Annotated in this window: 105 protein-coding genes, 1 tRNA gene, 1 pseudogene, 1 riboswitch and 1 other annotated feature (2 of these 109 only partly in view); of the genes and pseudogenes, 86 read left to right on the top strand and 21 right to left on the bottom strand. The window is 34.6% G+C overall.

Annotation, left to right across the window (positions count from 1 at the left end):
- From NQ499_RS10175 to NQ499_RS10165, 3 genes are all read left to right on the top strand, one after another.
- Nucleotides 1-249, top strand: the 3' portion of a protein-coding gene (locus NQ499_RS10175; protein ID WP_006504970.1) for a type II toxin-antitoxin system RelB/DinJ family antitoxin. The gene continues 57 nt to the left of window position 1, outside the view; the window shows 249 of its 306 coding nt (coding positions 58-306); its start codon lies off the left edge, out of view; its stop codon occupies nucleotides 247-249.
- Entirely contained in the window at nucleotides 246-578 is a 333-nt protein-coding gene (locus tag NQ499_RS10170) for a type II toxin-antitoxin system RelE/ParE family toxin (RefSeq protein WP_006504969.1), read from the top strand. Before NQ499_RS10175 ends, NQ499_RS10170 begins: the two co-directional genes overlap by 4 nt.
- A gap of 335 nt (nucleotides 579-913) precedes the next feature.
- Complete coding sequence (locus tag NQ499_RS10165; protein WP_081455798.1) at nucleotides 914-1489, top strand: aryl-sulfate sulfotransferase; 576 nt, start codon at nucleotides 914-916, stop codon at nucleotides 1487-1489.
- 13 nt (nucleotides 1490-1502) lie between these two features.
- Here NQ499_RS10165 and NQ499_RS10160 read toward each other — a convergent pair whose 3' ends face one another.
- The gene (locus tag NQ499_RS10160) at nucleotides 1503-2309 is read right to left on the bottom strand and encodes a hypothetical protein (protein WP_040389683.1); all 807 of its coding nucleotides are present in this window, start codon (nucleotides 2307-2309) and stop codon (nucleotides 1503-1505) included.
- An 84-nt stretch (nucleotides 2310-2393) separates the two neighbouring features.
- Between NQ499_RS10160 and NQ499_RS10155 the strand changes: the two genes are divergently transcribed.
- A complete protein-coding gene (locus tag NQ499_RS10155; protein ID WP_040389682.1) occupies nucleotides 2394-2915 on the top strand; it encodes a nitroreductase family protein in 522 nt (173 codons plus the stop codon).
- A 22-nt stretch (nucleotides 2916-2937) separates the two neighbouring features.
- On the opposite strand, the gene NQ499_RS10150 is transcribed toward NQ499_RS10155, so the two are convergent.
- Entirely contained in the window at nucleotides 2938-3237 is a 300-nt protein-coding gene (locus NQ499_RS10150; protein ID WP_006504964.1) for a hypothetical protein, read from the bottom strand.
- Complete coding sequence (locus tag NQ499_RS10145; protein WP_006504963.1) at nucleotides 3221-3400, bottom strand: hypothetical protein; 180 nt, start codon at nucleotides 3398-3400, stop codon at nucleotides 3221-3223. Before NQ499_RS10145 ends, NQ499_RS10150 begins: the two co-directional genes overlap by 17 nt.
- Nucleotides 3401-3649: 249 nt before the next feature.
- Here NQ499_RS10145 and NQ499_RS10140 point away from each other — a divergent pair, with 249 nt between their 5' ends.
- Entirely contained in the window at nucleotides 3650-4675 is a 1026-nt protein-coding gene (locus NQ499_RS10140) for a threonine aldolase family protein (RefSeq protein ID WP_006504962.1), read from the top strand.
- Nucleotides 4676-4699: 24 nt separating this feature from the next.
- Here the strand turns inward: NQ499_RS10140 and NQ499_RS10135 are convergent, their stop codons facing one another.
- Together NQ499_RS10135 and NQ499_RS10130 are read right to left on the bottom strand one after the other, a co-directional pair.
- A complete protein-coding gene (locus NQ499_RS10135; protein ID WP_006504961.1) occupies nucleotides 4700-5395 on the bottom strand; it encodes a hypothetical protein in 696 nt (231 codons plus the stop codon).
- A gap of 38 nt (nucleotides 5396-5433) precedes the next feature.
- On the bottom strand, nucleotides 5434-6918 hold the full coding sequence (locus NQ499_RS10130) for a C40 family peptidase (protein ID WP_006504960.1): 1485 nt from the start codon (nucleotides 6916-6918) through the stop codon (nucleotides 5434-5436).
- Nucleotides 6919-7187: 269 nt separating this feature from the next.
- Here NQ499_RS10130 and NQ499_RS10125 point away from each other — a divergent pair, with 269 nt between their 5' ends.
- Together NQ499_RS10125 and NQ499_RS10120 are read left to right on the top strand one after the other, a co-directional pair.
- On the top strand, nucleotides 7188-8780 hold the full coding sequence (locus tag NQ499_RS10125; RefSeq protein WP_006504959.1) for a PTS transporter subunit EIIC: 1593 nt from the start codon (nucleotides 7188-7190) through the stop codon (nucleotides 8778-8780).
- A gap of 1 nt (nucleotide 8781) precedes the next feature.
- Nucleotides 8782-9609, top strand: coding sequence for a PRD domain-containing protein (locus tag NQ499_RS10120; RefSeq protein WP_050772152.1), 828 nt, complete (start codon nucleotides 8782-8784; stop codon nucleotides 9607-9609).
- Between the two features lie 37 nt (nucleotides 9610-9646).
- On the opposite strand, the gene NQ499_RS10115 is transcribed toward NQ499_RS10120, so the two are convergent.
- A tRNA-Arg gene (locus tag NQ499_RS10115) sits at nucleotides 9647-9720 on the bottom strand.
- A gap of 37 nt (nucleotides 9721-9757) precedes the next feature.
- Between NQ499_RS10115 and thpR the strand changes: the two genes are divergently transcribed.
- On the top strand, nucleotides 9758-10798 hold the full coding sequence (gene thpR / locus NQ499_RS10110) for an RNA 2',3'-cyclic phosphodiesterase (protein ID WP_050772151.1): 1041 nt from the start codon (nucleotides 9758-9760) through the stop codon (nucleotides 10796-10798).
- Here thpR and NQ499_RS10105 read toward each other — a convergent pair.
- The gene (locus NQ499_RS10105; RefSeq protein WP_040389681.1) at nucleotides 10782-11600 is read right to left on the bottom strand and encodes a Cof-type HAD-IIB family hydrolase; all 819 of its coding nucleotides are present in this window, start codon (nucleotides 11598-11600) and stop codon (nucleotides 10782-10784) included. The two genes, thpR and NQ499_RS10105, sit on opposite strands and share 17 nt — an antisense overlap.
- Nucleotides 11601-11679: 79 nt before the next feature.
- On the opposite strand from NQ499_RS10105, the gene NQ499_RS10100 reads away from it, so the two are divergent.
- Genes NQ499_RS10100 through NQ499_RS10090 form a run of 3 tightly spaced genes read left to right on the top strand, consistent with a single transcriptional unit; the run spans nucleotide 11680 to nucleotide 13534 of the window.
- Nucleotides 11680-12276, top strand: coding sequence for a lysoplasmalogenase family protein (locus tag NQ499_RS10100; RefSeq protein WP_006504955.1), 597 nt, complete (start codon nucleotides 11680-11682; stop codon nucleotides 12274-12276).
- 33 nt (nucleotides 12277-12309) lie between these two features.
- Entirely contained in the window at nucleotides 12310-12771 is a 462-nt protein-coding gene (locus tag NQ499_RS10095; protein WP_006504954.1) for a pyridoxamine 5'-phosphate oxidase family protein, read from the top strand.
- Nucleotide 12772: 1 nt separating this feature from the next.
- On the top strand, nucleotides 12773-13534 hold the full coding sequence (locus tag NQ499_RS10090) for a DeoR/GlpR family DNA-binding transcription regulator (protein WP_006504953.1): 762 nt from the start codon (nucleotides 12773-12775) through the stop codon (nucleotides 13532-13534).
- A 13-nt stretch (nucleotides 13535-13547) separates the two neighbouring features.
- On the opposite strand, the gene NQ499_RS10085 is transcribed toward NQ499_RS10090, so the two are convergent.
- From NQ499_RS10085 to NQ499_RS10075, 3 genes are all read right to left on the bottom strand, one after another.
- The gene (locus NQ499_RS10085) at nucleotides 13548-14738 is read right to left on the bottom strand and encodes a CpXC domain-containing protein (RefSeq protein WP_006504952.1); all 1191 of its coding nucleotides are present in this window, start codon (nucleotides 14736-14738) and stop codon (nucleotides 13548-13550) included.
- 38 nt (nucleotides 14739-14776) lie between these two features.
- Nucleotides 14777-15250 carry an Ig-like domain-containing protein gene (locus tag NQ499_RS10080; RefSeq protein ID WP_006504951.1) on the bottom strand — a complete coding sequence of 158 codons (474 nt, stop codon included), beginning with the start codon at nucleotides 15248-15250 and terminating at the stop codon, nucleotides 14777-14779.
- 364 nt (nucleotides 15251-15614) lie between these two features.
- A complete protein-coding gene (locus NQ499_RS10075; RefSeq protein ID WP_259848500.1) occupies nucleotides 15615-16889 on the bottom strand; it encodes an IS30 family transposase in 1275 nt (424 codons plus the stop codon).
- A gap of 244 nt (nucleotides 16890-17133) precedes the next feature.
- Nucleotides 17134-17247: riboswitch (FMN riboswitch) on the top strand.
- A 76-nt stretch (nucleotides 17248-17323) separates the two neighbouring features.
- On the opposite strand from NQ499_RS10075, the gene NQ499_RS10070 reads away from it, so the two are divergent.
- Both NQ499_RS10070 and NQ499_RS10065 read left to right on the top strand, forming a co-directional pair.
- Nucleotides 17324-17914 (top strand): ECF transporter S component, encoded by a 591-nt coding sequence (locus NQ499_RS10070; RefSeq protein WP_006506945.1) that lies wholly within the window; start codon nucleotides 17324-17326, stop codon nucleotides 17912-17914.
- A gap of 71 nt (nucleotides 17915-17985) precedes the next feature.
- Nucleotides 17986-19311 (top strand): aspartate kinase, encoded by a 1326-nt coding sequence (locus tag NQ499_RS10065; RefSeq protein ID WP_040390213.1) that lies wholly within the window; start codon nucleotides 17986-17988, stop codon nucleotides 19309-19311.
- A gap of 285 nt (nucleotides 19312-19596) precedes the next feature.
- Here the strand turns inward: NQ499_RS10065 and NQ499_RS10060 are convergent, their stop codons facing one another.
- Complete coding sequence (locus NQ499_RS10060) at nucleotides 19597-20385, bottom strand: hypothetical protein (RefSeq protein WP_006506943.1); 789 nt, start codon at nucleotides 20383-20385, stop codon at nucleotides 19597-19599.
- A gap of 153 nt (nucleotides 20386-20538) precedes the next feature.
- Here NQ499_RS10060 and NQ499_RS10055 point away from each other — a divergent pair, with 153 nt between their 5' ends.
- From NQ499_RS10055 to NQ499_RS09880, 36 genes are all read left to right on the top strand, one after another.
- Complete coding sequence (locus NQ499_RS10055; protein WP_006506942.1) at nucleotides 20539-21936, top strand: alpha-amylase; 1398 nt, start codon at nucleotides 20539-20541, stop codon at nucleotides 21934-21936.
- 167 nt (nucleotides 21937-22103) lie between these two features.
- Nucleotides 22104-22817: a MurR/RpiR family transcriptional regulator gene (locus tag NQ499_RS10050; protein WP_050772211.1), complete on the top strand. Its 714-nt coding sequence runs from the start codon at nucleotides 22104-22106 to the stop codon at nucleotides 22815-22817.
- A 115-nt stretch (nucleotides 22818-22932) separates the two neighbouring features.
- Complete coding sequence (lepB, locus tag NQ499_RS10045) at nucleotides 22933-23427, top strand: signal peptidase I (RefSeq protein ID WP_006506940.1); 495 nt, start codon at nucleotides 22933-22935, stop codon at nucleotides 23425-23427.
- An 18-nt stretch (nucleotides 23428-23445) separates the two neighbouring features.
- Complete coding sequence (locus NQ499_RS10040; RefSeq protein WP_006506939.1) at nucleotides 23446-28128, top strand: SpaA isopeptide-forming pilin-related protein; 4683 nt, start codon at nucleotides 23446-23448, stop codon at nucleotides 28126-28128.
- A gap of 86 nt (nucleotides 28129-28214) precedes the next feature.
- Nucleotides 28215-29684 (top strand): isopeptide-forming domain-containing fimbrial protein, encoded by a 1470-nt coding sequence (locus tag NQ499_RS10035; protein ID WP_040390212.1) that lies wholly within the window; start codon nucleotides 28215-28217, stop codon nucleotides 29682-29684.
- 26 nt (nucleotides 29685-29710) lie between these two features.
- Nucleotides 29711-30520, top strand: coding sequence for a class C sortase (locus NQ499_RS10030; RefSeq protein WP_006506936.1), 810 nt, complete (start codon nucleotides 29711-29713; stop codon nucleotides 30518-30520).
- Nucleotides 30521-30533: 13 nt separating this feature from the next.
- Complete coding sequence (locus NQ499_RS10025; RefSeq protein WP_259848499.1) at nucleotides 30534-31424, top strand: Cna B-type domain-containing protein; 891 nt, start codon at nucleotides 30534-30536, stop codon at nucleotides 31422-31424.
- On the top strand, nucleotides 31411-31890 hold the full coding sequence (locus NQ499_RS10020; protein ID WP_006506934.1) for a hypothetical protein: 480 nt from the start codon (nucleotides 31411-31413) through the stop codon (nucleotides 31888-31890). The genes NQ499_RS10025 and NQ499_RS10020 overlap by 14 nt, the downstream gene beginning before the upstream one ends.
- Before the next feature lie 111 nt (nucleotides 31891-32001).
- Nucleotides 32002-32236: a binding site (T-box leader), on the top strand.
- A gap of 51 nt (nucleotides 32237-32287) precedes the next feature.
- The gene (aroF, locus tag NQ499_RS10015) at nucleotides 32288-33304 is read left to right on the top strand and encodes a 3-deoxy-7-phosphoheptulonate synthase (RefSeq protein WP_259848498.1); all 1017 of its coding nucleotides are present in this window, start codon (nucleotides 32288-32290) and stop codon (nucleotides 33302-33304) included.
- Between the two features lies 1 nt (nucleotide 33305).
- Nucleotides 33306-34364 (top strand): 3-dehydroquinate synthase, encoded by a 1059-nt coding sequence (gene aroB / locus NQ499_RS10010; RefSeq protein ID WP_006504890.1) that lies wholly within the window; start codon nucleotides 33306-33308, stop codon nucleotides 34362-34364.
- Nucleotides 34364-35635 (top strand): 3-phosphoshikimate 1-carboxyvinyltransferase, encoded by a 1272-nt coding sequence (gene aroA / locus NQ499_RS10005; RefSeq protein WP_006504891.1) that lies wholly within the window; start codon nucleotides 34364-34366, stop codon nucleotides 35633-35635. Before aroB ends, aroA begins: the two co-directional genes overlap by 1 nt.
- On the top strand, nucleotides 35625-36701 hold the full coding sequence (aroC, locus tag NQ499_RS10000) for a chorismate synthase (RefSeq protein ID WP_006504892.1): 1077 nt from the start codon (nucleotides 35625-35627) through the stop codon (nucleotides 36699-36701). The genes aroA and aroC overlap by 11 nt, the downstream gene beginning before the upstream one ends.
- Complete coding sequence (locus NQ499_RS09995; protein ID WP_006504893.1) at nucleotides 36698-37813, top strand: bifunctional chorismate mutase/prephenate dehydratase; 1116 nt, start codon at nucleotides 36698-36700, stop codon at nucleotides 37811-37813. The genes aroC and NQ499_RS09995 overlap by 4 nt, the downstream gene beginning before the upstream one ends.
- A complete protein-coding gene (locus NQ499_RS09990) occupies nucleotides 37810-38319 on the top strand; it encodes a shikimate kinase (RefSeq protein ID WP_006504894.1) in 510 nt (169 codons plus the stop codon). Before NQ499_RS09995 ends, NQ499_RS09990 begins: the two co-directional genes overlap by 4 nt.
- 72 nt (nucleotides 38320-38391) lie before the next feature.
- The gene (locus NQ499_RS09985) at nucleotides 38392-39711 is read left to right on the top strand and encodes an NCS2 family permease (RefSeq protein ID WP_006504895.1); all 1320 of its coding nucleotides are present in this window, start codon (nucleotides 38392-38394) and stop codon (nucleotides 39709-39711) included.
- A gap of 84 nt (nucleotides 39712-39795) precedes the next feature.
- Complete coding sequence (locus NQ499_RS09980; RefSeq protein ID WP_006504896.1) at nucleotides 39796-40485, top strand: hypothetical protein; 690 nt, start codon at nucleotides 39796-39798, stop codon at nucleotides 40483-40485.
- Between the two features lie 100 nt (nucleotides 40486-40585).
- Nucleotides 40586-41464: a thymidylate synthase gene (locus tag NQ499_RS09975; protein WP_040389666.1), complete on the top strand. Its 879-nt coding sequence runs from the start codon at nucleotides 40586-40588 to the stop codon at nucleotides 41462-41464.
- Nucleotides 41461-41925 carry a dihydrofolate reductase gene (locus NQ499_RS09970; RefSeq protein ID WP_006504898.1) on the top strand — a complete coding sequence of 155 codons (465 nt, stop codon included), beginning with the start codon at nucleotides 41461-41463 and terminating at the stop codon, nucleotides 41923-41925. Before NQ499_RS09975 ends, NQ499_RS09970 begins: the two co-directional genes overlap by 4 nt.
- Complete coding sequence (locus NQ499_RS09965; RefSeq protein ID WP_006504899.1) at nucleotides 41922-42644, top strand: lysophospholipid acyltransferase family protein; 723 nt, start codon at nucleotides 41922-41924, stop codon at nucleotides 42642-42644. Before NQ499_RS09970 ends, NQ499_RS09965 begins: the two co-directional genes overlap by 4 nt.
- Nucleotides 42645-42720: 76 nt before the next feature.
- The gene (dnaE, locus tag NQ499_RS09960) at nucleotides 42721-45786 is read left to right on the top strand and encodes a DNA polymerase III subunit alpha (protein WP_040389667.1); all 3066 of its coding nucleotides are present in this window, start codon (nucleotides 42721-42723) and stop codon (nucleotides 45784-45786) included.
- Nucleotide 45787: 1 nt separating this feature from the next.
- Entirely contained in the window at nucleotides 45788-48391 is a 2604-nt protein-coding gene (gene polA / locus NQ499_RS09955) for a DNA polymerase I (RefSeq protein ID WP_006504901.1), read from the top strand.
- Entirely contained in the window at nucleotides 48391-49203 is an 813-nt protein-coding gene (gene mutM, locus NQ499_RS09950) for a bifunctional DNA-formamidopyrimidine glycosylase/DNA-(apurinic or apyrimidinic site) lyase (protein ID WP_006504902.1), read from the top strand. The genes polA and mutM overlap by 1 nt, the downstream gene beginning before the upstream one ends.
- Before the next feature lie 2 nt (nucleotides 49204-49205).
- On the top strand, nucleotides 49206-50159 hold the full coding sequence (locus tag NQ499_RS09945) for a Gfo/Idh/MocA family protein (protein ID WP_006504903.1): 954 nt from the start codon (nucleotides 49206-49208) through the stop codon (nucleotides 50157-50159).
- Nucleotides 50147-50719 (top strand): dephospho-CoA kinase, encoded by a 573-nt coding sequence (gene coaE, locus NQ499_RS09940; RefSeq protein WP_006504904.1) that lies wholly within the window; start codon nucleotides 50147-50149, stop codon nucleotides 50717-50719. Before NQ499_RS09945 ends, coaE begins: the two co-directional genes overlap by 13 nt.
- A 1-nt stretch (nucleotide 50720) precedes the next feature.
- Nucleotides 50721-51959, top strand: a complete 1239-nt coding sequence (locus tag NQ499_RS09935) for a DnaD domain protein (protein ID WP_040389668.1) — start codon at nucleotides 50721-50723, stop codon at nucleotides 51957-51959.
- A complete protein-coding gene (locus NQ499_RS09930; RefSeq protein ID WP_006504906.1) occupies nucleotides 51956-52852 on the top strand; it encodes a hypothetical protein in 897 nt (298 codons plus the stop codon). The genes NQ499_RS09935 and NQ499_RS09930 overlap by 4 nt, the downstream gene beginning before the upstream one ends.
- Before the next feature lie 94 nt (nucleotides 52853-52946).
- Nucleotides 52947-53906: a 6-phosphofructokinase gene (gene pfkA / locus NQ499_RS09925; RefSeq protein WP_006504907.1), complete on the top strand. Its 960-nt coding sequence runs from the start codon at nucleotides 52947-52949 to the stop codon at nucleotides 53904-53906.
- A 68-nt stretch (nucleotides 53907-53974) separates the two neighbouring features.
- On the top strand, nucleotides 53975-55405 hold the full coding sequence (gene pyk / locus NQ499_RS09920; protein WP_006504908.1) for a pyruvate kinase: 1431 nt from the start codon (nucleotides 53975-53977) through the stop codon (nucleotides 55403-55405).
- 308 nt (nucleotides 55406-55713) lie between these two features.
- Complete coding sequence (gene thrS, locus NQ499_RS09915) at nucleotides 55714-57471, top strand: threonine--tRNA ligase (RefSeq protein ID WP_006504909.1); 1758 nt, start codon at nucleotides 55714-55716, stop codon at nucleotides 57469-57471.
- Nucleotides 57472-57591: 120 nt separating this feature from the next.
- On the top strand, nucleotides 57592-58716 hold the full coding sequence (gene proB, locus NQ499_RS09910) for a glutamate 5-kinase (RefSeq protein WP_006504910.1): 1125 nt from the start codon (nucleotides 57592-57594) through the stop codon (nucleotides 58714-58716).
- On the top strand, nucleotides 58716-59954 hold the full coding sequence (locus NQ499_RS09905) for a glutamate-5-semialdehyde dehydrogenase (RefSeq protein WP_006504911.1): 1239 nt from the start codon (nucleotides 58716-58718) through the stop codon (nucleotides 59952-59954). The genes proB and NQ499_RS09905 overlap by 1 nt, the downstream gene beginning before the upstream one ends.
- Nucleotides 59955-60068: 114 nt before the next feature.
- On the top strand, nucleotides 60069-60494 hold the full coding sequence (locus NQ499_RS09900) for a MarR family winged helix-turn-helix transcriptional regulator (RefSeq protein WP_238319818.1): 426 nt from the start codon (nucleotides 60069-60071) through the stop codon (nucleotides 60492-60494).
- Nucleotides 60487-63192, top strand: coding sequence for an ATP-binding cassette domain-containing protein (locus NQ499_RS09895; RefSeq protein ID WP_006504913.1), 2706 nt, complete (start codon nucleotides 60487-60489; stop codon nucleotides 63190-63192). Before NQ499_RS09900 ends, NQ499_RS09895 begins: the two co-directional genes overlap by 8 nt.
- Nucleotides 63185-65020 carry an ABC transporter ATP-binding protein gene (locus NQ499_RS09890; RefSeq protein ID WP_006504914.1) on the top strand — a complete coding sequence of 612 codons (1836 nt, stop codon included), beginning with the start codon at nucleotides 63185-63187 and terminating at the stop codon, nucleotides 65018-65020. Before NQ499_RS09895 ends, NQ499_RS09890 begins: the two co-directional genes overlap by 8 nt.
- 78 nt (nucleotides 65021-65098) lie before the next feature.
- Entirely contained in the window at nucleotides 65099-65578 is a 480-nt protein-coding gene (locus tag NQ499_RS09885) for a GNAT family N-acetyltransferase (RefSeq protein ID WP_040389669.1), read from the top strand.
- Nucleotides 65575-66624, top strand: a complete 1050-nt coding sequence (locus NQ499_RS09880; RefSeq protein WP_006504916.1) for a molybdopterin-binding protein — start codon at nucleotides 65575-65577, stop codon at nucleotides 66622-66624. Before NQ499_RS09885 ends, NQ499_RS09880 begins: the two co-directional genes overlap by 4 nt.
- Here NQ499_RS09880 and NQ499_RS09875 read toward each other — a convergent pair.
- A complete protein-coding gene (locus NQ499_RS09875) occupies nucleotides 66619-67176 on the bottom strand; it encodes a hypothetical protein (RefSeq protein ID WP_006504917.1) in 558 nt (185 codons plus the stop codon). The genes NQ499_RS09880 and NQ499_RS09875 overlap by 6 nt on opposite strands.
- Before the next feature lie 136 nt (nucleotides 67177-67312).
- Between NQ499_RS09875 and NQ499_RS09870 the strand changes: the two genes are divergently transcribed.
- The 5 genes from NQ499_RS09870 to NQ499_RS09850 all read left to right on the top strand — a co-directional run bounded on the left by NQ499_RS09870 (nucleotide 67313) and on the right by NQ499_RS09850 (nucleotide 74727).
- A complete protein-coding gene (locus NQ499_RS09870) occupies nucleotides 67313-68581 on the top strand; it encodes an adenylosuccinate synthase (protein ID WP_006504918.1) in 1269 nt (422 codons plus the stop codon).
- Between the two features lie 24 nt (nucleotides 68582-68605).
- A complete protein-coding gene (guaA, locus tag NQ499_RS09865; protein ID WP_006504919.1) occupies nucleotides 68606-70150 on the top strand; it encodes a glutamine-hydrolyzing GMP synthase in 1545 nt (514 codons plus the stop codon).
- Nucleotides 70151-70912: 762 nt separating this feature from the next.
- Complete coding sequence (locus tag NQ499_RS09860) at nucleotides 70913-71446, top strand: GNAT family N-acetyltransferase (RefSeq protein WP_006504920.1); 534 nt, start codon at nucleotides 70913-70915, stop codon at nucleotides 71444-71446.
- A gap of 392 nt (nucleotides 71447-71838) precedes the next feature.
- Nucleotides 71839-73830, top strand: a complete 1992-nt coding sequence (locus tag NQ499_RS09855) for an oxidoreductase (RefSeq protein ID WP_040389671.1) — start codon at nucleotides 71839-71841, stop codon at nucleotides 73828-73830.
- 30 nt (nucleotides 73831-73860) lie between these two features.
- Nucleotides 73861-74727: a LysR family transcriptional regulator gene (locus NQ499_RS09850; RefSeq protein WP_006504922.1), complete on the top strand. Its 867-nt coding sequence runs from the start codon at nucleotides 73861-73863 to the stop codon at nucleotides 74725-74727.
- Between the two features lie 177 nt (nucleotides 74728-74904).
- Here NQ499_RS09850 and NQ499_RS09845 read toward each other — a convergent pair whose 3' ends face one another.
- Nucleotides 74905-75168 (bottom strand): hypothetical protein, encoded by a 264-nt coding sequence (locus tag NQ499_RS09845; RefSeq protein ID WP_006507153.1) that lies wholly within the window; start codon nucleotides 75166-75168, stop codon nucleotides 74905-74907.
- 315 nt (nucleotides 75169-75483) lie between these two features.
- On the opposite strand from NQ499_RS09845, the gene NQ499_RS09840 reads away from it, so the two are divergent.
- The 17 genes from NQ499_RS09840 to NQ499_RS09760 all read left to right on the top strand — a co-directional run bounded on the left by NQ499_RS09840 (nucleotide 75484) and on the right by NQ499_RS09760 (nucleotide 91684).
- Nucleotides 75484-76107 (top strand): SMI1/KNR4 family protein, encoded by a 624-nt coding sequence (locus tag NQ499_RS09840; protein WP_040389519.1) that lies wholly within the window; start codon nucleotides 75484-75486, stop codon nucleotides 76105-76107.
- Nucleotides 76108-76111: 4 nt separating this feature from the next.
- Nucleotides 76112-76522: a hypothetical protein gene (locus NQ499_RS09835; RefSeq protein WP_006504269.1), complete on the top strand. Its 411-nt coding sequence runs from the start codon at nucleotides 76112-76114 to the stop codon at nucleotides 76520-76522.
- A gap of 785 nt (nucleotides 76523-77307) precedes the next feature.
- A complete protein-coding gene (locus NQ499_RS09830; RefSeq protein ID WP_006504271.1) occupies nucleotides 77308-77565 on the top strand; it encodes a hypothetical protein in 258 nt (85 codons plus the stop codon).
- Complete coding sequence (locus NQ499_RS09825; RefSeq protein ID WP_006504272.1) at nucleotides 77549-77911, top strand: type II toxin-antitoxin system HicB family antitoxin; 363 nt, start codon at nucleotides 77549-77551, stop codon at nucleotides 77909-77911. Before NQ499_RS09830 ends, NQ499_RS09825 begins: the two co-directional genes overlap by 17 nt.
- Nucleotides 77912-78603: 692 nt before the next feature.
- The gene (gene ygjK / locus NQ499_RS09820; protein WP_006504273.1) at nucleotides 78604-81444 is read left to right on the top strand and encodes an alpha-glucosidase; all 2841 of its coding nucleotides are present in this window, start codon (nucleotides 78604-78606) and stop codon (nucleotides 81442-81444) included.
- 156 nt (nucleotides 81445-81600) lie between these two features.
- Nucleotides 81601-82044, top strand: coding sequence for a MarR family winged helix-turn-helix transcriptional regulator (locus NQ499_RS09815; protein ID WP_006504274.1), 444 nt, complete (start codon nucleotides 81601-81603; stop codon nucleotides 82042-82044).
- Nucleotides 82045-83370 carry an MATE family efflux transporter gene (locus NQ499_RS09810; RefSeq protein WP_006504275.1) on the top strand — a complete coding sequence of 442 codons (1326 nt, stop codon included), beginning with the start codon at nucleotides 82045-82047 and terminating at the stop codon, nucleotides 83368-83370. It begins immediately after the preceding gene.
- A 56-nt stretch (nucleotides 83371-83426) separates the two neighbouring features.
- Nucleotides 83427-85043: an SWIM zinc finger family protein gene (locus NQ499_RS09805; protein WP_040389520.1), complete on the top strand. Its 1617-nt coding sequence runs from the start codon at nucleotides 83427-83429 to the stop codon at nucleotides 85041-85043.
- An 86-nt stretch (nucleotides 85044-85129) separates the two neighbouring features.
- On the top strand, nucleotides 85130-85444 hold the full coding sequence (locus NQ499_RS09800; protein WP_006504277.1) for an acetate and sugar kinases/Hsc70/actin family protein: 315 nt from the start codon (nucleotides 85130-85132) through the stop codon (nucleotides 85442-85444).
- A gap of 149 nt (nucleotides 85445-85593) precedes the next feature.
- Nucleotides 85594-86544: a calcium/sodium antiporter gene (locus tag NQ499_RS09795; RefSeq protein ID WP_006504278.1), complete on the top strand. Its 951-nt coding sequence runs from the start codon at nucleotides 85594-85596 to the stop codon at nucleotides 86542-86544.
- 129 nt (nucleotides 86545-86673) lie between these two features.
- Entirely contained in the window at nucleotides 86674-86811 is a 138-nt protein-coding gene (locus tag NQ499_RS09790; protein WP_155812542.1) for a hypothetical protein, read from the top strand.
- Between the two features lie 218 nt (nucleotides 86812-87029).
- The gene (locus NQ499_RS09785; protein WP_238319806.1) at nucleotides 87030-87377 is read left to right on the top strand and encodes a helix-turn-helix domain-containing protein; all 348 of its coding nucleotides are present in this window, start codon (nucleotides 87030-87032) and stop codon (nucleotides 87375-87377) included.
- 98 nt (nucleotides 87378-87475) lie between these two features.
- A complete protein-coding gene (gene pnuC, locus NQ499_RS09780; RefSeq protein ID WP_006504281.1) occupies nucleotides 87476-88705 on the top strand; it encodes a nicotinamide riboside transporter PnuC in 1230 nt (409 codons plus the stop codon).
- Between the two features lie 84 nt (nucleotides 88706-88789).
- Entirely contained in the window at nucleotides 88790-89347 is a 558-nt protein-coding gene (gene efp, locus NQ499_RS09775) for an elongation factor P (protein ID WP_006504282.1), read from the top strand.
- A gap of 20 nt (nucleotides 89348-89367) precedes the next feature.
- The gene (locus NQ499_RS09770) at nucleotides 89368-90114 is read left to right on the top strand and encodes an SDR family NAD(P)-dependent oxidoreductase (protein WP_006504283.1); all 747 of its coding nucleotides are present in this window, start codon (nucleotides 89368-89370) and stop codon (nucleotides 90112-90114) included.
- A gap of 86 nt (nucleotides 90115-90200) precedes the next feature.
- A complete protein-coding gene (locus NQ499_RS09765) occupies nucleotides 90201-90953 on the top strand; it encodes a helix-turn-helix domain-containing protein (protein WP_259848497.1) in 753 nt (250 codons plus the stop codon).
- A gap of 11 nt (nucleotides 90954-90964) precedes the next feature.
- Complete coding sequence (locus NQ499_RS09760; protein WP_259848496.1) at nucleotides 90965-91684, top strand: IS3 family transposase; 720 nt, start codon at nucleotides 90965-90967, stop codon at nucleotides 91682-91684.
- Between the two features lie 58 nt (nucleotides 91685-91742).
- Here NQ499_RS09760 and NQ499_RS09755 read toward each other — a convergent pair whose 3' ends face one another.
- Both NQ499_RS09755 and NQ499_RS09750 read right to left on the bottom strand, forming a co-directional pair.
- The gene (locus NQ499_RS09755) at nucleotides 91743-92465 is read right to left on the bottom strand and encodes a transposase (RefSeq protein WP_259848495.1); all 723 of its coding nucleotides are present in this window, start codon (nucleotides 92463-92465) and stop codon (nucleotides 91743-91745) included.
- Nucleotides 92462-92992, bottom strand: coding sequence for an IS110 family transposase (locus tag NQ499_RS09750; RefSeq protein WP_259848494.1), 531 nt, complete (start codon nucleotides 92990-92992; stop codon nucleotides 92462-92464). Before NQ499_RS09750 ends, NQ499_RS09755 begins: the two co-directional genes overlap by 4 nt.
- 296 nt (nucleotides 92993-93288) lie before the next feature.
- Here NQ499_RS09750 and NQ499_RS13615 point away from each other — a divergent pair, with 296 nt between their 5' ends.
- On the top strand, nucleotides 93289-93507 hold the full coding sequence (locus NQ499_RS13615) for an IS3 family transposase (protein ID WP_326924418.1): 219 nt from the start codon (nucleotides 93289-93291) through the stop codon (nucleotides 93505-93507).
- 96 nt (nucleotides 93508-93603) lie between these two features.
- Here NQ499_RS13615 and NQ499_RS09745 read toward each other — a convergent pair whose 3' ends face one another.
- Nucleotides 93604-94857 carry a methionine gamma-lyase family protein gene (locus tag NQ499_RS09745; RefSeq protein ID WP_006504505.1) on the bottom strand — a complete coding sequence of 418 codons (1254 nt, stop codon included), beginning with the start codon at nucleotides 94855-94857 and terminating at the stop codon, nucleotides 93604-93606.
- A gap of 179 nt (nucleotides 94858-95036) precedes the next feature.
- Here NQ499_RS09745 and hypB point away from each other — a divergent pair, with 179 nt between their 5' ends.
- The 7 genes from hypB to NQ499_RS09710 all read left to right on the top strand — a co-directional run bounded on the left by hypB (nucleotide 95037) and on the right by NQ499_RS09710 (nucleotide 102681).
- Nucleotides 95037-95699, top strand: a complete 663-nt coding sequence (hypB, locus tag NQ499_RS09740; protein ID WP_006504506.1) for a hydrogenase nickel incorporation protein HypB — start codon at nucleotides 95037-95039, stop codon at nucleotides 95697-95699.
- A 4-nt stretch (nucleotides 95700-95703) separates the two neighbouring features.
- Complete coding sequence (locus NQ499_RS09735) at nucleotides 95704-96075, top strand: hypothetical protein (RefSeq protein ID WP_006504507.1); 372 nt, start codon at nucleotides 95704-95706, stop codon at nucleotides 96073-96075.
- 89 nt (nucleotides 96076-96164) lie between these two features.
- Nucleotides 96165-98105, top strand: a complete 1941-nt coding sequence (locus NQ499_RS09730; protein WP_006507210.1) for an IS3 family transposase — start codon at nucleotides 96165-96167, stop codon at nucleotides 98103-98105.
- Nucleotides 98044-98520, top strand: a complete 477-nt coding sequence (locus NQ499_RS09725; RefSeq protein ID WP_006507209.1) for a hypothetical protein — start codon at nucleotides 98044-98046, stop codon at nucleotides 98518-98520. The genes NQ499_RS09730 and NQ499_RS09725 overlap by 62 nt, the downstream gene beginning before the upstream one ends.
- Before the next feature lie 17 nt (nucleotides 98521-98537).
- Nucleotides 98538-99851 (top strand): IS3 family transposase, encoded by a 1314-nt coding sequence (locus tag NQ499_RS09720; protein ID WP_006507208.1) that lies wholly within the window; start codon nucleotides 98538-98540, stop codon nucleotides 99849-99851.
- A gap of 170 nt (nucleotides 99852-100021) precedes the next feature.
- Nucleotides 100022-102334 (top strand): FAD-dependent oxidoreductase, encoded by a 2313-nt coding sequence (locus NQ499_RS09715; RefSeq protein ID WP_259848493.1) that lies wholly within the window; start codon nucleotides 100022-100024, stop codon nucleotides 102332-102334.
- Between the two features lie 2 nt (nucleotides 102335-102336).
- A complete protein-coding gene (locus NQ499_RS09710) occupies nucleotides 102337-102681 on the top strand; it encodes a hydrogenase maturation nickel metallochaperone HypA (protein WP_006505078.1) in 345 nt (114 codons plus the stop codon).
- Between the two features lie 36 nt (nucleotides 102682-102717).
- On the opposite strand, the gene NQ499_RS09705 is transcribed toward NQ499_RS09710, so the two are convergent.
- Complete coding sequence (locus NQ499_RS09705; RefSeq protein ID WP_006505079.1) at nucleotides 102718-103104, bottom strand: MerR family transcriptional regulator; 387 nt, start codon at nucleotides 103102-103104, stop codon at nucleotides 102718-102720.
- Nucleotides 103105-103208: 104 nt separating this feature from the next.
- On the opposite strand from NQ499_RS09705, the gene NQ499_RS09700 reads away from it, so the two are divergent.
- The 5 genes from NQ499_RS09700 (at nucleotide 103209) to NQ499_RS09680 (ending at nucleotide 109025) form a co-directional block, all read left to right on the top strand.
- Nucleotides 103209-104078, top strand: coding sequence for a DUF362 domain-containing protein (locus NQ499_RS09700; RefSeq protein ID WP_006505080.1), 870 nt, complete (start codon nucleotides 103209-103211; stop codon nucleotides 104076-104078).
- A 173-nt stretch (nucleotides 104079-104251) separates the two neighbouring features.
- Nucleotides 104252-105592, top strand: a complete 1341-nt coding sequence (locus NQ499_RS09695; RefSeq protein ID WP_006505081.1) for an MATE family efflux transporter — start codon at nucleotides 104252-104254, stop codon at nucleotides 105590-105592.
- Between the two features lie 23 nt (nucleotides 105593-105615).
- Nucleotides 105616-107721: an SWIM zinc finger family protein gene (locus NQ499_RS09690; protein ID WP_006505082.1), complete on the top strand. Its 2106-nt coding sequence runs from the start codon at nucleotides 105616-105618 to the stop codon at nucleotides 107719-107721.
- Between the two features lie 94 nt (nucleotides 107722-107815).
- Complete coding sequence (locus NQ499_RS09685) at nucleotides 107816-108247, top strand: MarR family winged helix-turn-helix transcriptional regulator (protein ID WP_040389713.1); 432 nt, start codon at nucleotides 107816-107818, stop codon at nucleotides 108245-108247.
- 1 nt (nucleotide 108248) lies between these two features.
- A complete protein-coding gene (locus NQ499_RS09680) occupies nucleotides 108249-109025 on the top strand; it encodes a sulfite exporter TauE/SafE family protein (RefSeq protein WP_006505084.1) in 777 nt (258 codons plus the stop codon).
- Between the two features lie 88 nt (nucleotides 109026-109113).
- Here the strand turns inward: NQ499_RS09680 and NQ499_RS09675 are convergent, their stop codons facing one another.
- On the bottom strand, nucleotides 109114-110088 hold the full coding sequence (locus NQ499_RS09675; RefSeq protein WP_259848492.1) for an IS1595 family transposase: 975 nt from the start codon (nucleotides 110086-110088) through the stop codon (nucleotides 109114-109116).
- 104 nt (nucleotides 110089-110192) lie between these two features.
- Nucleotides 110193-111581, bottom strand: coding sequence for an MATE family efflux transporter (locus NQ499_RS09670; protein ID WP_040390287.1), 1389 nt, complete (start codon nucleotides 111579-111581; stop codon nucleotides 110193-110195).
- Between the two features lie 236 nt (nucleotides 111582-111817).
- Between NQ499_RS09670 and NQ499_RS09665 the strand changes: the two genes are divergently transcribed.
- Nucleotides 111818-112642, top strand: coding sequence for a YwqG family protein (locus NQ499_RS09665; protein WP_006507214.1), 825 nt, complete (start codon nucleotides 111818-111820; stop codon nucleotides 112640-112642).
- Here the strand turns inward: NQ499_RS09665 and map are convergent, their stop codons facing one another.
- Nucleotides 112643-113500 carry a type I methionyl aminopeptidase gene (gene map / locus NQ499_RS09660; protein WP_040390289.1) on the bottom strand — a complete coding sequence of 286 codons (858 nt, stop codon included), beginning with the start codon at nucleotides 113498-113500 and terminating at the stop codon, nucleotides 112643-112645. It lies immediately after the preceding gene.
- Between the two features lie 286 nt (nucleotides 113501-113786).
- Nucleotides 113787-114926 carry a transposase gene (locus NQ499_RS09655; RefSeq protein ID WP_259848491.1) on the bottom strand — a complete coding sequence of 380 codons (1140 nt, stop codon included), beginning with the start codon at nucleotides 114924-114926 and terminating at the stop codon, nucleotides 113787-113789.
- A 78-nt stretch (nucleotides 114927-115004) separates the two neighbouring features.
- Here NQ499_RS09655 and tnpA point away from each other — a divergent pair.
- A pseudogene (gene tnpA, locus NQ499_RS13695) lies at nucleotides 115005-115343 on the top strand (IS200/IS605 family transposase) (it continues 64 nt past the right edge of the window).

The raw sequence follows: 115343 nt of genomic DNA, 5'->3' as shown, positions 1-115343 counted from the left end.
GAAGATATTTTACAACAACTTGGTATTCCGATGTCGAATGCAGTAGGAATGTTTTTAAAACAGATTGTATTGCAAAAGGGTATTCCCTTTGAAATGAAATTACCTAGAACTGAGCCTCTACAATACCAGTCTCTTACTAAAGAACAATTTGATGCAGAAATTGAAAAAGGTATCGCTGACATAAAAGCGGGAAGAGTCTATTCAGCTGATGAAGTTGAAGCAGAAATGAAAAGAGACTTTAATCTATGACTTTTCGTATAGATTACTCTATAGTAGCAAGACATGATATAAGAGAGATTTATCAATACATAGCATATCATTTGTGTCAACCGGAAGCTGCAAGTAGACAAATAAATCATAATATGGAAGAGATACGTTCTTTAGAATTTATGCCAATGAGATATAAATTATATGAAGAAGAACCTTGGAACAGTATGGGATTAAGAGTTTTGCCTGTGGATAATTATCTGGTGTTTTACTTGTTGAATGAAGTAAATGGTGTTGTGAATATTGTTCATATTATGTATGGCGGTAGAGATATTTCTAAACAGTTTCATGACATTTGGATTAAACTTTAGGAGGCTGTCTCGAAATAAATGACAGTTTTCTAAAATAGAAAAATGCGACACATCTCAAATAAATGAGAAGTGCCGCATTTTTTGATATAATTAGGTTATGAATGAATGTTTAAATAATGAACCTAACTACATAACATATTATAACTCAATTCAGATGTGTTTGCCACTAGGTCTTGGCTATGAAATTACGCCAACTGATGAACTTCTTTCTTTCCTCGAGGCCATTAAGGGAGTGGATCTAAGCAAGTATATGGTCAGAAAAGAAACCAGAGGAAGAAAAGGTCACAACAGGATAGACCTGCTACTCTTTAGCTTTAGTAGGTAATAACTCTCTTATTATCAGTTCTAGAGAAACATCTACAATCATTAAACTCAATACCATCTATACAAATCCATCTATAGACTATATGATTGGTTCAGAACAATTCTGGGACTCTACAGGTTATGAATCTCAATTACTCACAAAAACAAGTGATTTCTCTATGCAGGCAGGACAACATTATGTCACTTATGAAGAAAACAATTCATTACCTAAAGGGCAATACTACCTATATATGTTCAACAATAATTACTGTTATAGTAGTACTAGAAGTGATTACAAATGGCAGAATGATACAAATTACACCAATGCATTCTTTACTATGAAGAGCGGTACATCTTATTACTATAAATATTTGGTAGATGAAAATGCGCGCACTGTCTCTCTAGTAAGTTCTATACAAGTTGCTTATTCACCTTATGTTTCTAGCTCACAGGAACTTCATGGACAATTAATTGCAGATAGTGGAATACAGATGAGCTGGAGTGTTTATACCCTCGATGGTACACTCTTACGTACATATCAAACAACAGGAGGTAAGTTCCTCTATCGTGTCTTACAATATGATTTAAAGGATTATTTATTCCAATAAAAAAGCAGCTAGATTAATTTCTAGCTGTTTTTCTCATAATTAATTGTGCGATTATTACTACTACAACAGATATACCACATATCATCATTCCTGGTGTTCTTAAGATAGATGGATCAAAGATCACTGTACGATTCAAATAAGAACCAGCGACTTCACTAATTGCGAGTGGCATTATAAAGCTCACACTTAGTCCGGATAATACACCTGTTACACCCAATGCAGTTAATCCATATAGTTTATCTATAATTAACTGAATCAAGCATAATACAACAAGTATACCAGCCATAATCATACGATTAGAATCAAGTGTTAACTGATAGAAGATCTGTATCATCTTTAATCTCTTAGGAGACTGTTTACTAATAAACTCATCTACATATTGATCAATACCCTGAGATACTAAACCAGAAGAAATCAATTGAGTCAGTGATGTCTTTAATATACTAGGTACTGTGATATCTGTATCCTTTTCTACAATCTCAAAACATTCCTGTGCCAGGTTATTGATATAAGGTGTCATATCTTCTTTATTTTCTTCACCTGTTGCCATCTGCTTAATAATAGCCTGACTATATTTAGTTGTTAAAGTGGCCATAGATTCAGATTGACTAATATCAGCCTGTATTTTATTGATTGTAATCTGCGGTAATCGATATGTATATTGATTAATGACAGTCATTACTTTGTTGGTCATTTCCTGGGTAATTTCATCATTCTGTATAGCACTATTAATAATACTTGGACAAAGCATTGAAAAACATAATACATTCACAAGAATGAAAATAAGAATATCTAATACAATTGTACGTAACATACGCATAACTATCACGCTCCTTTACCCTCATTATAAAAAAACCACAACACATGTCAATATGTTATAATGGGAGAAAGAAAGGGTGATTATATGGATTTTTTAGACTTTTTGAAACAAAGAAGAAGCTATAGACAATATACGGGTGAATCATTAGAAAAAGAATTATTGGATCAAATTGTAGAAGCAGGCTTACTCGCACCAAGTGGGCGTAATATTAAACCAGAAGAACTAATTGTAGTCACTGATCCTGAACTATTAACACAATTATCTCAATGTAGAAAAGCAGGCAGTCAGATGTTAGAAGGTGCAGCTGCCTGCATTATTGTATTAGGTGATGAAGATAAAACAGATGTCTGGATAGAAGACTGCAGCAATGTCATCTTGACGATGCATTATATGGCCTCATCACTAGGGTTAGGCAGCTGCTGGATTCAGGGAAGAAATAGAGTATCATCTACAGAAGATTCAACGGAGGACTATATTAGAAATATCTTTCATTTCCCAAAGAATTTGCGTTTAGAAGCACTATTATCTATTGGACATATTGATCAAACATTACCTGCCAAAGATGTAACAGAAGAATTATTAAATAAAGTACATAGACCAGAATAAAAGATACCCACGTGGTATCTTTTTACATGTCTTTATTCTGTTTGAAAGGTTTGTATTCATAGAAAACGATGTCTTCACTATTTTCTATGATTTCATAATATAAGACTGCTTTGGTAGTTGGCATAACATACTTATATTTGTTTGTTTGAACCTTCTTGCCAATATGTGGATTGGCCTCAACTATTCCTTTGACTTTTCGTAATTCTTTGGTTAGAAAGATTCCTATAGAGAAGTTTCTGAATCTAATATAGTTATAATAATCAATGTTGTCTATAATTTCTATAATGTATGGTTCGATTTCAACATCAAAATTTAACTCCATACTTTTCTTCTCTGTCTTTTAAGAATTCATCAAAGCTAATGGTTTTAAAATCTTTACTCTTTTTTCTTTCTTCATAAGCAGCTACTGTCTGCAAATCTTCGTATTCTTCATCAGTTAAACAAGTATAAGATACACCATTAATAATTACTGTTCTGTTTTCCATATCCTATCACTCCTTTTTGATTATTATAGTATAGTTCTGTTCCTATTCCTACAAAATAGTATGAATTGACTATTCGAGGAATGAGTTTCCTTTATCTTTCTATGTAAAAGTATTCTAAACAAGAAATAAGTGGCTTATACATATATATACTCATTCATCAGGGTGAATTACTTCATATTTTTGAATTATTTTCATTATTTGTATTCACCTCTAAAATAGTGTAGAATACATGAAACGGAGGATATAAAGATGTTATCATTTGAAAGTGATTATACAGAAGGGGCACATCCTGCCATTCTAGAAAAATTTATTGAAACAAATATGGATCAGCAGTCAGGATATGGAGTAGATGTATATTCTGAATCTGCAAGAAAAAAGATTGCGAAAGCATGTGGTAAAGAAGAAGCTGATATTTACTTTATTACAGGTGGTACACAGACTAACCAGTTAGTCATTGATACAATGTTGAAGCCTTATGAAGGTGTTGTCGCTGCAGTGACAGGACATGTGGCCGCTCATGAAGCAGGGGCTATTGAATATACAGGACATAAGGTAATGACTGTTCCACAATACTTAGGTAAACTCAAAGCATCAGATGTCAAAGAATTAGTAGATACATTCTATAACGATGCCAATCATGAACATATGGTATTCCCAGGTATGGTTTATATTTCTCATCCTACAGAATATGGCACACTTTATACAAAAGAAGAATTAAAAGAAATCTCAGATGTATGTCATGCTTATAACTTGCCTTTATTCTTAGATGGTGCAAGACTTGGTTATGGCCTCATGTCTTATGATACTGATGTAACACTAGAAGATATTGCAGAACTTACTGATGTATTCTATATCGGTGGTACTAAAGTAGGGGCATTATGTGGTGAGGCAGTTGTTTTTACTAAGAAGAATACACCAGCACACTTTGTGAACCTTATCAAGAAGCATGGTGCACTGCTTGCAAAAGGACGTTTAAATGGTGTTCAATTTGATGTTCTTTTTACAGATGATCTCTATTTCAAGATTTCAAGACATGCGATTGATATGGCTGAAAAGCTTAAAACAATCTTTAAAGAAAAGGGTTATGAATTCTATATTGATTCTCCTACAAACCAGCAGTTCTTTATTGTAGACAATAAGAAACTAGAAGAACTAGAAAAGCATGTACGCTATGGTTTCTGGGAAAAGTATGATGATACACATACAGTAGTACGTTTTGCGACAAGCTGGGCGACTACAGAAGAATCTATTGAAAAACTTAAAGAACTATTATAAAAAGATTCCTTCCGGAATCTTTTTTTAGTGCCATGCTGTAGTATGTTCATCTATGACCTGGCCGTTTTCTATTTTATAGAATCCTAATACTATAGTCGTACCATTCTTTGTTTCCTCATAAGCATATTCATGCTCATGAGTTTCATAATAATTTAAATGTCGTGTGACACCATCTTTGTTATAAACAACTGCATACATCCATCCCTTTGCACTGGTACCATATTTTATATCATCATAATGAAGATAATCAGCCACCATCCTCAATTCTTTTCTGATCTCATCAGCATCCTGACCAGCCATATCATCTTTAGTTGTTATACCATCCTGACTAGGTATAATAGAATTTTTTGTATTTCCGTTATAATAAAGACTGTAAAGCATATCATCCTGTTCAGATCCTCTTATTACAACACTTACATGATCCTTATACCAGCTCACACTCCATACTGCTTTACGAATACTTCCACCATCATCTGATAATACAAAGTCAGTCTTATTGATTGTTTTTCCATTCTTTTTAAGAAGCAAACGTCCATCCGCACTGCTGAAGAAGAGGGGACTTCCTACAGACTGCATAATCACTTCATATCCGTTATAAGACTTCTTATCTACAGTTGCTACATGATACTCAATCATATAGATAAAAGCACCATAGAGTAAACAAATAACTAATACAATACTTAACAAGATTCCTAGAATTACCTTTAATACTTTTTTCATACAGCCTCCTTACAAAAAAAGAAGATCTTTCGATCTTCTTATCTACCAGCACCTGCATAATGAGATGCATAATAACCGCTATTTAATGAAGATACTGTAACACCAGTACTTGAGTTAGCAGCATGAACAAACTGTCCATTACCGATATAGATACCTACATGTGAGATACCTGACTTATAAGTTCCTGCAAAGAATACTAAGTCACCAGCACTTAAGCCATCCTTAGATACTCTTGTAGTTCCACTATACTGAGCAGCAGCAGTTCTTGGTAATGATTTACCATTCTGTCTATATACCCATGAAGTGAATCCAGAACAGTCAAATGCTGTTGGTCCAGAAGCACCAAATACATAAGCAGAACCTACTTTAGATAAACCAGTTCCAACAACACCGCTATGTCCACCCTTAACACTTGTACCACCGGCATTGTATCCACCTCTTGAAGGAGCGGCAGATACATTCACCTTAGCACTTGCATTAGCTGTATTACCAGCGTTATCAGTGACTGTATAGTTAACTGTATAACTTCCAGATTTAGAAGTATTGACAGAACCACTTACATTTACTTTGCTTGTTACATCACCATCAAGATTATCGATGGCAGAAACAAGGTTTGACTTTGCATCAAATGATGAACCATACTTCACATTAATATCATTAGACTTTAATGTAATAGCAGGAGCAGCAATATCAGCTACAGTTACATCATAAGTATTTTCAGTCTTATTACCACTTGCATCAGTTGCAGTTACCTTAAGAGACTGAGTACCATCTAACTTCTTAGTATCTACTTCACCTTCAACAGTTAAAACAGGATTCATATCATAGTTATCCTTTGCTTCAACATAGTTGTTGATATCAAAGTTATCACCGTAGTTTACTACGAAGTTACCATTCTTTAAGTTCATTTCAGGAGCAGATGTATCACCAACATTGAAAGTAAATGTCTTAGTAGCAACATTACCCATGTTATCTTCAACAGAAGCATTGATCACCTGTTCACCTAACTGAGTTGTATCTAAATCCTTATCAAAATTAACGAAGTCTGTTACATCACCATCAACATTATCAGTTGCTTTGATGTACTGTTTTAAATCGTTGCTGCCATTGGCTTCAACGTTGATGACAAATCCATCATCATTTCTAGATTCAAGAACGGGTGCTTCATTATCTACAACCTTAACATTAACAGTCTTAGTTGTTTCGTTATTGAAAGCATCCTTTACTGTCACATTGACAGCATATGTTCCTAACTGGTTCTTTTCATAAGAATCAGCATGAATCTTTGTTTTTAATGTATCAGTATTATCTCTATTATCAGAGATTGCAAAATCACTAGCTTTTAAGACAGTTCCATAAGGAACTTCAATTGTTTTTGAATGTACAACAGGTGCTGTTCTATCAGCAGCTGTATAACCCACGATTGCGAAAGCGGAAATAGCAAACACAGGAATGAACATTGTCTTCTGAGTTCTTATTCTATGAGATACGAAACTCATGATTTCTTTTGTTTTCTTATCCATTTTTCTCTCTCCTTTTGTCTTTCGACAGCATCTATTATAACACCTCATATCAAAAAATAAAGAAAAATCTTAAGAAATTTTTAAGAAGTATCAAAAAGTGTTGTATTTATCATATAAAAATGAATTAAGAAATTTTTAAAAATAACTTAAGAATTATACAAAATGCGTTATTTTGTAAGAAAAACAGAAAGAATCCTATTACAAAAGCATTAGATTTTCATCCTATATAATGATAGAATAGATTAAAAGACGAAGAAGGAGGAAGAATCATGTTTGATAAGCTATTTAGTAAACTGCAACGTGTAGGAAAGAGCTTTATGATTCCTATTGCTGTTTTACCTATTGCTGGTCTATTGATGGGTATAGGGCGTTCATTTACAAATGAAACAATGATTCAGGCCTACCATCTTCAATTCATGCTTGGAAAAGGAACACCACTCAATGCACTGTTTACTATTATGTGCAATGCTGGAAATATTGTCTTTGATAATCTTCCTGTTCTATTTGCAGTGGGCATAGCTATGGGCATGGCTAAACATGAAAAAGCCACTGCGGCTTTCTCTGCATTGGTTAGCTTTTTAATTATGCATGCTTCTATTAATGCCTTACTTACTATCAATGGTTTTATAGTAGATGGAAAGGTGGCTGATTTTGTCAGATTAGGTACAATCAATACGATTTGTGGTATTCAATCTTTAGATGTAGGTGTCTTTGGTGGTATAGTAGTAGGACTTGGTGTTGCTTATCTTCATAATAGGTTCTATATGACGCGACTTCCCGATTACTTATCATTCTTTGCAGGCACACGTTTTGTCCCAGTTATCTGTTCTATTGTTTCTGTATTTGTAGGAATTATATTCTATAATATATGGCCTCCCGTTCAGGAAGCCATTTATCACTTAGGTGTTTTTGTAAGAGACAGCAGTTATGCAGGTACATTCGTATTTGGCTTTGTCAAGCGTATGTTGATTCCTTTTGGATTACATCATGTGTTCTATCTTCCATTCTGGCAGACAGGACTTGGTGGCAGTATGGTAGTGGATGGACAAGTGATCCAGGGGGCTCAGAATATCTTCTTTGCGCAGCTTGCTTCACCTCATGTGACTCATTTCAATGTAGAAGCCACTCGTTTCTTTACTGGTGAATATATCTTTATGATGTTTGGTTTACCAGGTGCAGCCCTTGCAATGTATCATTGTGCAAGACCAAGTCAGCGTAAAAAAACAGGAGGTTTATTACTTTCTGCCTCATTGACTTCTATATTAACAGGTATTACTGAACCAATTGAATTCACATTCTTATTTCAAGCACCGCCACTCTTTTTGATTCATGCGCTTCTAGCAGGAAGTGCATATGCAGTGGCACAGGCTTTAAATATTTCGATTGGACTCACTTTTAGTGCAGGAGCGATTGATTTTTTCTTGTTTGGTATATTACAGGGAAATAGTAAAACAAACTGGGTCTTTGTCCCAATAATAGGTTTTATTTATTTCTTGCTTTATTATTCAATCTTTAAGTTTATGATTAAACGTTATGATTTTAAAACAGTAGGTAGAGGAGAAGATACACAGCTGCATACAAAAAAAGACTATTCTAGAAAGAAAAGTCTTGACGTAGACAGTTCTGTGTCTCATTCTATTGTAGAAGCATTAGGTGGTATTCCTAATATATTAGATGTTGATACATGTACAACACGTCTGCGTGCGACTTTAAAGAATCCAACATTAGTTGATGAGGAAGCCTTAAAGGCAACAGGTGCTGCAGGTATATATATGCGTGGAGAAGGTATACAAATTACTTATGGACCACATGTTGTCATTATCGTATCAGAAATAAAACAGATATTACATGAAGGAGAATAAAGTGAAAAAACAGCGTTATGAAGTCATTGGAACGCTAAACAATAACGGAGTTGTCGCAAAAGATGAACTCAATAAAGAAGTTATATTACTAGGGAAAGGAATAGGCTTCAAAAGAAAAGCAGGAGATGTAATTGAGAATCCTGGAAAGAATATTAAATGCTATAGTTTGGAAAAGAATACAGGGAAGAATGTATTGCAGGGGGTTGATCCTATCTTTTTAGAAATAGCCAATGAAATTATTCGTTATGCAGAAAAGGAATTTGGTGATATTGACACCAAGATTCTTTTACCTCTTGCAGACCATATCGCATTCTCTATTGATCGTATTAAGAATGATATGGTGATTTCAAACCCTCTTACAAGTGATATTCGATTATTGTTTGCAGATGAATATGAAGTTGCTACAAAAGCAAGAAAGATCATTAAAAGAAGATTAGGGTATGAAATCACTGATGATGAAATTGGTTATATTTCTCTTCATATTCATGCAGCTTTGAGTTCTCAGCCACCTGCACGTTCATTACAGGTTGCCAGCATTATTCATCAGACAGTCACTTATGTAGAAGAAACCTTCAATATAGTGATTGATGAAGACTCAATTGCATATATTCGTTTAGTAAATCACATCAAGTTCTTAATGGTACGAATAGATCGTAAAGAAGATGTGCAGGTTTCTATGACTGACTATACAAAAGAAAAGTTTCCAGAAAGCTATGCAGTGGCATGTCGTGTAGCGGATTATATAGAAAAGCTGATTCTAGAAAAGATATCCGATGAAGAAATAGGCTATCTTGCGATACATATAGAAAGAATTAGACAAAGTGTATAATAAAAGGCAGCTTGTGCTGCCTTTTTTTCCTTGTTGACGTGCATGACAGGATTTGAACCTGCAGTCTTCAGAGCCGGAGTCTGATGCTCTATCCCGTTGAGCTACATGCACATAGCTTGTTCATTATATCATGGAAAGGATGAATTTTATGAGACAATTTATCGCACTTACATTTAATTCTTCTTTTAAAGAAGAACTGGTTCATATTATAGATTCTTTAAAGGAAGAAGGTATTAAAGGCAAGTATTATGATCCAGATAATCTTCATATGACTTTAGCTTTCTTTGGTGAAACAAATAGACAGGATGAAATCATGGAGATTATACAATCTATTCCTTTTCCTGAAATCACCATCACTACTAACCGTATTGGCCATTTCAAGAAGATATACTGGGTAGGAGTCAAAGAAAATCCTGAATTAGATGCTTATGTGAATACACTAAGAAATACATTGAAGCAGCATGATATTCCTTTTGATGATAAACCCTTTTATCCTCATATAACCATTTTAAGAAAAGCAGAAGAAGGGGACAGAACACTTCAAGAAGTCTCTACAAAAGATATCAAAGTAGAACTCTTACAGGCCCATTACTTAGAAGAAGGTTTAAAATATCTTCCTTATAAGGAACAGGATGTATTAGAAGCAATTAATAAAATATATCAACAAAAGGGACATGTCACTATCGCAATAGATGGAAGATGTGGAAGTGGGAAAACAACTCTTGCGAATAAATTAAAAGCGTATTTTGATTGTCATATATTTCATATGGATGATTTCTATCTTCAGGAATATCAGCGTACGCAGGAGCGCTATAATGAACCAGGTGGTAATGTAGATAGAGAAAGATTTAAAAAAGAAGTATTAGAACCTCTAAAAGAACATCAAGATGTTCTTTATCGCCCTTTTGATTGTTCCACAATGTCTATAAGTGAAGGAGCCTTATACTCTTATAAACCTATTAATATCATAGAAGGGTCTTATTCATGTCATCCTGAGCTTATTGATGATTATGATATGACTATATTCTTAGATATAGATGAATCATTACGATATAAACGTATAGAAGAAAGAAATGGAAAAGAAGCCCTTAACATGTTCATAAAAAAATGGATACCATTAGAAGAAAAATACTTTTCTTCCTTTGATATCCAAAATCATTGTGATTTTTATTTTAAAGCAGGTCGTTAGCGGCCTGTTCTTTATTTTTTCTAAGCGCTTTTTTAATAATTTTTAAGCATCCCTGATCTTCATTAGAATCAGTAATACCATATGCCAGCTTCTTGATTTCATCTACTGCATTCTCCATCGCAAAACCATACTTCACAGACTTTAATAAAGCATAATCATTCATCTGGTCACCAAAAGCAAGACATTCATCTCTAGAAATATGTTCATGTTCCTGAATATAACGCATACCAAGACCCTTATTTACACCATCTCTTTGAATATCCATCCATTCATTACCCGATGTAATAATCTGTAACCCACTAGGTAAGATAGAAGTAATATCTCCTGCATTATTCTTAATATCTCCACTAGGATCAAGTATCGCAATCTTAGTAATAGGTTCATCAATTTCATCAAAATCATCAATCAACTTATTTGAACAATAATAAGTAGTCAGTTCTTTAGTCAGATGATCCTTCTTTCTTGCGTAAGCATACTTTTCTCCTGCTACTACAATCTTAAAATCAGGATAATGTTCCTTTACTCTCTCTATTGCAAGAAATGCTTTCTTACGGTTCATATCAAATACTTCTAATGTATTTGGACCCTTCGCAATATAACTGCCTCCATCCGCAATAAAATACATATCCTCACTCATAGGTAAGAACTTCTGATAAAGTCTGGCATACTGGTTACCGCTTGCAGCCACAAACAGTACACCCTGTTCCTTCATTTCAAAAAATAAATCAATAAAAGACTTATCAAACTGCTTCTTATTATCTAGGAATGTTCCATCCATATCTGTCGCAATTAATTTGATCATTTGTCTTATCCCCCCTTTGAGCACCACTATAGCACACATCTTTGATTTATGGTAGACTATTTCAGAAAGGAAGTTATATATGATATTACTATATATTTTATTATTTCTTATTATGGCTTGTACATGGCGTACACGTTATCATATCTATACAAAAGGACTCTGTTCATTTGGCTTTATTCTCACTGCCTACTTATCCCATCAGACAAAACTATTTCTTCTTATCTTGCCAGGATTACTCGCATTCATGATAGGAGATCTACTCCTATGTAAGAAAAATCTATTTAAGTATGGACTTAATGCATTTCTTATAGGTGATATTGCTTGTCTATTCTTTTATTATCATTATCAGCCATTCACCTATATAGAACTTATTGTGCCAGTAGTATCTATGATCTTATTGGAAATAGTGACTTATTCTAAAGATATAGAATATAAAACAGAAATCACCAGCTATATATTTGCGCTCGTCTGGCTGACAGCTAAAAGTATTCTTACAGCCATAACTATGAATATACTTAACTTCAAGATGATGGCATTAGGCTTTATTCTCTATCTCTTATCAGATGTACTTCTTGTCTTCTATAAGAGAAATAAGTACCAGATATTAGGAATTTTGAATATTTTCTTCTATTATTTTGGGATTTTTTTAACCGCTTACAGTTTTTCTTTCATCTAATGTGTTAAAATAGATACAAAAGGGGAGAGAGAAATGGCAGAAACAGTAGAAGATTTAAATCAGTTAAGGGAGATGCTTCATCATTTTGATACATTGCATATCGCATTTCAAGATGATGACTGTCCTTATATTGTTCCAATGAACTTTGGAATAGGAGAGGATCAAGACAAAATAGTACTTTATATCTATACACCAAGAGAAGGAAAGATGACTCATCTTATTAAAGAAAATCATCATGTTGGTGTGCAGGCAGAAACATTATATGAATATTTTTATAAACCAGATAAGACAGTCTCTAATTCTTATTCATCTATTATTGGAAAAGGAATTGTCGAACCAGTTCCTCATGACTTATATGATGAAGCGATGGAATCTATTCTAACGCATTGTGGTTATGAAACATATCCTTATAATAAGGATTATATAGACACATGCCATGTTTATAAGATTACTTTGAGTCAGGTGACTGGAAAAAATCATTTTAAGGGAGTATAAGATGTCACAGAAAAAACGTCATCAACAAATCATTACAAAACTGAATATTAATGGACAGGTCTTTGTGAAAGAACTGGCTTCATCTTTTGGCGTGACAGAAGATTGTATCCGTAAAGATCTCACACTCTTAGAAAAGGCAGGGAAACTTAAAAGAGTACATGGCGGTGCAGTCAATGTACGTGTTAATTTACATCATACCAATGTATCAGAACGTGTCGAACTTTATAGTGAAGAAAAGAAAATCATTGCCTCTAAAGCTGTTAATGAACTAGAAAAGGGCTATGTGATCTTCCTGGATATATCTACAATCAATTTAGAAATCGCAAAACTCATATTTGAAAAGAATATCGCACTCACTATTGTGACAAATATGATTGATATTATGCAGCTCTATAGACAAAACAGTGCAGTGAGACTCATCTTTTTAGGAGGAGACTTCAATCAGGTAAAAGATGGATTTGTAGGTGCACTTACAGATCACTTGATTAGAAAATATCGTTTTGATATTTCATTTATTGGTGTTGTTGGTATTGATTTAGAACATAATGTCATTACAACCTATGAAACAAACGATGGTATCACTAAAAAGACAGCCATCAATGCAAGTAAGAAAGCCTATATGGTAGGAGAAAGTGCTAAACTCAATCAAGATGGAAACTATGCCTATGCCTCACTTGATGACTTCACAGGCTATATATGTGAAAAAGAATTAGACCACTCTCTTGTAAAAGTATTTAAAGACCATCAGGTAGAACTCATTTAAAAAAATCCCAGACTTAATTGATCTGGGTCTTTTTATGTGCTGTATAGGATAAGAATAGATCAATAAGATGAGAATCTAATATATAAGGTTCTTTCTCATCATAAATCATATAACCATCAATCTTTTCAAATGTCATCTTTAATACATCTGTTAATAGATCACTTAATATATAAGTATTCATAGGTTTCTTATTGATGGCTTCTTCTCTATCTATATAAAGAGGAATCAAACGGAACCCATCAATATCTATGACATAATTAGAAGCATTCCTATCTTTTTCTTCTAAATAATAATAGAAACGTATATTATCTAGAAGTTCTAAGAAAGCTTCTTTTCTTTCATTCTTAACAGGAAATAATTCTTTATATTCTTTTTTTAAAGATTGATCATACTCTGTTTCTAAAGGTAATGTCTTTTCAATAAAATGAAGATGATCAGGTATATCAAAGATGGACTTATAATTCTTAGTCATGACCTGTCCTAACACTCTTTCTCCATTTTCTTCTACATAAACATAATCACCAACATCTATATGATCATAAGAAGGAATTAAATATGTCCTTACTTGTATTTTTGTCTGTACCTCACATAAAGATACCTTTAAACGATAATCATAAAGACGCTCTGCCCACTCTTTATCTACTATTAGACTTGTATCATACTTCAATATCTTATTCATTACAGGATCCTGTTCCTTTAAATCATACCAGTTCCTATTAAAGATATAAGCACGTGTCCCATTGGGATTTAACGCAATCATGAGTTCTTTTTCTTCTTCCTTATTAAATAAGAAAAAAGAAGGAATATCTTCATTTAACTCTTTCTTTAAAGCCATCTTATACAACTCTATTAAACGATCATCTCTATTCTCTAGAATCATGATCTTCTCTTTGAAATTCAGCCAGGAATCTGTATAACGGAATATATAATCTTTATAAAGAGGAGTCATCCGTAACTGTTCCACACCATGAATAAACTGATCCTTATCCTGTCCATACTGTACAATAAAGTGATGTACAGGATCTATATAAGTCAAGGGATGCTTTAAAAAAGTTGTCTCTCCACAATGTGGACATGTATAAGACATAATAGAATCATCAATAATACGTTCTCTTTGATCTCGTCCGACACAGCTATAATCCTCATATCTATTCTCTTTACCGCATTTGGAACATGTAATAATATAAATATCTTTATTTCTCATAATCCTTCCTCCTAACAAAAAAAGAGCGTAAACACGCTCTATTCAATCACATGGATTGTAAGATATTTCTTTTTATAAGTATGATGATTATCCCCTGCAGTCAAAGTAATACGTGTTGTACCAGGAGTAATAGTAGTCACTAAACCTTTCTGATCAACACTAGCCACATTTGCATATTGAGATGAATAATGTGTATATTCTACTTTTACTTTCTGAGGATCAGTCTTGTAATGAATCTGGTATGTTTCTCCCTGTTTCACAGTTACATACTGATCAGGAATAACCACACTACTTAATACTGGTCCTTGTGCTACACATGCATATTGATAAACACCAAACAAGAAAACAAAATAAACAATACCTAAAAATATCTTCATTTTCTTCTTTATATGTTTATTAAAATATATCAGCACAAAAGGAATCAGTGGAAAAAGAACAATACCTGCAAAAATCCAACTCTTAGAAAGAGGTTCTCTTTCTTCTTCAAGCGTGCTATTTTGTTTATCTGACATATTGTACCCACCTTTTTTAATTCTTCTTCATTATATCGAATATGTTATCGTTTTTAAAGAGCTAAAGTGAAAAGTTAAATTCCACTTTAAAACGGAACAAAAAAATTGTGGAATTTACTCGTTCAGGATAATGTTTTCATAAGAATATCGGATATTAAGTCTGATATTCTTTTTGTTTTAGAAATGGAAATTAGTCATACGTATATAAGAAGTGTGACTTTAATCACAGAAATCATTGTATTTTAAGGTGCAGTAAAGCTATGGAATTTCGTTCATTTTTTTCGGGTGTAAGACTAAATTCCACTTTAACTGCATGTGCTATTGTCAGTCTGCATCTCATGTTTCATACATTCTCCGAATGATTTTAGTTATCTTCTTTTAATAAATATGGTTTTAAAATTATTTCATCATTTTCTATTTTCTTGATTCCAAATTTTATGAATTTCTTATATAAATCTGGACTTAGGAACTCCATCATCTCCAGCGGTGACTTTCCTTTTAGGTTCTCCTTTGGCTGGGAATTGATGTGGGATGCCATGAGGTTAGCCTTCTCCTGTGAATCAAAACCGAGATCCTTGAGATCTGCTTCTTTAGGGCATATGTAACGTATCTCTTTGTGGTTGTTCTCAAGACTTCCTTTCTGGCATGATTGCATAGGATCACAGTAAAAGACATGAGTCCTCATGCTGCCATCATTGTCCTTTTCTAGTCCATCTGCATCTGAGAATTCAGTACCTCTATCTGTCTTGATGACCTCCACTTCCTTTACAAAAAGGTTTTTTCCTAATATTGATTCAAGAAGGGCTACGCCTTCAACCATAGCCTTTGCAGTCTTCTCTTCATGGTATATAATGAACATGAAAGAGTAAGACAGGAACTTAAAAGTCTGCATGAAGGGACCGCTTTGCCCATTGTAGACGGTATCCATCTCGACAATACTAACGTTGTCATGATCGTCAGTATATGAGATGAAATCCTTATAGGTGCGGCCTATCAGGAACTTTCTGTCTTCTCTTTTTTTATATTTGACAGAATCCTTCTTTGATATTCTTCTTGTCTTGACTCTTAAGTCAATATCAAGCAGGCCGAACTGTCTAAATACGCCAGATTCTATGTAATTGTATAATGTCTTTTCAGAAATATTCAGTTCAGGATGAGAAGTGATGATCTGATATGGTGAATGACCCTTCTTAACAAGAGGGACAATGACATCAGCTAAAGCCTTAAGTTCGCTGTATGTCATGTTTATTCCTTCTCTTGATTCAATGAGATCAGCCATATATTCCTTATTGGCGAGATCTGCAGAATATGTGAACTTGTCAAATCTACAGTGCTGGAATTTAGGACACCCGTTGCAGGCACCAGGAGATCTGTCTCTTCGCTTGCATTTAAAAACTACCAAATCAGCACAATCCTTACATACATGATGATGCTTGCATCTGTCCTTGTTGGCACATGCAGGATCAAAACTGCAGTAATGTGAATGTTTTCTATGTGCCTTTATTTCTTTGCCTATAGTTGATTTATCCTTCCCAAGAGTTGCAGCGATAGAAGCCTTGGTAGCACCATTTTCTATCCCTCTCTCAATGATTTGTCTTTCTGAAAGAGTAAGATGTAAATTCTTATTTGATTTAGCCATGATAATCAGCCTTTCATGAAATAGAGAAACAGACATCACGGTAATTATATACCTGTAAGAGTAAATTCAACTTTTGAAGGTGTAAAAGTAAATTCAACTGTAAGAGTAAAATCAACTGGAAAGATGTGAAAGACTAAACGCAACTTTGACCCGCCTAAAGTGGAATTTAACTTTTCACTTTAGATCGTTTTTAAAGACCTTTTGTATATGTTGACAACCTCATATAACACTTCTATAATAGTTATTGTATCTTTGGGGCAGGTGAAATTCCTGATCGGCGGTGATAGTCCGCGAGCGTAAAGCATGAACTGGTGTAATTCCAGTACCGACGGTATAGTCCGGATGGAAAAAGATGGCGTTTTTATGAAATGACTTTTTCAATCTCCTATAAGATATATATAGGAGATTTTTTTTCGCCATAGAAAGAGGCAAAAATGAAAACTAAAAAACTAGTAATGGCAGCTCTACTTGGTGCATTAGCTGCAATTCTTATGGTACTAGACTTCAATGTACCTTTGGTACCAATGTTTATTAAATTTGATTTCTCAGATTTTCCAGTATTAATTGGTGGATTTGTATTCGGCCCACTTACTGGTGTATTAATCGCATTCTTAAAGATTGTCTTAAACCTTCTCTTTAAACCAACTACTACTATGTTTGTAGGAGAAGCATCTAACTTCTTACTAAGCGTATGTTATATGGGAGTAGCCTGCTTATATTATAGAAAGCATCGTACTAAGAAGGGCGCTGTAATAGGTATGGCACTTGCAACTGTTGCAACAAGCTTATTTGCGATTGCATCAAACCTATTAGTGATGTTCCCAATGTATGCAAAACTATTTGGTATGTCTACAGAAGCCATCATCGGTATGTTCTCTAAGATCAATCCATTAGTAAAAGATATGACAACTATGGTTATTGCATCACTTGTTCCATTCAATCTCTTTAAATATGGTGTTATTTCAATTATAACATTTATTTCTTATAAGAAAATTGAAGTTATTTTGAAAAAATATTCGAATTAAGCAAAAAATATATTGATTAGTTTAGCCAAATCATGTAATCTTTATACAAAAGTGTGAGGTGGAATAAAGATATGAAAGTGGTTAAATTTGGTGGCTCATCGTTAGCCAGCGCAACTCAGTTTAAAAAAGTACATGACATCGTTCTAGAAGATACTGATCGTCATTATGTAGTTCCCAGTGCCCCTGGGAAAAGAAATAAAGAAGATACAAAAGTAACAGATTTATTGATTCTTGCCTATTCACATCACAACAAAGATGATTTTGAAGAAATCTATGACAGAATCAAAGCACGTTACAATGGAATCATTACTGAACTAGGTCTTGATATTTCTTTAGAAGAAGACTTTAAAGAAATTAAAGAAGAAATTAAGAAACAGAACAGTTTTGATTATACAATTTCACGTGGTGAATATTTAAATGGTAAAGTGTTAGCTAATTATTTAGGCTTTGACTTTATTGATGCGGCAGATGTTATTTATATCGATAAGCATGGTAGATATGATGAAAAGAAAACAGATGCAGCTCTCACAAAAGCTTTATCTGAACATGACTATGCAGTCGTTCCAGGATTCTATGGTCAATTAAATGATGAATCAGGGCGCATTAAAGCCTTCTCTAGAGGTGGTAGTGATGTTACTGGTAGTATCGTTGCGAAATGTGCCTGTGCAGATCTTTATGAGAACTGGACAGATGTATCAGGATTCCTTATTGCGGATCCACGTATTGTCAAGGATCCTAAACCAATTGCGACAATCACTTACAAAGAATTAAGAGAATTATCTTATATGGGTGCAAGTGTTCTACATCAAAATTCCATCTTCCCAGTAAGAAATGAAGGTATTCCTATCTTAATCAAGAATACCAACAGTCCAGAAGATGCGGGTACTCTCATTGTAGAAAGTACTTGTCATAAACCAGACCACGTTATTACAGGTATTGCAGGTAAAACAGGTTTTGCGACTGTCATGATTGAAAAAGACATGATGAACAGTGAAATCGGTTTTGGTCGTAAAGTACTACAGGTATTTGAAGAGCATGGTCTTTCATTTGAACATATGCCTTCAGGTATCGATACAATGACTATCATTGTGAACAGCGATGACTTCATTGAAAAAGAACAGGCCATCCTTGCAGGATTACATCGTGCTGTACAGCCTGACTATATTGTCTTAGAATCTGATTTAGCCTTAATTGCGGTCGTAGGTCGTGGTATGAAGGACAGCCGTGGTACTTCAGCAAGAGTATTTAAAGCACTTGCGAAAGAAAACATCAACGTTAAGATGATTGACCAGGGTTCATCAGAATTGAATATCATCGTAGGGGTAAGAAACTGTTATTTCAAACCAGCTATCAAAGCCATCTATGATGAATTCATTACAAGTGAAGACGACGAATAGAGAAGCAAATCGCTTCTCTATTTTTTTTATAACATTGAGTGACACACTCATAAAAGCGTGTTAATATATAGGCAATTCATAAACAAAGGAGGATATATTTATATGAAATACAAAATTGCTGCATTATTAATCGAAGTTATACAACCATTACTTACGGTATCCTATCCCTGTTTATGTATTGCTGGATGAAATTTCATATCGCTTAGCGTTAAAATCTTAAAGATGACTTCAAGGCATGATTGTCTTGAAGTTTTTTTGTGAAAATAAAAGAGGAGATCAACTCCTCTATACCTTCACAGGTTTATTCCTTATACATATTATTAAACTGATAACAGTTAATAAGCAGGCAATTATATGAAATCTCATAAAACTAAATAAACATACAAGAACCATAAGACTACCACAAATCATATAAGTCGTATTAACCTTTCTGAGTAATGCACTCATACCTATAGAAAAACATCCTAATACTCCTGTTAATAGTACTAAATTCAATCCAAACAGCTGACAGATACTTCTCACTGGCAGTAAATACATTGTCGCATAGGCAACAAGTGTCATTGAAAGAAATAATATAGAAAGCGACAAATTACTCATTAAAGGTTTCAATAAAGCACGATCAAAGATCTGTATATGATTTCTTACATCCATCTCTACAAGAACACTTAATATCGCATTACATAATACAACAAGTATTGTGATTGTAGTGAGTGTTCCTAAAGTTCCAACTAACTCTTTATCTATCAAATGACGATCATGAAGAAAAACAATCATGACAATCGTGCCAAGTAAGCCCTGTATTAAACTTAATATTCCTTGTAGTATAGAAATAGAATTATGTGAATGCACACCACATATTGCCATTACAAAAGAACCAGCCATTCCAATAAGAAAACAAAAAGCACTTAGCCCAAAAGGTGCATTAATCGTATTATATTCAAATAAATGAAACAAATTATACAGCATTCCGACTATCTCATCCCCAATAGAAGGCTGTAAATGCACAACACCATGACTATATATCATATTCACTACTAAGAAGCTTATAGCCAATGCTTCATACTTCTTCTTCATAAGACTCACTCCCTTCCTATTATTATAGTTCTTTTATATTTTTATACAACGTTATCATAAATGTAAGCGGTTCTTATTGTCCATACATTTGTGATACATTCTCTAAATATCCTTTGTGCACAAACATGCTATAATACTGGAAGAGGTGATGATATGAAGAAAGGTGTTATGATGCAGGGCTTTGAGTGGTATCTCCCCTCAAGTCCGCATTTGTGGAAAATACTCAGAGTCAATGCGTATAAACTTAAAAAAGCAGGTATTACCGCTATATGGCTTCCTCCTGCTTATAAAGGAGCAAATGGTGTCAATGATACAGGCTATGGTGTCTATGACCATTATGACTTAGGAGAATTCAATAGTAAAAACACAATCCGTACCAAATATGGCACGAAGAAAGAATACCTCTGGTGTATAAAGATGTTTCATCTATTCGGTATAGATGTCTATGCAGATATCGTACTTAATCATTTAATTGGTGCAGATGGGATGGAACAGGTCATTGCATATAAAGTAGATGCCTATCATAGACATAAAGTTTCTAAAAGAAAAAGAGTTATTCGTGCTTCCACCTATTTCTCATTTCCATCAAGACATAAATATTCAGACTTTACCTATAATGCCTCACACTTCACAAGTGTGGACTACGATGCCTCTAAACATCAAAAAGGTCTTTATTTATTCAAAGGGAAACATTTCAGTGAGAATGTAGATGATGAATATGATAACTATGATTACTTGATGGGAGCAGACTTAGACTACAACAATCCTGAAGTAGTCAAAGAAGCAATTAACTGGGGGCTATGGTATAAAGATATAACACATCTAGATGGCTTTCGATGTGATGCAATTAAACATATAGACTCTTCTTTTTATGAACATTGGATCACTACAATGCGCCAGCATTCAAAAAAAGAACTCTTTTCTGTAGGGGAATACTGGGGAGACATAGACCATATATGTCACTATCTCGAATCTACACACTTCTGTATGAGTCTATTTGATGTTCCTTTACATTATCATTTCTATGATGCGAGTCATTCTAATGGCTATTATGATATGCGAGAAATCTTCAATAATACGTTAGTACAAAGATATGACAAGTATGCTGTCACATTTGTGGATAACCATGATACACAGCCAGGACAGTCTTTAACTTCTTTTATTGAGGATTGGTTTAAACCACAAGCATATGCCTGTATATTACTTAGACAAGAAGGTTATCCATGTATCTTCTATGGAGATTATTATGGTATACCTCACGATCATATTTCATCAAAGAAAGAATTGTTAGATAAGATGATGAAACTAAGAAAACAATATGTAGAAGGAATCAGACATGATTATATAGATGATCCTGATGTTATTGGATGGACTTATGAAACAGGACTTGCAGTGATATTAACCAATAGTAAAGGGGGTACAAAACGTATGTTTGTAGGTAAACAATATAAATGCATGACAGATGGTAAACACATAATCGATATTATAGATGGCTATGGAGAATTCATCTGTGATGCAGCATCATTAAATCTTTATATTGTCTGTAAGTAGTTTCATGTGTCGAATTGCGACTTATATATATATATATATAACTATGAATAAAATATTTTTGCAAATTTTGAAAATACCTAAATTCTAAATGTGAACTGTAGTAAAGTAATATATTAATAACTATTAGTTGAGAATATTCTAGATAAGAAAAGAAAGGGAGAAGTCTATTGGAATTTACTTACAGTCAGGTGGAAAGTCTTAATGAGACTGAAGCTTATGTTTACAATTATGTTGTGAAAAACACAAAGAAGGTATTAAATGCAAGTATTCGTGAATTAGCTAATTATACACATGTATCTACAGCAACAATCATGCGTTTTTGTAAGAAGATGGGGTGTGAAGGTTTTACAGAATTAAAGTATAGATTGAAAGAGCATGTTGAGGCACAGGAGACTAAAGAAGATGATGTGAGTGATCAATTTGCTAGCTTTATAGAAAGAGTGAAATCATCTGATTATTTGGAAAGCATTCACAGATCAGCTGCGATTATTAAGCAGTCTGATTCAATTCTTACTCTTGGTATAGGGATTAATAGTGATTTTGCAAAGTATACATCACGTTTATTAAGTCATGTAGGATATTATTGTTACGGGGTGGATGGAGCTGCTTATCCTGTGCAGAGAGTTGCTGAAGGACATCAGGGAGTCATCATTGCATTTTATGAACAGCGACAAAAAAAGCTTCTTTTTGAAGAAATCTATCGTTATAAGAATAAGAACTATATTATTATTATGCTTTCAAACAATAACATGGGAAGTATGGAACATTTATGTGATGAAGTGATTCATATTTCTGATGGTAACGTTATGCTAGGAAAAATATATTCTGGAGTTCCTATGCTTTATGCGATAGAAAAATTAGCTTACGAATTAACAAAGTAATATTGTTACAAAAAATGTAACATGTAACCATTTCCTTGAAAACGGTTATTTTTTTTATTCTGTTGTGATATCGTATGTACATAGTATATTAATTTACAAGTTAAAAGGTACTGTTATGAAAAAGCATTGCGTTTTTATTAGTCTAATAGTTGTTTGTATTGTGATGTTCATCATTACGACTTGGTGTCCAATCTACATAGTAGAGGGTGAATCTATGGATCCGACATTAGTAAATAATGATGTTGTATGTATTAAGAAAACAAAGTCTATCAAGCAGGGAGACTTAATTGCGTTTCAGTATAATAATAAGCTGCTGGTTAGAAGAGTGATTGGTTTGAGTGGGGATAAAATCAACATTGATTCAAGTGGCTATGTATTTGTGAATGAGAAAAGGTTAGATGAAAACTATATACAAAACAGAAAAGACAATCCTCTACGTGACGAAGTATTTCCTTATACAGTTCCAGAAGGACAGATATTTGTATTAGGGGATAATAGACATCATGCAATAGATTCAAGAATGCGTGATTTAGGTTGTATTGATAATGACAAGATTATTGGTCGAGTCGTTATGAAGATTTATCCTATCACCCGCTTTTCTGTTTATTAAGGGAAAGGGGACATTTAGATGACAGAATATAATATTTTAAATAAACCAGGCAGAAAGAAAATAATGTTATTTTTTGGCTTGGTTTTTTTAACAGCCATTGCATTTTTCTATATTAATAGTGCAAGAATGGATGATTTTACATCATTGATTACTGATGCAACTGTACAGTATCAAAATAATGGTGTAATGAAGGATTATACAGCTGATGTCCATCTTGAAGACAATACGTCTCTTTCTTTCTTTATTAAGGCAACTGTTCCTCAAGGAACACTTGCTTCAATAGAAAATGTAGAAAGTGAAGAAGAAACAACTCAGGAAACAGTTGTAAAGAATCAAACACTAACTTATAACCTACCAGAACAATTAAAGGTAGAAGATACACAAACAAATAAGTTATATCTAGAAAATGATTTAGTACATTCTATTGGTACTTATGAGATTAGAAATAATTTATTGACTCTATATTTTGATGAAGATCATGTGAACATGAATGCAGAAAGTGAATTAAAACTGACATTGGTATTAGAAACAGATTCTTCTCATGTACTATATGATGTCAATGGTTCTTCTCTTGTTTCATTTAATACTAAGAATATTGAATTAAATAAGTATGTAGAGCAACCTGTTGAAACAACAGTCACTAATCAGATGGATGAACAGGTAGTGGAAGAGGTTAAGAATAATGCTCCTGCCACTGCAGCAGTTAATTCTGCTGCAGCAGCACCTGAAACACCTGTGACAGTATCAGATAATGGTACAGCGAGTCAGCCAAAAGCTGAAGAAAGTACTGATTTTGGTCAATATATTACATCAGCAGATGTCAGCAAGATTCAAAATGGCAACTGGGTTCCATCTAAAACATTTGAAGATGGTGATCAGGTTAAAGTACATATTAACTATAAATTACCTGCAGGTATTGTCACAAACAGCAAAGATAAAATTTCTTATCAGCTTCCTAATGGCGTAAAACCATTAAAAGAAGAAACTGGTTTAGTATATGCATCTAATGGTAAAGCAGTTGGTACATATCGAATTACTACTGATGGAAAAATCACTATTGATTTTAATGAGGATTTTGCGAATGGGGAACCATTCTCAGGATATATTGAATTCCAAGGAACTGTTTCTGCAGATGGTGCTAATGATGATGGTTCAATCAAATTTGGTGGTGATGGTGGAGAAATCACAGTTAAACCAAGTAAAGAACAATATGATTTGAATATGTCTAAGCAAGCTTCATTAAATGAAGATGGAACAGTCAGCTATACAGTAAAAGCAAGTACTAAAAATGGTACTGAAGGTCCTGTAAAGATTGAAGATAAGTTTGTAAGTTGGGATTCTGCAAAGGCAGAATATGATAAAAACAGCTTTACAGTAATAAAGAAAGATAAATATGGAAATAGCACACCAATTGAAGTTAATCCTTCAATCAATGGCGAATCTTTTACAATGAATGATCTTCCAAAACTTGAAGCAGGAGAAAGCTATGAAATTAGTTATAAAGTAAAAGCAGAACCTGGTAATAAAGATGGTTCAGGATCACTTACAAATAGTGTAAAAGGAACAAGTGGTAACTCATCAAGAGAAGCCTCAACAACAATTGCTGTATCTAATTCAATGATTTCTAAATATGGTGGATATGACCAGGATACAGGAAAGATGAACTGGCGTATTACAATTAATCCAGATAAGAAAGATATTGGTGGTTATGTATTCAATGATACGATTGATAAAAACTTAAATATTCCTACTCCTATTACCGTAAAGAGAAGTGATGGCACTACATTTACAATTGAAGAGTTACCTTATACATTCCCAGAGGGTTCTAATGATACCTATACAATTGAATATCAGACAGATGCACCTAAAGAAAATACCACTGTTACAAACAAAGGTACTATTGGTAAAGATGGGAAAAATTATGAAAGTAGTTATGGTGTTGGTGTACAGCATAGAGACTGGGACCTTACAAAATCTTTAACAGGTAATACTGTTTCAGAAGATGGTCAAACTATAACTAATACATGGCAGGCTTATATGAAGCTTCCTGATAAAGAAATTACTTCTATCACTTATTCAGATGTGATTAAGAATGGTACATCTACTGGAGATAAAGAATTTAATGGTGAACACTATGCAGTCTTATCTCAGTTAAGAGATGAAATTAATAAAAATATTGAACTTAAAGATGCGAATGGAACCCCTATTTCTAAAGATGAATTAGACATTAGTGTTAAGTTCTATTCAGATGAAGATAAAAAGAACGAAGTTACTGCTGATGATGCCCATGTTAAAGCATTTGAAGTGACTGTAAAGAAGAAAGATGGTAGTAAATTTATAGGGCAGTCTTTAAATATTTCTTCTTATCATACAACTGCAGAATTAAAGGATATTAAAGAAGGTATTGATTATTATTTTGCGAATAAAGGTACTGTTCAAAATAAAGAATCTGAAAGCAAAGTCACTTATAACAAGCCTAAGAAGTTTGTGAAACAGGCATATGGTAAAATAGATGGTGGTACAACTGATAAATACTCTTCTAGTAAAGTAAGTACAGATTATATAAGTCGTAATGGAAAATTATATTACAGAATTATATTTACTCCAAATTCGAATGAAGAAATCAGTTTTACTGATATATTACCTAAAGGTACAAAATTAGTTAAAAAAGGAGAACGTGCAGATTATAAAACTGCGGGATTTAAAGACAATCCAGAGGACCGTGGATCACCAGAAGTAGTTTATCACATTAACGATAATTTTGAATATTATTGTGATGGCAATTCTGAATTTACAACGCTTAGTAAGCATTTCGAGTATTCATATGATGAAAGTGCTAATAAGGTAACATTCACATTTAAACCAGGCTATAACCAAACAGATGGTGATTGGGGTTCGGGGAAGAGAGATCATCCTAATAGTCCAATTGCAATATATTATGCTGTAGATATCACTTCTGATGAATTCTGGAAAGATTTAAAAAATGAGAATAAAGAATATACAAATACATTAGAATATGAAGGAAATAAACAGGAACAGCATACTGAAGTAGAACGTGAAACTAAGAATGTAACAAAAACAGCAAAACAGATTGAGAACTCTACAAAAGTAGAATACTCAGTATGTATTAATCCTGCTGGTAAAGATTTAAATCCTAAGTCAGATAAACTAGTTTTAGTTGATAAACTAGAAAATTTAGAATGGACTTCTTATACTTCATATCTAGATTTGTCTAGTTTGAAAATTTATGAGTATGATGGAACAAAAGAAGATCATAGAGGCAATGTAATAGATAGTAGCAGATATAAAGTCCAGTATGATGAAGCAAATCATAAATTGACAATCACTTTGCCAGATGAATTGGCATGTGTTCTTGTTTATGCATATGATTTTGATGTGGGTACTGCGGCTAATCCAACTATTAGAAATAGTGTTTCATTATTAGAAGGAGAGAATGCTTCTTCAGTAGATACAACAATTGATACTACTCACTCTTCAGCAGGGGTTGTTAAAGGTAAAATGACTATTTATAAAGTAGATAGTAAAGATTATTCTAAGTTGCTTCCAAATGCTAAATTTAAATTATCTAAATATGATCCAACTACAAAAGAATGGAAAGGAATACAGAAAGAAAATTCTGATGAGTATGTCACAAATGATCAAGGAGAAATTGTTTTCTCTGGTTCAAGCGAGGATAAGTTCTTAGTAGCAAATACATTATATAAACTAGAAGAAATAGAAGCACCAACTGGATATGACAAGGATAATAATCCACATTATTTTGTACTTTATCAAGCAGATCAAAATAAGACAAAGCAGGATGCGAAAGATGCTTTAAGTCAACAGGGTATACCTGGTGTGAATCTTGATAATGATGTATTATACATTCCTAACAATAAAGAGGTTTCTTTATATGTTCCAAATAACTCTAACAGCATTTCTGTAAAAAAGGTCTGGGTTGATCAAGAGAATAAGGGAACTCAGCCAGGTGCAGCAAATGTAAAACTTCAGTTATATAAAGTAACAAAGAAGAAGAAAACATGTAATGTCACACTTCATTTTAGCGGCAATGAGGGGGGCAATGTCACAAAGACAGTGCAAGCTGCTCAGAATAAACCGTTATATATCGAGGATTTTAATTGGGGTACTAATGAAAATTTTGTAGAAAGTAATTTTGAAGTTACAAAAGACAAAAATAATTTTGGAACAGTAAATTGTAAGAATGAGAATGGTAAATTGATTCTAGGAATTCAGACAAATTCAATTACTGGGGACTGTGATATTTATATTACAGCTAAGAATAATGCATTTTACTTTAGTGTGAATGATATTACTATTACTTCTGATGAACCTGAAGTAGAAACAACAGAAAAGCCTGAAGGTAGTCCAGTGATATTAGATGTTTCCAATGGCTGGTCTTATACTTGGAAGAATCTACTTTATAAATCAGACAATGGGGAAGATTATTACTACATTGTAGAAGAAGTCAATGCACCTTCAGGATATCAGGTATCTTATACAAACAATGATGGTATTCAAGAAGGAGATATTACAGTTACTAACAAGAAGTTAGATAACTATGATCTTCCAGATACTGGAGGATTCGGTACTTTTGGTTATTACGCAATTGGGGCCCTATTTATTACAGCGACTCTATTTGCTTATATAGCAAATATAAAAAAGAAGGGGGCTTATAACTAGTAATAACAAACATTAATATGTGTATTTCAACGAGGGAAGAGTTTTATTAAAAAATGGATATCATATGGACAAGGAGGAAAAACGATATGAAACTATTTAAAAAACTCGCAAGTTTCATACTTGCATTCGCAATGGTTATGGCAATTGCTATGCCATCAGTAGTAATAGCGGCTGATGATAATGGTTCTATTACTATTACAGGTGCTAAAGCTAAACATACTTTTGAAGCTTATCAGATTTTTGCTGGTAAAGTATCAGGCAATACACTTTCAGATATTAAATGGGGTAGTGGTGTTAGCGATGAAGGTAAAACAAAATTTGGAGATGCAAAGGAAAAAGCAAAAACATTAAATAATGACAATTCTAAAGTCTTCGCTTATGAAGTATCTGGATATTTAACAACTCCAGCAGCTAGTGCAAATACTCAAGATGCTTCTGGAAATTATGTAATTTCCGGACTAGAACCTGGCTATTATTTAGTAAAAGATAAAGGTCCAATTACAGGACAGGATTCTTATACTAAGTTTATTCTACAAGTTGTAGGTGATAAAACTGTAGCAGTGAAAAATAACGTTCCTGAATCTTACAAAAAGGTAAAGGATACAAATGATACTACAGGTGAAACAACAAACTGGCAGGATTCTGCTGACTGGGATATTGGTGACAAAGTTCCATTCCAGTTAACAGGTACTGTTGCAAGTGATTATAAAGAATATAAAGCTGCTTATCAGTTAGTATTCCATGATACTTTATCACAAGGTTTAACATTTGATAAAAATTCAGTTAAAGTATATACAAATGATAGTACTGATCCTATTTCTGCAGATCAGTATACGGTAACTTATCCTGCAACTGATGGACATACATTTGATGTAACTATTAAAAATGTTAAGGCTTTAGATGGTACAGTTACAAAGATTAGAGTTGAATATGAAGCAACTTTAAATGAACATGCTGTTATTGGCTCAAAAGGTAATCCAAATATAATGCATATGGAATTCTCTAATAACCCAAATAGTTCTCAGGGTGGAGAAAAAGGTGAAACACCTGAAGACAAAGTAATTGTATTCACTTATAAGGCAATTGTTAATAAAAAAGATTCTGCTAAAAATCCATTAACTGGTGCTGAATTCACTTTATATAAGAAAGTTAATGGAAAATATGAAAAAGTCACAAAAGTTTTAGGAACAGAAAATGATGGAACAATTTTCACATTTACTGGTTTAGATGATGGTGAGTATAAATTAGTAGAAACAAAAACTCCAGAAAACTATAACACTATGGATCCAATTGAATTCAAGATTGAAGCATCTCATGATGAAACAAGTGATAATCCACAATTAAAAACTTTAACTGGAAACAAACCAAATGGTGAAGTGTTATTTACACCTAGCACTGCTGAAGGAACATTAGAAACTGACGTAATCAACTACAAAGGTTCTGAACTTCCTGATACAGGTGGTATGGGTACTACAGTATTATATGCTGCAGGTACACTTATGATTCTTGCAGCTGCTGCATTCTTAGTAATGAAGAAAAAAGCAGAAAGTAAGTAATATAAAACAATAAGGAGTGTCCTATAATGACAAAGAAGATAACCAATGCATTTATAGCTTTAGTATTCATTATGGGGCTTTCCTTACTTATTTATCCTAGTTTCAGTAACTATTGGAATCAAAGACATCAAACAAGAGCTATTGCTGGATACGAAGAAAAGGTAGAAAACCTGACTGACAAACAATATCAAAAGCTCTGGAATGATGCCACTCTATACAATACAAACCTGAAACAAACACTCTCTACTTTGAACAATCAAGAGAAGAAAATATATGAGTCTACTCTTGATGTCACTGGTACAGGTATGATGGGTTATGTAGAAATCCCTAAGATTAATGTCTCTCTTCCTATATATCATGGAACAGATGCTGAAATCTTACAGATTGCGATAGGACATATCCCAGGTACTTCATTACCAGTAGGTGGAGAGAGTACACATTGTGTTATATCTGGACATAGAGGATTACCAAGTGCTCAGCTATTTACTGATATTGATCAGTTAAAAAAGGGTGATACCTTCATGCTTCAGGTATTAGATCAAACTCTTTATTATGAAGTTGATCAAATTAAAACAGTCCTTCCTACAGAAACAGATGACTTAAAGATAGTAGAAGGACAGGACTATTGTACTCTTATGACTTGCACGCCCTATGGTGTGAATACCCATAGATTGCTTGTAAGAGGACATCGTATCAATAAGACAAATCTAAGAGTAAGAAGAGATTTAGTCAAAGCAGATCCAGTACTCATTGATGTGTTCTGGGTAGTACTTGCAATTATTATTGCGTTTATCTGGTATTTAACATCAATCAAGAAAAAATATAAAGAAAGGTGATGACAGCAATTATATGGGGAAAAGATTAAAAAAATACATATTATGTTTTACAGTTCTACTGTCAGTCGCTGTGTTTAATTCATTCCAGGTAGCTGCTGTCAATGTTAATAAGAAATGCTCTTTGACACTCAATGAATGTATTTCAGGGTTAAATGTTCATTTGTATCGTGTCGCAAGTGTTTCGGATGATGGTAGTTATCATTACACCGATGCTTTCAAGGAAGCAGAAACAAATACAAATATTCAATTGGATCAGCTAAAAACAAGTGAAGACCTTAAAAATGCGGCTATCACATTAAAGGGATATGCGGCAAGTCAAAAAGCTCTCACTAAACAGGCAACTTCTTCTAAAGTTGCATATACAGGTCTTAAAACAGGACTCTATCTTATTATGACAGATAACTTAGAATTAAATGGAACAACTTATACCTATTTACCTTACTTGATTTCTTTACCACAGGGGACAAGTTATGATGTATCCATTGACTTTACAAAATATTCAAAGAATCCCTCTCATGAATATAAGATAGTGAAGCATTGGATTGATAATGGATCTAAACATCCAGACAAAATCTATGTAGAACTCTATAACGGTTCTACTTATATCAAGACAATCGTACTAGATGCTGCACATAATTATGCTTATTCATGGAAAAGTGAACAAGCTATGAATTACAGCATTAAAGAAAAGAGTGTCAAAGGTTATAAAGGTATTGTTTCTTCAGTATGTAATGATTCTAAGACTGAATATATTATCACTAATACAAGTACAGATACACCTAAGAAAAATTCTCATGTTAAAACCGGGGATACAACAAGAATCAATCATTGGGTGACATTATTAACTGTATCAGGATTATTCCTGATTGTATTAGGTAGACTATTTAGACATGAAAAAGATTAGTCATTTATTCATGACACTAGGGTGCTTATGTATCCTAGTGTCTTGTTGCTTGTTTGGTTATGAGAAGTATCATCAAAATAAAGAAATAAAGGAATTACAGAAACTTTATAACCAGACTATACAACTGATCCCCGATACCTATATTCCTTCTGATAGTGGCTATTTAGATGTACAAGGACATGATATACAGGCAGTCCTCCAAGCTGGTGACATCAAGTGGGTCATAGGTAAAGAAGATAATCTACCACACTATAAAAATAAGAATATAGTCATACCAGACTTGTATTTAAAACAAATGCAGTCTCTCAAGAATAAAGATATACTTACAATTCAATCTATTTCAGGCTATAAGATTCAATATGAATTAGAAGTCATTGGTGAAGTCGATACACTTTCAAGTGATACGCTGTATATGTATTGTAAGAGTGAATCACAATATTACTGCATTAACTTAATTGTGGCGTAAATTTTAGATAAAATAGAAAATATTAATAAATGTATAAGAAAAATAGAAAAAGTAGTTGACAATGTATTGATTATTCAGTATGATGAGTTCACAAATTAAGAATTACTAAGTATAAATACAGTGAAAAGAAATAGTAGATATCCAAAAGAAGCATAGAGAGTCCTTGGGTGGTGTAAAAGGATGTTTGGAGGATATTGAATTCGTCTTGGAGTAGAGCGTTGAATGAAGTAGGCGTTTCCGGTCACAACCGTTATATTGTCAGAGTATGATAGTACTCGTTGAGATATATCTAGTGATAGATATATAAAATAAGGTGGTAACACGAAGATACACTCTCGTCCTTATGGGATGAGGGTCTTTTATTTATACAGGTAGATGATCAAAGGAGAAAAAGATTATGATTATTGTATTCAAACCAAAAACAAGTGAAGAAGATGTAAAGAAGATTCAGGAAAAGGTAGAAGCGAAGGGATTAGAAACACATTTAGTAGTCGGTCATGATGTCACTATCTGTGGTGTAATCGGTGATACGACTAAAGTAGATCCTAGAGATATTGAAGTTTCACCTTCTGTAGAAAAAGTAATGAGAGTTGAACAGCCTTATAAATTAGCTAATCGTGCATTCCATCCAGAAGATACTATTGTGGATGTAGATGGTGTAAAAGTAGGTGGAGGCCATATGGCTCTTATTGCTGGTCCTTGTTCTGTAGAATCAGAAGAACAGGTTATTGCGATTGCGAAGGAAGTAAAAGCAGCTGGTGCTAATATGCTTAGAGGGGGTGCATTCAAGCCTAGAACATCTCCATATGCATTCCAGGGATTAGGTTCTACTGGTTTAGATTACTTAGTGGCTGCTAAGAAGGAAACAGGTTTACCAATCGTATCAGAACTTATGAGTGCTGATGATATTGATGAATTCAATGAAAAGGTAGACCTCGTTCAGATTGGTGCAAGAAACATGCAGAACTTCACTTTACTTAAGGAAGTAGGTGCAAGAGTCAAGAAGCCTATCCTATTAAAGAGAGGATTAAGTGCAACATATCAGGAATGGATCATGAGTGCAGAATATATCATGGCAAGTGGTAATGAGAATGTCATCCTATGTGAAAGAGGTGTAAGAACATTCGAAACATATACAAGAAACACTCTAGACTTACAGGCTATTCCAGTACTTAGAAAAATGACTCATCTTCCTGTAATCATTGACCCATCACATGCTGGTGGTAAATGGTGGTTAGTAGAACCAATGGCTAAGGCAAGTGTTGCAGCAGGATGTGATGGATTACTTATTGAAGTACATAATGATCCTGAACATGCATTATGTGATGGGGCTCAGTCATTAAAGCCTGAAAAATATACTAAACTTATTAGTGAACTAAGAGAAATCGGTAAAGTTGTTGGAAAGGAAATCTAATATGAAACTAAATGTGAACTTAGGAAAAGATAGTTACCCTATATATATTGAACAAGGTATTTTAAATAAAGCCAAAGAACTTATTTCTCAAGTCTTCACAGGTGCGAAAATCGTTATTGTCTCTGACGATAACGTTTTTCCACTTTATGGAGAACAGTTGGTCAATCAGTTAAAAGACTCTTACGAAGTCTCTACAGTCGTTATTCCTCATGGAGAAACATCTAAGAGATTTGATATTTTACCTTCTATCTATTCACAGTTATTAGAAGCTAAGATTACAAGAACTGATTTATTGATTGCGTTAGGTGGAGGTGTTATTGGTGATCTAGCAGGATTTGTGGCTAGTACTTATATGCGTGGTATTAAGTTTGTACAGATTCCTACTTCATTACTATCACAGGTAGACTCTTCAGTAGGGGGCAAGGTTGCCGTAGATTTACCAGAAGGAAAGAATTTAGTCGGTGCTTTTAAACATCCATTACTTGTTTTAATTGATCCATTAACACTTAAAACATTGGACCCTCATTTCATTACTGATGGTATGGGAGAAGTCATTAAGTATGGTTGTATAAAAGATAAAGCTTTATTTGATCAATTAGCACATTATAAGGATTTTGATGATCTTTACAAAGATATTGATGAAATTATTTATAAATGTGTAGATATCAAGAGAGATGTTGTAGAAAAGGATCTTTATGACTTTGGTGATCGTTTATGCTTGAACTTTGGTCATACAATTGGACACTCAATCGAGCAGCATTTCCATTACGAAAAGTATTCTCATGGTGAAGCAGTAGGTATTGGTATGGTGGCTATTACTCGTATCGCAGAACTTAAAGGATTATGTGAAAAAGGGACTACAAAACGTATAGAAGACGCATTAGGACATTATAACCTGCCTACTCAGGCTAATGTCCCTACAAAAGAACTACTTAAAGCTATTGATCTTGATAAGAAAAACATTAATTCAACACTATCTTTTGTTTTACTTAAAACAATAGGAGAGTATTATGTACATAAGGATCAGAAAGAGATGATTCTGGAAGTAGAGGACATATAATGACAAAAATCACTATTACACCAAAAACACTTCAAGGAACAATTGCGGTTCCACCTTCTAAATCATTAGCCCATCGTGCTATTATCTGTGCAGCACTCGCACCAGGTATGAGCCGTATTAGTGGTATTGATTATTCAGAAGATATTGAAGCCACAATAGAAGGCATGAAAGCCTTAGGTGCGATTATTAAGCAGGAAGGCGATACTTTAATTATTGATGGTTCTATTACATTAGGACTTGGAAGAGTAGAAATAGATGCTCATGAATCAGGCTCTACATTACGTTTCCTTATGCCTTTATCACTCGTTAACTTTTCTCGTGTACACTTTGTCGGCAAAGGAAAACTCGGACAAAGACCACTTGATGTATACTATGATATCTTTGATAAACAAAAGATTGCCTATCTTAGAAAAGACTCAGAACGTTTAGATGTTATTCTAGATGGTCAGCTTCATTCAGATATATTTGAAGTACCAGGTAATGTTTCTTCACAATTTATCAGTGGATTGTTATTTACTTTACCTTTATTACAGGGTGATTCTTTAATTAAAATCACAACACCTTTAGAATCTAAAGGCTATATTGATTTAACACTTGATATGTTAGAAAAGTTTGGTATTGAAATCATTAATCATGATTATCAGGCATTCCAGATTCGTGGTAATCAGAACTATAAACCATGTGATTACAATGTAGAAGCAGACTTCTCACAAGCCGCTTTCTATCTAGTGGCTGATTTACTTGGCAGTGATATTACACTTACTAATCTTAATATGCACTCATCACAAGGTGATAGAGCTATTTTAGATATTATGGAACAGATGGGTGGAGAAATTGTAGAAACAAGTGCGGGTATTAAAGTGGTCTGCGATAAAATCAAACCAGCCACTATCGATGCTTCACAATGTCCAGACCTTATGCCTGTTGTATCAGTGGCTTGTGGTCTAGCAGAAGGGACATCACACATCATCAATGCAGGACGTTTACGTATTAAAGAATGTGACCGTTTAACTGCTTCTGTAGAACTATTAAAAGCGACTGGTATAGATGCAGTTGAAGAAGAAGACAGTATGACTATTACTGGATCAACTTCTTACAACAAAGCAGAAGTGACAAGTTCTAATGATCATCGTATGTGTATGGCTGAAGCTATTTTATCTACACGTGCCAATGGTCCAATTACTATTGATGATAAGGATTGTGTAAAGAAGAGTTATCCAGGCTTCTTTGAAGACTTCAAGTCACTAGGTGGTGAGTACCATGAGTGCTAATTGGGGACATCATATCGAATTATCTTTATTTGGTGAAAGCCATGGGAAGGCTATTGGAATCACAATAGGTAATCTTCCTGCTGGTATTAAGCTAGACATGGATGCTGTTAATAAGGATATGCAAAGACGTGCTCCAGGTAAGAACAAAATGAGTACGCAAAGAAAAGAAGCAGACGAAGTAGAAATACTCAGTGGTGTTTTAGATGGCTATACAACAGGTGCACCACTTTGTGGCATCATTAAGAATACATCCCAGCATTCTAAGGATTATTCTTATTTGAAGGATAATATGCGTCCAGGACATTCAGATTATCCTGCTTATATTAAATACAAAGGATTTAATGATGTCAGAGGCGGAGGACACTTCTCTGGACGTCTCACAGCCCCTATTGTATTTGCAGGTGCTATCGCAAAACAGATTTTAAAAGAAAAAGGCATTTATGTCGGTGCACATATTCTATCTATTAAAGATGTGAAAGATACGCATTATCCACTAAATATTACTCCGGCTTACTTAGAAGAACTCAATCAGAAAGACTATCCTGTTATTCATGATGATATTTATGCACAGATGCAGGAAACAATTGAAGAAGCAAGAAAAGAAGGTAACAGTGTAGGTGGAAAGATTGAATGTGCTGTAACAGGACTACCAGCAGGAGTTGGAAATCCTTTCTTTGATAGTATTGAAGCCCATTTATCACCATTACTTTTCAGTATTCCTGCTGTAAAGTCAGTCTCATTTGGTGATCTAGATGATATTACTTTACTCAAAGGAACAGAGGCGAATGATGCTTACTATTATGAAGGAGAAGAAGTCAAGACTTCTACAAACCATAATGGTGGTATTACTGGTGGTATTTCTAATGGTATGCCATTATTATTTACAGTAGGCATTAAACCAACACCATCTATCTCTTTAAAACAGAATACAATCAATGTGAAAACACATGAAAATACAGAATTAGAAATTGTTGGAAGACATGATCCATGTATCATTCCTCGTGCAATTGTTGTTGTGGAAGCTATGGCAGCACTAGGTGTATTAGATATGCTGGAGGCGCTATGAAAGATTTAAAAACTTGTCGCGAAGAAATAGATGCAATTGATAAGGAAATCATCGCTTTATTTGAAAAACGCATGCATGTTGCGAAAGATGTTATTACATATAAATTAGCTCATGATATGCAGATTTTTCAGAAAGATAGAGAAAAAGAAGTTATCCAGAAGAATGTAGATCGTCTAGAAGATAAGTCTCTTGAAGCCTATGCGAAAACGTTTGTTCAGGATACAATGAACGTATCTAAAAGTTATCAGTCTACTTTTATTCCTTTAAAGAAATATGAAGCAACAGAACTTAAAGAACACTTTAAAGTAGGGTATCAGGGTGTTCCTGGTTCTTTCTCTAATCAGGCTATGAAAAGTTGGTTTGGAGACATTGAAGGCATCAACTATCCTCACTTTGAAGATGTCTATAAGGCGTTAGAAGAAGGAGATATAGACTATGGTGTACTTCCTCTAGAAAACTCCTCTACAGGCGCTATTAATGATAACTATGACTTACTCACTAAGTATGGCTTTTATATTGTAGGTGAGCAGTCTATCACAATAGACCAGAATCTACTTGGTATCAAAGGAGCTACTTTAGACGATATCAAAGATGTCTATAGTCATGTACAGGGCTTAAAACAGACTTCTGAATTCTTAACTTCACATCATATTGAAGGTCATGAGTATTTGAACACTGCTGCAGCTGCTAAGTATATCAGTGAAGCACAGGATAATACAATAGGGGCGATTGCCTCTAGTGAAGCAGCTAAGCTCTATAATCTTGATATTATTGCCAAGACAATACAAAATGATCAAAGCAATCATACACGCTTTATCATTATCGCAAGACAATATGAAATAAGACCATCTGCCAATCGTATCAGTATGGTTTTCACAGTCAATCATGAAGTCGGTGCTCTTTATGAAGTCATGAGAGTCGTTAAGGAACACAACATCAACATGGCCCGCATTGAATCAAGACCACTTCCATTATCTCCATGGGAATACTATTTCTATTTAGATATAGATGGTAACTTGAATCAAGATCATGTCCAGCGTGCCTTACAGGAAATCAAAACATATACCAATACATTTAGAATGATTGGTAACTATGAAAGGAAGGAATCATGAAAAATATCGTTTTAATTGGAATTATGGGAAGTGGTAAAACAACATTCGGACATATGCTTTCACAAAAAACAGGTCATGAAATGATTGACTTAGATGATTATCTTGTGAATCGCTTTAATATGTCCATTCCAGATATGTTCGCAATTTCTGAAGACTATTTTAGAAATAATGAAACAACATGCTGTAAAGAAGTATCTGAGTTAGAAGGAAAGATCATCTCTACGGGTGGTGGGGTGATTAAAAGACCTGAAAATATTGCATATCTAAAGAAGAATGGTGTTGTTTTCTATATTGACCGTCCAATTGAAGATATTGTGAAGGATGTCGATCCAAGTGGCAGACCTCTATTAAAGGATGGTCCAGACAAGCTTTATGCTTTAGATAAAGAACGTAGAGATAAATATATGTCATCATGCGACTATCATATTATAAATGATGGTTCCCTTGAAAAAGTTATCAATCCTATTCTAGATATCATGAAGAAATACGATAAATCCCCATTATAAGGGGATTTTTTTGTGTTTGCATAAAGTGTAATTATGTACTATAATAGGTCTTTGTTTTGAGAGGAGAAAAGAATGGAAAAATTATTTCATCTAAAAGAACATGGGACAAATGTTAAGACTGAAATACTCGCTGGTATTACTACTTTCTTAGCAATGGCCTATATTCTTGCAGTTAACCCTGCCATCTTAGGACAGGCACACATGAGTCATCAGGGTGTCTTTTTAGCGACTGCAATCTCTGCAGGTGCCGCAAGCATCTTTATGGGATTAATGGCAAACTACCCTGTATCTCTTGCACCAGGTATGGGTGTTAACGCATTATTCACTTATACAATTGTAGGACAGATGGGATTATCACCTGAAGGGGCATTAGCCTGTGTATTCGTGTCAGGTATCATCTTTGTCATCATTACAGTGACAAACATCCGTCGTATGATTATTAATGCGATTCCTGCACAGTTAAAGCTTGCGATTGGTGCAGGTATTGGTTTCTTTGTTGCCTTTGTAGGTTTAAAGAATGCAGGTATCGTAGTAGCAAGTGAATCGACATTTGTAGCACTAGGAAACTTAAAGGATCCAACAGTATTACTTGCTTTATTTGGAATCATCATCACATTAGTATTATTAGTAAAGAATAAGCCAGCAGCCGTATTCTATGGCTTAATCATTACTGCGGTAGTTGGTGTTGTATTTGGTTCGATTTTTGGATTAAAGGGAATGCCACAGTTACCAACTAAAGTTGTATCAGTCAACTTTGATTTCAGTTTAGTAGGTGCTTTTGTAAGAGGCTTCAACGAAATACTCACTCATCCACAGTGTATCGTTGCAATTTTCTCATTATTATTCGTAGACTTCTTTGATACAGCCGGTACATTAGTCGCTGTTGCATCAAAGGCTGATCTTATTGATGAAAATGGTGAATTAGTGAATGTTGAACGTGCATTACTTGCAGATGCAGTAGGTACTGTATTTGGTTCAATGATTGGTACTTCTACAGTGACATCTTTCGTAGAATCTACTTCAGGTGTTGGTGTAGGTGGACGTACAGGCTTGACTTCATGTACAACAGGAATCTGTTTCTTATTAACAGTATTCTTCTATCCTGTATTATCTATGATTACTGATGCAGTCACTGCTCCAGCTTTAGTTATCGTTGGTATCTTAATGGCTTCACAGTTAAAGGATATCAAGTGGGATAACTTGATTTTTGCGGCAAGTGGTTTCGTTACTATCATTTTCATGATTCTTGGATATTCAATTAGTAATGGTATCGCATTAGGATTCATCGTGTATGTCATCAGCATGATTGCGACAGGTCAGGCTAAAGACATCAACAAGATGGTCTGGGTATTATTCTTACTATTTATCGCATATTTCGCATTCTTAATCTAAAACCAGCATTGCTGGTTTTTTTCTTTTGTTCATATACTGTTTTTAAAACTTGGGTATAATAATACTCAAAGGAGTGAGAAAAATATGAATGATTTAATGAAAACCCCTAAAATGACACCAAGAATACAGTCCACATTAAAACATACTGTAGAAGTACCAGAAGTGATGTACAAAGCCAGTGGTATTAATGTGAATGGAAGACGTATAAAAAGCTTATTGTTTAGTACAGATGTCGCACTTATTGCGAATAATAACGCAGATGCGATTCTTTCTGTTTATCCTTTTACACCTACAATCCAGATCACCAATGCGATTATTGGTGTCGCCAGACAACCGGTTTTTGTAGGAGTAGGAGGAGGCACTACCAATGGTGCAAGAGTATTCAAGATTGCCTTAGATGCAGAATTACATGGTGCAGCTGCTGTTGTACTCAATGCCCCTGTACATACAGAAATGATCAGAGAATTATCACGTCTAGTAGATATTCCTATTGTCCTCACTGTAGTATCACTAGATGAAGACTTAGAAGAACGTATGTTACATAGTGGTGCTAAAATCATCAACGTATCTGGTGGAAAACAAACAGTAGAAATCGTCAAGGCACTACGCGCTATTGATAAGGATTTTCCAATTATTGCGACTGGTGGACCAACAGAAGACACAATTAAAGAAGTCATTGAAGCAGGTGCGAACGCAGTAACATTTACCCCTCCTACAAGTGCTGAAATATTCAAAGGCATGATGGAAAACTACCGTGAACAGATGAAGAAGTAGAAATACTTCTTCTTTTTTATACAAAGAAGAAGTATTTGTATATCCCATTTATGATTATTTGTGTTATCATGTGGTCAAATGCATAAAGGAGGAATAAAATTTGAAACAATATCTAGATATGTGTCGATATATCCTAGAACATGGTGAAGACCGTCCTGATCGCACAGGGACTGGTACACGTTCTGTATTTGGATATCAGACACGCTATGATTTACGTGAAGGATTTCCTCTTCTTACTACTAAGAAGATGTATTTACGTCCTATTGCGGAAGAACTATTATGGTTTATCAAGGGTGATACAAATATTAAATATCTTGTAGACCGTAATGTGAAAATATGGAATGAATGGCCTTATGAAGACTTTAAGAAGAGTGAAGACTTTAACGGTGAAACATTAGAAGAATTTGTAGAAAAGATTAAGAATGATGATGACTTTGCGAAGAAACATGGTAACTTAGGTCCTGTTTATGGTGCACAGTGGCGTAACTTCAATAATGAAGGCACTGACCAGCTAATGAAACTCATCGATTCTTTAAAGAATAATCCATTCTCTCGAAGACATATTATTTCTGCATGGAACCCTAGTCAGGTAGATGAGATGGCTCTACCACCATGTCATACACTTATGCAGTTCTATGTATCAAGTGATAAGAAATATTTAAGCTGTCAGTTATATCAGAGAAGTGCTGATACATTCTTAGGCGTTCCGTTTAATATTGCATCTTATGCTTTACTTACATGTATGCTTGCACAGGTATGTGGCTATGAACCAAAAGAATTTATTCATACAATTGGTGATGCTCATATTTATAAGAATCACTTTGATGTAGTCAAGACGCAGATTGAAAGAGAACCACTTCCTCTTCCTCGTCTTGTATTAAATAAAGACATTGATAATCTATTTGATTTCAAGATTGAAGATATCAAGCTAGAAGGTTATCAATCTCATGGTCCATTGAAAGGTAAGGTCAGTGTATGATCACTATCATTGTTGCAGCTGATAAGAATAATCTCATTGGTAAGAAGGGAACAGACAATGGGATGCCATGGCATAACAGCGAAGACTTTAAACACTTTAGAAGTACAACACTCAATCATACATTATTAATGGGGAAAACAACTTACCAGGCCATTGGTAAACCTTTGCCTAAACGTCATACAATCGTTCTCTCTCATAACTTTGAAGATGATAGAGTAGAAGTCGTGGATGATTTAGTAGGAACGATTCAATCTTTTAAAGAACGTGGTGAAGACCTCTTTATTTCCGGTGGTGCTTCTGTATATCAACAAGCACTTCCATATTGTGATCAGATTCTTTTATCACGTATTCCTGGAGACTATACAGGAGAAACATATTTCCCTGACTTTTCTGAATATAACTATCGTCTCGTAGAAGAAAAGCCATTTGAGACATTTACACTAGAAATCTATCAAAAATGAAAAGACTTATATTAATTGTGCTTCGTTTCTTCTTTGAATTACCAGTACTGATTTTCCAGTTAAAACATATCAAGAAGCATAAGGATACGATTCCTTTTGAGGATCGTATTGACTGGACAAGAAGACTTCTAAAGAAAGCAACTAAAAGAGCACGTGTTAATCTAACTATTACAGGTACAGAATATCTTCCTGAAACAGGTGGTTTCTTTGTAGCTCCAAACCATCAGGGATTATTTGATATCCTTGCATTATTTGACAGTATTGAACGTCCTTTCAAGATTGTCTTTAAAAAAGAACTATTAGATGTTATCTTCTTAAGAGATGTGGCTGAATTTATGGAATATCCAGCTATTGACCGTACAAACTTAAGAGCCTCTATGAAGCTTATGAGACAGGTTAAAAAGGAAATGTCTGAAGGTATTCCTTATGTCATCTTCCCAGAAGGAACACGTTCTAAAAAGGGAAATGAATTATTAGAATTCAAGGGTGGTTCATTTAAACCGGCTATGGATGCACAGGTGCCAATTATTCCATGTGTTATGCATAACTGTTTTAAAGTGTTAGATAGTAACTCTATTAAGAGAGTTGATTGTGGAATCCACTATTTACCTCCAATCCCTTATGAAGAATATAAGGATATGAGCAGTGTAGAAGTGGCTAATCTTGTAAAATCTAGAATACAGACTAAAATGGATGAACTCATTAAGGAACATGCTTAGGCATGTTCTTTTTTCATCTAACTATAAATAAAAGGGATAATTTGGTATAATGAGGAACAAGGAAGGAGAGGATACCATGTTTGGACACTTACAAATTAAAAGTGCTTATAGCTTTCAAGAGAGTACTCTATTAATTAATGCGCTTATAGACAATGCAAAATCAAAACATATCCAGGCTCTTGCCTTAACAGATGATAACAACATGTATGGGGCCTATGAATTTTATGAAGCCTGCAAGAAGGCTTCTATTAAGCCGATACTAGGTGTCAATGCCTCTATTATGTTTAATGATGACCTGATTCATCTTGCACTTTATGCACGTGATGATGTAGGTTATAAGGATTTAGTACGTATTGTGAGTGATATTAATCTCAATGAGAATAAAGCTATCACATTGAAAGCTTTATCCAACTATCGTGATCATCTTTATGTTGTATCTCATGAATATGAAGATCGACTCATTGAAAAAGAAGCTACAAGTAAAGAAGACTTACTCACTCATGCTCAAATAGAGAGTCCAGTACTAAGCTTTATGAAAACTATGAAGAAGCTCTTTGGCGCCTCTTATCGTATCATGATTGTGGAAGATGGCCTCAAGGGACATACACTTCGTAATCAGACATTGATTAAATATGCTCAATTCTTAGATATTCCCTGTATCTGGGGTAATGATGTGCGTTATTTACATCCACATGATGCCTTTACACTGGATCTCTTACAAGCTTCTAAAAAGGGAGAAGTGCTTTCTAAGGATTATGAACCACTTACAAGTGAGCGTTATCTAAAAACAGAAAAAGAAATCAGAGAATTATTTAGTCGTTATCCAGATATTATTAAGAATACAGAAGAAATGATTGATAACTGTTATGGTTCTATTCAAAAAACAAAGAACGGTCTTCCTCGCTATCAGACACCTCATGGTGATAGCGGGGCATATCTCAGACATCTTTGTATTAAAGGATTGAAACAACGCTTTAAAAATCAGACTATCACAGATGATTATAAAGACCGTTTACTTTATGAATTAAAAACTATTCATACTATGGGGTATGATGATTACTTCTTAATTGTATTTGATTATGTACAATATGCGAAAAAACATGGTATACTCGTAGGCCCAGGAAGAGGATCTGCGGCAGGCTCACTGGTTGCCTATTGCTTAGGAATTACAAATATTGATCCTTTAAAATATGATCTTCTTTTTGAACGTTTCTTGAATCCAGAAAGAGTATCCATGCCAGATATTGACGTAGACTTCCAGGATGATCGTCGTGATGAAGTCATTCAATATGTATGCAACAAATATGGTCATGATCATGTGGCTCAGATTGTCGCTTTTTCTACATATGGTCCACGTGTCGCAATAAAGGATTTAGGAAAAGTGATGGGTATCCCTTTACCAAGACTCGAAATGATTGCGAAGATGGTACCTACTGCACCTAAACATCGTAAAAGTATTACTGAAGTTTATTCTACAAGTGCCTCATTCCAGGATATGATTCAAAAAGATCCAGTGCTTTCACGCCTTATTGCGCCTATGAGCTTAGTAGAATATCTTCCACGTAATATCACAATGCATGCAGCAGGGGTTGTCTTATCCTATGAACCATTAAGAGATGTTGTGCCTTTGGTCATCGGTCCAAGTGATATGATCATGAGCCAGTATTCAAAGGACTATATTGAAAAAACAGGTTTACTCAAGATGGACTTTTTAGGACTTAAGAATCTGACTATGATTGATTATATTATGAAGGATATAGAAAGAAGACTTGGTCAGACCTTTTCTATCAATAGTATCCCTCTTAATGATGCACGTACCTACCACCTTATCGCTCGTGGTGATACAACAGGGGTCTTCCAGTTAGAATCAAATGGTATGCGTTCATTACTTATGAAGATGAAACCGGATCATTTTGATGATATCGTCGCTGCAGTGGCCTTATATCGACCAGGTCCAATGGAAAATATTCCTCTCTATCTAGAAGGTAGAAAGAATAAAAATAATATTACTTATTTAGTCAAAGAACTTGAACCTATTCTAAAGTCTACATATGGCATTATGATTTATCAGGAACAGATCATGCAGATTGCTCAGGTCATCGCAGGATTCTCTTTAGGACGTGCAGATATATTAAGAAAAGCTGTTTCTAAAAAAGATGAAAGCATGATGGCTAGTATGAAGGAAGAATTCCTTCAGGGAGCTATTAAGAAAGGATTTGATGAAAAGATTGCCTTGAAACTTTATCAGATGATAGAGAAATTTGCGAATTATGGCTTTAATAAGAGTCACTCTGTTGCCTATGGTTATATGGCTTATCAATTGGCTTATTTAAAAGCCAATTATCCACTCTATTTCTTTGCAGCCATTCTTTCCAATGAATCAGGTTCTGCTTCTAGTAAGATGCGTATTATAGAAGAATCTAAACGCTATGGAGTCAAGATTCTTCCACCTTCTATTAACTATTCTTATTCACGCTTTGTAGTAGAAGAAGGAGGAATACGTTATTCTTTAGTCTCTATTAAAAATGTAGGGGCTGCAGGCTATAAGATGATTCTTAAGGAAAGAGAAAAAGGTCTCTTTAAGGATATGTATGATTTCTTAGCCCGTATCCCTTCTCTTTCATCTAAGATGTTAGAAAGTTTAATTGATGCAGGGGCTTTTGATGAATTTAATAAAAATCGTGCTTATTTACGTAAGAATATTTCACTGATGTTAGAGTATATTCAATTAGGGGTGGATGAAAAGCCAATCTTTGAAGAAGTCAGAGAAAACAAATATGAACGTTTAGAAAGAGAAAGAGAAGTACTTGGTCTCTATGTATCTACACATCCTATTGTTTATGTAAAACAGAAGATCAAGCATCCTTTAGTTAATTTTGTAGATGTAGAAAACTATATGGATCGTAATATATTAGTTGTATGTTCTATTAGTTCAGTACGTGCCATTGTAGATAAGAAAGGTCGAGAAATGGCATTTATTGAAGGACAGGATGAAACAGGACAGGTAGAATTTGTCTGCTTCTCTAACCAATATGAACGTTTTAAGAATATATTAGAAAGAGGAAAGATTGTGGAAATGAATGTACGTGTTCAATACCGTGATCGTTTATCTCTTATTATCAATCAAGTAAAGGAGTTATAAAATGGAAGAATTGATTTTAATAGATGGGAACTCATTACTATTTAAGGCATTCTATGCCACTAGCTATACAGGAAACTATATGGTGAATCGTAATGGTATTCCTACTAATGGTGTCTATGGATTTGCCCGTATGGTGGATAAGATCCTCGATAATAATCCTAAGTATGTGATTGTCGCATTTGATTATGGAAAGAAAACATTCCGTAATGAATTGTTGGATACCTATAAAGCCCAAAGAAAAGAAACACCAGAAGAACTGATTCCTCAGTTCTCTCTCGCAAGAGAATACTTAACAGCTCATAATATCACATGGTATGAAGTAGAAGGCTTTGAAGGTGATGATATTATTGGTACACTTGTTGATTTTGGTGAAAAGAATAATCTGAAAGTATCGGTCTATACAGGAGATAAAGATGCATTCCAGCTTATTTCGCCTCAAACGACAATTTATCGTACAATCAAAGGTGTGACTGAACTTGATATTTATAACGAACAGACTTTACTTGATAAATATGGCTTAAAGCCAGATCAGATCAGAGATTTCTTAGGACTAATGGGTGATACTGCCGATAATATCCCAGGTATTAAAGGTGTAGGTGAAAAGACTGCCTTAAAACTATTACACCAGTATGAAACCATTGAAGGATTAGAAGAACACCAGAATGAACTCAAGGGTAAAATGGGTGAAAAGATCAGAGCAGGTATGGAAGATGCCTTAATGAGTAAGAAGGTGGCTACAATACTTAGAGATGTTCCTTTAGATGTTGATTTGAAGAAAGCAGAGTATGAAGGCTATGACTATGACACATTAAAGTCATTCTATGAAACATATGATATGAACTCTTTGATTAAATCTATGACAATTGAAGCCGCACCTAAAAAGGAACTGAAGCTAGAAATAGTGGACCATATGCCTGGAATCACAAAAGACAGTGCTGTCTATGCTTCTATTTATGATACAAATTACCATCGTTCTATTATTCTAGGTTATGGTATCTATAATGATGAACAGGCTTATTTTATTTCTTATGAGAATGCCCTTAAGGATGAATCATTCCTTGCTTATCTAAAGGATGAAACTAAGAAGAAGTATGGTTATGATATCAAGAGTGCAGTCATAGGTTCTAGATGGAATGGTGTAGAAATCAATGGTTATACATTTGATTTGTCTCTTGCATCTTATGTATTAGAACCAGCTATTAAAGAAGAACTCAAATATGTATGTACACACTTTGACTATGATGGTGTTCAGTATGATGAAGAAGTATTTGGAAAGGGTGCTAAAAAGCATATTCCAGATGATGCATTACTGGCTCAGCATACTGTTTCTAAAGCCAAGGCTATTTATGAATTAAAAGATGTTGTCACAAAAGAATTAAAAGATAAAAAGCAGTATGAACTATATGAAGACATTGAGCTTCCTGTGACACGTATTCTAGGAGAAATGGAATTTGCCGGCACTGAAATAGACTTAGATGTATTAAAGGAAATGGATGAAGCCTTTGATGAAACAATAGAAAAGTTGTCTAATGATATCTACCGTATCTCAGGTACAACCTTCAACATCTCTTCACCTAAACAGTTAGGTCAGGTCTTATTTGAAGATCTAGGTTTAAAGGGCGGCAAGAAGACAAAGACAGGTTATTCGACAAGCCAGGATGTCTTAGAAAAAATCATTGATGCCCATCCTGTTGTCCCACTTGTTCTTGAATATAGAATGTTGACTAAACTCTCTTCTACATACTTAAAAGGACTGCAGGAACAGGTCTTCCCAGACAATAAGATTCATACAATCTACAAACAGACACTTACTCATACAGGACGTTTGTCTTCTGTTGATCCAAATCTTCAGAATATTCCTGTAAGAAGTGAAGAAGGAAAACTCATTAGAAAAGCCTTTGTATCACATAATGGCTATCTTGTATCTTTTGACTATTCACAGATTGAATTAAGAATACTTGCGCATATGGCTCATGTGACTAACCTTATTGATGCCTTTAATCAAGGTAAGGATATCCATAGACATACAGCTGCTTTAGTATTTGGTGTGAAAGATGAAGAAGTTACTCCACAGATGCGTTCACAGGCGAAAGCCGTTAACTTTGGAATCATCTATGGTATGAGTGAATTCAGACTCTCTAAGGACATTGGGATGTCCATTGCCGAAGCAAGAAACTTCATTAATAAATATTTTGAAACCTATCCAGAAGTAAAAACATATATGGATGAAGTCGTAGAAGTATGTAAAAAACAGGGTTATGTCTCTACACTATTGAATAGAAAAAGATATATTCCTACAATCAATGATAAGAACTTCATGGTACGTCAGCAGGCACAGAGATATGCAATGAATACACCAATCCAGGGAACGGGTGCAGATATTCTAAAACTCGCGATGATTGAAGTAGATAAAGCACTAAAAGTTCATCACTTAAAATCTCAGATGATTCTTCAGGTACATGACGAACTGATCTTTGATGTCTTTGAAGATGAACTAGAAGAAGTCATGTCTCTTGTGAAAGAAAAGATGGAAAACTGCATTAAGATGGATGTACCTCTTATTGTGGAAGGCAACTATGCCAAGAACTGGTGTGAATTAAAGTAATGCCTGAATTACCAGAAGTAGAAACAGTACGAAGAACCCTTAAGAACTTCGTACTTCATAAAACAATTGACTCTATAGAAGTACGTTATACACGTATTATTGATGGAGATGTAGAAGCATTTGTCTCTACACTTATTCATCAATCCATATGCGATATAGATCGATATGGTAAATATTTGATCTTTATTTTAGATCATGATGCATTTATTTCTCATCTAAGAATGGAAGGGAAATACAATATAAAACAGAAAGATGAACCCTATGATAAACATGATCATATTATCTTTCATATGACAGATGGCACAGATCTTCGTTATAACGATACAAGAAAGTTTGGTCGTATGCAGTTAGTAGACAAAGAACACTATCGTGAATATCCACCACTTAATCGCTTGGGTCAGGAACCAATGGATGCTTCTTTTGATTACATCTATCCTCGTATTCATCAAAGTCATCTGCCTATCAAACAATTATTATTAGACCAGTCTATTTTTACTGGAATTGGAAATATCTATGCGAATGAAATATGTTTTAGAATGGGGATGGATCCTCGTACAAGAGGTGACAGACTTTCAAAGAAACGTATTTTAGAATTAATAGAAGTATCCAGTACTATTTTGAAGGAAGCCATTGCCCAGGGTGGTACAACCATCCATTCATTTGATGCCAATGGGATCCATGGATTATTCCAGGTTACTTTGTCTGTCCATGCACAGAAAACATGTTCAAAGTGCAAGGGACCTATAAAGAAAATCACGATTGCAGGAAGAGGCACATACTATTGCCCAAACTGCCAGAAAAGGAGATATTAAATATGTTGAATTGGGGTGTAATAGGATTAGGAAGAATTGCCCAGAGATTCTGTGACAGCTTGTCTCACTTTGATGAAGCATGCTTTTATGCAGGGGCATCTCGTAATCCAGAAAAAAGACAACAATTTAAAGAAATCTATCATCCAGAAAAACTCTATGATGATTATATCAAATTACTTGAAGATGAGAATGTAGATATTGTCTATATCGCATTACCACATGCCTCTCACTATCATTATGCATTAGAAGCAATGAAGCATCATAAAGCTGTTCTTGTAGAAAAGCCAGCCACTCTAACAAGCAAAGAAATAAGAACACTCTGTGAATATTCAGAAAAAAATCATGTTTTCTTTATGGAAGCCATGAAATCCAGATTTATTCCAATGATCAATCAAGTTCATAAAGAAATAGATAAAGGTATTATTGGAGATATTGTCTCTATAGAAAACCATTTCCAGTCCATTGTACCTTATAATGAACAATCATATATTTATGACCCGGAACAGGGTGGTGCTTTATATGATACAGGTATTTATAATATTGCGGCTGTTCTAGATTTTGTGAAGAGTCCTGTTGTCTCTATTTCTAATGATGTGAAAGTAGAACATGGTGTAGATGTACATGATGCAATTACTCTTACATTTGAAAATGGTGTTAAAGCCTTCATGGAAGCTTCACTTGATGGACCAGTAAGAAAAGATATGATTATTACAGGTACTAAAGGGACTATCATACTAGATCCATTCTACCGTCCTACAAAAGCTGTTATTTCATTCAATGGTGAATCCTTCACGGGAGAAATACCTTATGATATTGATGATTTCCATACTGAAATAGAAGCCTGTCATGAAGCTATTGCGTATATTAAGGTGGAAAGTGATCGTATGAGTCATCAGGATAGTATTGACTGTATAGAACTTATGGAACGTATTGGAGAAACAATATGCAGGTCATAGGACTCACTGGTGGTATTGCGAGTGGTAAGAGTACTGTCAGTTATTATTTAATGACTCATGGCTATGAAGTGATTGATGCGGATGAAATCTCACGTCATGCCTTAGAACCAGGTACAAAAGCTTTTAAACAGGTTATAGAACACTTTCCTGTACTTGAAAACGAAAAAATTAACAGACAGAAGCTGGCAGATATTATCTTTAATGATCCGAATGAAAAGAACTATTTAGAAGGAATACTACATCCCTATATTAGAAGTGTTATTGTACAAAAAATCAAACAATCTAAAAATAACCTTGTCTTTATTGATGTCCCATTGTTATTTGAAGCAGGGTGGGATGATCTATGTGATCATACAGTAGTCGTCAGCTGTGACAAAGAAACACAAATTCAAAGAGTCTTATCACGTGACCATTGTACACGTGCACAGGCGCTTGACCGTATTAGAAATCAGATGTCTTTAGAAGATAAAGAAAAACGTGCGGATTATATCATTAGAAACAATACAAACTATTATGATTTAGAAAAAGAAATATTACGTGTCTTAAAGGAGGTGGAATAAGATGCTCTATGCAACAGATGTCTATTTAAGTGAACGTTCATTACCACTTAGTAGTAATGACTGTGATATTCTCACTTATTTATATGCACCATTACTCAAGACACAGGCTTATAGTCTTTATATGTATTTGAATGTTGAATCTATGCGTATGCGTCATTTCCACCAGCCATGCGCCATCAGTCGCTTGACAATGGCATTAAATCTAGACTTGGAAGAACTTGAGCAGGCAAGAAAGACATTAGAAGGTTTAAGCCTGCTTAAATCCTACTATAAAGAATCAGAAGGACAGGGTGTCTATGTCTTTCACTTAATGACACCACTTTCTGTCAATGCTTTCTTTAGGAATCAGATTCTTGCCGGATTATTACAGAAAACGATAGGAATAGAAGAATATACCAAAACAAAGAATTACTTCCGTTCAGGACTAGAAAAGCTCACTGAATATGAAGAAGTCACATCTCGCTTTGAAGATGTCTTTACAATTGATTTATCACAAAACAAACCATTGAAACATGAATCAGGATATCAAGAAGAAGAAAGTGAACGTCCAATTATTCACTATGATCTCACTCTCTTCTATGAAACATTAAAGGACTATCAGGTTCCTATGAAAATAGTGAATCGTAATGAAGATACAATTAAGCAGATTGCGACTCTTTATGCGATTGATCAGCTATCTCTCGCATTAATGGTCAAGGATGCGATTGTGGAAGGTAAATTTAATCGTAAAACATTAGTAGAACAGGCAAAGCGTTATTATAGTGCTGATTCAGTGAGCTCACTTAAAGAGGTCTATCATACTCAGCCTATCCAGCACGCTTCACCACAGACAAATAACGATTCTCTCAACAAGCATTTTAGATATCTTGAGACAATCTCTCCCTATCAGTTATTGAAGAATAAACAGGGAGGAAAAGAACCAGCTCTTCATGATCTTAATATTGCGGAATCATTGATGGCTATGGGACTTACTCCTGCAGTCACTAATATGTTGATAGAATATGTTTTAGGTAGAAGTAATGGACGACTAGACAAGAACTATTGTGAAACAATTGGTGCTTCATGGGTAAGAAAAGGGTTGAAGACAGCTCGTGATGCGTATCAGGAAGTTCATAATACGAAACCTCAAAAAACAATCAAGAAGACTACAAAGAAAAAAGAAAATAAACCTGTAGAAGTCAGTGCGCAGGATCAAGAAGAATTAAGACGATTAATGGAAGGTCTAGGAGGTGATCTATGATGATAAAAGCAGGACAGATTCTTTCTTTTGATAAAGAATTAGAAAATACAAGAAACCAAAGTCTACAAGAGTTAGTTAAAAGACAAGATATTAGAGAATTTATAGAAAAGAATCATTTAACTAAAAAGGCTCTGGAAGATGCCTGGGTGGACTTACTTGCCTACGTGGATGATCATGAACCTTGTGTGCATTGTCATGGTATCAATGAATGTCCTAAGATGAATAAAGGTCAGCAGATCACTTTGAGCTATGATTCCTATGTTCATCGTGATGTGTGCAGCTGTATTTATGGTCTGGAAAAGCATGAAAATGATCAGCTTCTTTCCCGTTTCCATTACAACAATATGTCTACAAGACTTGCGCTTATTAGCTTGAAAGATATGGCAGCTGAAGCAATGAATAAAAATGATGCAGGTACGATGCTTTTGACGAAACAGCTGATTGAATATGTCAATAAACCACAGATCAAAGGCTTTTTAGTATGTGGTGGACCCAATCGTACAAGAATCATGGCAGGTATGATGAACGCACTTGCGAGACGTGGCTATGAAGTAGGCTTATGTCATGTACCTACACTTATGGCAGATGTCAAAGCAAGCTTTAATTCAAATGAAGATACATCTTTAGTAGAACTTGTAAAAAACATTCCTTATTTACTCTTGGATAGTGTTGGTGAAGAAAATGTCACGAATTGGTCTAGAGACGAAGTATTGGCGATGATTTTAGACTATCGTATTTTAAATGAATTGCCTACTTTCATGACTTCTGCATACAGTTTTGAAGACCTGGAAACGATTTACATGAGTAAATATAATGATAAACGTGAACAGTTAAGAGCAAAAAATATTGTTTCTAAAATGAAAGCGCTATGTTGTGAAATAATTATTGACTAAAAAAATTGATTGGAATAGAATTGTTGATGGTAAGGAACGAACAATTATGCTAGAATGATTTTGAATATAATTGATAAGTTGAGAGGAGAAAAAAATGGTTAAGTGTATTGGTGTTTTAACTTCTGGGGGAGATGCTCCTGGAATGAACGCTGCAATTCGTGCAGTAGCTAGAACTTGTCTTAACAAGGGTATTGAAGTATATGGCGTTAGACTTGGCTATAAAGGTCTTCATGAAGGTAAGTTCATGAAATTCGATCGTCATAGTACTCGTAATATCATCAACAATGGTGGTACTATTTTAAAATCTGCTCGTTTCCCTGAATTCAAAGATCCTGAAATCAGAAAAGAAGCAATCGAACAGATGAAAAAAGTAGGTATGGAAGCATTAGTAGTCATCGGTGGTGACGGTTCATACAATGGTGCTTTAAAGCTTACAGAAATGGGAGTAAATTGTATTGGTCTTCCAGGAACAATTGACAATGATATTCCTGATACTGATTTCACAATTGGATTTGATACTGCATTAAATACAATTGTTGAAGCATTAGATAGATTAAGAGATACTTCTTCTTCACATCAGAGATGTACTATCCTTGAAGTAATGGGTAGAAGATGTGGTGACCTTGCAATTAATGCAGGTATCGCAGCTGGTGCTGAACTAGTAATCACTTCTGATACTGGTTATGATGAAGATAAGATCATCGAAAGATTAAAACAGTCAAAGGCATCTGATAAGGACCATGCAATCGTGGTTATTACTGAACATATCACTGATGTCAATGAACTTGCAAAGAAAGTCGAAGCTGCAACAGGTTTCGAAACTCGTGCAAATGTCTTAGGTCATTTACAGCGTGGTGGTAGACCAACTGCAAGAGACCGTGTCTTAGCTAGCCGTATGGGTGTTAAGGCTGTAGAACTTCTTGAAGAAGGTAAAGGTGGACTTTGCGTAGGTGAAGTACATGGCCAGATTACTGCTTTCCCTATCACAGAAGTATTAAGTCATAAGCATGTAGCTGATGCTGGTATTTACGAAGACGCTAAGAAGTTACGTTAATTTCTCAGTGTGTTTGTTAAATATATATAACGGAGTGTAAATTTATTTGGTTGATTAAGGAGTCTAAAATGGTTAAAGAAAAAATGAAAAAAACAAAAATTGTTTGTACTATTGGTCCTGCTTCACAGGATAAAGAAATGTTAAAGAAGCTTATTAAAGCTGGTATGAACGTAATGCGTTGTAACTTCTCTCATGGTGACTATGAAGAACATGCTATGAAGATGGATACTTTAAGAGAAGTAAACAAGGAATTAGGTACTGATGTAGCTATCATGCTTGATACTAAAGGTCCTGAAATCCGTACTGGTGCTTTCGAAGGTGGATTCACTGAATTCAAGAAAGGTCAGGTTTCAGTAATCACTCCAGAAGAAATTGTTGGTTCTGCAGATCGTTTCACAATTTCTTATAAGGAATTATACAAAGATGTTAAGCCTGGTGCTTATATCTTAGTTAACGATGGTCAGGTTGCATTAGTAGTTGACCACGTTGAAGGACAGGATATCTATTGTGTAGCTGCTAACGATGGTAGAGTTAAGAACACTCGTGGTATCAACGTTCCTGGTACTAAGTTACAGTTCGAATTCTTATCAGAAAAAGATAAGAACGACTTAATCTTCGGTTGCAAACAGGATGTAAACTTCATCGCTGCTTCATTCGTAAGAAGAAAACAGGATGTATTAGATATTAAGAAATTAATTGCTGAAAACGGTAAGCCAGATATCAAAGTATTACCAAAGATTGAATGTGTTGAAGGTGTTGAAAACATCGATGAAATCATCGAAGTAGCTGATGGTATCATGGTTGCTCGTGGTGACTTAGGTGTAGAAGTACCTGCTGAAGATGTACCTCTAATCCAGAAGTCAATCATCAGAAAGTGTAATGCTGCTGGTAAGGTTGTTATTACTGCAACACAGATGCTTGAATCTATGCAGGAAAACCCAAGACCAACAAGAGCTGAAGTATCTGACGTAGCTAACGCTATCTATGATGGTACTGATGCTATCATGTTATCTGGTGAATCTGCTCAGGGTAAATATCCTGAAGAAGCAGTATTAACTATGAACAAGATTGCTCATAAGATCGAAGGAAACTTAGACTATGCTTCAATCTTAAGAAGAGCTATCAGAACTGCTGATAACTCTAACTCTTCAGAAGCTATCTGTATGTCAGTTGCTGAAATTGCTGCAAACTTCAACGTTTCAGCTATCATCGCATTCACTGAAACAGGTGCTACTGCAAAACGTATGTCACGTTATAGACCACATTGCCCAATCATCGCTCCAACTCCATCTGATGATACAGTTAAGAAATTAGCTCTTAACTGGGGTGTTAAGCCTGTACTTTGCAAATCTATGAAATCAAGAGAAGGTTTAATGGATCTTGCAATGGTTATCGCTAAGGAAAACGGAATTTCAGCTGGTGAACAGGTAATCGTAACTGGTGGTACTCCAGGTGTTTCTGGTTTAACAAGTTACTTAGAAATCGTTACAATCAAATAATTTTTGATAATTAGGAATAGGGTGACCTATTCCTTTTTTTCTTTATTGACAATTAACTGAAGTGGTGTACAATAAAGGCACAAGCTACGAAACAGGATATGTCTTTAAGATAAAAGCTTACTAGAGAGGAAGAAATGGTGGAAACTTCCAAGATATTTACTTAAAGGTACTCCCTGTGATGCCGAACTCGAAAGAGATTCCGTGACTCGCGTTAAGAGATGAGAGGTTATGCATTGCATAACGAATAAAGGTGGTAACACGAGACTTCGTCCTTTGATGAGGTCTCTTTTTATTTATAGGAGGAGAATATGAGCGATTTTTTAAATGACAAAGATTTAAATACTTTAAATCATTCATGTGCACACGTATTAGCACAGGCAGTTAAACATCTTTACCCACAGGCTAAATTCTGGGTTGGTCCAGTTGTCGAAGAAGGATTCTATTATGATATCGATTTAGGTGATCAGACTATTTCTGATGATGACTTACCTAAGATTGAAAAAGAAATGAAGAAAATCTGTAAAGATGGTAAGAGAATCGTGAGACATGAAGTCTCTAAAGAAGAAGCTTTAGAAGAATTCAAGGATGATGAATATAAGCTAGACTTAATCAATGGTTTAGAAGATGGTACAATCACTACTTACTCACAGGGTGATTTCACTGACTTATGTCGTGGTCCACATGTAGAAACAGTTAAATTATGTAAGAACTTCAAGTTAATCAAACATTCAGGTGCTTATTGGAAAGGTGATAAGAACAACAAGGTTCTTCAGAGAATCTATGGTGTATGTTTCCCAACTAAAGAAGAATTAGAAGCACATCTTCAGTTATTAGAAGAAGCAAAGGAAAGAGATCACAGAAAACTCGGTAAAGAATTAGGTATCTTCATGTTTGCGGATATCGTAGGTAAAGGTTTACCAATGTGGTTACCAAATGGTTTCACTGTCAGACGTTTATTATCTGATTACATCATGAACAAAGAATTAGAATTAGGTTATGAACATGTTATGACACCTTCTCTTGGTAACGTTAAGTTATACAAGAAATCTGGACATTGGGCTCATTATAAAGATGATATGTTCCCAGCTATGGAATTAGATGATGAAGCATATGTATTAAGACCTATGAACTGTCCACACCATATGGTTATGTATAAATCTACATTACATTCATATCGTGATCTTCCAGTTAGAATTGCGGAAATTGCGAACGATTTCCGTTTTGAAGCAAGTGGTGCTTTAACTGGTATTGAACGTGCAAGAGCTTTCACACAGAATGATTCACATATCTTCTGTCGTCCAGACCAGATTGCTCAGGAATTCAAGAATGTAGCACACTTGATTCTTGATGTATATAAAGACTTTGGTTTTAAAGATTACTCATTCCGTTTATCATTAAGAGATAAGAACAACAAAGAAAAGTATTTCGGTAATGATGAATTATGGGAAAAGAGTGAAAATGAATTACGTGAAGTATTAAAAGAAATGGATGTAGAATTCTATGAAGCAGAAGGCGAAGCAGCATTCTATGGTCCTAAACTTGACGTACAGGTAAAGAGTGCATTAGGACATGATGTTACTTTATCTACTATCCAGTTAGACTACCAGTTACCAGAAAGATTCGAATTAACTTATGTTGATGAAAATGGTGATAAGGTAAGACCAGTTGTTATTCATAGAGCAATCTTAGGTTCATTAGACCGTTTCATTGCCTTCTTATTAGAAGAAACAAAAGGCAACCTTCCTCTATGGTTAGCACCTACTCAGGTTCAGGTTATTCCAGTTAAACTTGAATACCATGATGAATACGCAAAAGAAGTTGTGGCTAAGTTAAGAAAGGCACACTTCAGAGTAAATAACGATAATAGAGATGAAAAGCTTGGTTATCGTATCAGAGAAGCACAGTTAAAGAAGATTCCTTATCAGTTAGTACTTGGTGATAATGAAAGAGATAATGGTACTGTGACTTATCGTAAACATGGTGAAAAGAAACAGACTACAGTAACTTTTGATGAATTCGTAGAATTATTAAATACAGAAGTAGAAAACAAAACTTTAAGCCACTAATATATTTGACTCCCTTTACTGGGAGTCTTTTTTTGTGAAAAGACAAAAATCAGTATGTTTTGTTTGCTTTTAAAGTGTTTTACCCCCTATAATAGACTATACAATAAAGGAGTGTTTTCGATGAAACGTAGAATAGAAGAAGTAAAGAAAATTGTTATTAAGGTAGGCTCAAGCTCACTTTGTGACAAAGATGGAAAAATTAATAAAGAAAAAATATTGATGCTAACATGGCAGATTGCCAAACTTAAAAGAGAAGGCTATATCGTTGTTCTAGTCTCTTCAGGAGCCATTGCAGCAGGTATGGGCGCATTAGGACTAGACAGTAAACCGAAAACACTACCGGAAAAACAGGCTTTAGCTGCAATTGGGCAGGCAAGACTAATGGAAATCTATGAAGAAATATTCCAGGTCTTTAATATGAAATGTTCTCAGATCTTATTAAACCATGATGACTTTGATGATCGTCATCGTTTAATGAACTTAAACCATACAATCAATGCACTACTCAATTATGGTGTGGTTCCTATTATTAATGAAAATGATGCTTTGGCAGTAGATGAAATCAAGGTAGGAGACAATGATACATTGGCTTCACTTATTGTTCCTTTAGTAGAAGCCCAACTATTAATTCTCGTGAGTGATATTGATGGTCTTTATACAGGCAATCCTCATACTGATCCTGATGCTGTGCTTATCCACTATGTAGATAAGATTGATGATACAATTTTGAGCTATGCAGGAGATGCAGTCAGTGGTCTAGGTACAGGTGGTATGGCGACTAAACTAAAAGCGGCTCAAATGGTCAATGCATTAGGTAGTCATATGTGTATTGTGAATGGACAGAAAGAAAACAGTATATTAAATGCTTTAGATAATGAAGGGACTTGGTTCAATGGTGCTTCTGGCACAAATATGAATGCTAGAAGACATTGGATTGCCTATCGTACTAAACCAAGAGGAACAATTATAGTTGATGCAGGATGTAGAAAAGCGATTGTTGACAAGCATGTCAGCCTTTTACCTACAGGTATTAAAGATGTGGAAGGAAGATTCTTAGAGGGACAGGTTGTTGATATCAAGGATGAAGCGTTAAATACAATTGCGAAGGGTGTTGTCAATTATGCCAGTGATGAAATCAGACTGATTAAAGGACACCAGTCTTCTGAAATAGATGACATATTACATCGTCATGACTATGATGAAGTAGTACATGCGAATAACATGGTTGTATTGGAGGAAAGATAATGAATACATTATTAGAAACACAATTAAAGCGTGCAAAAGCAGCTGCACGTCTTTTAAAGAATATGCCTACTTGCACAAAGAATCAGGCACTAGAGAAAATTGCCGATGCATTAATTGCACGTAGTGATGAAATATTAGAAGCCAATAAAAAAGATATGGCACATGCCAAGGAAGTCAATATGACTAAGGCTATGCAGGATAGACTCTTATTTACTCATGAACGTATTATAGGAGTGAGTGATGGAGTCAAGAAAGTGGCCGCATTACCTGATCCTATTGGTGAAGTGATGGAATCCTGGACAAGACCAAATGGTCTAGAAATTTCTAAAGTGAGAGTGCCTATTGGCGTCTTTGGAATTATCTATGAAGCCCGTCCTAATGTCACTGTAGATATTGCCTCTCTTTGCTTAAAATCAGGCAATGCCTGTGTTTTAAGAGGGGGTAAAGAAGCCATTCATACAAATAAGAAATTAGTAGAAATCATGAAGGATGCTACAAAGGATATCTTACCAGAAGGGGCGATTGAATTGATTACAGAACTAGATCACGCCATCGTAGGAGAACTGATCCATGCCAATGAATATGTGGATGTTATTGTACCTAGAGGTGGTGCTGGACTCATTCAGTTTGTTGTTAAGAATGCAACAGTACCTGTTATTGAAACAGGCGCTGGTATCTGCCATCTTTATGTTGATAAGGATGCGGACCTTAATAAAGCATTAACTATTGCAGTCAATGCAAAGATTCAAAGACCTTCAGTATGTAATGCGATAGAAACAATACTTGTACATAAGGATGTGGCAGACACGTTCTTACCTGAACTTAAAAAAGCCTTTGAAAAAGTAGAAATCAAAGGGGATGATGCAACATGTCAGATCATTCACTGTGAACATGTTACAGATGACAGTTATGCAACAGAATATGATGACTATATTGTGAATATTAGAGTTGTTAACTCAGTCGAAGAAGCAATTAATCATATTTATACATATTCTACAAAGCATTCAGAATCCATTATTACTGAAAACGATGAAACAGCTGCATTATTTATGAACAGCTTAGATAGTGCCTGTGTGTATCATAATGCTTCTACAAGATTCTCAGACGGTGGAGAATTTGGCTTTGGAGCAGAACTGGGTATCAGCACACAGAAACTTCATGCCAGAGGCCCACTTGGTTTAAAAGAAATGTGTTCTTATCAATACAAAATTGAAGGAAATGGCCAGATTAGAGAGTAGTAAAAAATACTACTCTTTTTTTATTGACAATAGTTAGCACCCTAACTATAATATTTAGCATGCTAACTAATAGTAAGGAGGTGCACAACGGACATGCAGGAGAATGTCAAAGTGATGATAGATAAGGTCGCAGTACTTAAAAAAGTCGTAGGAAAGTATATGATGCGCAACTTTAAGGATATGCCTTTAACAGGCGATCAATCACGCTTGTTATTTGTGATTAAAGAACATGGTCATTCTCAAAAAGAAGTGGCACAATGTCTTCATATTTCTGATGCAACACTTTCAGTAAGAATCAAGCGTCTAGAAGAAGCAGGCTATATTATTCGTGAACAGAATCCTCAAGATAAACGTCATTCTACAGTGCGTTTAAGTAAATTGGGTGAAGAGTATTTAGAAAACTGTAAGGATAAGATGAGGCATATGGAAGAAGTATGCAGCAGAGGACTCACAAAAGAAGATCATGATGCCGTATTACATATGATTGATATGATTATTAAGAATATGGAAGAAGAATTAAAGGAGGAAGACGATGCTTAAGCTGAAGAAATATTTTAAGAAATATTGGTTATTATTTGTATTAGCCATCGTTTGTATATTTGGACAGGCCTATACTGAATTAACACTTCCTGATTATATGTCTGATATCGTATCGAGCGGTATTCAGGCAGGAGGCTTCGATTCAGCTATATCTCCTGTATTAAGTGAAAAGACTTATAATCATTTATTATTATTTGTCTCTTCAAAAGATCAAAAAGTATTAGAAAATTATTATAAGAAGACTCCTGTAAAGGATGTGGACAAATCTTATTATAAGACATTCAAGAAAGCAAAAAATCAGACTTTATATATCTTAAAGAAAGATGTAGATGAAGAAAAACTCAATAAAGTATTAACTAAGCCAATGTTGATTGTTTATTCTATGAATAAAATGAAACCTGGTACAAAGCAGTATAAATCATTTGAAACAAAGATTGATTCAGCTATTAATTCTGCTAAGGAAGGTTATCAAAAAGGCTTAGATGGCTATAATAAAGGTTTAGAACAGTATAATGCTGGCATGGCTAAATACAATCAGGGTGTGAAGCAGTATGAACAGATGCAGACTGCTATTAAACAGTATGATAGTGCATTAAACGCACTAAACACTCAGTTTGGTTCATATGAAAAAGCCAAAGAAATGCAGAACACTTTAACTGCACAATACAATGCATTACCTGAGGGGGACACAAAAACAAAGCTTCAGGCTCAATTAGCTGGTATTTCTCAGGCAGTCGCTGGTTATGAAAAACTCAATGCCTCAGAAGCTCAGATGGCGCAAATGAAGAGTCAGTCTTCAACAATCAAGAAACAGCTTGATCAGGCTAAAGAAAAAGTCGCTTCTGCAAAACCTCAATTAGATGAATCTAAGAAGAAACTAGATGATGCAAAAGCACAGATTGATGCCATGGAAACACATTTAAACAATGGAGATATTTATTATTTCATTGGTTCAATGAGTGAAGAAGAACGTAATAAGATGTTTGAAAGCGTCGATAAGCAGATGAAGACTATGGGTGAATCTACAATGAAGATTGCAGCTGGTGAAGGTGTTAAAGCGGAATATAAGAAGCTTGGCGCGGATGTCAATAAAGTGCAGAACCAGTATATTGCCCATAAAGGTATGCAGATGTTAGCTATTGCCTTACTTGGTGCTGTGGCTTCTATCTGTGTTGCATTCTTAGCATCTAGACTTGGTGCAGCAGTTGCAAGAGATTTACGTTTAGCTGTATTTAAGAAGGTTGAAAGCTTCTCTAATACTGAATTCAATAAGTTCTCTACAGCCTCTTTAATTACTCGTAGTACAAATGATATTGTTCAGATCCAGATGGTTCTTGTGATAATCGTAAGAATGTGTATGCTTGCTCCAATCAATGGTATTGGTGGTATTATGAAAGCTGTCAAGAACTCACCATCCATGACATGGATGATCTTCCTAGTTGTCATTATCATCTTTGGAGTACTTGGTGTCACTTTCTCTATTGCTATGCCTAAATTCAAGATTATCCAGCAATTAATTGATAAGTTAAACTTAGCTATGAGAGAAAACCTTTCAGGTGTTCTTGTCATTCGTGCATTTGGAAATGAAGAAGAATCTGAAAAACGTTTTGATCAGGCAAACAAGGATTTAACACATACAAACTTATTTGTTAATAGGGTGATGGTCTCATTAATGCCTATCATGATGTTTATCATGCAGGGTATGACATTACTTATTATCTACTTTGGGGCGAAGCAGGTTGATTTAGGTAATATTGCGATTGGTGAAATGATGGCCTTCTTACAGTATGCCATGATTATCGTTATGAGTTTCTTAATGGTCGCAATGATTGCGGTTATGTTACCTCGTGCAAGTGTAGCGGCAAACCGTGTGGCTGAAGTATTAAATACTGAACCTACAATTGAAAATCCAAAACAGATCACACCATTTGAAGAAGACAAGAAAGGTTTAATAGAATTCAAACATGTATCATTTAAGTATCCTGGTGCTGATGAACCAGTCTTGACTGATATTGACTTTACAGCCCGTCCTGGTCAAACAACAGCTTTTATTGGTTCAACAGGTTCAGGTAAATCAACGCTTATTAACCTTATTCCTCGTTTCTATGATGTCACTGAAGGTGAAGTGATGGTAGATGGTGTGGATGTAAGACATGTTTCTATGCATGATTTAAGAGACCGTATTGGTGTTGTACCTCAGAAGGGATTATTATTCTCAGGTACAATTGAATCAAATATTAAATATGGTGCTCCTGATTTATCTGATGAAGAATTGGCTGAAGTGATTGATGTTGCGCAGGCAAAAGAATTCATTGAAACAAAACCATTGGGCGTTGAAGAACCTATTGCACAAGGTGGTACAAACGTATCAGGTGGACAAAAACAGCGTCTCGCAATTGCAAGAGCACTTGCGAAAAATGCTGAAATTCTTATCTTTGATGATAGCTTCTCAGCACTTGACTTCAAGACTGATGCCACACTTAGAAAACGTCTAGGAGAAATGACTGCAAAGACACATAACACTGTCTTAATCGTTGGACAGCGTATTGCATCTATTATGCATGCTGATCAGATCATCGTACTTGATGAAGGTAAGATTGTAGGAAAAGGCACACATGAAGAATTAATGAAAACATGTTCTGTCTATCAGGAAATTGCCTTATCTCAGTTATCAAAGGAGGAATTGGACAATGAATAAAAATCGTCGCGCTCCAATGGGTATGGGCAGAGGCCGTGGTAATAATGAAAAAGCTAAGGATTTAGGTGGTACATTAAAGAAGTTACTCGCCTACTTAAAACCATATCATTTAAAGATTTGTTTTGTTATGGTATTTGCGATATGTTCTACTATCTTTAATATTCTAGGTCCTAAAATTCTTGCGAAAGCAACAGATAAATTATCAGAAGGTATCATGGCGAAGGTAGCCAATACTGGTGGTATTGATTTTAATTATATCGTCAAGATTTTATTGATTCTTGTCGTGTTATATGCAGCAAGTTCACTCTTCAGCTATATTATGGGTTGGATCATCTCTGGTGTTTCACAGGATGCAGCCTTCTCACTTAGAAAAGATATTTCTAAAAAGATGAACCGTTTACCACTTTCTTATTTTGATAAGCATACAAGTGGTGATATTCTTTCTCGTGTCACTAACGATATTGATACAATCGCTCAGTCACTTAACCAGTCTTTATCTACACTTATTTCTAACGTAGTCACTCTTGTTGGTATCTTTATAATGATGCTTACAATCAGCTGGCAGATGACTTTAATTGCAGTTGTAGTATTACCTGTTTCAATGATCTTGATGCGTTTAGTCATGAAGCATTCACAGAAATACTTCACTCAGCAGCAGAACTCACTTGGGGATGTCAATGGTCATATTGAAGAAATGTATGGTGGACATCAGGTAGTCAAAGCGTTCAATGGTGAAGAAAAATCTGTAGAGCAGTTTGAGCAATACAATGAATCACTTTATACATCTGCATGGAAATCACAATTCTTTGGATCACTCATGATGCCTATTAGTAACTTTATTGGTAATATCGGTTATGTAGGTGTTTGTATTATCGGTGGTATTCTAGCAGGTTCTAAAACAATCACTATTGGTGATATCCAGGCATTTATCCAGTATGTTAGACAGTTCAACCAGCCAATTTCACAGATTGCTCAGGCGGCTAACTTATTACAAAGTACAGGTGCAGCGGCAGAACGTGTCTTTGAATTCTTGGAGGAAGAAGAACTTACAGAAGACTCAGCCACTCTTACAACTGATGAAGTACAGAATATGAAGGGTGCTGTCACTTTTGCAGATGTACATTTTGGATATAATCCAGATAAGATCATCATCAATGACTTCTCACTCCATGTTCATGCTGGTCAGAAGGTGGCCATTGTTGGTCCGACTGGTGCAGGTAAAACAACTATTATTAAATTGTTGATGCGTTTCTATGAACTCAATGGTGGTTCTATCATGATTGATGGTGAAGATATCACTCAAATGAAACGTAGTGATCTTCGTTCATTATTTGGCATGGTATTACAGGATACATGGTTATTTAATGGTACTATCATGGATAACTTGAAATATGGTCGATTAGATGCCACTGATGAAGAAGTGAAAAAAGCGTGCGTGAGTGCGCATGTAGATCACTTTATTCATACACTATCTGATGGCTATAACACTATGATCAATGAAGAATCTTCTAATATCAGTGCAGGTCAGAAGCAGTTATTGACTATTGCTCGTGCCTTTTTAAAGGATCCTAAGATTTTGATTCTTGATGAAGCAACATCTTCAGTTGATACAAGAACAGAAGTATTAATTCAGCAGGGGATGGATGAATTAATGAAGAATAGAACATCATTTGTTATTGCGCATCGTCTTTCTACTATTAGAGATGCTGATACAATCATCGTTATGCGTGATGGTGATATTGTAGAAATCGGTAATCATGAAGGATTACTTAAAGAAAATGGTTTCTATGCTACACTTTATCGTTCACAATTTGAAAATGGACAGTAAAAAGCTTGATAGTCTCTTGACTATCAAGTCTTTTTTGTATAAGATACAAAAAATATTTTGAAAGGAGGAGAACATGTCATGATATTAAGACAAGCAGTTATAGGTGATATAGAAGCTATCTCTCATATAGAGTCTCTTTGTTTTCCTAAAGCTGAAGCAGCGACTTATGAGCAGTTTAAAGAACGCTTTAATGCCTTTTCAGAGAACTTTCTTGTATTAGAAGATAAAGATGTTATTGGCTTTATTAATGGGAATACATCGAATATTAAAGGTTTACCAGATGCATTCTATGAAGATGCCTCATTACATGATCCTATGGGTGATTATATGACGGTCTTTGGCCTAGATGTACATCCAAATTATCAGCATCAAGGCTTAGCACATACGCTTATGAATGGCTATATCACTCTTGCAAAGGAGCGAAATAAAAAAGGAATCTTCCTTACTTGTAAAGATCACTTGATAGGCTTTTATGAAAGTTTTGGCTATAAGCATCTTGGTGTCTCTTCTTCTACTCATGGAGAAGCAAAATGGAATGATATGTATCTGGAGGTATGAATGTAGAAGTGATTAATGTAGGGACTGAACTTCTTCTTGGTGAAATCATCAACACAGAAGCTCCGGTACTCTTTAAGATGTGTAAGGAATTGGGATTTGATATTTATCACCAGACGACTGTAGGTGATAATCCACAACGTTTATTAGAATGTCTCGATATTGCGTTTAAAAGAGGGGCAGATTGTGTCATCACTACTGCAGGACTTGGTCCAACGCAGGATGATTTAACTAAGGAACTCTCAGCAGAATATCTGAGACTAGAACTTGTCTATAACGAAGAAGAAGCCCGTAAGGTGGATGAAAAATGTCGCTTTGTGACAGGGCTCGATGTTGTTTCTGACAACAACTTCAAACAGGCTTATTTCCCAGAAAATGCTTATATATTAGAGAATGATGTAGGAACAGCCAATGGCTGTGTGATGAGCAAAGACGAGAAAATGATCATTAACCTTCCTGGTCCACCTAAGGAATTCAATTATGTTGTAGAACATTCCTTAAAGCCCTATCTCGAACAATATCGCCAGGAACAGATCTTTACATTAGATTATCTTGTAATGGGTATTGGGGAAAGTATGATTGATGAAAAACTGACAGAAACCCAATATAAACAGACAGATGTCACTCTTGCGATGTATGCAGGAGAAGGCTATGTGAGAGTACGCATAGCGACTAAAGCCAAAACAAAAGAAGAAGCTTATCAACATATGACCCCAATGAGGAATGAGATAGAAACACTATTAAAAGGTTATCTGATTCCAGGAGGTTCTATAGAAAAAGCCCTCAAAGACATCATGGTCCCTATTCAATTCATAGGGGATATAGATGTCCCCACATGGTTTAAGCCTTATGTAAAAGAGGATGCTGACTTTGTTATTTATTCTAAGGTGGAGCATGTCTCTTTAGGTGATCAGGTCACTATCCATGTGAATAACGATAAAGGATTTACAGATGGGATGTTGAAGGATTATCATCTCTCAATGAATCGTTTGACAAGCAAACTACAGCTTTATCTTTATCGTTATTTAAAAAACAGTTTACCCCTATAGTGGATAAACTGTTTGAATCGCTTCTATGACATGAAGAAAGATGTCATGAAGATTAGAAATATCAACAAGCACATCTCCACACTCTAATGAGTGATTTGCATCACGATAGAGAATAAGTGGAATATGTGCTTCATCACATGCACATTGAATGAGATTCGTCTTGGCCCATGGGTCATTTGTACCATGGAAGGCAATACCATTTAAGCTATACTTGAAAGTTGCAACAAGTGGTGTAAAATAAATAGAATACGCATTCACATGATGTTCTTCATTGAAACGTGCACTAATGGCAGTACCAATACTTTTTGATACAAATAGGATTTCATCATAAGTAGAAAATGGAATATCTTTAAGAATTTCTTCGGCTTGCTTATAACCAATATCTTCAGCCTGCTTAATTAATTCATCTTTATCTTTCATATGAGGAAAGTGTTTATAGTTCACTTCGATGATCTCATAGCCATAGGCTGATAAACATTTTTTAGAGTAGTAGAGGAGTGGTTTATCACAATGATAACCAATTCCAGGAAATAGAACTGCTAGTTTTTTCATCAAATCACCTCGTGTGATTTGATTATAGCACTTATTCACATAATTTCATTGATTTAACGAGAGTTTTATGTTTTACATAATGTTCTTTATCCTCTATAATATAGTTGTATTTTAACGAAAGAAAGGATGAACATAAATGGCAGGAGTCGTTGTTGTTGGAAGCCAGTGGGGCGACGAAGGAAAAGGAAAGGTTACAGATTATCTTGCACAGCAGGCAGATCTAGTAGTGAGATATTCTGGAGGTAATAATGCAGGTCATACTATTAAATTTAATGGCCAGAAATTTGCCTTAAGACTTATTCCTAGCGGAATCTTTACAACGGGTGAAGTTGTATTAGGTAACGGAATGGTTATCAATCCTAAAGCTTTACTTGAAGAAATGAAGTATTTAAATGATGCAGGTATCAAGACTGATAAGATGCACATCTCAGATCGTGCACATGTCACTTTACCTTATCATATTGAAATTGACGAATTAGAAGAAGAAATGCGTGGTGCTGCAAGTATCGGTACAACTAAGAAAGGTATTGGACCTACTTATGTAGATAAATATGACCGTATCGGTATTCGTATTGGTGAATTCATTAATGAACCATTATTTAAGAAGAGACTTGAAGAAACATTAGCATTCAAGAAGAAACAGTATCCTGGATTACAGTGTACTGCAGAAGAAATTTTTGAAGAATATAAGGAATATGCTAAAGTAATCAAACCTATGGTTTGTGATACTGGTATCTTTTTAGATGAAGCATTTCAGGCAAAGAAGAAGATCTTATTTGAAGGTGCTCAGGGTACTATGCTTGATATTGATTATGGTACTTATCCATATGTAACAAGTTCTCACCCAGGTGCTAATGGTGTACCATCTGGTGCAAGCATTGGTCCTCTTTATTTAACTGATGTAGTAGGTGTTATTAAGGCTTATACTACTCGTGTTGGTTCTGGTGCTTTCCCTACTGAAATTGAAGGTGAATTAGGTGATTATATCAGAAATGCAGGTCATGAATTTGGTACAGTAACTAAGAGACCAAGAAGAATTGGATGGTTCGATGCAGTTGTTGTTAACCAGTCAAGAAGAATGGCTTCATTAACTGGATGTTCATTAATGTTGTTAGATGTATTAAGTGGTTTAGATACTATTAAGATTTGTACTGCTTACATGTTAGATGGTAAAGAAATTCATGGTTTACCTTCTACAATTGAAGAATTAGCAAGAGTAGAACCAGTTTATGTAGAATTACCAGGCTGGAAGGAAGATATCACAAATGTCACTTCATTTGAAGAACTTCCTGTCAATGCTCAGAACTATATCAAGAAGATTGAAGAACTTATTCACTGCCCAGTGATAATGTTCTCAGTTGGACCTGATCGTACTCAGACAATTGTGCTTAAGGAAGTATTTTAATAAATAATTAGTAAAGGAGAACTTATGAAGAGAGAATTAGTACTGGTTATTGATTTTGGTGGCCAATACAATCAGCTCGTAGCGCGTAGAGTTCGTGAAAGCAACGTATATTGTGAAATCTATTCATATAGGGTTGCTATGCAGAAAATTAAAGAACTCAACCCTAAGGGAATCATCTTAACAGGTGGTCCTAATAGCTGCTATGAAGAAGGAGCTGCAACATGCGAAAAAGAACTTTTCGAATGTGGTGTTCCGGTACTTGGCTTATGTTATGGTGCTCAGCTAATGCAGTATGTATTAGGTGGTAATGTAGAAGCTGCACCTACTAGAGAATATGGAAAGACTGAAATCGTTGTTGATACAACTTCACCATTATTCTCAAATGTATCTGAAAAGACAGTATGCTGGATGAGTCATAATGACTATATTTCAGCTCTAGCTCCTGGTTTCAAATCTGTAGCACATTCTGATGAATGCCCAGTTGCAGCATGTGAAAACAGAGAAAAGAACCTTTATGGTATTCAGTTCCATCCAGAAGTATTACATACAGCAGAAGGTAAGAAGATGTTAAGAAACTTCGTAATCGATGTGTGTGGATGTTCTGGTGATTGGAAGATGGATTCTTTCGTAGAAGAATCTATTAAAGCAATCAGAGAAAAAGTTGGCGATGGTAAAGTGTTATGTGCTTTATCAGGAGGTGTTGACTCTTCTGTTGCAGCAGTCTTATTATCTAAGGCTATCGGAAATCAGTTAACTTGTGTATTTGTAGATCATGGTCTACTTCGTAAAAACGAAGGTGATGAAGTTGAAGCTGTATTTGGTAAAGATGGCAGCTATGACTTAAACTTCATCAGAGTCAATGCACAGGAAAGATATTATTCTAAGCTTAAGGGTGTGACTGAACCTGAAAGCAAGAGAAAAATCATCGGTGAAGAATTCATCAGAGTCTTTGAAGAAGAAGCAAAGAAGATTGGTGCCGTTGATTTCTTAGTACAGGGTACTATTTATCCAGACGTTGTAGAAAGCGGTCTTGGAGGGGAATCTGCAGTGATCAAGTCTCACCATAATGTTGGTGGATTACCTGATTGTGTAGATTTCAAAGAAATCATTGAACCATTAAGAGACTTATTCAAGGATGAAGTAAGAAAAGTTGGTCTTGAACTTGGTATTCCAGAATATTTAGTATTCAGACAGCCATTCCCAGGACCAGGTCTTGGTATTAGAATCATTGGTGAAGTCACTGCAGAAAAGGTACGTATGGTACAGGATGCAGATGCGATTTATAGAGAAGAAATTGCGAATGCTGGATTAGATCGTTCTATCGGTCAGTATTTTGCAGCATTAACTAATATGCAGTCAGTAGGTGTTATGGGTGATGAAAGAACTTATGACTATGCTGTTGCATTAAGAGCTGTTAATACTGTTGATTTCATGACTGCAGAAGCAGCTGAAATCCCTTATGAAGTCTTAAATAAGACTATGAATAGAATCATCAATGAAGTACGTGGTGTGAATAGAGTAATGTATGATATTACATCTAAGCCACCTGGGACTATTGAGTTCGAGTAAGTTGTAGTGATGATTCACAAGCCTCTTTTCCACGAGATTAGCAACTATCGCCCCGTGGGGAAAGGAAACTTAATCAAGATATAAAATAGAATAAAAAAAGAAATGAGACCTTGCGTTGAAAAATGCAGGGTCTTTTTGTTTGGTAAAAAACATGACTTCACATAACAAAAACCTTGTATTTAAGCCACTTTTAGTGAATAAAAGCATATTATTTTCTAGCTATTTTTCTTGTTTTAAAAATGAAAAAGAGAGAGTTTTTTATAGGAGAAAAACTTGGAGTTGCGGGGAGATAATTACGAAAAACGAAGGGAATTGGCTACGAATGATCATGTAGTATCGTAAAAACCAGTGTTTATGCGGGTTTGCGGCACTTTCAAAAGTCTTTTGATAACAAATTGATAACAGTTGCATAAGAGCCATTATTCTTGTAATCCAGTGGTTTTATGGTTAGAGAATGATTGACAGGCGGTTGTGTAACAAAGCGTTCAGAGCCATACTCGGAAATATTGAATATTTCTTCGTTGTGGCGTATCCACCAAATGAATATATGCAAATATATGTTTATGAGTGCAAGCACTCAACGCATGTATTCGCAACATTCGCTTGGCTCTGAACGAATCCATATTATAAACTAAGCCCTTAGCTGTGGGTATGAAACTCATGGCTAAGAGCTTTTTGCTTTACAATGATGTTGGTTTGTGTATAATTATGGATAAAATGAAATAACATAATTTTCCTATTGAGTAAATGTAAATTGGAGGGGTGATTCTGTTGAAAATTAAACTGATAAAAGGAAGTTATGAATATAAGGAGCAAATCATTGAGATGCTCAAAGAATGGAAAGAATATAACGATACTCATGAAGTGAATTGTTCACCAGGGGCTATTTTCAAAAACAACTATGATGATTTTGATTATTATTTGAGTAATTTGGAAACCAGCGAGCCTAAAAGTGGATTGGTTCCTGACTCGACATTTTTCTGTTTAGATGAGGAGCGAAACATAATTGTTGGTGCGGTAAATATTAGGCATTACTTAAATGAATATCTTTTGGCACACGGAGGTCATATTGGCGATGGAATCAGACCATCTGAACGAAGAAAAGGATATGCTACTCAAATGGTTGGGCTTGCCTTAGAAGAATGCAAAAGGCTTGGAATCAAGAAAGTTTTGATGGTGTGTGATAAAGATAATATTGGTTCTGCAAAATCTATTATAAAAAACGGTGGAATATTGGAAAATGAACAAAAAGAGGACGGCAAAGTAGAACAAAGATATTGGATTAATTTAGAGTAAGATGATAAATACTGGGAGATAGAAAAATAAGTATCCTTAAAAATGAAATCCGATATTGGAGTTTGATGCGTAATAAAATGCGGTTATCGACTCCACACATGAAAATTTAGATATTGAACTTCCGCCAAAATGTGTTTTTGCCTTTCTATGTTTAACACAATCTATGTGCTTCAGATACAAAACATATAAAAATATCATGAAAAGTTTGTTCATTAAATATGTGGCTTATGCCACACCTTATAAAGGTATCAACTTTTTTACAGGTTGATACCTTTAGTAGTATGTAGAAAATATTTGTTTATAACTGTAAACGTTTCATTGATATTAAGTCCTAAAGACATATGTTATCATGTAGTCATGAGAATAAAATAACAAGGAAGGATGCAAATTTTATGAAATATTCAAAATTATTTAGTCCAATAAAAATTGGAAGTATAACTATTAAAAATCGATTTGCGATGGCTCCAATGGGACCTTTAGGTCTTGCAGATGCCAATGGCGGATGGAACCAGCGTGGCATTGATTATTATGTAGAAAGAGCAAAGGGTGGAACTGGACTTATTATTACAGGTGTCACATTTTTTGATCAAGTTGTGGAAAAACAGGACCCTTCAACTGTTCCTAATCCACTTTACAAGCCTGTTAACTTTGTGAAAACAAGTAGAGAAATGACAGAGCGAATTCATGCATATGGAAGTAAAATCTTTTTACAGTTATCAGGAGGATTTGGTCGTGTGACTATTCCTACAAATGTAGGTGATATTCCACCCATTGCACCATCTGCAATCCCACATCGCTGGTTAGATAAGACTTGTCGTGCCATTACTGTAGATGAAATTCATGCTATTGTAAAACAGTTTGGTGAAGCTGCTTTCCATGCAAAAAGAGCAGGTTTTGATGGTGTGCAGATTCATGCTGTACATGAAGGTTATTTAATTGACCAATTTGCGATTTCAATGTTTAACCAAAGAACTGATGAATATGGAGGTTCTCTTGAAAACAGACTTCGTTTTGCAAAGGAAATAGTAGAAGAAATTAAAAAAACATGTGGTGATGATTTCCCTGTTACACTTCGTTTTAGTGTAAAAAGTATGATAAAAGATTGGCGTGTTGGGGCATTACCAGGAGAAGATTTTGAAGAAAAGGGCAGAGACACAGAAGAAGGCTTAAAAGCTGCTAAATTACTTGAAAGCTATGGCTATGATGCGTTGGATACTGATGTTGGAACATATGATGCCTGGTGGTGGAATCATCCTCCTATGTATCAAAAGAAAGGACTTTACAGAGAATACTGCAAAATGGTAAAAGAAGTAGTAGATATCCCAGTATTCTGTGCAGGCCGTATGGATAATCCAGACATGGCATTAGAAGCTATTGAAAATGGTGAATGTGATGTTATTGATCTAGGTAGACCACTACTAGCAGATCCAGATTATTGTAATAAATTAAGATGTGGTAAGATCACACAGATACGTCCATGTATTTCTTGCCATGAAGGATGTATGGGAAGAGTTGCTTCATATTCTCTTCTTAATTGTGCTGTAAATCCACAGGCAGCTAGAGAGCGTGTTAATGCATATGAGCCTATTTTAAAGAAAAAGAAAGTGTTGATTGTAGGTGGTGGTGTAGCAGGCTGTGAAGCTGCACGTGTATTAGCTATCCGAGGACATCAACCAGTAGTTTATGAAAAAGGAAGCAGACTTGGCGGTAATTTAATTCCAGGTGGAGCTCCTGATTTTAAAGAAGATGATATTGCATTAGCAGATTGGTATACAAATGAATTAAATCGTTTAGGTGTACATGTTCATTTGAATACGGAACTTAATGAAGAAGAAATTAAAGCTATGGATTATGATACTGTGATTCTTGCGACAGGATCTAAACCAAAAGTATTCTCTTTGGGTGATGATTCACATACTTATACAGCAGAACAAGTTTTATTGAAACAGAAGGATGCTGGAAAGAAAACTGTTGTTGTAGGTGGTGGACTTGTAGGTTGTGAAACTGCTTTGTGGTTGGCGCAGAATGGAATTCATGTTACAATTGTTGAAGCATTAGATAAGGTAATGGCTGTAAATGGTCCACTTTGTGCTGCGAATAAAGAAATGTTGGAAGCATTGCTACCATTTAATGGAGTAGAAATTATCACAGGTGCAAAGGTTACAGAATTTGCGAATGGAGAAGTAAAAGTAGATACTAAAGAAGGTAGCAAGACTATTATGAGTGATAGTGTTATCCTTTCAGTTGGATATAAAGAAGAGAATACACTTTATAATAATCTTCAATTTGATATTCCTGATCTTTATTTGCTTGGAGATGCAAAAAAGGTATCCAACATCATGTATGCAATCTGGGATGCATTCGAAGTAGCTAACCATATTTAATAATGATATGAAGGTGACTGGTGATTTGAATTGGGTGATATAAAGAATTTTATATATTTTCAGAAAGTATATGAAATGCATAGTATGCATAGAGCAGCTGAACATTTATTTATTTCTGCACAAGGTCTTGGTAAAATCATCAAGAATCTTGAACACGAGTATAACACCACTTTTTTCGTTCGCTCTCAAAATGGTGTTATTCCTACAGATAGTGCAAAATTATTTTATGACTGGAGCAAAGAATTAGTTTTGCAGGATGCTCATATTAAAACTGAAATAAATAATCTTAATAACGGAATAAATCGCTTACGAATTGGTTGTGCAAGTGGTATCTTAAAGGCTATTCAACTTAAGACAATATTAGATTTTGCAAACTCAAATAAAACTCTTCATGTAGAATGGAGTGAGTACAGTAATGAAGAAGTCATAAATAAGCTTCTTAATTATGATATTGAGTATGGTATTGTTGTTGGACTACATGATTATCCTAATTTAGAACAAGTAAAATTATGTCAATGTAATCTTGTTTTATATGTATATGAAGGACATCCTTATTATGAGAAGGAAAAAATCCCTCTAGATATGTTGAGGGATGAAAACATTATAATAATGAATGAGAGTTTTCATATATATAATGATTTCATTAAAGCCTGTAAAATAAAGGGGTTTACTCCAAACATAAAAGCAAAAACCATGGATGGCGGAACCTTGATGCATTTATGTAGACAAAAAATAGGAATTGCGATTTCACCAAAATTTGAAGACGAAGCACCAGCAGGATTAAAGGCTATTGCATTTGAAGAGCCCTATCATTGGGATATTTATGGTACTTTTAGAAAAAATTCTAAAGATGATTCAATAAAAAAACTTCAAGTCGCATTATTGCCGCAAATCTAATTAAAGGTTTGTTTGAAACTATATAAAAAATCGTGTGAACAAAATTGATTTACACGATTTTTTTAGAACCTTTAATTTTTAAGGGGGGTCAATAGAAAACTCGCTTTAAATTATTGGGGGTTTCCACTTGTAAAGGGCAGTCAGAAATGACTGCCCTTTAGTGCGCTCATATTACTCCTATTTAAATGTTTTATTTATTCTTTTTCTTATAAGATTCTCTCTTTTTGGTATTAGAGAAGTGTTCTTGCCTCTTATCATGTTATGTATGACTTTACATTTTCTATAGTCCTTAATGTTCATTCTACTGCCGCATTCTGGACAGGAGATAATGGTTCTCTTAAGTGTGATACAATAAATCACTTCTTTTTCATTGATTTCAGTCGTATGAGACTGTACAAAGGATTCATAATCCCCTAAAATAATCCTTAGATCATTATCCAATTTGTGATCTCCTTTTGCTTTGATTTAATATGAGCAAATTAATGATACAGCGAAAGGTTTTTAATTACACAAAAATACCTAAAAAAGTGGGAGCCTTAGGTGACCCCCACAGATTTAAAGGTGCTGTTTCCAAGACCCCCAAATATTTAGAGCGAAGGTCTGACCCCCACAAAAATTAAAGACCCTTTTTTTATATCATGACGAATGCTGTATTAATGGGGATATGACTCTATTCTTGGAATAATTTCTTAATATGGGAAATACATTGGAAGAATGAGTAGAATATGCAATAATAACTATCAGGAAGGTAAAATTATGAACTACAATAATATTGATTATATTCAGAAAAATGATCCAGCCACAAAAGAAGATATAGAATCTGTAGAAAAACATATTAATGAAACAATTCCTAAAGTGTATAAAGAATTTCTAAGATATGCGAATGGGATAGTTATGAATTTGTGTGTACTTTATGATACTTCTACTATTATTGAAAGTTATGAATGTAATGAGTTTTCTATTAATATGCCTGGATATATCAGCATTGGAAATGATAATGGCGATAGAGAACTTATTATGAAGGCAGAAAAAGGAGCAATATTATGTGGCTTTTTAGATGCAGCAGAGATAGGGAATTTTGATGTAGAGGAATGGTTTGATTTTAAATCATGGATAGAAAATGGTTGTGAAATGGAAGATGATGAGGAGGATTCAGAATATGGGAAAGTCTATATTGTGAAAGTTCCAGATGATAAATTAAAGTTTCTATCCGAAACAAAGAAACTTTTTGCATTACCTATTTCAACAGGTGTCCTCTATAAGAAAATCAATAATTTGCCATGTGCAATAATGGATAATATAACAGAAGCATTGGCTGATACTATTATCAAAAAGATATCATATTCTGAATGTTATGAGTATAGAAAGGTGAGGAAATGACTCTATGACAAAAGAAGAAATAATCACTAGATTACAGAATGCAACTAAAGAAGATGAAGAATATTATATGGATGATGATTTGATTGATGCAATCAACCAATATCCAGATCATTTTGAACTTGTGGAACCTATTCTAGAAATTATAGGAACTCATCCTAGGGTTGATTTTGGTATGCCCGGGGATCTAGTTCATTTTCTAGAACAATTCTATAAGCACGGATATGAGGAGTTATTAGTTTTTTCAGTAAGAAAGAATCCTACAGCACATAATATATGGATGGTACATCGCTGTTTCAATGATGTGAATAATCCGAAGAGAGAAATGTTTGCAAAACTTATGAAGGAACTCAAAGATGATTCATCAATCTCAATGGATATTAAGAAAGAAATAGATGAATTTGATTGGGAAATTTAGAGAGTAAAAGAAATGAACCCCTGTATTAGAAGGCTGGTCTACTTTTGTAGACTATTATCATTTCAACCTGTATGTAAATACAAATTCAAAGAATTATTTGCACCTTATGAACAATATAGTAAGAAAGATTGTACTGAAGTTGTAGGGACGTATTATGGGTGGGACTACTGTCTGTCTCGATGTGATAAAGAAGATTGCACAGTTCCTATTATTGAAGCAAAAAATCGTGCATATAATTACGCAGTTAATTCTTTATGGATTTGGAAAGAAAGAAATATATTGTTGCAAAAGCTCCTGACTTAATAGTCAGGAGTTTTTGCCTCTGTATTCTGGATAATATATTGTACAGCCTTTTGTATACGTGTATCTGAAATGACAGGACCTATGACTCTGCCACCTTTTGGGCAAACGTATAACTTCTTTATGTGATTTTCAGGCGAATGATTTCTTTGCTCAGACAGAAATTGATAAATGTCCTTAGATATGCTGTATTTTCATCAATAATTGATTGAAGTCATCTTCAGATAAGTAGTAATGACTTAATTACGATTCATTTCACTTGATGTGTTCTGAGAGTAAGGTGCATCAGAAATAGGTCCTATTATGATATAGATAACTCTATGTGATATTTCTTTGTGATAGACTTAACCATGAGAAATACTTTCTTTAGTTGAGAAGTAAGATATTGTCTCTTTTTTGTAGTATAAGTGTATATAGAGTGGATTTATTATATGATTGACACCATATACGACACCATATTATAATAAGAACAGGAGAAATGAAACATGTCAAAATGGGATAAACTGATTTTGAAGATTAGTACTTTATCAAAAGAGTTACGTTTTTCTGAATTAAAAAAAGTATTGGAGAGTTATGGATATGTAATGAATAATCCTAAAGGAGGAAGCAGTCATTATACTTTCAGGAAGAAAGGATGTATGCCTATCACAATACCTAAACATGAACCAATAAAAAGAGTATATGTTGAAATGGTAAGATTAATTGTAGAAAAAGAGGAGAAGAATAATGAAAACACTCAATGATTATATGGCCTTACCTTATCGTTTAGAAATAGTAGAAGATCAAGAAGAAGGTGGATATGTAGTTTCTTATCCTGATCTTCCAGGTTGTATCACTTGTGGAGATACAATAGAAGATGCTATGAATAATGCAAAGGATGCAAAGAAAGCATGGATTGAAGCAGCATTAGAAGAAGGTATTGAGATTAATGAACCAGATAGCATAGAAGATTATTCTGGACAATTCAAATTGAGAATTCCTAAGACTTTACATAGAACACTTGCTTTGCATGCTAGAAAAGAAGGCATCAGCATGAACCAATATTGCGTCTATCTCCTATCTAGAAATGATACTTTACTTTCAAAATAGAACATAATCACTTGAACACATACACTTGTATGTGTTTTTATGTATAGAAATGAAATTTCAATATTCAAGGTATTGGTTGAATACATATTTCAATCAATAATTTTTGTTGTTTTCATTTGTCTTTAATGCAAAATTAATGATTTTATTTGCGATTTTCGCATATTGTATTATAATAGAAACAATCATGATGTTTGAATATCAAAATAACTCTTGTAAAAATATCACAAACATCATCATAAATATTACCGATGTTCTATTAATAACAAATATAATCAATTAAATTTAGATAAATACTTAATATATATTTAAAAATATCTGATAATACATACGGTATAAAGGATTCCAAATATACCGTACTTTTAATCATCGACAGTCACAACAATTTTATAAAGAGCAAAATAATACTGATAAAAACAAATTCTGCATGCGAATAAGATAAAAAGCAGATGATTTATACCAATGTATACAATCTATTTCGAAGTTTGTTTGAAATATAAAACGATTTATTGACGGTAATCGTTTTCAATTTTATACTAGACTTGTAAAAGACGGACGTAGTCAACAAGGGACATAATGAATTCAAATAACGCACCTTATTTGTATATGTTATATCCTTTTTTTCTGAAAAGCGCGCGTCATAAAAATAGACTGACCTCTTTACAAAAAATAATAATAGAAGGGAATACACATATATGAAGGCAAAAAAAGTCTTGAAGAACATTGTAGCATTAAGTGTTGCAACAGTGATTGTTGGCGGAACATTGTCACCTATCTCCGCTGTAGGAAGCTCTAAAGATTTAACTGAATTTGGCAATGTATTAAATGTAAAAGCTGTCCCAACTGAAAAGATTTATGGAACTTATGATACAAACGACTATAACAACTTCTCAGATCAGGGTGCTTGGCATGGTTACTATTTACCTGAAACAACAGAAGCAGCTCACAAGATGTATGGAGGGTTCGCTGGTCCTGTTTGTATCGCAGAAGAATACCCATTCAACTTATCTGACTCAATTAATAAGATCAACTTAGAAAGAGTAAATGGTGAGACAAAAGAAAAGGTTGATCTAACTAAAGCAAAAACAGATTTCGTTTATTATCCAGGAAGACTTGAACAGACTTACAAGATGGATGATTTAACATTAAAGCTAAAATTGATCTTTGCCACTAATAGAACAGCTTTAATCGAAACAGAAATCGAAAATAACACTAATAGTAAATTGACTCTTGATTTATCTTGGGATGGTCACTTATTTACTTGGTATACATATAGTCCAGAAGAAACAAGAGCAGACTATAAGACAGGTACTACTTTCGCAAAAGACGAAAATGGCGTGAAAGTGAATTTTGAAACTAAACGTTATACATATCGTTATATGACAACGGATCAGAACTCATTTGACGTGACATTAGGCGAAAATGACCTAGAAACCAATGTTGCAGAAGATAAGCATTCTTATACTATTAATAAGAAGAATTCTGTAGAAATTGATGCAAATGAAAGCTATAAGACTTATCAGACACAGAGTTATACTTTCACTGATAAAGAAAGAACTGCAGAAAGAGAAAAAGTAAAAGATATCTTAAATAAACCTGGTCACTACTTAACTGATAACAACACTCGTTGGCAGGGTTATGTTAATACTATTTTCAAAAATAAGAACGCTGTAGGCACTGCTTATCAAAGAGCTGCAGTTAAATCTATGGAAACATTAACTACTAACTGGTTCTCACCAGCCGGTGCAATTAAGCATGATGGAGTCGTACCATCTATGTCTTATAAGTGGTTCGTTGGTATGTGGGCTTGGGACTCTTGGAAACAGGTGGTTGCAACTACACAGTTTAATCCAGAATTAGCTAAGAATAACATTAGAGCATTATTCGACTATCAGATCACTAAAGAAGATGCTGTTCGTCCACAGGATGAAGGTGCTATCATTGACTGTATTTTCTATAACCAGAATGAAGACCGCGGTGGTGATGGAGGAAACTGGAACGAACGTAACTCTAAACCAGCACTTGCTGCATGGGCAGTTCAGAGTGTTTATGAAGCAACTGGTGATAAAGAATTCTTAAAAGAAATGTATCCTAAGTTAGTTGCATATCATAACTGGTGGTATAAAAACCGTGATATCGATAAGAATGGTATTGCTGAATACGGAGGAATGGTTCATGAAACATGCTACGATTGGCAGAACTATACTAACCCTCTTACTGGTAAAAGCTATTATATCGGTGAAGAAGTAGAAGGATTTGGTAAGATCGTTGGTGTACCATCTAGCGATGGAAGCTATGAATATGGTTATATCTATGATGAAAACAATGAACGTGTTGTATGTCCAGAAGCTGGTATCGAAGCAGCTGCTTGGGAAAGTGGTATGGATAACGCAACTCGTTTTGACAGAGAAGGTTTAAGCACTGAAACATTTAAGGATCCTGGAGTTCTTATCTATACTGTAAGAGATGATAACAAGAAACCTGTTGGTTATGTTATCAACCAGGAATCTGTAGATTTAAACTCTTACTTATATGCTGAAAAAGGTTTCTTAAAATCTATGGCAGATGTTTTAGGTAAGAAAGATGATGCTAAGAAGTATTCTAAAGAAGCTAAGAAAGTAGCAGACTATATCAATACAAAGATGTATGATGAAAAGACTGGTTACTACTATGACTTACAGACTAATGAAGATGGTTCTACAAAGACTCTTCTAACTAACCGTGGTAAAGGTACTGAAGGATGGTTACCACTTTGGGCTAAAGCGGCTACTAAAGAACAGGCAAAAGCAGTCGCAGCAAATATGACATCTCCAGATAAGTTTGATACATTAGTACCATTCCCAACTGCATCAAAGGACAACCAGAAATATGCTCCAACTAGATATTGGAGAGGACCTGTATGGTTAGACCAGGCATTATATGGCGTTGAAGCATTACAGAACTATGGTTATAATGAAGATGCTAAGAGAATGGCATACAAGTTATTTGATAACGCTAAGGGATTATTAGGTGATGGACCAATTCATGAAAACTATAACCCTGAAACTGGTGATGGTTTACATACTAAGAACTTCAGCTGGTCAGCATCTGCGTTCTACTTATTATATCAGAACACATTAACATCAACTAAGACAACTTCACAGACAGGACTTGCTATTCCTGGTGAAGTCACTGTAAATAAAGATGAATTAGCAGCAGTTATTAAGGAAGCAGAAGCATTAGATAAGAAATTATATACAACTGATTCATTCAAGGCTGTAGAAACAGCATTAACATCAGCAAAAGCAGTATATGCAGATGAAGATGCAACTCAGGAAGAAGTCAATCAGGCTGTAGCTGACTTAAGAGATGCAATGGTTAAACTTGTTAAAGTTGAAGGCGTTGTGATCGATAAAGATAACAAGGACAACAAAGATAACAAAGACAACAACAATAAGAATCCAAAGACTGGTGATCATACATTCGTATTTGGTAGTGTATGTGCTATGTTAGTATCAGGTTTCTTATTCATCTTCTTAAAGAAGAAAAGAGCTTAGTAATTAAAAAAATCCTCAAAATGAGGATTCTGGAGGCAGCCTAGCTGCCTCTTTTCTTATATATAAGTAAAACTTTATTTCTTATGCTTGACATTCATTTTATTATTTATATAATTACCATAGGTAATTACCTATGGTAATTAAAAGGAGAGGCGTATGAATAGTCAAAAAACTAAGGAAATGCTGGACAGCTGTTATATTGCAAAAAGAATATTGGACTTATTACCAGAACTTCCTGAAGGTGTTCTTCCTTCATATATTCGTTATTTAGAAACAGTTCTTAATTTGAAAGAAACACATGAAAAGGTTAAAGTATCAGATTTAAGTTCTGCACTCAATTTACCTAGACCAGGAGTCACACGTACTGTAAGTTCTATGGTAGAAAAAGGTTATTTAAATAAGACATCTTCTAAAGAAGATGGACGTGTCACTTATGTTGAAGTAAGTGAAAAAGGACAGGCTTTATTTGAAAAGTTCAATAAGGATTATTTTGAAGACTTATCTCAAAGGTTAAGTGATATTTCTATAGAAGAAGCAGATTGTATGATTGAAACAATAGAAAAGTTCTATCAAGTGATGTGTGAAAGGAGAAAAGCATAAATGAATTCAGATTTTACTCAGGGAAGTATTTTTAAGAAATTAGTCGCATTTATGATTCCTGTACTAGGCGCATTAGTATTACAGGCAGCTTATGGTGCGGTTGACTTACTTGTGGTAGGACGTTTTGGAACAACAGCAGGCTTATCCGCTGTTTCTACAGGAAGTCAGGTATTAAACCTTGTCACATTTGTGATCACTCAGTTTGCAATGGGGATTACAGTACTTATCGCAAGATATATAGGTGAAAAGAAACAGAAGAACATTGGGGCTTTAATTGGTGGTGCTACAGTTCTATTTGGAATAGTTTCAGTATTCTTATTCATCATCATGATATTATGTGCATTGCCCATTTCAACGCTCATGCAGGCACCTGATCAAGCACTCAATCTTACATCTATGTATGTAAGAATATGTGGTGGTGGTATTTTCTTTATTGTGGCTTATAATGTATTATCGGCTATTTTTAGAGGATTAGGAGATAGTAAGTCTCCATTACTTTTTGTAGCAGTAGCATGTCTTATTAATGTGGTAGGAGATTTGGTTTTAGTAGCAGGTTTCCATCTAGATGCAGCAGGTGCGGCAATGGCTACAGTACTTGCACAGGCATGTAGTGTATTATTCGCTTTAGGATTATTAAAGAAAAGAAAACTCCCATTTGAAATACATAAACATGATTTTAAAATCAACCATCACTGCATTCGTGCAATGAAAATCGGTGTACCTCTCGCATTGCAGGAATGCTTGACTCAGATTTCCTTCCTTGCATTATGTGCCTTTATTAATCGTTTAGGATTAGAGGCATCATCAGGATATGGTGTAGCATGTAAAATTGTAAACTTTGCGATGCTTGTACCAAGTGCTTTAATGCAGTCCATGGCTTCATTTGTGGCTCAGAATGTAGGCGCAAATAACGAAAAAAGAGCTAAACAATCTATGTTTACAGGTATGGGTATAGGATTATTTATTGGTGTCATTGTATTTTGTTTAGTTATGTTTAAAGGAGATATGTTAACAGGAATCTTTACGACAGAACAAGGTGTTATTCATCAGGGCTATGCTTACTTAAAAGGCTTTGCATTGGAAACATTAGTCACTGCAGTACTCTTTAGTATGATCGGTTACTTTAATGGTCATGATCAGACACTCTGGGTTATGATACAGGGATTGATTCAAACACTTCTTGTTCGCTTACCATTGGCGTATTATATGTCTATTCAGCCTAATGCAAGTCTTACTTATATTGGTCTTGCAGCACCAATTGCGACTATTACTGGTATTATCCTTAATGTATGTTTCTATTTTTATATGAATAAGAAAATGAATTAGATAGCAGAAATGCTGTCTTTTTTAGTATAATAGAACTATAAATGGGAGGCGCTTATATGGAATGGGAAACTTATTTTCAAAAACGAATATTGGATAGGGGGTATGACTATTATTTTGATGATCGCGTAGAAGATTTACGTATTAATTCTAATAGGATTAAAGCAGTTGTTAATGGGACAGATTTTTATCATGTAGAAATCAAATTAAATGGAAATAAAATAATAGGCATGTCCTGTGATTGTCCTTATGCAGAAGATGGACACAATTGTAAGCATATGGCAGCTGTTTTATATGAGTGGCAACTAAGTGCAACTCATCCAGTCATAGATAATTCAAAACTTGTGAAAGAGGCCTCAGAAGAAGATGTACGATCATTTCTTATTCAAGTACTTAATGATCAGCCTAGTTTAGTAGAAACCTTTAAACAATATACACAAAATGAATTTTCTTTGACTACAATGATTGATGATTTGGAGGGAGTTGTTGATTCTTATAGTGATGGTTATCATTATATCGATTATGAATTTAGCTGTGATTTTTGTGATAACTATGAAGATGCTATTTTTAAGTGGCTTGATCTTTTGAAAGAAAAGAAACAATATTCTCTCGCATTTAAATTCTTATTAAAAGCTTATGATATATTTGATAAGTTAGATATTGAGGATAATGAAGGTGAAACGTATGATGTTTCTTTTTCTATTATAAATGCATGTTCAAACATTATTATGTGTATGGAAAAGTCAGAAAGAATAGATGCATTTAATTTACTTAAACAATTTCTCAACAATATAAGATATTCTTATGATAGAATAGATATTCTGCAAGTGTTTTTTAATTATTTAAAAGGTGAAGATTTATTGAAGCTTCAAATTGATTTTGTGAAAGAACAGTTAGACTATATAGAGAGTCATAATGATATTTTAGATAGAGAGTATGTACTTGATGGTTTTGCAAAAATGTATCTTGACCTCTTAAGGAAAAACAATGTATCAAATCAAGAGATAAATGTTATTTATAAAAAGTATTGGAAATGCGATTCTATTAGAATGGACTGTGTCTTTACTTGTATTAATAATAAAGAGTACGATAAAGCTTTGGATTATATTGATAAATGTATTGATCTTGATTATGAGAACCAAGCTCTTATGAAACGTGATATAGAATTGAAGAAAGATATTTATAAAAAACAGGGAAACACTAAAGCTTATAGGGAAGAATTAAAGAATTTGATTCTCTTTTTCAATGATACTAATATAGACGATTATATTGAACTTAGAAGTCACTACAATGATAAAGAATGGATTACAGAAAGAGATTCTCTTATTGAACAGCTTGCTCCTGGATGTTTTTTGTGTGAAATTTTAGAAACAGAGCAATTATATGGACAGCTATTTGATGTTATTTTAAGAAGTAATAATAGAGATTTATTGCATCAATATACTCACGTGCTTAATGATGAATATCCTGAAAAACTGATTCAGTTATATCGAGAATTTGTTGAAAAACAGGCTGAATCTACTGGAAGCAGAAAGCATTATTATCAAATTGTAGAAGAGTTAAGAATCATGAAGTCTATTACTGGTGGTGATAAAGTAGTTGATGAAATCATTAAGAAATGGAAGATTCAATATAAAAACAGAAGCGCAATGCTGGATGAATTAAATAGAGTATAGTCCACTCCGGTGGACTTTTTTACATCCTTATTTTACATCAAATGAGTCATCAATGGAAAATATAAACAAAAGGGGGCAAATGGAAAATGAGCCAGTATTATCTTGCAGTAGATATTGGAACTTCTAGTGGACGTCATATGTTAGCCTGTATACAAGATGGAAAAATCAAACTAGAAGAAATCTATCATTTCGAAAATGAAATGAAAAATTGTAAGGAATTAGACAAGATTTCTGTCAGTATGTCTATTGATACTTGGACAGTAGATTATGTCTTATTAGATGAAAATGATCTTGTTGTAGGTGATTCTTATGGTTATCGTGATCATTGTACTGATGGTATGGATGAAGTAGTTAATAAGGTTATTGATGAAAAAGAAGCATATGCTAAAACAGATTTTTAATAAACAAGTAATCAGTCATTATCGTCACCTCACATGTGAAATTATGATGAAATAATAGATATACTTCAATCGTCGGATACTATTGACTAACACTATAATAAAATGATAGATTATTAATCAGTTTATATATAAAGGAAGAGAATAAAAAAATGTTAAATACTTTCATGGAAATTGGTATATTAATTGTTGGTTTTATATTATTGATTAAAGGCGCAGATTTCTTTGTAGATGGAAGTTCTTCTGTCGCAAAAAGATTAAAAGTTCCTTCAATGATCATTGGACTTACAATTGTCGCCATGGGTACAAGCTTACCTGAATGTGCAGTCAGTGTCACTGCTTCAATGAGCAACAACAACGCTCTTGCAGTCAGTAATGTAGTAGGATCTAACTTATTTAATTTAATGGTTGTATGTGGTGTATGTACACTATTTGTACCTCTTGCAGTTTCTACAGATACATTAAAGAAAGAATTCCCATTCTCTATTATTTGTGCGGCTTTATTACTTGTATTTGGTTTAGATAGTATGCTAGGTAGAGTAGATAGTGCAGTTTTTATTGTATTATTTGCCGCATATTTAGGATGGATGATCTACTCAGCATTACAGGCAAGAAATAAAGCATTAAGCGAAGACAATGATGAAGAAATCAAGCTATTACCAGTATGGCAGTGTATTGTATATATTGTCGGTGGTGCAGCTGCTATTAAATTTGGTGGTGACTTTGTTGTAGAAGGTGCAACAGCAGTTGCGACTATGCTAGGACTCAGTCAGAACCTTATTGGTTTGACTATTGTTGCTTTAGGAACAAGTCTTCCAGAACTAGTAACTTCTATTGTCGCTGCAAGAAAGAATGAAATCGATATGGCTTTAGGTAACGTTATTGGATCTAATATCTTTAATATCTTGCTTGTATTAGGTATTGCTGGGGTCATTAGTCCTGTTGCCATTATTACAGAAAACTTGATTGATACATTTATTTTAATTGCAGTAAGTACTCTAGTATGGATATTTGCATGGAAGAAGAAAGAACTTGTTAAGTGGCAGGGCATTGTGATGCTTACTATTTATACAGCATATCTTGTTTATATTTGTATGCGTTAAGAAGGTGATGCCTTCTTTTTTTATTAGATATCTAATATAGATGACAAATATGGTTTAACATAATATAATTTAAGAAGAGGAAAGATTGCACAAAGTCATTAAATGAATTTGAAAGGAGTATGGAATAACATGAGAAGAAATAAAGTAAGATATTATCTGGATGTTGTAATCCATCATCCTGATTGGACTATAGAAGATTTTGAAGAAGAAGAAAAAAAGCTTAAAGAAGAGAGCGATAAATTAACAGAGTGGCCTCCTATATATTGAGGCTGATTTGAAACCAACTTTATATAGTCGGTTTTTATTTTGCCCTGAAAGGAGATTGATTTATTAGAAGGATTATACAGGCAATGTTATTTTGAAGTAGAATCAAGAAGATACTTTGATAAGAACATAGGCCGACGTAAAATTATTAGTAGTTGCTTGATAGTTGATAGCGCAACTAGCTATATTAAGCTATATTTGAAGTAAGGAGGGAAATGAAAATGACAAATTCATTCATGTTATTAATAGCGCTTATACCTGCACTTATTGTCTGGGGTGTAATCATCTATGTCGTTTATTTGCTCATTGTTGCATTAAGAAAATATATTAAGTCAGAGCCAGTACGTAAAGAAAAGGAAGAGTATGCAAAAACACTAGGAGGTGTGATTAAAAAGCACCGCATGGAATGTCAGATGACTCAGGAATTTGTGGCAGAAACACTTGGTGTATCTAGACAGGCAGTCTCTAAATGGGAAAATGGTTCTTCTGATCCAAGTACAACTAATCTTATAGCGCTTGCAAGCTTGTTTGATATTACACCTGAAGAAATGTTGAAAGAAATACGATAAACTTTACAAAAAGACCTACCATTTTAAGTGATTATTTATTATAATTGTGAAGTATTTTTTTTAAATACTGATTTTAAAATTTAAGGGGAGTTTGTAGTATGATTCAATTTTTTAAAAACAACATCGAACCTAGAAAGAAATTAAGAACAGCAGAAATTATTGTTCTCATTGCCTTAGTATTAGGTTCAATTATTTCTCTTTGTGTAGGTCTTAAAGAAGTGCATTCTAATCCTGGTAAAGTGGATTATGTACAAAGCATTGTAATGAAAAGAAATACACAGGATGAAGACTATAGTTCAGACAACACAGTATGTGATGTTACATATAGTAAAGGTGACAAACAGCTTGTTGTTTCTTATTCTTATGAAGAATATACACAGTTAAAGAATAAGACTATTACTGCTTATGAATTCAAGACAAGTAATGGAACTGACTTATACTTTGATCACAAAGATGTGAGTCAGAAAGAAGTTAAACATTCTTATAAGCAGGTCATGGCAAATAAGACTATGTACATCTTTAACCTTGCATCTTCTTTATTTATCTTAAGCTTATCATTGGCTTTAATGATGTTATTCTCTAAGCAGTTTACAACATATGAAAAGAGCTGGTTCTTGAGCATCATGTTACTTGCTACTATTTTCGCTGTTGCTTTCCCAGAAGAAAGTGCAAATGGTGTGAATGGTATTATTATCATGTTATTGTATCTTTTAGATACATTCTTAAATATCTTATGTGAATTACTCATTTCTAAACAGTCTCGTTACAACTTCTTAGTATCTGTTGCTGTAGAAATTGCGGAAATCGCAATGTGTGTTGTATTAATGTATCGTTTTGCAACAATGGTGACTACATTATTCTTCTGGCTTCCAATTGATATCATCAGTTATATCAACTGGTCTAAGCATAAAGATGAAGAAGAAGATGAATTAACAATGGTAAGAAAACTAAAAGGATATCAGGAAGTACTTGTTATTGTAGGTATCTTTGTATGGACTGTCGTTGTTGGTTATTTCATCAGTGGTTTAGATATTGCAACTGATTTCTATACAAATAAGACTTTAGAAACATGGATCATTTATATTGATGCCTGTGCCTCTGCAGTAGGTATTGCGAATGGTTTATTTATCTTCTTCAGATTAAGAGAACAGTGGATTGCATGGTATATCTGTGCTGCTTTAGAAGCTATTATTAACATCTTATCTGGACAGTATGTATTACTCATTCTTAAGCTTGGTTACTTCACTAATACAACTTATGGTTATATTAAATGGAGTAAATATATTAGAGAACACCAGAAAACAAACGAAAAACTATCTTTATTCTAATTAAATTTCTCTATAACTTGAGAGTAGGCTATAAAACTGCTACAATAGGAACGTAAAAAACATATAGAAACAGGAGTGATTATTATGGCAATTGCTGCAGGAGATTTTAGAACTGGACTTACATTAATCGTTGATGGAGATCCTTGGGTTGTTTTAGACTTCCAACATGTAAAACCTGGTAAAGGTGCTGCTATCTTAAAGACTAAGATGAAGAACTTAAAGACTGGTTCTACACAGGACAGAAACTTCAACGCTTCAACAAAATTCGAAGCTGCTAACATTGAAAAGAAAACAGCACAGTACTCATATGAAGCTGATTCTACTTACTATTTCATGGATATGGAAACATATGATACTTATGAATTATCAGAAGAACAGATCGGATTCAATAAATATTTCATCGTAGAAGGAAGAGAAGCATCTCTTATGTTCTTTGAAGGTGATTTATTATCAGTATCTATCCCAGAAAAAGTTGAATTAACTGTTGCTAAGACAGACCCAGCTATTAAAGGTGCACCATCTAACCAGACTAAGGATGCTGTTACTAATACTGGTCTAACATTAAGAGTACCTCAGTTTATTGAAGAAGGCGAAGAAATCGTTGTCTTCTCATCTGATGGAAAATACGCAGGAAGAGCTTAATATAAGCTCTTTTTTCACATATGAATAAAGTTGTACTTGTAACTGGTGGCGCTCAGGGGATAGGAAAAGCCATCGTATTAGAACTTGCGAAAAATCATTATGATGTAGTGATCAACTACCTTACTTCTAATAAAGCAGCGGCTTTATTAGAAGAAGAGATTAAAAAGAATTATGATGTACGTGTGATGACTATTCAAGCGGATGTATCAAAGGAAGAAGAAGTGGATGCCATGATTTCTTTAATAGAGAAAAAATGGGGTGGTGTTGATATTCTTGTTAATAATGCGGCTGTTGATTTATCCAATCTCTTTCATCTTAAGACAGCAGATGAGTTTAGAAAGACATTGGATGTCAATGTCGTAGGGGCATTTAATTGCAGTAAGCGTGTTTATAGACATATGCTTGATCAGGAATATGGACGTATTATTAATATTTCTTCTACCAATGGTATAAATACCTATTATCCAATGTGTATTGATTATGATGCCTCTAAAGCGGCATTGATCTCATTAACACATAATCTTGCCTTTGAATATGGGCCATATATTAATGTGAATGCAATCGCACCAGGATTCATTGGAACAGACAATGAACTAGATGGATATGACGAAGAATTCTTAAAAGAGGAACAGGAAAAGATCATGGTGAACCGTTATGGTAAACCAGAAGAAGTGGCTTATCTTGTGAAGTTTCTTATTAGTGATGAAGCGAATTTCATCAACAATACAATTATAAGAATAGATGGCGGCCAGAAAGGCAGCTGTTAAAAAGGTCCTGAAATCAATTGATATGATGACCTCCCAGTAGACAGTGTAAATAATTAAAAGCACTGTTTGCTGAGGAGGTTTTTCTTATGGGAAGAAAAAGCAAGTTTTCTAAACAACAAAAAATTGAAATATGTAGAAGGTACTTAGATGGCAGTGAATCAGTTATTAGTCTAGCAAAAGAAATAAATGCTGGTAAAAACACAGTGAAAAAGTGGATTAGAATCTTTAAAGCGTATGGTGATTCTGCATTTGATGAAAAACCTGCAAATGAATCATATACAAAAGAGTTTAAAAGGAAGGTTGTAGAAGAATATCTTGCTGGTGAAAGCTCACTAATAGATATTGCGCTAAAATATAATATTCCTTCAGATAGTACAGTACTTGCATGGGTAAAGTTATATAATGATCATATAGAATTAAAGGATTATATTCCTGGAGGTAAGGAAATCTATATGGCAAAGTGCAGAAAAGTCACAAAAGAAGAAAGAATAGAGATAGTAAAGTACTGCATGGAACACAATCTTGATTATTCGGGAACGTGCAAAGTGTTTGATGTGACATATTCAAATGTATTTAACTGGGTAAGAAAGTACAGAGAAAAAGGTGAAGAAGGCTTATCAGATAGACGTGGACGCCGTAAAAAGGATGAGGAGCTAGATGAACTTGGCCTTCTAAAGAAACAGTTGAGAGAAAAGGAACGTGAGCTTGAGAGAGCTCATCTGGAGATAAGACTGTTAAAAAAAGTGGAGGAGATAGAAAGGAGAGGATATGCAGAACAAGCAGATTCGAGAATGAATATCAGTCAATCAAGGAAATCAAGGAAGAAGACAAAGAGGTAAGCCTATCAGCTATGCTTGAGATATTAGGTGTAAAGAGGGCGAATTATTATAAATGGCTTAGACGCAATAAGAGCGAAAGAGATCTTGAAAATGAGGAACTGGCAGACCTTATAAGAAAGTATGATGTGAAATTCAATCATACGCTTGGCTACAGAATGATGGCAGATAGAATAAACAGAGATGAAAACAAGAACTATAATGACAAGCAGGTCTACAAGGTGATGAAAATACTTGGCATCAAGTCAATCATAAGACCAAAAAGAAGAAGCTGTACAGTCAGAAAAAGCAATAATACAGCCAAGAATAATCTCAAAAGAGACTTCAATGCATCAAGACCTAACGAAAAATGGGTAACAGATGTCACTGAGTTCAAATATGGAAAGAATAATGAAAATAAGCTATATCTAAGCCTGATACTAGATCTTTATGACAGATATCCAGTAGGATATGAAATTAGTGACCATAATGATAATAACCTTGTCTTCAATACATTCAGATCAGCTGTAGAAGCTAATCCAGGAGCACATCCGTTATTTCATAGTGATGGTGGCTACCAGTATACGAGTCCATTCTTTGTACGTATGCTTAAGGATAATGGCATGGAACAGAGCATGTCCAGAGTTCACTGCTGCATTGATAATGGACCAATGGAAGGATTCTGGGGAATACTTAAATGTGAGATATATCATTATGGGAAGAAGTGTGAAACAAAAATCAATCTAAACGTATAAAAAAAGACAAACTTAAAAACAAGTTTGAATAATTTAGAAAAAATAGAATAATTGAATATTATGGTTTAGTTAATTTAGAAACGTCAAAACCTGATTTCTTAAGAAACTCAATTGCTGATTCTTCTGTTAAATCTTGTTGCTTTATAGGTGGATTAGGATTTCTAAATGATTCATAATCTGAAGGATTAAATGTCTCTCCAGTAAGAATCATATGGTATATACTGACAAGCATCATTCTTGCAATTGCGATAATGGCTTTCTTGTGACCTCGTCTCTTTTTGATACGAGAATACTTAATTCCAAAATAGCCCTCCTTATCTTTGATTGCTCCAAGAGCACACTGAACTAATAAAGGTTTTAAATATTGACCTGCTTTAGAAATACGAACTGATTTTTTCTTATTAGCACTTTCGTTATTTGCAGGTGCTAATCCAGCCCAACAGGTTAGTTGTTTATCTGATTCGAATTGTTTCATATCTACTCCGATTTCTGAAATAATAAGGATTGCAGATAAAGTGCTGATGCCTGGTAGTTGGGTGATGTGCATGAATTGATCGAACATTGGTGCTGCACGTTTCATCATTTCGATTTCACAGTTATCAATATGGACTTGTAATTCTTCCATATGAGTCATTGACTCATTCATTTTAAACCTTTGATCAGTTTCAATATTGCAGTGTTTAATGGAATCTAGAATCTTATCTTTATTTTTACACGATCTATGGATACATTTCAAAATTTTCTCATCTTCAATGATATCTGACTCAAGTACTTCTTTCATGATTGCTTGTGCAGACTTTCCAAACGGATCGAAAATACAGAACCAATACCGATATTGGAAACTGTCATACAGTTCTGATATCGATTACGTTCAGAGGAACGCATCCCAACCAATTTATAGCGATAGCGAGATATTTCTCGTAAAGCTCTTATTTCTTTGGGTGGTATAAAAGAAAATTTGATTAGATCATGTTTAAATAAATCACAGATCCATTTTGAATCTTTCTTGTCAGTTTTCTTTCCTTTAATTGCTTTGACATATTTTGGATGAGTTAAGTAAATATTGATTTCATCTTCTAAGATGTTGAAAATTGGAATCCAATATTTACCAGTAGATTCCATGCATGCATCAAAGCATTTGTGATTAATGAGCCACTGTTTAAGATTCAGTAAATCATGGTTTAAAGTTGAAAACGTTTCTTGGATGTATTCAGTAATACGAGTTTTCTTATTAGTAATACCGATTGTAGCCACAATGATATTCTTGTGAACATCCATGCCACAGCAGATTGGTCTAACAATCTTCATAAAAAAATCTCTCCTTTCATTGAAAGAAGAGAAGTGGCATTGACTGCTATCTAAGCTAATCACTCAGTTGATTGTACAATCATAAGTGTCCTGGCTCTAAGTCCAACTTATTTGTGCTTGAAAAGATAGCGGCGACTTATAAATATTCAGGATATTCTATTTAAGTAGAATTGCCTACTCACCCCTACGTGCTCTGTAGTATACCACCTCTCTTTGATTATACTATTATATCGAGAGGCACACTAGAGTTTTGGTGGATTTGAGTTTGGTTATATATTTGTGTCCGCGCAACGAAGGTGCGGGGAAATGGAGGAAAATATGAAACAAGAGAGGAATTAGAAGAGGCAATAAGAGAATGGATAAGATATTACAGTCATGAAAGATATCAAAGAAGATTTGGTGTGAGAACACCTTATGAAGTAAGAAGTGAAGCATTGTGCAATGAGAATCCAGTTCAGTATCCAATACCTGAGAACAAGGCGATACAGAAATATAAGGCGGCACATTATGCATAAAAATATGCCTGCCACGTAGTGGCAGGCATAGGTACATGTTTTTAATTATTTCACCTGTCTACTTGACAGGGGCGGATCAAATCAGGACCTTTCGTGTTATTTCTTTAAAACATTTGTAAGGGCGAATAGAATAGAAAGTTTACTATATTCTAGTGTCAAACCACCCTGAATATAAAGTGTATAAGGTGCAACAACAGGTGCATCGGCACTTAATTCAATTGTACTTCCAGAAGTAAATGTACCAGCAGCCATTACTTCATCATGAGGATAACCAGGCATTGGTGCAGGCATAGTCGCAACAAATGAATCAATTGGAGAACTATTCTGAATAGCCTGTGTAAACTTCACTAGGTTTTCTTCTGTACCAAGTTCTAGTGTCTGAATAATGTCAGTTCTTTCTTCATTATATCTTGGAGATACATTATCGAAGCCTAACTTTTCTAACATATAAGCACTAAATACAGCACTCTTTAAAGCGTTCTTTACTGCATTAGGAGCCATAAATACACCCTTGAAGAATGTATTATTCATATTGAAGTTAGCTCCTAGATCTTTACCAATACCAGGTGCAGTTAATCTTTCAGCACACATAAAGATTAAATCTTTTCTACCTGCAATATAACCACCAGTAGGAGCAATACCTCCACCTAGGTTCTTCATTAAAGACCCTACAACGATATCAGCACCGATGTGTCCTGGTTCTTTCTTTTCTACAAGTTCACCATAGCAGTTATCTACCATGATAATAACATCCTTATTGACTTCTCTGATCTTAGTAATAATACGTTCAAGTTTAGAAAGTGTTAAAGATAAACGTGAAGAATAACCCTTAGATCTCTGGATTTCTACAAGTTTAACATCATTCTTTTTTAAACGTTCTACGATTTTATCATCATCGAAATCATTATCAACTAGATCAATCTGTTCATAAGATACACCATGAGCCTTTAATGACTGACTAGATTCTCCTGAAATACCAATCATTTCCTGTAAAGAATCATAAGGTGCTCCAGATAATGAAATCATTGTATCACCATGCTTAAGTAAAGCAGATAAAGTTAAATAAAGCGCATTTGTACCACTCATGATCTGTGGTCTAACTAATGCATCTTCGCATCCAAGAATAGTTGCGAAAATAGCTTCTAGCTTATCTCTTCCTGAATCATAGCTGCCATATCCATTCATGTCCGCAAAATCAGAATAGCTGACATTATTCTCAATAAATGCAGAAAGAACTCTGTTTGAGTTATAGAAACAAACATCATCAATCTTTTCATAAATGTCTTTTAATACAACATCAGATTCATTCGCAATTTTTAATAAGTTTTCATCTATTTGTTCTAATATCATAATTCTTCTCCTTTGAATACCTGTGCTATTATACACCAAATACACCACTATTTTAAAGAAAATCACAAACTCTTAGAATTTTAAATCTTTACAAATAAGATGATTTGTTAAAGGATTGTTTTGTTCTGTTTACTCAGTTCAAGAAATCTATTAGAATATCTAATGAAAGGGGTTTACATATGTATAAGGTTATAGAAGTAAAACAGAGTATATTTGAAGATAATAATAAGGATGCAAATTTGTTAAGACAAGAATGCAAAGAGAAGGGTGTTTTCTTACTTAATATCATGTCTAGCCCAGGTTCAGGAAAGACAACCACATTATCACGTACTATTGAAACAATCAAAGATGAAGTGAATATTGGTGTTATGGAAGCAGATATTGATAGTGATGTAGATGCGCACACTATTAGTCAGTATGGTGTACGTACAATACAATTACACACAGGAGGCATGTGTCATTTAGATGCGGATATGACAAGACAGGGATTACATGAATTAGGAATGGAAAATCTAGATCTTGCAGTATTAGAGAATGTAGGAAATCTGGTATGTCCTGCGGAATTTGATACAGGTTCCTCTTTAAATATTGCGATATTGAGTGTGCCAGAAGGGGATGATAAGCCTTTAAAATATCCGCTTATGTTTGAAGTATGTGATGTAGTACTTATTAATAAGGTGGATGTTCTTCCTTACTTTGATTTCGATATAGAAAAGTGTAAAGAGAATATTCATTATCGTAATAAGAATGCAAAGGTATTTGAAATATGTGCAAAAAGTGGAGAAGGAATCAAGTCTTGGTGTGATTACCTTTTAACACGTATAAGAGAATGGAAGGAATAAAACAATGGCCTATAGAGATAATATTGATAGACTTGCAAGACGTATTACAGATCGAATACCAGTGAAGTTCAAGAAACTCAAGGAAGATGATCCTGAATACAAATGTTTAAGTGAAATCTTGAATGATGAACAATGTAATTTATGTTTATTTTTTGAAGTACGCAAACCTATGTCTTTTGAAGAAATTCTTAAAAGAACAGGCTGGGAAGAAGAGCGTGTTGAACGTGTATTAAAAGAAGTATGTGATATAGGGATGATTGAATATAACTGGGAAAATGAAGATCATCATAAACAATATGTGATGCCTCAGTTTGTCCCTGGTTCTGCAGAATTCATGGTTATGAATAATGATTTAGTCAAAGAGCATCCAGTTTAAAATGGTACCCATAAGGAGGACAACAACCTGACAGTTGTGATACCCACCTTGTGGGTATCTTTTTTTCGTTTCGTTGTTGAAATTATGCTATGCCAAAAAAGTTCACTAATGAAGAAATTGAGTTATTATCTAAATCACCCTATGTCAAAGCCATAAGACAAGACAGACTTGTATTAACACATGAATTCAGATGCATCTTATATGATGAATGGATTAAGCAGCCATCTACCTTACAGATAAGAGAAACACTTAAATCATACGGCTTTGATTGTTCGATGTTAGGGAAAATTATAATAAATAACATCAACATTAACTTTAAGCGCTATGGTCGTCCTACTAACGGAAAAAATAAGGTATTTGGACAGAGTATATATTCAGTTGAATTATATGATAATTCATTTCTAGTTGACTCCGGGGTATTCGTCAAAGGACGTAGAGGAATTACATTTAGTTCTGAGTTCATTAATAAAGCCTATAAAGAATATCCTTCTGTGTCCATTGAAAATCAGCTTGAATCCTGTGGTCTTGATCCCGAAAAAGTCGGATATCATAGAATATATGAATTAAAAAGAAAACTTGAAGATGGAGAAAAAACTAAAGAAAAGATAAGTGCTGATGCAGCAGAGAAATACTTTGGTCATCCATATGTAAAGAGATGCAATACAGATCATTTTACACTTAATAAACAGTTCTATGATGAAGCTTCAATATTCTATAGTTATCCCGTTGATGAGATCCTTGGAATATTTGAGATTGATGGTTCTGATTTTCCTATCAGAGTGCGAAATAAAATAAAGAAACAGCTCATATCCTGGAATGGTGATTCTGATGATATGGTGGTGGAATGTGACCAGGAGTTCAGATGCCGCATCCAGCACAACAGGATGAGAGCACTAGAAAAACTGTCAATGATGCATTTTGATACTATCAGGAAAATTCTTCCTTCCCTTACCCCCGAGCAGAAGAAGGCATTATGCATATGGATAAGAGACCTCCCACACGACAGATATGATTATTCTATCCGTTCCATACTAAAGAGAATCGGCATATCCAAGTCATCCTATTATTCAATACTCTCAGATGATAATTACGGTATGAAAGAAAGGCAGGATGAGATTGATTTTGAATACATAAGGAAGGTCATGGATTATAAGGGATTCAGAAAAGGAACGCGCACCATCTATATGATGCTTCCCGATATATGTGGTGTTCATTTTGGGAGAAACAAGATTCTCAGGCTGATGAGAAAATACAACTGCATATGCGCCATCCGCAGGGAGCGTACTGAATTGAAAACGTACAGAGAAAACTTAAAAAGCAACAGGAAGCCAAACCTTCTTAAGAGAATGTTCCGTCTGGCAAGGCCGGGTGACATACTGCTCACAGATGTGAGCTATCTAAAATACGGGCTGAACAGAACTGAATACCTGTCTTGCATAAAGGATGCAGTAAGCGGACGTGTTGTAAGTCATATCACTTCTTCAGGTAACGATCTTAATTTAGTTATGGATACAATAGATACTCTTGATCCTTCTGAGGATGCCATCTTCCATTCTGACCAGGGCTCCCTCTATTTTAATGATTTATTCCAGGGCAGGCTTAAGGAACTAGGATACAGACAGTCCATGTCACGCAGGGGAAACTGCTGGGATAATGCAAGCCAGGAATCCTTCTTTGGACATATGAAGGATGAGTGCGACCTGTCTGGCTGTTCCACTCCGGAAGAAGTGAAGGAAATGATAGATAATTATGTATACTACTATAATAATGAGCGTCCTCAGTGGACACGTAATAAGATGACACCAACTGAATATGAAGACTATCTTAATTCATTATCTGATAATGAATATTCAGATTATCTTCAAAACGAACAGGAAAAGTATGATAAAATGATGAAAAAAGCGAGAGAAAAGGCGCTCAAGCGTGCAGTTGAGCTTGGCGCTCTGACAGAGGAGGATATGGAATTATATGGCTCAGGAAAGAAAGAAGAACAGGCAACAGCAGACAGAGGCGCAGAGACTTGCACATAGAGATGCAGTTATTGAACATTCAGATAATAAGTTCGTTGCAGAACTTACAAAGAATATGGATGCATTCATCTATACAAAGGACTTCTATGTTGCACTGTATAAGCAGCTTGAAAGTGGAATGACATCAATCGAGGCTTATGAATCATTAGGGTTCGATACTAAGAAACTAGGAAAGAACTGCGCTCAGGCAGCAGCCAAGCGTGCAAGACAGAAAGCGAAGAACGGGGAGTTTGAACCAAAGGCTGAGAACTATGATGGAAGCATCCCTATTGAGGAAATGCCTGAAATGACTCTCGAAGAGAAGGTTGCATACCAGGAGGCACGTATCAGATATCTTGAGGATTACGTAGAATTTCAAAAAAAAATGCCTTCCATACTGGAGGAGATATACTCATCCTACAGCGACAAGAAGTAAAGGAGGACAAGCTCTTCATGGCTTATGACTACATAAGCAGGGGAAAGGCAAAAGAGAATGGTTATACTAACACCAAAGTGTTCAAATTATTTGGTGTAAGCAGCACCGGCTATTATAATTATGTGGCACGCAGGGAGGATAGAGACGGGAAGCAGGCAGCTAGAAAACAGGATGAAAGCCATGTGATGCAGTGCTTCAAGAAGATCATTAAAACACTAGGATTCGTTCCCGGAAAGCGAACTTTCCGCCGACATATGTTCAGAAGGTTCAATTACAATATCAGCGTATCAAGAGCTTCAGCCATCATGAAAAAGATGCAGATTACTGCACAGCTTCCCAAGAAGGATGCATACAAGGGACAGGCAACCCACCATCATGAGTGCATGGCAAAGCCTAATCTCGTTAACCGTAACTTCAAGTTAGGTGTAAGACAGGTCATCCTTACTGATATCACTTATATTCATTACGGCTATAGCCGTACTCCAGCCTATATGTGTGCGTTCAAGGATGCCTATACAACTGAAATACTAGGTCATTATGTATCAGGCAGAATGGATGTGTCTCTTGTTCAGAAGGCATTCAATAATATGATGGAGAATCATAAGGACGAGTTCCCCAAGAATCTGGAGGTATACTGCCACAGTGACCAGGGCTCACAGTATCTGTCAACATCTTTCAAACAGCTTCTTAATGAGAATGATTTCATCCAGTCAATGTCCAGAAGAGGAAACAGTCAGGACAACGCTCCTATGGAATCATTCTTTGGGCGTATGAAGACTGAGGTCATTGACATCATCGCAAGATGTGGGGATATAGCTACTGTAAGAAGGCTCATTAATGGATATATCAATATGCATAATAATGAAAGATATCAGGATACCCTTGCAGCACTGTCTCCAAGTGAATTCTATACATATAAGGTGACAGGTCAGTATCCACTGGACAGCTATTATGGGGTGAAGGCATCAGAGCTTATGCCTCTTGAAAAGATCATTGAGGCTAAGCTTGAAATGCAGGAAAAAAAGAAGGAGCTCCGTAAGGAACGTCAGAAGATCAATGAGCAGCAGTCCAGATTATTAAGGAATGCGGGCGAAATCATCATGCGTGATATGAAGAAGATGGAGGATGAAAACAGGAAATGGGTAAAACAGCAGGAACTAGTAGAGAATCAGCTGAAGAAGATTTCGGAAATCATTGAGAAGATTAGTAAGGCTTTAAAATTCTATTATCATGAAGCAACAGCTGAAATCAAGAAACTGCTTAAGGATCCATTGAACTGGAAGAACTATACAGAACTGGACTATTATAAGGATCTTGATGCATTATACTAATTAGACAAATCATAAATAATATATCGGGAAAAGTCCATAAAATCAGGACTTCTTTTCGTCGTGGAAAAAGGCTGGGGAACAGGCGCAAAAAAATGAGCATCACCTTACGGTGATGCTCATTTAGCAGGGACTGTCAACTTTCTGTCCTTGACTTTTGAACCAGTTTAGTTGTGACTGATTTTTTTGAACAGATGACAAGATTACCACTAGAAAAGGTCACTCCAATGGTGCCTCCAGGAGGGGCTGGTATTGGAATGCATGTTATTCCAGTAGAAAAATCGATTGAAGCCAATCAGAAAGCGGTGTCTGTAGAAAAGATTTCTCATTGGTTGAATAAGTATGATAAGTATGCTTTATCTCCATGTTCATGTCGTAGGCAACAAAGAGTTCGAGGAGAAGGTACAGGTGATATTGAAGCCGATGTATGTATTGCGGTGGGTGATATGGCTGATTATGTTGTAGAGACAAATAAAGGTGGTCATTACTGTACTTATGAAGAGGTTATTGAAACATTAGAAAGATGTGAAAGAAAAGGTTATGTGCATCAGATTACAAATATTGATGGTGAAGATAAGATCTTTGCGATTTGTAACTGTGCAGCAGGTGTATGTAATGCCTTAAGAACAAGTCAGCTCTTTAATACACCAAATATGTCTGCAAGTGCTTATCGTGCACATGTGGATGTCAGCAAGTGTGTTGCCTGTGGTAAGTGTGTAGAAGTATGTCCAGTAGGAGCTGCAAAGCTTGGACAGAAGCTTTGTACAAAGAAGGGGCCTATTGAATATCCACAAGTGGAATTACCAGATATGATTAAATGGGGACCAGATCATTGGAATCCTGATTTTAGAGATACTGCCAAAGTCAATTGTCATGAAACAGGAACTGCGCCTTGTAAAACAGCCTGTCCTGCTCATCTTCCTGTACAGGGTTATATCAAGATGGCCAGTGTTGGACGTTACATGGATGCTTTAAAGCTTATTAAAGACTTTAATCCATTCCCTGCCGTATGCGGTTCTATATGTAACAGAAGATGTGAACAGGAATGTACACGTGGATTATTGGATGCCCCTCTCGCAATTGATGAAATCAAGAAGTTCATTGCGGAAAGAGAACTTAACGAGGAAGAACGCTATATCCCATTATGTGAAAATGAAGAGGGCGGATTCTATTCTAATAAGATGGCTATTATTGGTGCAGGTCCTGCTGGTATGAGCGCTGCTTATTATTTAAGAATCAAGGGTTATCCTGTCACTGTCTTTGAAAAAGAAGAAAAACCAGGTGGTATGCTTCGTTATGGTATTCCATCATTTAGATTAGAAAAAGATGTCATTGATGCAGAAATAGAAGTACTTAAGGCAATGGGCATTGAATTTAGATGTGGTGTAGAAATCGGTAAAGATATCACTATTGATGGATTACGTGAAGAAGGTTATGAAGCCATCTATCTTGCGATTGGTGCACAAGGTGGTAAGAAATTAAATATTCCTGGAATGAATGAAGAGTATGTTATGACAGGTGTTGATTTCTTAAGAGAAGTTAATAAAGAAGAGAGTAAAGATATGCTTAGTGGTCATGTGGTTGTCATTGGTGGTGGTAACGTGGCTATGGATGTGGCAAGAAGTGCTTTAAGAAGTGGTGCAGTGTCTGTTGACTTATTCTGTGTAGAATCAGAAAAAGACATGCCTGCAAGCCCTGATGAAGTAGAAGAAGCCATTCACGAAGGTATTACAATGCATTGTGGATGGGGTCCTCAGGAAATCAAGGATCACACAATCACATTAAAGAAATGTATATCTTTAAGAGATGAAACAGGTGCCTTTAATCCATCTTATGATGAAACACAAACAGAAAGTTATCCATGTGATTATGTCTTATTATCTGTAGGACAGGATATTATTCCTGTAGAAGGATTAGATATCAATACAAATCCAAATGGTACAATTCAAGCGGATGCCATTACTTTACAGACTTCTGTACAAGATATCTTTACAGGAGGAGATGTCTATACAGGTCCTCGCTTTGCGATTGATGCGATTGCACAGGGTAAAGAAGCTGCTGAATCAATGCATCGTTATGTACATAATGGTCATTCTTTAACTTTAGGTAGAGATTTACACCAGTTTACTCAGCTTGATAAGGACGATATTTTAATTACTTTAGACTTTGATCATTCAAAGAGACAGATTCCAGGTACTAAACAGGGTCTTGCGACAGAAACATTTAGAGATTTACGTTCTACATTTACGTCTGAACAGGTACAAACAGAAGCAAAACGCTGTCTTGGATGTGGCACAAGTGTAGTAGATCCTAATAAATGTATTGGATGTGGTCTATGTACAACTAAATGTGAATTTGATGCAATCAAGCTTACAAGAGATATTCCAGAAGGAAGCAATATGGTAAGATCAGAAGATAAGATGAAGTTCATTCTTCCTTATGCTGCAAAAAGACAGATTAAGATTTTACGTAATAAGAAGAAATAAAAATGCATGAATTAGGTATTGTCGTACATATTGTCAGAACATTAGAAGATGTCGCACAGGAAAACAGCCTCACAGATATCCGCAAGGTCATTTTACAGATAGGCAAGGTCAGTGGTATTGAACCGGACTATTTAGTAGACTGCTGGGAATATTATAAGAAGAAAGTGCCATTGCTTAAGTATTCCACACTTGATTATGAATGGATTGAAGCTATTACAATCTGCCATAACTGTCAAAATACTTATTCTACAATCGATTATGGCAGAGAATGTCCTTATTGTCATAGTGGGAATACTGTCTTAGTGCAAGGCAATGAATGTTTAATTAAAGAAATAGAAGGAGAATAACTCCATACAAAAAATCCTCTCTGTAACACGAGAGGATTATTTTTTATGAATATCTTCTGTACCTGCTTTTATGGCAGTTTCATAATACCAGAGTTTATGATCAATTGTTTCTAGTTGTTTTTCTAACTGTCGCATTTCTTCTAATACAATCTCTTTTCTTCTCACAAAGAGTTGATAACGTTCTTCTAATGATTCATCACCACGTTTCACCATTTCTACATATTGTTGCATTTCAGAAATACTCATACCTGTATTCTTGAAACATTCAATAATACGCAGCATAGAAATATCTTTTTCTTTAAAAATACGATAACCTGATTCATTCTTTTCTAAGAAAGGAATGAGACCCATCTTATCATAATAACGAATAGTAGAAACAGGTAAAGACATCATTTCAGATACCTGCTTAATTGTATAAGTCATCGAATCACCTCTTTAATAGTATAAGAAATAATAGAACGTGATTCAATAATTCTTGACCTTAAACCTTGGTTTAACGTTACAATTTTTTTAGAGAGGTGATATAAATGAAATCAAAAGTATTATTTACACGTACAATTTCTCCGGAAATGGTTCTTACTATGTATGAAGAGTTAGGAAAAGAATTAACAGGTCATATTGCGATTAAGTTACATTCAGGAGAAGAAGGAAATCAGAATTTCTTAACACCTGAGTTCTGGGCTCCTATAATCCGACATCTTGATGGGACAGTTGTAGAATGTAATACAGCTTACGAAGGATCAAGAAATACAACAGAAAAACATCTAAAGACAATTGAAAAACATGGATGGTCTCGATACTTTGATGTTGATTTATTAGATGCGGAAGGACCAGATCTTGTATTAGATATTCTAGGTGGTAAAGTGATACAAAAAAACTATGTTGGAAAAGATATTGCAAACTATAATGGCATGCTTGTCTTATCACATTTTAAAGGACATCCAATGGGAGGATATGGAGGTGCTTTAAAGCAGCTTTCTATTGGTTGTGCATCTTCTTATGGCAAAGCATATATACATGGTGCAGGTGTTCCGGAAGATATATGGACAGCAAATCATGATTTATTCTTAGAGTCTATGGCTGATGCTGCATCATCTGTTCATAATTATTTTAAAGATAATATTGTATATATCAATGTGATGAAAAATATGTCAGTCGATTGTGACTGCTGTGCAGTGGCAGAAGATCCATGTATGAAAGATATTGGTATTTTGATTTCTACTGATCCTATTGCTATTGATCAGGCATGTTTAGACCTTGTCTATGCTTCAGAAGATCCAGGTAAAGAACATCTTATTGAACGTATTGAATCAAGAAATGGTGTTCATACTATTGAAGCAGCAGAAGCATTAGGATATGGTTCTAGAGATTATGAACTTATAGAAATCGAGTCATGACAAAGTCACTATATATCTTCTTGTAAATGTGTGACTATTATTGCTGAGATAAAATAAAAATATAGGTAAAAGACAACAAATGGGCGTTGGAAAACCTATATTTTTTTATTGACTTTTGCAATTACATAGTATATAACCTAATGATACTATTCAGATTACAAAGGGGGACTTATATGGAAAATAACGTTACATCAGGAAATATATTAAAACATATCGCATTTTTTGCGATTCCATATCTTTTATCTTATTTCTTACAGACACTCTATGGTATGGCTGATTTATTTATCATTGGGCAATTTAATGCGGTAGATGGTATTACAGCTGTTTCTAATGGCAGTCAGGTCATGCATATGTTGACAGCAATTCTTGTCGGACTGGCTATGGGGGTTACTGTTTCTATTAGTCATGCGGTAGGGGCGAAGAAACATAAACTCGTAGAAAAAACAATAGGCAATACGATTACACTCTTTGCATGCATTTCTATCATTTCTACTCTTCTGTTGCTTATTTTTGTAAAACCACTTGTCGTATTACTCAATGTTCCACAAGAAGCAATGACTGGAACTGTACAGTATCTTGTAATATGTTTTATAGGAATTCCTTTCATCACCGCCTATAACATCATCAGTTCTATATATAGAGGCTTAGGAGACTCAAAAAGCCCTATGTATATTATTGCGATTGCCTGTTTATTAAATATTATCTTAGACTATATCTTTATTGGATTATGTCATATGGGACCGATAGGGGCAGCACTTGGAACTACTGTGTCACAAAGCGTGAGTGTTATTATCGCACTCATCTCGATGAAATATCGTACTTCTGACATTCATATCAAAAAAGAAGACCTTCATCTTCAATCTCAGGTATTTAAACATATTCTAAAAGTAGGCTTTCCTGTCGCAATACAGGATGGATGTGTTCAGATTGCTTTTATGATAATTACTATTATTGCGAATAGTCGTGGATTAAATGATGCTGCTGCAGTAGGTATTGTAGAAAAGATGATCACTGCTATTTTTATTATTCCTTCTACAATGCTTGCGACTGTATCAGCTTTATCTGCACAAAATATCGGTGCCAAAGACTACGGACGTGCTCGTACAGTATTAAAATATGCGGTTATAATTACTACTCTTTATGGAATCATTGTTGCTTTGATTGTAGAATGTGCCGCACCTACACTTCTTGGATTATTTACTAAAGATACTACAGTAATCTTACTAGGTGTACAATATATCAGTTCTTATATTATTGATACAATATTTGCAGGGATTCACTTTAGCTTTAGTGGTTACTTTGCAGCAGATGGAAAGAGCTATATTGGCTTTATTCACAATATTATTGCTATTTCATTAGTCAGAGTACCAGGTTCTTATATTGCTTCTATAATGTATCCTCACAACTTATTTCCAATGGGACTTGCCGCTCCTTTAGGATCATTATTATCAGTGATTATTTGTTTAACCGCATATCGTATATTGAAGAAGAAAGATGAATTAAGTGTGCTATAATTGATTCTAAGAGAGGTACATTTATGGATAAGATAAGATGGAATCAATTGTTCACTCCAAGAACATTAAAGAGAGGATATGAACTCTACCAAAGAGGTGCAGTAGAAGACATTCAACATAATGAATATGCAATCAAAGGAAGCATATTTGACGATGATGACTATTACTCTATTGTTTATTTACGTGATGGAATGATAGAAGATATGGATTGCAGCTGTGAAAATGAAGATGAATATTGTGAACATATTGCAGCACTTCTTTATGCCTATGATCCTAAACAAACATATCAGTTCCATGATTTTCAAGAAGCCGATACTGATGAAAAGTACAAGTCTGTAATCAGAGATATTATTACAGAGAGTCGAAGCTATAAAGAGATGATCAATAAACTCATTTCCTATAAACGCTCAGTTCTTCCTACAATAACCGAAGACTCTCTTGGATCACTTAATTTGGTATTTGAAACATTCTATCTCATTTCATCTATACCTGAAGAAAAAGATGATATCTTAGAAGAACTTAAGAATGATTTAAAAACAATCGTTTCTTGCAGTCATAATAAGAAGACTTTATTAGATGTATTTGAAAGAGAATACCATTTTCATAAGTATGAGAAAGAAGATGAAGAATATCTCACTGAAGTCTTTCTAGAATGTTTTAATGAAACAGAATTATATGAAGACAAGTATCGTATTGTGAATCATATGATTCTAGGTAGTGATGCTTTGAAAGATAACTGGAATGGACGTATGCAATACTCTCGCTGGATATACATAGGATTAAAGATGTTGCAGGAAGCACGTCATTCCCATCAGGACATTCTTCATTTCCTTGATACATATCATAATTATCCACCAGTGTTTATTCAATATGCGAATGCATGTCTAGAAAATAGAAATGATAATAAAGCGCTTGAAGTCGTAGAACTTGGATTAAAGTATTATCAAGAAGATGAAGATTTACTTAAGATGAAAAAGGAGATTTCACCTTGTTTAAATCTTAATATAATAGATTGGGCAGATCAGTTTACAGATGTCATCTTAAAACGCGGTTATGATTACTTTAATAAAGAGAAGGTCAAGAAGCTTTACCAGGAGCCTTATGGTATTGCGGCGGTAGTAGAAGGATCAGAAGATTATCATGTCACAATAGATTTAAAGGATAAACAGGTCACTGGTATGTATTGTGATTGTCCTTATGCTAATAAAGGACATCATTGTAAGCATATGGCAGCTGTATTACTTGCATGTAGTGATTATGAAAATTATGATGATATCAAGGCAAAACTAGATATCGAGTTTATAAAAGAACTCAAAGAACGTATTCATACACTTCCAAGAGATCAATTAGAACAGCTCTTGTTTAATGAAATGAGATTTAATGAGTCTTTACAGCAACGCTTTATTGATCTTATTGAAACAACGACAATTCAAGATAAATACTTAGACTATCTAGTAGAACTGATAGATGATAATGAAGATCATATACCAACACTTTTAAAGAAGTTGAAAAAGTATCTTCGTATCTCTTTAAGTAAACTTATATCAATACGTGATTACCAGACAGCGCATGCGCTTATTGCCTGCACATTAAGTAAAGTCACATGTTTAGATCCGAAGAAAGAAGTCTATGACTTTCTTAAAGATGTCCATGAGTATTTGAGACAACTTATAAACATCTATCCGTCTCAAGAAGAAGCCTTTAATGCAGTGAAGGAACTTTATAGTGACTGCTGCATGCCATTTTATGAAAGTATGATTGATTCAGTACTCTTAAATGATTTTGATAGTAAGCAGTTCTATGATTTGAAGTTTAATCTTATTCATCAGAAGATTCTCTATTCCTCTCTTTATGATGACAGAGAACTCCAAAAGTTTATCTATGAACGTTGGACAAAATATGGTTTGGATTTACTTATAGAATCAGGTAAAGAAGAATCAGTGATTCTTGATTATTTAAGTCAGTATGCAGATAGTGAAGCAGTACAAGTCAATTATGTTGATTACTATGTAAGAAAAGGTCACTATCAGAAAGCACTGGATATTTTAAATGAGCATACAGGTCATGCTTATGAAGTAAAAAAACAAGAAGTTATAGAAGCAATGAATCATCATAAGGAAGTATCTTAAAGACTGCACTCGCAGTCTTTTTTATTGACTTCTTATCGCATAAGATTATAATAGTTCATATATGAACTATCCAAATATGAAAGAAGGTAAGAGCATGTATTTTAATATAGAGTTTCCAAATAAAATGGCTCATGCATATAGTGTAATGTGTAAACCACTATGTCAGAAAATCAAATTACCACAAACAGCTTTTGATATATTGATGTTTTTATCGAATAATCCTCAATATAAGACAGCAAGAGATATTGTAGAAGTAAGAAAAATTAAAGCCAATCTTGTTTCTATAAATGTAGATAAGCTTGTAAAAGAAGGGTATCTAGAAAGAAGAGAAGTGGCAGGAGATCGCCGAAAGACAGAACTCGTATGTACTTCTCAAGCAGATTCTATTATAGAAAAAGGACGCTTAGTTCAGAAAGATTTTAAAGATACATTATTTAATAACATGGATGATTCTATGAAAGAAATATTATTTAAAGGTATGGAAATCATGGAAGATAATCTTGATAGGATATTGGAGGATCAATAATATGACAGTGTTAATGACTATTCTTGTTACATTCTTTGCGGGTATGGGGGCAGGACTAGGTACTGGTTTTGCAGGTATGAGTGCTGCAGCTGTTATAAGTCCAATGTTGATTACTTTCTTAGGAATGAAGCCTTATATGGCTGTAGGAATTGCCTTATCTTCAGATGTACTTGCCAGTGCGGCTTCAGCATATGAATATGGTAAAAACAAGAATCTAGATATTAGAAACGGTTTAATCATGATGGTTTCTGTATTATGCTTTACAGTAGTAGGAAGCTATATCTCTAGTTTAGTACCAGCAGCTACTATGGGTAATTTCTCAGTCTTTATGACAATGCTTCTTGGAATAAAGTTTATTCTTAGACCAGTTATGACAACAAAAGAATCTATGGAAGCAGTCTCTCCTCAAAAAAGAGCCATTCAGTCAGTCATCTGTGGTGTTATTATTGGCTTTATCTGTGGTTTCATTGGTGCAGGTGGAGGTATGATGATGCTTCTTATTCTTACTTCTGTATTAGGTTATGAACTTAAAACAGCAGTAGGAACAAGTGTCTTTATTATGACATTCACTGCCTTAACAGGTGCTGTATCCCATTTTGCGATTGGTGGGACACCTGACTGGGGTGTATGGATTCTATGTGTTATCTTTACATTCATCTGGGCAAGAATTGCGGCGCGATTTGCGAATAAAGCCACTCCAGAAACATTAAATAGAGTGACAGGTATTATCCTAGTTATATTAGGTGTTGTGGTATTTGCATTCTCAATGGTGAAATAAAAAAAGTCTTCTTTACATATGACGTAAAGAAGATTTTTTATTAAGCTTTAAATAGTTTTTTGAATACCCATAATCTACAGGTGACGATTTAAGAGAAGTGTGGAGCAGAAATATTCAGGATATAGACTATCTGCCTATGACTGATAGGAAATGATTTCTGCAGGTACTTCTTGATTTTATCCATAACAGTCTTTCCCATATTTCTATGGTTAAATCTATACTCCTGTTCATTCAGGAATAAAGGCATCTCTCTTTTAGTTATTCCATGATATATCCCAGTAATATTATTTTTAATATTACCAATTATTATATTTAACCAGAGTAGTCTATGATTCTTTTCTTCATAGCTGATTTTCTCGTTCTTTACCTGTATTTCTGTGCCTAATGTATTAAAGCCTTTCTCGCCATCAGTATTAAGCAATGCAGCATGTGATAATACACAGCACTGTTCTATGTTTTTCTTAAGTGACAGACCAGTATAATCATTGATGAGTCTTAACTTAATAAACCGGGGATAGTTATTCTCTTTATCTGTAGATAGAATGCCCAAAACAGGTTGCTGTTCACTTGCACGACCCGCTTTATTCTTGAATTTTGCGCCAATATTAAAGACATCTGCCTCATAGAAAAGGCTGTTGAGCAGCTTGTCTGAATTGCTTAGTGACATAAGAATTCTACACTTGTTTTCAAGAAGAAGTGCAGTCTTATAGTTAACGTCTAGTATTGAACATAAATCTACTGCACTGATTCCTTTATTTTTATTGAAGAAAAGGAAGATACCTAACAGAAGCTTGTATAGATCAAGCTTGCAACTCTGAAAAATAGTGCCTGAAAGCAGTGAATGCTGCTTATGGCATGAGCTGCATTCAAGAACATATGAAGTCTTGGTCTTTCCTACACGCTTGACTAGGTAATACTTATGACAGCCACAACGGTCACATGAAAAGCCTTCAGGCCATTTCATGGATTTGAAGAATTCAATGCAGTTATCAATATTGTTGGAATATTTCTGAGTGAACTGATAAAGAGAAGCTTTCTTAGGCTTTAATACTTTGTTTGACATATGATTATACCTCCATCTGATTTCTAATCTAATTATAGAACAGATGGAAATTTCGTGTGTCCGGTTCAGCTTCATGAACGCCGTTTAATCGGTGCTTATGAAATTTAATTTTCACTAACCTGTGGTTTGTGGGTATTCAAAAATAGTTTTTGTTTAATCCCTTTTAATAGTTTTATACCTACTAAACATGAAAGGAATTCAGTAATAGGAAAAGCCCACCAGATTAGTGTTACACTCATCTGCCCATTTCTTACTAGTAGAGAGAATATATAAGCAAGAGGCAGGATAATAATCATTTGTCTTAATAATGAAATAATAAGTGATTCCATACCACCATTTAATGCCTGATAAATCCCTTGGAAGGCTATATTAATACCTGCAAAGATAAAACTAATAGAAATAACTCTCATCGCACTGATAAAATAATTACGTGATGCATCTGCGTTGAATAATGTTGCAAAAGAGCCAGGGAAGAATTCAGTTATTGCGATACCAATGATCATAAGTACACATGTATAAATTAAACCATATTTAATACCATCTTCAATTCTCTTTTTCTTTCCCATACCATAAGCAAATGCGATAATAGGAGTAATGGCATCACGTAATCCAAAGGCGAGGAATAAGACAAATTGCTGTACTTTATAGAATAATCCATATGCTGTCTGGGCCGAAGGATTGAACTTGAGAATAAGATTTATTGCATAAACCATAATAGACATAAGTGCCTGGGCAATAATGGCAGGAAGACCAATTGTATAAATCTGTTTAATAATAGTGGTATTAGGTGTCATATATACAAGATCATGATCAAACTCTTTATTTAATTTCATATGGAATATAAGTAGAAGTAATGCAGAGACAACCTGTCCAATGACAGTGGCATAAGCTGCTCCTTTTACACCTAATTCAGGACAAGGACCTAACCCATAAATCATAATAGGATCAAGAATAATATTGATAACTGCACCTGCTACCTGTCCAATAGTAGAATAAAGAGAACGTCCTGTTGCCTGTAAAAGCTTCTCAAATATAGAGAAGAAGACAATTCCAAAAGACACTATACAGCATATTCTTAAATAGCTGATACCCATAGTAAGTACTTCTTTATTGACTGTTTGTGATGCAATATATGCCTTAACACCAAAGATACCAAATAATAAGCATAATATATAAATAATACAGGCCAAGAAAAGACTATTACCCGCTACTTTTGATGCTTTCTTTCTGTTGTTTTCTCCTAATGTTCTTGCAAGAAGGGCATTTGTCCCTACACCTGTCCCAATACCAATCGCCACCATCAACATCTGTACAGGGAATACAAGTGTTAATGCATTGAGTGCAGCTTCACTGCCTGTACGCATATTCCCTACAAAGGCACTATCTACAATATTATATACAGCCTGTAAAGCCATTGATAAGATCATCGGAATACCTAATTGAATCATTAACTGATTTACAGGCATCTCTCTCATTTTGTTGTTTTCTGTCATTTTAATCTCCTTTTTAGCTAATAAAAAAGTGTGCAGTGATCCCATAAGCTGGACTTACGCGATTCGCTACACACTTTTTTAATCTATATAAATAAAAAAACGAGTTCATAAACTGGATTTACGCAGAAAATTGCTACTCGTTCGTTTGTTATTATATTTCTTGAATTTTTAAAAGTCAAATGAAAATTAAGTGTAAAGATAAGGGAGATAAACTATAATTGAAGTAGGTGATGACTATGTTTAATACGATGAAATATGCAAGAAAAATAAGACAATATGCAAAAAATGAAATATATCTTCAGTATAAAGAAAAAAAGCCTGATAAGTACTTTAGTAAGCTGGGAGGTAAACCACTTGTACCTAAAGATTTTGTGTGGCCTTATTATACAGGAGAAGACTTTGATGGTATTGTAGAAGAAAGACCATTAACACTTGTTGCTTCTATTAATCTAGAAGAAGCTTCTTTTTATGACGTGGATCATTTACTTCCATCCAAAGGATTGTTATTGTTCTTCTATGATTTGCATACAATGCCAGCAGGACTAGAAGCAAAAGATCAAGGATGTGCAAGAGTCTATTATTTTCCTGATCTAAGTATTTTAGAAGAAAGAGACTATCCCAAAGACTTAGATGAAGAATTCATTATTCCTGAACTCTCATTAAACTTATCACAACAGTTGAGCTTTCCTACATACTGCGAAATAGATGGACTAGATGAAAAGAACTATCAAAAGATATGTAGAAAATATAACCCGTATTTCCTTAAAGAAAATAACTTCAAGTTACTAGGTTATCCGGATATTATCCAAGATGAAATGGAAGGTGATTGTGAAACAATCTATCAGGGATATGATAATTCTTATACAATTACATTAGTGGATCAAAAGAAAATACAAGCCCACAAGCATGAATGGATTCTCTTATTCCAATGCAATTCTATCTGTACAAAAGAGACAGATATCATGTTTGGGGATTTTGGTTCTATCTATTATTGGATCAAAAAAGAAGACCTTAAAAATAAGGACTTCTCTCATATCTGGTTAATATTACAATGTTTTTAACTATTTAGAAATGATTTCTACACCATCTTCTGTCACAAGAAGAGTATGTTCCCATTGTGCTGATAGTTTTCCATCATCTGTATAAACAGTCCAGTCATTATCAGTACCTAGATGGATATGACGTGTTCCCTGGTTAATCATTGGTTCAATAGTAAATACCATTCCAGGAACTATTAATACAGTCTTTTCTTTTGGTGTATAATGATATACATAAGGATCCTCATGCATGGCTTTTCCAATACCATGACCACAGAACTCTTCTACAACACTATATCCATTAGCATGGGCATGCTTTTCAATTGCTGTACCAATATCAGCAATAGTACTTTCCCAAGGCTTTACAGCCTTCATACCTTCTTCAAGACATTCTTTAGTCACTTTTACTAGACGCTGTGCTTCTTCTGATACATGACCTAGCATAAACATTCTTGAAGCATCTGCATAATAGCCATTCACTCCAGTTGTCGCATCCACATTAATGATATCTCCATCCTGAAGTACATAATCTCCAGGAATACCATGACATACTTCATCATTGACAGAAGTACAGATACTCTTAGGATATCCTTCATAATTTAAATCTGCAGAATAACCACCATGACTTGAAGTATAAGCTACAGCCATATCATCAATATCCTGTGTTGTCATACCAATCTGAATATGTTCTTCAATATAGTCTAATAAACCATTATTGACAACAGCTGCTCTTTTAATAGCTTCAATCTGCTTCTCATTCTTAATCATTTTATGATTAGGAATAAGATAACCATGTTTTTTATATTGTTTAAGCTTTTTATCAAAAGCTTCATGACAATCATGATAGTCTAACTGACTACCACACCAGCATTTTCTTTTCATTCTTTTACCTTCTTTCTGTATAAAGTATACACCATTTTTTAAAAAATTACATTGAAAGTTAGTCATATATAACTAGGAGTACACAAATGATTTATTATTTTACAGGAACAGGCAATAGTCGATATATTGCAAGAGAACTACATCAACAATTAAATGAAGATTATATAAGTGTCAACTACCCAGTCGTACTAACGGTTTACACCTCCGACCTTTAACCCCAATAGATATTGCTATCTAAAGTGGCGTTACATCATAGGGTGGTTGACAGCACCCTTTGTAGCAGAGTTTACTCTGTTACAACTGTATTAGGTACTTGGCTATCTGCAAGATAGTTTATTCCCATACGATACAGATTCATAGCTCCAATGCGGTCATCATTAGATTTATAACCACATTTTTTGCAAGTAAACAGATGTATCTTCTTATTGCGGTTAGACTTTTCAACATGTCCACAGCAAGGGCAGCACTGACTTGTATAGCGAGGGTCTACCTTAATAACAGAAGACTGATTCTGTTTTGCTTTGTAGATTAGTTTCTGCTCAAGGTCATAGAAAGACCATGATACAGAAACATAACGATATTTTGTTTTAACACGTTCTGTAGCATTACGAATACCTGACAAATCTTCCAATACAAAGAGAGTGTGCTTTGGGTTGTTTTCAACGAGTGCCTTCGATACCTGATGGTTAATATCCTGCATCCAACGGTTTTCTCGCTGACCGATAGCTTTCAATCTTCGTCTTGAAGATGGCGTATGTCGCATTTGAAGTTCTTTACGAAGCTTGGAATAGTTAGCGCGTTTCTGCTTAATAGCTTTACCACTAACAAATCCAGAGTTATGTTTGCTGTCATAAGTTGCAACAACAAAGTTAATACCTCTGTCGATACCTACAACGTTACAGATGTCAGTAATATTACTTTCTTCAACCTCATAGGTAACTGGTATATGCAGATAGTATTTACCATGCTTATTTACAAGTCTGGCAGTACCAAACTTATAAATCGTATGATCGAAATACTTAGACATTCCATCTGAAAAATAAGACAACTTCACACGACCATTAAGAGTATTGATTGAAAAACAGTTTTGAGTTAAGGAATAATCTCTGTTCCAAACCAAATCATACTGAGGCTTTTTGAACGATGGTTTAATCCACTCATTCTGATTTTCAAGAATGGTCTTATATCTGGCGATAACAGTCTTCAGAACAGACTGCGCCATCTGCGATTTAAGGTTAAACTTTTCTCGTAAAGTAGAATACAAAGCCTTATTAAGTGAAAACTGCTTTAAGTCATGAGTGCGGAATACATAGTCTGAAACATAATTGCAGGCATTACGATCAACAGACATAGTTTCATCAAGCAAAACCTTATCTGCTTCAGCTGCGATTATTTGAATTTTGGCTGTAATAGTCATCTGTTCCATAGATGCACTCCTTTCATAGATATTTCACTATATATTATATCTAATTTATAGAGAAACATCTATATTTTGAGGTGAACTGTGGATAGTAGATATAATCGTCATAACAGACGAAAATACAGCCTGAAAGTACATATAATCCTTGTGACCAAATACCGTAACCAACTACTTAAAGATTCTATCGCCGATGATGCTAAACAAGAGATTCTCCATATAACTAATACTGGCGCTACGAAATTATTGCGATAGAAACTGACAAAGACCATATACATTTCTTATTAAGTTACGGTACAGCAGATAGAGTTTGCGATATTGTCAAAATTGTAAAGCAGGAAACAACATACCACTTATGGCAAAAGTATAGTTCAGTCTTATCAAGACAGTATTGGGAGGAAAAAAAATTTGTCCATATGGTTATTT

This window comes from Catenibacterium mitsuokai, assembly GCF_025148785.1.
Lineage (GTDB): Bacteria > Bacillota_I > Bacilli_A > Erysipelotrichales > Coprobacillaceae > Catenibacterium > Catenibacterium mitsuoka.
Note: the sequence above shows the minus strand (reverse complement) of the source record. Positions and strands in the feature narration are given on the sequence as shown.

Coding starts and splice junctions, on each gene's coding strand:
- NQ499_RS10170 (WP_006504969.1), top strand. CDS start 246: ATGACTTTTCGTATAGATTACTCTATAGTAGCAAGACATGATATAAGA.
- NQ499_RS10160 (WP_040389683.1), bottom strand. CDS start 2,309: ATGCGTATGTTACGTACAATTGTATTAGATATTCTTATTTTCATTCTT.
- NQ499_RS10155 (WP_040389682.1), top strand. CDS start 2,394: ATGGATTTTTTAGACTTTTTGAAACAAAGAAGAAGCTATAGACAATAT.
- NQ499_RS10150 (WP_006504964.1), bottom strand. CDS start 3,237: ATGGAGTTAAATTTTGATGTTGAAATCGAACCATACATTATAGAAATT.
- NQ499_RS10145 (WP_006504963.1), bottom strand. CDS start 3,400: ATGGAAAACAGAACAGTAATTATTAATGGTGTATCTTATACTTGTTTA.
- NQ499_RS10140 (WP_006504962.1), top strand. CDS start 3,650: ATGTTATCATTTGAAAGTGATTATACAGAAGGGGCACATCCTGCCATT.
- NQ499_RS10135 (WP_006504961.1), bottom strand. CDS start 5,395: ATGAAAAAAGTATTAAAGGTAATTCTAGGAATCTTGTTAAGTATTGTA.
- NQ499_RS10130 (WP_006504960.1), bottom strand. CDS start 6,918: ATGGATAAGAAAACAAAAGAAATCATGAGTTTCGTATCTCATAGAATA.
- NQ499_RS10125 (WP_006504959.1), top strand. CDS start 7,188: ATGTTTGATAAGCTATTTAGTAAACTGCAACGTGTAGGAAAGAGCTTT.
- thpR (WP_050772151.1), top strand. CDS start 9,758: ATGAGACAATTTATCGCACTTACATTTAATTCTTCTTTTAAAGAAGAA.
- NQ499_RS10105 (WP_040389681.1), bottom strand. CDS start 11,600: ATGATCAAATTAATTGCGACAGATATGGATGGAACATTCCTAGATAAT.
- NQ499_RS10100 (WP_006504955.1), top strand. CDS start 11,680: ATGATATTACTATATATTTTATTATTTCTTATTATGGCTTGTACATGG.
- NQ499_RS10095 (WP_006504954.1), top strand. CDS start 12,310: ATGGCAGAAACAGTAGAAGATTTAAATCAGTTAAGGGAGATGCTTCAT.
- NQ499_RS10090 (WP_006504953.1), top strand. CDS start 12,773: ATGTCACAGAAAAAACGTCATCAACAAATCATTACAAAACTGAATATT.
- NQ499_RS10085 (WP_006504952.1), bottom strand. CDS start 14,738: ATGAGAAATAAAGATATTTATATTATTACATGTTCCAAATGCGGTAAA.
- NQ499_RS10080 (WP_006504951.1), bottom strand. CDS start 15,250: ATGTCAGATAAACAAAATAGCACGCTTGAAGAAGAAAGAGAACCTCTT.
- NQ499_RS10075 (WP_259848500.1), bottom strand. CDS start 16,889: ATGGCTAAATCAAATAAGAATTTACATCTTACTCTTTCAGAAAGACAA.
- NQ499_RS10070 (WP_006506945.1), top strand. CDS start 17,324: ATGAAAACTAAAAAACTAGTAATGGCAGCTCTACTTGGTGCATTAGCT.
- NQ499_RS10065 (WP_040390213.1), top strand. CDS start 17,986: ATGAAAGTGGTTAAATTTGGTGGCTCATCGTTAGCCAGCGCAACTCAG.
- NQ499_RS10060 (WP_006506943.1), bottom strand. CDS start 20,385: ATGAAGAAGAAGTATGAAGCATTGGCTATAAGCTTCTTAGTAGTGAAT.
- NQ499_RS10055 (WP_006506942.1), top strand. CDS start 20,539: ATGAAGAAAGGTGTTATGATGCAGGGCTTTGAGTGGTATCTCCCCTCA.
- lepB (WP_006506940.1), top strand. CDS start 22,933: ATGAAAAAGCATTGCGTTTTTATTAGTCTAATAGTTGTTTGTATTGTG.
- NQ499_RS10040 (WP_006506939.1), top strand. CDS start 23,446: ATGACAGAATATAATATTTTAAATAAACCAGGCAGAAAGAAAATAATG.
- NQ499_RS10035 (WP_040390212.1), top strand. CDS start 28,215: ATGAAACTATTTAAAAAACTCGCAAGTTTCATACTTGCATTCGCAATG.
- NQ499_RS10030 (WP_006506936.1), top strand. CDS start 29,711: ATGACAAAGAAGATAACCAATGCATTTATAGCTTTAGTATTCATTATG.
- NQ499_RS10025 (WP_259848499.1), top strand. CDS start 30,534: ATGGGGAAAAGATTAAAAAAATACATATTATGTTTTACAGTTCTACTG.
- NQ499_RS10020 (WP_006506934.1), top strand. CDS start 31,411: ATGAAAAAGATTAGTCATTTATTCATGACACTAGGGTGCTTATGTATC.
- aroF (WP_259848498.1), top strand. CDS start 32,288: ATGATTATTGTATTCAAACCAAAAACAAGTGAAGAAGATGTAAAGAAG.
- aroB (WP_006504890.1), top strand. CDS start 33,306: ATGAAACTAAATGTGAACTTAGGAAAAGATAGTTACCCTATATATATT.
- aroA (WP_006504891.1), top strand. CDS start 34,364: ATGACAAAAATCACTATTACACCAAAAACACTTCAAGGAACAATTGCG.
- aroC (WP_006504892.1), top strand. CDS start 35,625: ATGAGTGCTAATTGGGGACATCATATCGAATTATCTTTATTTGGTGAA.
- NQ499_RS09995 (WP_006504893.1), top strand. CDS start 36,698: ATGAAAGATTTAAAAACTTGTCGCGAAGAAATAGATGCAATTGATAAG.
- NQ499_RS09990 (WP_006504894.1), top strand. CDS start 37,810: ATGAAAAATATCGTTTTAATTGGAATTATGGGAAGTGGTAAAACAACA.
- NQ499_RS09985 (WP_006504895.1), top strand. CDS start 38,392: ATGGAAAAATTATTTCATCTAAAAGAACATGGGACAAATGTTAAGACT.
- NQ499_RS09980 (WP_006504896.1), top strand. CDS start 39,796: ATGAATGATTTAATGAAAACCCCTAAAATGACACCAAGAATACAGTCC.
- NQ499_RS09970 (WP_006504898.1), top strand. CDS start 41,461: ATGATCACTATCATTGTTGCAGCTGATAAGAATAATCTCATTGGTAAG.
- NQ499_RS09965 (WP_006504899.1), top strand. CDS start 41,922: ATGAAAAGACTTATATTAATTGTGCTTCGTTTCTTCTTTGAATTACCA.
- dnaE (WP_040389667.1), top strand. CDS start 42,721: ATGTTTGGACACTTACAAATTAAAAGTGCTTATAGCTTTCAAGAGAGT.
- polA (WP_006504901.1), top strand. CDS start 45,788: ATGGAAGAATTGATTTTAATAGATGGGAACTCATTACTATTTAAGGCA.
- mutM (WP_006504902.1), top strand. CDS start 48,391: ATGCCTGAATTACCAGAAGTAGAAACAGTACGAAGAACCCTTAAGAAC.
- NQ499_RS09945 (WP_006504903.1), top strand. CDS start 49,206: ATGTTGAATTGGGGTGTAATAGGATTAGGAAGAATTGCCCAGAGATTC.
- coaE (WP_006504904.1), top strand. CDS start 50,147: ATGCAGGTCATAGGACTCACTGGTGGTATTGCGAGTGGTAAGAGTACT.
- NQ499_RS09935 (WP_040389668.1), top strand. CDS start 50,721: ATGCTCTATGCAACAGATGTCTATTTAAGTGAACGTTCATTACCACTT.
- NQ499_RS09930 (WP_006504906.1), top strand. CDS start 51,956: ATGATGATAAAAGCAGGACAGATTCTTTCTTTTGATAAAGAATTAGAA.
- pfkA (WP_006504907.1), top strand. CDS start 52,947: ATGGTTAAGTGTATTGGTGTTTTAACTTCTGGGGGAGATGCTCCTGGA.
- pyk (WP_006504908.1), top strand. CDS start 53,975: ATGGTTAAAGAAAAAATGAAAAAAACAAAAATTGTTTGTACTATTGGT.
- thrS (WP_006504909.1), top strand. CDS start 55,714: ATGAGCGATTTTTTAAATGACAAAGATTTAAATACTTTAAATCATTCA.
- proB (WP_006504910.1), top strand. CDS start 57,592: ATGAAACGTAGAATAGAAGAAGTAAAGAAAATTGTTATTAAGGTAGGC.
- NQ499_RS09905 (WP_006504911.1), top strand. CDS start 58,716: ATGAATACATTATTAGAAACACAATTAAAGCGTGCAAAAGCAGCTGCA.
- NQ499_RS09900 (WP_238319818.1), top strand. CDS start 60,069: ATGATAGATAAGGTCGCAGTACTTAAAAAAGTCGTAGGAAAGTATATG.
- NQ499_RS09895 (WP_006504913.1), top strand. CDS start 60,487: ATGCTTAAGCTGAAGAAATATTTTAAGAAATATTGGTTATTATTTGTA.
- NQ499_RS09890 (WP_006504914.1), top strand. CDS start 63,185: ATGAATAAAAATCGTCGCGCTCCAATGGGTATGGGCAGAGGCCGTGGT.
- NQ499_RS09885 (WP_040389669.1), top strand. CDS start 65,099: ATGATATTAAGACAAGCAGTTATAGGTGATATAGAAGCTATCTCTCAT.
- NQ499_RS09880 (WP_006504916.1), top strand. CDS start 65,575: ATGAATGTAGAAGTGATTAATGTAGGGACTGAACTTCTTCTTGGTGAA.
- NQ499_RS09875 (WP_006504917.1), bottom strand. CDS start 67,176: ATGAAAAAACTAGCAGTTCTATTTCCTGGAATTGGTTATCATTGTGAT.
- NQ499_RS09870 (WP_006504918.1), top strand. CDS start 67,313: ATGGCAGGAGTCGTTGTTGTTGGAAGCCAGTGGGGCGACGAAGGAAAA.
- guaA (WP_006504919.1), top strand. CDS start 68,606: ATGAAGAGAGAATTAGTACTGGTTATTGATTTTGGTGGCCAATACAAT.
- NQ499_RS09855 (WP_040389671.1), top strand. CDS start 71,839: ATGAAATATTCAAAATTATTTAGTCCAATAAAAATTGGAAGTATAACT.
- NQ499_RS09840 (WP_040389519.1), top strand. CDS start 75,484: ATGAACTACAATAATATTGATTATATTCAGAAAAATGATCCAGCCACA.
- NQ499_RS09835 (WP_006504269.1), top strand. CDS start 76,112: ATGACAAAAGAAGAAATAATCACTAGATTACAGAATGCAACTAAAGAA.
- NQ499_RS09830 (WP_006504271.1), top strand. CDS start 77,308: ATGTCAAAATGGGATAAACTGATTTTGAAGATTAGTACTTTATCAAAA.
- NQ499_RS09825 (WP_006504272.1), top strand. CDS start 77,549: ATGAAAACACTCAATGATTATATGGCCTTACCTTATCGTTTAGAAATA.
- ygjK (WP_006504273.1), top strand. CDS start 78,604: ATGAAGGCAAAAAAAGTCTTGAAGAACATTGTAGCATTAAGTGTTGCA.
- NQ499_RS09815 (WP_006504274.1), top strand. CDS start 81,601: ATGAATAGTCAAAAAACTAAGGAAATGCTGGACAGCTGTTATATTGCA.
- NQ499_RS09810 (WP_006504275.1), top strand. CDS start 82,045: ATGAATTCAGATTTTACTCAGGGAAGTATTTTTAAGAAATTAGTCGCA.
- NQ499_RS09805 (WP_040389520.1), top strand. CDS start 83,427: ATGGAATGGGAAACTTATTTTCAAAAACGAATATTGGATAGGGGGTAT.
- NQ499_RS09800 (WP_006504277.1), top strand. CDS start 85,130: ATGAGCCAGTATTATCTTGCAGTAGATATTGGAACTTCTAGTGGACGT.
- NQ499_RS09795 (WP_006504278.1), top strand. CDS start 85,594: ATGTTAAATACTTTCATGGAAATTGGTATATTAATTGTTGGTTTTATA.
- NQ499_RS09790 (WP_155812542.1), top strand. CDS start 86,674: ATGAGAAGAAATAAAGTAAGATATTATCTGGATGTTGTAATCCATCAT.
- NQ499_RS09785 (WP_238319806.1), top strand. CDS start 87,030: ATGACAAATTCATTCATGTTATTAATAGCGCTTATACCTGCACTTATT.
- pnuC (WP_006504281.1), top strand. CDS start 87,476: ATGATTCAATTTTTTAAAAACAACATCGAACCTAGAAAGAAATTAAGA.
- efp (WP_006504282.1), top strand. CDS start 88,790: ATGGCAATTGCTGCAGGAGATTTTAGAACTGGACTTACATTAATCGTT.
- NQ499_RS09770 (WP_006504283.1), top strand. CDS start 89,368: ATGAATAAAGTTGTACTTGTAACTGGTGGCGCTCAGGGGATAGGAAAA.
- NQ499_RS09765 (WP_259848497.1), top strand. CDS start 90,201: ATGGGAAGAAAAAGCAAGTTTTCTAAACAACAAAAAATTGAAATATGT.
- NQ499_RS09760 (WP_259848496.1), top strand. CDS start 90,965: ATGCTTGAGATATTAGGTGTAAAGAGGGCGAATTATTATAAATGGCTT.
- NQ499_RS09755 (WP_259848495.1), bottom strand. CDS start 92,465: ATGAAAGAAGTACTTGAGTCAGATATCATTGAAGATGAGAAAATTTTG.
- NQ499_RS09750 (WP_259848494.1), bottom strand. CDS start 92,992: ATGAAGATTGTTAGACCAATCTGCTGTGGCATGGATGTTCACAAGAAT.
- NQ499_RS09745 (WP_006504505.1), bottom strand. CDS start 94,857: ATGATATTAGAACAAATAGATGAAAACTTATTAAAAATTGCGAATGAA.
- hypB (WP_006504506.1), top strand. CDS start 95,037: ATGTATAAGGTTATAGAAGTAAAACAGAGTATATTTGAAGATAATAAT.
- NQ499_RS09735 (WP_006504507.1), top strand. CDS start 95,704: ATGGCCTATAGAGATAATATTGATAGACTTGCAAGACGTATTACAGAT.
- NQ499_RS09730 (WP_006507210.1), top strand. CDS start 96,165: ATGCCAAAAAAGTTCACTAATGAAGAAATTGAGTTATTATCTAAATCA.
- NQ499_RS09725 (WP_006507209.1), top strand. CDS start 98,044: ATGGCTCAGGAAAGAAAGAAGAACAGGCAACAGCAGACAGAGGCGCAG.
- NQ499_RS09720 (WP_006507208.1), top strand. CDS start 98,538: ATGGCTTATGACTACATAAGCAGGGGAAAGGCAAAAGAGAATGGTTAT.
- NQ499_RS09710 (WP_006505078.1), top strand. CDS start 102,337: ATGCATGAATTAGGTATTGTCGTACATATTGTCAGAACATTAGAAGAT.
- NQ499_RS09705 (WP_006505079.1), bottom strand. CDS start 103,104: ATGACTTATACAATTAAGCAGGTATCTGAAATGATGTCTTTACCTGTT.
- NQ499_RS09700 (WP_006505080.1), top strand. CDS start 103,209: ATGAAATCAAAAGTATTATTTACACGTACAATTTCTCCGGAAATGGTT.
- NQ499_RS09695 (WP_006505081.1), top strand. CDS start 104,252: ATGGAAAATAACGTTACATCAGGAAATATATTAAAACATATCGCATTT.
- NQ499_RS09690 (WP_006505082.1), top strand. CDS start 105,616: ATGGATAAGATAAGATGGAATCAATTGTTCACTCCAAGAACATTAAAG.
- NQ499_RS09685 (WP_040389713.1), top strand. CDS start 107,816: ATGTATTTTAATATAGAGTTTCCAAATAAAATGGCTCATGCATATAGT.
- NQ499_RS09680 (WP_006505084.1), top strand. CDS start 108,249: ATGACAGTGTTAATGACTATTCTTGTTACATTCTTTGCGGGTATGGGG.
- NQ499_RS09675 (WP_259848492.1), bottom strand. CDS start 110,088: ATGTCAAACAAAGTATTAAAGCCTAAGAAAGCTTCTCTTTATCAGTTC.
- NQ499_RS09670 (WP_040390287.1), bottom strand. CDS start 111,581: ATGACAGAAAACAACAAAATGAGAGAGATGCCTGTAAATCAGTTAATG.
- NQ499_RS09665 (WP_006507214.1), top strand. CDS start 111,818: ATGTTTAATACGATGAAATATGCAAGAAAAATAAGACAATATGCAAAA.
- map (WP_040390289.1), bottom strand. CDS start 113,500: ATGAAAAGAAAATGCTGGTGTGGTAGTCAGTTAGACTATCATGATTGT.
- NQ499_RS09655 (WP_259848491.1), bottom strand. CDS start 114,926: ATGGAACAGATGACTATTACAGCCAAAATTCAAATAATCGCAGCTGAA.